Below are 99965 nucleotides of genomic sequence, written 5' to 3'. Positions count from 1 at the left end.
CCGCCGGACACCGGCGGGCCTTTTGCTTGGTCGGAATGGCGCGAGGTTCCGCTGCCCCGGGCCGGGAAGAACCGGGGCGGCTGGCGCCCCGGTGCGGATGCGCGTCAGGCCTTGTGCAGGATGACGGGCACGCTCTCCCAGGTGTCGTGCAGGTTGTCATGCGGACGCTGCGGCGGGTTGTCGGGGTCGAGCTCGGCTCCGAGTTCGTACATGGCCTTGAGAAGACGCACGGCGGTGCCGTGGGTGCCGTGCTTGGCGTCGCCCTTGTTCATGATGCCGGTCACGAGGTTCTGGCCGATGCACGAGTGCTTGCCGATGCCGAAGGTCATGCCCCACGCCTTCTTGCCCTTGGGCACCTCCCGGTAGGGGTTGAAGTAGCGCCCGTCGTCGCCGAAGGCCTCGACGTTTGCGACAGGCGCGTGGATCGCCACCATCTCGCCGGCATCGACCTTCCGCCCGGTGCTCAGCTCGAGGTCCTTCACCGCCTTGCGGAACCGTGCCGGGGTGGTCTGGTGCAGGCGGAAGCTCTCCGCCGCGGCCTTGTGCAGCCACTCGGGGTCGGTGAGGTTCGGGCGGTCCTCCGGGTGCTCCTTGATCCACTCGTCGATGTGGATGAAGGCGTGCGGAAGCATGTGGCTTGTGGTCTTGATCGAGCCGGTCAGGAACTGCGCGCACTGGCGCCACACATAGGGGATGCGGGTGCCGTCGTCGGGACGCGACAGGTCCTCGGCCAGGCACAGCGACATCAGCACGTCTCGCGGCAGCTCCTCGGCCGGAATCTCGCCGGCCTTGTGCTTCGCCGCGAGCTCGATCCGCCGGTCGAGCGAGGCCTGCATCCACTCGTCGACGAGGGCCTGCAGCGCGTCCTTGCCCTTCTGGATGATCCGGCCCGGATCGCTGGCCGAGGAATAGCTCGCCGTGGTGGCGGCGCTCACCGCGAGCACCATGTCACGGAAACGCTCGGTATCTTCGAGGCTGTCTACCCCGTCGACGCCCGTCACCTTGGAGGCGATGCGCACCAGCGCCGCGTGGATCAGCGGGACCACGTCGGTGCGGACCTTGCCGTCCTCGCCACGCTTCGAACGCATGTCGTTGATCGACGCCTCGATCGCCGGCTCCACCAGTTTGAGCTCGTAGTAGGCGACGGCCTGCCGCGACATCAGCGGTGCGAAAAGGCGTGTCAGCTCGGAGTGCTGCTCGCCCTCGGCCATGATGAGCGTGTCCTCGAGGAAGATGAACCGCTCATCCGCCCCGGCCATGACGAAGTCCTGCGACTTCATGATCTCCTCGATCTCGTCGTAGGTGTCGATGCGCTGAAGCTTGTTCACGAAGTCCGGCACCGCCGGATCCATCACGGGTTGCATGGCTATCCTCCTCTCGGGGTCGCGCATCGCGCGACGGCTTCCTGTCTTGCTGGCGACTCCTCCGTCGCCGCGGCAGGGAAAGGCTAGTCCAGCCCGGACGGCCGCGAAACGCTGCCCGGCACGGCCATAGGCAAAGGCTGGTCGAGCCATATCCTGAGCCGGCTCACAGGCGTCTGTCGCGGCGCCCGCCCCGATGCGAGGATGCCGGCAGACAAAATGACAAGGAGCCGCGGCATGAGCCAGCCTTCACCCTATGATCTTGTCCCGGAGTTCGGCCGTCTGCGTGACGACGTGCTCTACGGGGATGTCTGGAACCAGCCGGAGCTCGGCAAGCGCGACCGCAGCCTCGTGACCTGTGCGGTACTCGCGGCACTCGGCAAGAATGCCGAGCTCGAGCACCACATGAAGCATGCCGTCGAGAACGGCGTGACGGCGGACGAGTTGCGCGGCCTGGTGGTTCAGGTGGCGTTCTACGCGGGCTGGCCGTGCGGCGTGAACGCGGCAAGAGCCGGGGCGCCGATCTTTGAAGAGAGCGCCGCCAGGGACTGATCCGCGCCCGTCGGCCCAGCCATGAGCCAAGTGCAATGCCGCATTGCAGCATCATGGCTGGTCCGAGCCCCGATGGTTTCCTATCTTCAGTGCAACACGGAACATAATGCACGATTCAGGAGACCAGATATGGAAACCCGCACCACCTCGAAAATCATTGCCGACGCCCAGCTCGACCGCGCCCAGATGATCCGCGCGTTCTTTGCGAAGATCTTCAGCTTCGGCTCGCACGGTCACCCCGTCCACCACTGAGACCGGCCGCGGGGGCACACCTCCGCCCGGACATGAAAGCGCCCCATCGGATCTTCCGACGGGGCGTTTCTTTTTTTCAACCGTCAGGCGCCCGGCAGAACCAGCGCCATCACCTCCGAGGCCGGGCGGTCCGGCTTCATCTCGTCCACCAGGGCCCAGAGCCGCATCGCCTGCTCCTTGCCGATGAAGGCCGTGGTCAGGTCGTCGAGCTTCTTCATGTGTTCCTCGGGAGTGAAGGGCTTCTTGGGCGAGCCCTTGGACTGTTCCTCGAAGATGTGCCGGCTGCTGCCATCCTTGAAGTGAACCGTCACGTCTGCGACGAAATAGGGGTATTTCTTGTCGAGGTCCGGTCCGATCTCGATCTTCACCCGGTCGATCATCCGGCGCACCTCTGAGCCCTCGCCGAGGTCGATCTCCCCATCGAGAATGGCCTTGTGCGCCGTGAAGCCGTTGCCCATGCCAAGCACCGAAAGCGCCATCTGCGCGGGTAGCGAATACTGCACCTCCTCGATGTTGCGGGGGGTGTAGATGTTGACGTTGCGGGTGCCGACGATGCTGTTGACCATGGTCTGCACGCGGGCGTCGATGCGCTCGATATCGTCGGCGCGGTCCTGCACGTGTGCCATCGCCTCGATATACGAGAAGGTGCAGGCGCAGCAGCAGTAGGCCTTGTAGCTCAGGCCCGGCATGAAGTTCGGCGTCTCGGGCAGGAAATCGGCGATGGCCTCCTCGCCTACGGTCTTGTCGCAGAACATCCGGTAAAGGCCTCGGTTTCCGGTGAGGAAGTTGCGCGGGCCGGTGATCCCGGCGCGGGCAAGCTCGGCGGACTCGATACCGTTTCGCACGCAGATCCCCGCATGGGCACGCTTGATCGACCCGCCGGACGAGGCGTATTCCGTCGGCCCGCTGGCGTGGCTCAGCGCGATGGCCAGCGCGTGGAAGGTCTGCTCCTCGTCGAGGCCGTAGATCTTCGAGGCCAGCGCCGCGATGCCGAAGCCGCCCCAGATCGCATGCGGCTGCCAGCCCTCGTTCAGGACCGCCGGCGAGCCCCACTTGCCGATCCGGACGTAGGTCTCGTAGCCGACGACCAGTGCGGTCATCACGGTCTCGAGGTCGGCGCCGGCCTCCTCGGCCATCGCGAATGCTGCGGGCACCACGGCACAACCCGGATGGGCGTTGCCGAAGAAGTCGTCGTATTCGAAACCGTGACCGTACGTGGCGTTCAGGTAGGCGGCATCCACCGCCGCCGCCTTCATGCCCGGATCGCCGACGATGGTCGCCTTGCCCGGACGGGGGTTGCGGAAGTCGCGGGTCTTCTTCGACCACGGCAGTTGCGACGCCCCGATCTGGATCGCGAACTGGTCCTTGGTCAGCATCTTCAGCGCGTCCATCGTCGCCGGATCGATGTCCTCGAAGCTGAAATTCACCACGAATCTCGCCACCGCCTGCTCAAGGGTAAGCGTTTCGATACGCGTCTCTCCGTCCATTGCCGATCCTCCCGGGTTCCTGGGCGCGGGCACCCTGCCAGCACGCCCGCGCATATTCCACGATCCGTCCGCCGGTTGCGACTGGCGTGCAGTCCTTTCCGAAGGCGGGCATAGGCGAAGGCTTCATGCCCCCTGCCCCGTCTGGCATGGTATACACGGCGCCAAACCCGAGGAGGACACTGACATGAGCACCATCGTCGAACAGCTTGCCGAATTCACGGCCGGCAGCCGCTACGAGGATCTTCCCCCGGAGGTCGCCAACGAGACCAAGCGGGTCGTGCTGGACTCGATCGGCTGCGCCCTTGCCGCGACCGACGAGCAGAAGGGCACCATCGGCCTCGAGATCGGTGCCCGGATGGGCAGCGGCGACGAAGCGACCATCCTGGGCACCGGCGGGCGCGGCTCTGTCTACGGCGCGGCCTTCGCCAATGGCGAGCTCATCAACGCGCTCGATTTCGACGCCATCCTGCCGCCGGGCCACGTGTCGCCCTACGTGATCCCCGGCGCGCTCGCCATGGCCGAGAAGGCCGGCACCAGCGGCGCCGATTTCGTTGCCTCGATGGCGGTCGCGCACGAGATGTCGAACCGCATCGGCAAGGCGATGGACTACCTCCGCGACATCAAGGACGACGCGATGAACACGCCGCAGGTCTATGGCTATGCCTCGACCATCTTCGGCGGCACCGCGGCGATCATGCGGGTCCAGGGGCTCGAGGCGTCGCGTATCGCCCACGGGCTCGGCGTCGCGGGCTGCATCTCGCCGATCAACTCGCACATGGCCTGGGTGCGTCATGCGCCGCCCACCACGATCAAGTATACCGTGGCCGGGGTGATGGCACAGGCTGCGCTGACCGCCGCCGCCATGGGAGAGCTCGGCCACCGCGGCGACATCCAGGTGCTCGACGATGCGGTCTACGGCTTCCCCGGCATGATCGGCACGAAGCGCTGGGAGCCCGAGGTCATCACCGCCGGGCTGGGCGAGACATGGCGCTACATCCACGAGAACAGCTACAAGCCCTACCCGCACTGCCGCGTGCTGCACAGCGTCTTCGATGTCATGCTCGACGTTCTGGAACAGCACGACATCAAGCCCGAGGAGATCGAGCACATCTCGGTCTTCGGCGAAGCTTTCGTGCGGCTGCCGATCTGGGAGAACAACACCGTCGAGTTCCCCACCGACGGCCAGTTCAGCATCGCCCATGGCATCGCACTTGCCGCGCAGCGGGTGCGCCCGGGCCGGGCGTGGCAGGATCCGGACCTCGTGTTCGATCCCAAGGTGCTTGCCATGATGGACAAGGTTACGCATGAGCCGCACCCCGACTACATTCCGTTCCTGAAGGAAAACGGTGCCTCGCGCCCCGCAAAGGTCGAGATCTCGGCGCGCGGCCAGGTTTTCACCGGCGAGACCCGCTATCCCAAGGGCAGCCCGTCTCCCGACCCGTCGAGCTACTACAGCACCGAGGAGCTGGTCGCGAAGTTCCGCCACAACGCAGACGGCGTGCTGTCGGCGGCGGCCACCGACGACGTGGTGGACATGTTCCTCAACCTCGAGCGCGCGCCGGACATGGGCAAGGTCATGGCGCTCTTCGCCAAGGATTCAAAGGTGCGCATGGCTTCCTGAAGCCATGCCACACCGACGACCAACGAAGAAAGGCGCCCTGCGGGGCGCCTTTCCTGCTTTCCGGGTGAAGCGACGGGCCCTCAGGCAAAGACCCTTGCCAGTCCAGCCTCCGGAAACGGCGTGTCGAACCGCGCGCAATACGCTTCCACTTCCTTGCGAACGCTGTCGGCGCCCTTGGCCCGCATGAGGGCGACCGGCGGCTGGCCGAACCGCAGCGCGAGGCTTGCGCCGGTGTCTATGGCATCGGGCGAGGCGACGTCCTCGGCCAGTTCCTCGAGCACCGGCAACCAGGTGGCCGCCCGCAGCCGCGCGCCGATCGTGGCGGCCACCGGCTCGGGCAGCGCCTCCGGCGTCTCCTCGATCTGCCACGACTCGCCAGCCTCTCCGGTGGCGACGAGCCCCTCTGCCGGTGCGTAACTCGGCCCCAGAGCGCTGAGGTTGCGCACCGCGTTGAGGTTGATGCGCGGCTTGATGATGTTCATCACCGCGAAGGGCCCGATGGCAAGGTCGAAGACCTGCCGGGCCACGAGGTCGATCTGCCCGGTGGTCGCAAGCCCCTCGTCGGCGATCCTGCAGGCCTCGTTGGTATAAGGACAGAAGAAGCGGTTCACGGCGAACCCGTTGGCGTCGCGGCAGGTCAGCGCCGTCTTGCCCATCGCCCCGACATACTCCTGCGCCAGCGCGAGGGCCTCGTCCGAGGTTGCCTCACCACGCACCACCTCGACCAGCGGGTTGATGTCGGCGGGGCTGAAGAAATGCAGCCCGAGGAAGCGCTGTGGATGCGGCAGGCAGCCCGCGAGATCGCTGACCCGCAGGGCGCTGGTGTTGGTGGCCACGACCGAGCCCGCGCCCACATGCGGTGCAAGCCGGGTGAGCAGGTCGGTCTTGACCGAAAGATCCTCGAAGACCGCCTCGATCACGAGCTCCGCTGACGAAACCGCCGCGAGGTCGGTCGACACCGTCAGCGCCGCGCGGCGGTTTTGCGCCTCTTCCGAAGTCGCGCGCCCCTTCTCGACCGCGCGGGCAAATGCCTTGTCGATGCGCGCCCCGGCGGCCTCGAGGGCAGCGCCTGTGGTGTCGATCAAAACAACATGCGCTCCGCCCGTCAGCGCGGCGATGGCGATGCCGCCGCCCATGGTGCCTGCTCCGATGATGGCCACGGTCCGTGTCATCACGTCTCCCTTCCTGTTGCGGTCGCGCACTCACACGCGCGTGTCGCGCAAAGTATGATGCGAATACCGTCTAGAGGACATCCCCGGCATCCTTTCGACCGGGCTACGGCTATGACCCTGATAGGGAAGTTCTGTTGCGACCAAGACCAAAGTTGGGTCTAGGAGGCGGATGCAGTTCAATGCTACGACTTTTCCATTGTGCAGCCGCAGGCGGACCGGAATTCGGCATGACGACGCATAACCTGAAACAGGGCTCGGTCACGCTTTACGCCCAGCTCGCCACCATCCTCAGGGACCGGGTCTACACCGGCACCTGGCCCGCGGGCTCGCCGATCCCCACGCTCGACGAGCTGACCCGGGAGTTCGAGGTCGCACGCGTCACCGCAAGACAGGCGGTTCAGCTCCTTTGCCAGGAGGGCCTGCTGTCGAGCCAGCGCGGCAAGCGCACCCAGGTCATCTGGGAGCCGCCCGACATCTCGCACCGGCCGATCTTCTCCTCGACCGGCTCGCTGGACGAGTCGCCGGCCACGTACTCGGTCGACGTGCTCGACTACGAGGAATTCGATCATCTCCCCCTGCGCCGACTGGCCGAGGGCACCGATGCCGGGCCCTACGTCCGCATCCGCAAACGCGATCTCTACAAGGGCATGCCCTATGCCTGCTCCGAGAACTACGTGAGACTGGATCTCTACCGCAGGTTTCCCCCGGGCGGCGAGACGGTGTCGAAGATCATCCGCCTCGTGCGCGACGCGGCGCGGCCCCGCCAGACGACCGGATCCGAGCTGATCCGGGTCTCGATGCCGACCGAGACCGAGGCGATGCAGCTGCAATGTGCCCTCGGCGCGCCCGTCGCCCGGATCAGCCGCGTGCTTCTCGACGAGGACGGGTCCGTCCTTCTGCATGGCGAATACACCTATTGCGCCCGCGACTTCGCCCTGACCCGCGACATCACCTCGCTGCTGCACGACTGACCCAGAGGCGCAGCCTTCTTCCCTCATAGCCTGTCCCGCCGCCACCCCTTGCACTGACGCGCCGTTCAGCGGAATGCTCGGCCCGGGACGAGGCGGGCAGTTCCCGCGTGTGGATGGAGGAAAGACCATGACCAACGACATCGTGATCCTGAGCGCGGTGCGCACCGCGATCGGCACCTTCGGAGGCTCGCTCTCCGGCATCGCTCCCTGCGACCTCGGGGTGAGCGTCGCGAAGGAAGCCATCGCCCGTTCGGGCGTCGACGCGGCGCAGATCGGCCAGACGGTGATGGGCAACGTGATCCACACAGAGCCGCGCGACATGTACCTCTCGCGCGTGACCGCGATCGGCGCGGGCGTGCCGGAGACCAGCCCCTCGCTGACATTGAACCGGCTCTGCGGCAGCGGGCTTCAGGCCGTGGTCACGGCATTCGAACAGATTTCCCTGGGGCATTGCGAAGCGGCACTCGCCGGCGGCGCCGAAAGCATGAGCCGCGCCGGGCACCTGCTGTCCTCCGCGCGCTTCGGGCAGAAGATGGGCGATGTCTCGGCGACCGACATGATGATCGGCGCACTGACCGACCCCTTCGGCAATGGCCACATGGGCATCACCGCCGAGAACGTCGCCGAGCGCGACGGGATCACCCGCGAGCAGCAGGACGCGACGGCCGCCGAATCCCACCGCCGCGCCGCCCACGCGCAGGCCGAGGGCTATTTCGACAGCCAGATCCTGCCGGTCGAAGTGCGCAAGGGCCGCAAGACAGACACCTTCGCCCGGGACGAGATGGTCCGCTCCGACGCCAGTGCCGAGGGGCTCGCCACGCTCCGCGCCGCCTTCCGCAAGGATGGCAGCGTGACCGCCGGCAACGCCAGCGGCATCAATGACGGCGCCGCCGCACTGGTGCTTGCGCGCGCCGATCTCGCCGGGGATGCGAAACCCCTTGCGCGGATCGTTGCGACCGGTCTCGGCGGGGTAGCGCCCGAAGTCATGGGGCTGGGCCCGGTGCCCGCAACGCAGCAGGCGCTGTCCCGCGCCGGTCTCACGGTCTCCGACCTCGACGTGATCGAGAGCAACGAGGCGTTTGCCGCGCAGGCCTGCGCAGTCAGCAAGCAGCTTGGGCTCGATCCGGCAAAGGTGAACCCCAACGGCGGCGCAATCGCGCTCGGCCATCCCATCGGGGCGTCTGGTGCGATCATCCTGACCAAGCTGCTCTACGAGCTGGAGCGCACCGGCGGGCGCTACGGTCTTGCCACGATGTGCATCGGTGGCGGTCAGGGCATTGCGGTCATCGTGGAGAACCTGCGCCGCTGACGGCTCGGCCCGACCACTCATATTTCCTCAGAGCCCCGGGCGCACGCGCTGTGCCCGGGGCTTCGCGGGCAGCAGGCCCGGCCCATCGGCCCCGGTCACGCCGCCGCGCTTCCGGCTCTTGTGGCCGAAGCAGATCCGAACGCGGGTCAGAAAGCGCACCGGGGAGTGCACGCCACCTCTTGTCGCGAGCCGCCGGCTCGGCCAAAAGGCGGCCATGGACAAGACGCCAGACATTCTCTGCATCGGCTCCGTGCTCTGGGACGTCATCGGGCGCTCGGCCAGCCACATGCGCCAGGGCTCCGACGTGCCGGGCCGCATCACGCGCCTGCCCGGCGGCGTGGCGCTCAACGTTGCGATGACCTTTGCGCGCTTCGGTCTGCGCCCCGCGCTGCTGAGCGCCGTCGGTCGCGACCGCGAAGGCGACGAACTGGTCGAGGCCTGCGAGGCCTTGGGATGCACAACGTCCTACATCTATCGGTCCGAGGATCTGCCCACCGACAACTACATGGCCGTCGAGGGCGCCAACGGGCTGATCGCCGCCATCGCCGATGCGCATTCGCTCGAACAGGCCGGGGCGCGGATCCTCGCGCCGTTGCGGGACGGCACGCTCGGCTCGTCCACGGCACCATATGCAGGCTCGGTCGCCCTTGACGGCAACCTCACCGAAAGCCTGCTCGACGAGATCGCGCGGGACCCGGGTCTCGCTGCGGCAGACCTGCGGATCGCCCCCGCGAGCCCCGGCAAGGCCGAGCGGCTTCTGCCCTTCCTGCGTGCACGGCGCGGCGTGCTCTACGTCAACCTCGAGGAAGCCGGCATTCTCTGCCAGGACAGCTTCGACTCCGCCCCCGAGGCCGCCGCACGGCTGATCGAACGCGGCGCCGCGCGCGCCGTCGTCACCGATGGCGGCGCCACCGCCTGCGATGCCAGCCCCGACGGGCTGGTCGCCGAACGCCCGCCGGAGGTGCTGGTGACCCGTGTCACCGGCGCCGGCGACACCTTCATGGCCGCGCATATCGTGGCCGAACGCGCCGGTGCCGGCCGGGCCGAAGCGCTCGACAGCGCGCTCGCCGCCGCCGCCGCCTACGTCTCCGGAGACATCGCCACATGAGCCTTCTCAAGCTTTCCCCCGCCGTCGCCGAAGCGCTCGAGACGGGTGCTCCCGTCGTTGCACTCGAGTCGACGATCATCACCCACGGGATGCCGTGGCCGCAGAACCTCGAGATGGCGCGCAAGGTCGAGGACACGATCCGCGCCGAGGGGGCCGTGCCGGCGACCATCGCGGTGATCGACGGCGCGCTCTGCGTGGGTCTCGAAGATGCGCAACTCGAAGCGCTGGCGCAGGCGCGCGGTGTCGCCAAGCTCAGCCGCGCCGACCTTGCCGTCTGCATGGCGCAGGGCGGCACGGGCGCGACCACCGTCGCCGCGACGATGATCGGTGCCGCCCGCGCGGGCATCGCAACCTTCGCGACCGGCGGTATCGGCGGTGTGCACCGCGGTGCCGAGAGCAGCTTCGACATCTCGGCAGACCTGCAAGAGCTCGCACAGACCGCGGTCACCGTCGTCTGCGCCGGCGCAAAGGCGATCCTCGACCTGCCCAAGACCCTCGAAGTGCTGGAGACGCTCGGCGTCCCGGTCATCGCCTACGGGCAGGACCAGCTTCCGGCGTTCTGGTCGCGCGAGGCCGGGCTGCGTGCACCGCTGCGCATGGACACGCCCAAAGCCATCGCCGAGGCGCAGGCGATGCGCGCCGCGCTCGACCTGCCGGGTGGGCAGCTCGTGACCAACCCGATCCCGGAAGAGGCCGAGATCCCGCGAGACGAGCTCGCACCGATCATCGCCCGCGCCACCAAGGACGCCGAGACCCACAGCATCCACGGCAAGCATCTGACGCCCTACCTTCTGCAGCGCATCTTCGAGCTCACCGACGGTCGGTCGCTCGAGTCCAACATCGCGCTCGTGCTGAACAACGCACGGCTCGGCGCACGCATCGCCAAGGAAATCAGCGCCCTGCCCGCGAATTGAGTTTGCGGCACCGCAGCGCCATTGTAGACAGGCAGGCAAATGCCTACCTTCTTGGCAGTGATCGCGCTTCGGGACAGAGATGAACACGCCCTTCGACGACAAACCGCGCAGACCCGGTCTGCTCTCGTCCCTCCGGGCAAGCTTCCTGACCGGCCTGGTTGTCATCATGCCGGTCGGTCTGACCATCTGGCTGATCTGGACGCTGTTCGGCTGGGTCGACGGCTTCGTTCTGCCGGTCATCCCCGCGCGGTTCAATCCCGAGGAATACATCGGGATCAACCTGCGCGGCGTCGGCGTGATCTTCTTCCTGATCTTCACCATCGTCGTCGGCTGGGTCGCCAAGGGCCTGATCGGGCGGTCGCTGATCCGCTTCGGGGAAAGCCTCGTCGAGCGGACACCGGTGGTGCGCTCGATCTACTCGGGCATCAAGCAGATCGCGGAAACGGTGTTTGCCCAGTCCGAGCGGAGCTTCGAGAAGGCCTGCCTCGTGCAATATCCGCGCAAGGACATCTGGGCGATCGGCTTCATCTCGACGCAGGCCAAGGGCGAGGTCGCCCGCCGGGCCGAGACCATGGGCGACCTGATCTCGGTCTTCGTGCCGACCACGCCGAACCCCACCTCGGGCTTCCTGCTGTTCTTCCCCTCTGAGGACGTCATCGAGCTCGACATGAGCATCGAGGATGCGGCGAAGCTGGTCATCTCGGCCGGGCTGGTCTATCCGCCCGACCGTCCGGGCGGCAAACCCAAGGTCGAGGAAGTGCGCCGCGCCTCCTGAGCGCGCCGGCGTGCCGAGCCGCTGGGCCACGCCCGCACCGCAGGCAGTTCCTTCCTACCGTGCGCCCTGAGCACGCCTAGTGACACCGTTCCACTTTGCCGGCGCGCGAACCCGTGCGAGCATCGAGCAGCCCTTCCGCTGCAAAAAGGTGCCCGATGCATTTCCCTTGCTTCCGTGCGCTCTGCCTGCCGCCCCTGCTCCTCTTCGCGCAGCCGGTTTTCGCACTCGAGCCGGTGACCGATTTCGGGTCCAATCCGGGGGCGCTGCGGGCATGGGAGCACATCCCCGACGACCTGCCGGCCGACCGCCCGCTCGTTGTCGCGCTGCACGGCTGCGACATGCAGGCCGAGGATTTCGATACCGAGACCGGGCTGACCGCGATGGCCAATGCGCTGCAGGTGGCGCTTCTCTTTCCCGAGCAGGACGACGATAACATGGGTGCGCTCTGCTTCCGCTGGCACGACCCGGAGGACAACCGCGCCGGCGTTGGAGAGACAGCGTCGATCATGCAGATGATCGACACGATGCGGACGCGCCGTCAGGTCGATCCCGCGCGCGTCTACGTTCTGGGCCTCTCGGCGGGCGGCGGCATGGCCGCAACGCTCATCGCCAACCATCCCGACCGTTTCGCCGGGGCTGCCATCATCGCCGGGGTGCCCTATGGCTGCAATCGTGCCTCGGGCAGCTTCGACTGGCGGTATGACTGGTACGAGACGTTCTGGCCCGACGGCACCGCCGCATCCTACGCCTGCGGCATCACGCCCGATAACCCCTTAGATCCGTTCGGGATCTTTCGGTTCCAGATCATCGACCGTTCGCCGGACGACTGGGCCGGCTACGTGATGACCGCCGCAGGACAGGCGCCCTCGCACTGGCCGCTGCTGTCGCTGTGGCAGGGTCTCGGCGACACGGTGGTCGACCCGGACAACCTTCGCGAACTCACCGAGCAATGGACCGAGGTGCAGGGCATTGGTCGCGATCCGGCCAGCCCCGAGATCATCGACGGTGCCGAGCGGACAGTCTACCGCGATGCCTCGGGCGCCGCGCGGATCGAGACATGGACCATCGAGGGGTTCGATCACGCCGTGCCCGTCGATGCCGACGGAGAGCCCGCGCCATGCGGGGCCGCTGCGGCCTATGTCGCTGACGCCGGGATCTGCGCCGTGCGCCGCATCGCAGCGTTCTGGGGCCTAGAGTGAGGGCTCAGACCCGGCCCAACCCCTCGAGCACCGCCTGTGCGGCCCGGTCGCCCGGATGCGGGCCGCTGCGCCCGAGGCGCTCCATCGTGAGCGCCATTGCCTCTGTCTGTGCCTCGGGTGCGTCGAGCACCCCGAGCAGCGCCCGGGCAATCGGATCGGGACGGCAATTCTTGCCGATGAACTCGGGCACGGCGCGGGTGTCAGAGACGAGATTGACCAGTGTCACCGTATCCACCCGCAGCATCTGCCCGATGATCTGCCGCGACAGCCAGCCCATGTCGTAGGCCACGACCATCGGGGTGCCTGCCGCCGCAAGCTCCAGCGACACGGTGCCTGACGCGGCCAGCGCCACGTCGGCCGCCCGAAAGGCGGCGCGCTTCTCGGCCTGCATCTCGGGGCCCAGCTCGCGCGGATCGAGGATCAGCGGCGCCACCTCCCAGCCGCCGCAGAGTTCGCGCACCATTCCGGCCACCGGCGCCGCCGCCGGGATGACGAGCCGCAGTTCCGGACGCGCCTCGTGAAGCCGCTTTGCCACTTCGCCGAAAACCGGCGCAAGACGCGAGACCTCGGAACGCCGCGAGCCCGGCAGGACCAGCGCCAGCGGCGCGGTGCCGAGATCGTGCCTCAGGCGAAACGCGGCTGCGTCGGCGGAGTCGGCCTGCGGCTCGGTCACCACCGGGTGTCCGACGAAATCGCAGCGCATCCCGGCGGCTTCCATGTAGGGAGGCTCGAACGGCAGCAGCGCCAGCACCTGGTCGACATGCGTGGCCATCTTGTCAGCGCGCCCCGGCCGCCAAGCCCAGACGGTGGGCGCCACGTAATGCACCGTGCGGATGTCCGAAGCTGCCTTGACCTGCTTCGCGACCCGCAGGCTGAACTCGGGCAGGTCGATCGTGATCAACACGTCGGGCTTCGCCGCGACCACGGCTTCGGCGGTCTCGCGGATGCGGGCCTTGAGCGTGCCATACTGGCGCAGGATCTCGGTGATCCCCATGACGCTGATCTCGTCCATCGGAAACAGGCTCTCGAGCCCCTCGTCGAGCATCCGCTCGCCGCCGATCCCGGTGAACTGCACATCGGGCACCCGGGCGCGCAGCCCCTGCATGAGCGCTGCGCCCAGCTTGTCGCCCGAAGGCTCGCCCGCCGTGATGAAGACATGCATCAGCCGCGCTCCCGCACCCAGAGGAATTTTCCCGCCGCATCCAGCGCCGCCACCGTGGCCTCGCGCTCCAGCACCATCACGCCGTCGGCCGACAACACGATGCCGTCGAGCCCCTTTTCGAGGATTCCGCGCGCGGTGCGCGGCCCGATGGCGGGCAGATCGGCGCGGCGCTCCTGTCCGGGCTTCTCGGCCTTGTAGAGGATCCCGCCCCGGCCCGGCGGCAGGCCTGCGATCATCGCATCGGTGCCGGCGTCGTCCTCGCGGGCGATCACGGCGCCTTCGCGGATCACGCAGGCCTGACCGAGGTCCGCCTGCGCCTGCGAAACGCTCACCTCATCGCCGACACGGGCGGCATCGGACACTTCGGGATCGGGCGCGGTCGCAGTGAGCACGCCCGCCGGCGGCAACAGCTCCGGAGCGGCCTCATGCGCGCCGATGACCGCGATGCCGGCGTCTTCGAAGACCGCGATGATCGCGCGCAACGCGCCATCGTCGCCAAGGCCGAGCGCCGCCGTCAGGCGCGGCACCAGGGGCACCGTCGCCGCATCGATCCGGCCCGGGTCGATCTCGGGGCGTCGGATCGTGCCGCACATGCAGAGCCGGTCGACGCCGCGCGCGCGCAGCGTCTCGATCAGCGTGCCGAGGGTCTCGAGGCGAAAGGTCAGGTCGGGCGTCAGCGTGTCGGGCGCGAAGCCTTCGAGCGCGCAGACGAGCGGCGGCTGCGCCAGCGCATCGACCACCGCGCCGGGCAAGGCGCCCTGCCCTGCGATCAGCGCCAGCACCCGGGTCAGCCCGGCGTCAGGAAATGACGGTCGCTGTCGCCGAGAATGAAGGCGACGATCTCGCGGACGTAGTCGCTCTGGGTCTCGTTGCCGAGGCGTTTCGCACGGTCGGCAAAGGCGCCCTCACCCTGCGCAAGCATCTGGAAGGCCGCGCGCAGCGCTGTGATGTCGGCGCGGCTCACGCCCTTGCGCTTGAGGCCCACGAGGTTCAGCCCGTCGAGCTTGCCGCGCGGCGCCTGCACGAGGCCATAGGGTATCACGTCATTGGTCACCATGGTGACAGCGCCGATGATCGCGCCACGGCCGATGCGCACCCACTGGTGCACGCCCGACAGACCGCCGACGATCACGTCGTCCTCGATCACGCAGTGCCCCGCCAGTGCCGAGTTGTTCACCAAGATCACCCGATCCCCGACTCGCGCGTCATGCGCCACGTGGCAGCCGGCCATGAACAGCCCGTCGTCGCCAACGCGGGTCACGCCGCCGCCGCCCTCGGTGCCGCAGTTCATGGTGACATGCTCGCGGATCCGGTTACGCTTGCCGATCACCAGCGAGGTCTGCTCGCCCTTGAACTTCAGATCCTGCGGGATCTCCCCGATGACCGCGAAGGAAAACACCATCGTGTCGTCGCCGATCTCGGTCTTGCCGGTGACGACGACATGCGATTTCAGCTCGACCCGCGCGCCCAGCACCACCTCGGGGCCGATGTGGCAGAACGGGCCGACCACGCAGCCCTCGCCGATCCGGGCGCCGTCTTCGACGATGGCTCCGGGATGGATGCTCGCAGTTTCGTGGATGCCCTGGGTCACGCCGGCAGGTCCATCATCGCGGTGAACTCGGCCTCGGCGGCCATTTCGCCCTCGACGGTGGCGCGGCCCGAGAATTTCCAGACCTTGCCGCCGGGCTTGCCACGCACGGTCGTAAGCTCCATGCGCAGCTGGTCGCCGGGCACCACCATGCGGCGGAACTTGCACTTGTCGATGGCCATGAAATAGACCTTGAGCTCCTTGTCCGCGAGCTCGAGCGCGGTGCCCACCATCACCGCGGCGGTCTGCGCCATGGCTTCCACGATGGTCACACCCGGCATGATCGGCTGCCCGGGGAAATGCCCCTGGAAATGCGGCTCGTTCATGGTGACGTTCTTGAGACCCACCGCGGAGTTGCACCCGTCGATGTCGACAACGCGGTCGACAAGCAGGAACGGGTAGCGGTGCGGCAGAATACGCTGGATAAGCTGGATATCCGCAGAAAGCAGCGTCTCGGTCATCTTGGGCCTTTCCTGTCCAACTGTTGCCCCGTCCCTAGCAACCCGCGACACGAGGCACAAGTTGCGGCGGCGGCCGGGCCTATTCCTTGGGCGGAACCACGATGGGCGCGGGCACGGCGCCGTCGCCCGAAGGGTCCGGCTCAGAGGCCGAGACCTCGCCGATGTCGTCCCGGAAGTTGTCGCCACCGTCGCCGATCTGATCGTCGATGCGGCTGATCGCGGTCTCGGTGATGTCGATCACATCCGCGGAGAGGAACACCGACCGCTTGTCGAGAATCACCGCCGCGCCGGCTTCGCGCATGAGCCCGCCAAGGATCGGCTCGGCCTGCGCAAGAAACTGGCGCCGGTGTTCCTCGGAGAGATTGCCGAGCGCCCGCGCCTTGGCGTCCTGCTCGCGACGCAGGGCCTGCACCTTCTCGTCGAAGGCCTCGGCCAGTTTACGAAATTCCACCGGGTCGAGCGTCGATCGTTTCTCGGTCAGATCCCGCTCTTCAGCCGTGAGATCCGCTTCGATCCGCCGGTTCTCGGCCGCGATGGAGGCACCCTGCTCGTCGAGCATCTCGGAGACGCGCTGCCCGTAGGCGCTTTCGGCGAACAGCCGGTCGAACTCCACCGTCAGGATCGCGCTCTGCACGACGCCCGGCCGAACGCTTTCCTGCGCGATGGCAGGTGCGGCGCCGGCCAGTGCAAGGCCGAGCGCCAGGGATACGGGCCGGAGCCAGACGCGCATCTCAGAAGTCGGTCGAGATCGACAGGCTGAAGTTCTGGTCGCGGTCGTGTTTCTCTTTCTTGATCGGCCGCGAGAAGTTCAGCCGGAGCGGCCCGAGCGCCGAGTCCCAGAAGATCGAGACACCAAGCACGTGCCGGGCCGAGAAATCTTCGTAGAGGACATCGTTCGTGGTCTGGCCGAGCGTCTCGTCCGACAGCCCCCAGACCGAGCCGATGTCGTAGAACACGCCGCCGGTCACGCCGTATTCGTCCGGCAGACCGATCGGGAATTCCGCCTCGAAGCGCGCCACGGCGAAATAGTTGCCGCCCAGCGAGTCGTCGATGTCGTCGGCGGAGTTGTATTCGCGCGGACCGATGCCGCCGTATTCGAAGCCCCGCAGCGTCGAGTCGCTCAGCAGGAAGCGGTCGGTGACGCGGGTCTCGCCACTCGTGTAGTTCAGCGCGCCAGCCTCGAACGACGCCCGCAGGGTCACTTCCTCGTTCCAGATCTTGGTCTGGGCGACGGCCCGCAGGTTGGTCTTGATGAAGCTCGTGTCGCCGCCGACGCCGCCGAAATCCTGTCCGAACTCGAGCAGCACGCCCGCGTTCGGGTCAAGCCCGGTGCGGCGGGTGTCGTAGCTGTAGGTGTAGCCGAGGCTGCTGTCGAAGCGCCTTCCAAGGTCTTCCTCGGCCCGGATGATCTGGCCGGTATCGCCGTCCGAGGAGTTGCGGATGTCCGAGAAACGCGCCGTGTAGCGCAGGCTCAGGCGGCCGCTTTCGGAGACCGGGAACGAGAAGCTCGGGCGGAAGACACCGGTCGCGGTGTCGAACTCGGCATACTCGTTGTCGGTCTCGTTGTAGTTCAGCGCGAGACCGAAGGCGACGTCGCGTCCCAGGAACGCCGGCTCGACGAAGTTGAAGTTGTAGCTCGACGCGGAGCTTGCAGTGTTCACGCCAAGCGACAGGGTCTGCCCGCGCCCGAGGAAGTTCTGCTCGCTGAACGAGATCGAGGCGCCGAAACCGCTGGTGGTCGAGTAGGACCCGCCGAACCCGATGGAGCCGGTCGGCTGCTCTTCGACGTTCACGTCGACGATCACCTGCTGCGGCGTGCTGCCTTCGCGGGCCTCGACATCGGCGTTGGCGAAGTATCCCAGCGCGCGGATGCGCTCGGCGGCCTCGCGGATGGCGCGGGGATTGAACGGGTCACCCTCGGCGGTCTCGAACTGGCGGCGCACGACGCGGTCGAGCGTCGTGGTGTTGCCCTCGATGTCGATGCGCTCGACGAAGATGCGCGGGCCACGGGTCAGCACGAAGTTCACGTCGAGCGTCAGGTCACGGTCGTTGCGGCTGATGCGCGGATCGACACGGACGAAGTTCAGCCCCTGCTGGATGGCCAGGCGTTCAAGCCGGGCGATCTCGTTCTCGACCAGAGACGGCGAGTAGGTCTTGCCCGACTTCATCTTGATCGCGTCGCGGAACGCCTCGGTATCAACCTCGGCAAGGTCGGACTCGACCGTGATGTTGCCGACGTCGAACTGCTGCCCTTCCTGAACGTTGAAGGTAATGAAGTAGGCGTCACGTTCCTCGGCAAGCTCGGCGTTCACGCCGGTGATGCGGAAGTCGACGTAACCGCGCGAGGCGTAGAAGTCCTGAAGGAGCTGTCGGTCGAAGGCGATGCGGTCCTCGATGAACGTGTCCTTGCGGATGATCGCGCGAAGCAGGCCCGCCTGCTTGGTTTCCAGAACGCGGCGCAGGCGCCGGTCGGAATAGGCATCGTTGCCGACGAAGCCGATGCGCTCGACCTCGGTCACGCCGCCCTCGAAGATCTCGTAGACGAGGTCCACGCGGTTTTCCGAGCGGCGGATGAGCTTCGGCGTCACCCGGGCGGCGATGCGCCCCTGCTGGGTGTAGGCATCGGCGATGGACTGCGCGTCCTGCTCGGCGGTGCTGGGGTTGTAGACCCGGCGCGACTGCGAGCGGACGATGCCGGCGAGCTCTTCGTCGTCGATGCGGCGATTGCCCTCGAAGGCGATGCGGTTGATCGTCGGGTATTCCACCACGCGGATGATCAGCGTGTTGCCCTGCGGCACGATCTCGACGGTTTCGAAAAGTCCCGAGTTCGCAAGGCGCTGGTAGGCATCGTTGAGCTCGGCAGCACTGACCGCCGCACCGCGCGCGATTCCAGCGTAGCTCAGGATGGTGCCGGGCTCGATGCGCTGGTTGCCCTCGATCGAGACATTGTTGAAGCTGAACGCCTGCGCGACGACCGGCGACGGAAGCGCCGTGAAAGCCATGGTGAAAGCGACCGAAATCGCTGCAATTGAAACGCTTTTCTTGAAAACGTGCGCGCTGCGCCGGGGGCTGTCCCCCGAAAGCCCGTAGGTCATACCGCCAATCCACTCCGCCGTGTTTTTCAAGGTGAGTATCGGGATTGGGGGGGCTTGTCAAAAGCCGATAGTGCTTGACTCAGAGGGATCCGAGAAAGGCGCCGAAATACAACGCGCCGACGATGACGGCCACGTAAAGCAACCGATCCCAGTTGATCGTCAAAAGCAGCCCGAGGCCGCGATATCCGTGCTGAAGGGTGTGCATCCGTCTTCCGCCAGTTCTTGCCCGAAGGGTGGTTTCCGGCGTCTTTATGGATGCTCATTATGTTCGAATTGGGACGAATTTGCGCGAAGAAGGTGACCCCTCTTCGCGCATCATGAAAGTTCCCGGGACTCGGCTGCGCGCCCCGATCAGGGGCAGAACAGGTCGTTCGTCAGCGCGAAGGTCATCAGCGACAGGATCAGGATCAGCCCGATCGACATCGCCACGTTCAGCGCCTTGTCCGACGGCGGTTTGCCGGTCACCGCCTCCCAGGCGTGGAACACGAGATGCCCACCGTCGAGCACCGGCACCGGAAAGAGGTTCAGAAGCCCCACCGCCGTGGACAGCACCGCGATGAATGTGATGAAGCTCTGCCCGCCCTGGCTGGCCATGGCGCCGCTGGTCTGCGCGATGCCGATGGGCCCCGACAGGTTGCACGACGAGATCTTGCCCGCCACCATGTGCCACAGGCCCGAGAGCGACCCCGAGATGATCGAGCCGGTGCGCTCGACGCCACCGTTGAAGGCCTCGACCGGGCCGACCATCGTGGTCGCCGGCTCGAACGCGAGGCCGCCCACGATCCCGATCCGGTAGACGGCGTGGTAGCCGCCGTCGGGCAGCGGCTCGTCGGTCCGCTTCGGCGTCATCGCGACCTCGAGCTCCTCGCCGTCGCGCCACACCAGAAGATCCAGCGCCTCGCCGTTGGAGTTCTCGACCTTGTCCTTGAGTTGCGAGAAGGAATAGGCCCGCTCGCCGTTGATCGACAGGATGACGTCGCCCGGCTCGAGCCCCGCCTCGTTCGCGGCCGACCGCGGCACGATCTGGGTGGCCAGCGGCGGGTAGACATAGGGGCCGTCGACCTCCTGCGTCGTGCCGTTCCGCTCGACGGTATAGGGCAGAACCGCCTGGTCGGGCAGCGCCTGCATGAAGGCTTCGAAGCCCTCGGCGTCGGCGAAATCGGGCATCGGCTGGCCGTCGATCTCGAGGATGACGTCGCCCTCCTGCAGCTCCTGCGCCACCGGGAGCGCGCGCAGCTCGCCCACGGTGAACGGCTCTGCCACCTTGCCCTGCACCATGTAGATGCCGGTGAAGATCAGGATCGTCAGCGCGAAGTTGAACACCGGGCCCGCCGCCACGGTCGCGGCCCGAGCCCAGAGCGGCGCACCGTTCATCGTGCGGCGGCGCTCTTCCGGCGTGAGCTCGGCCATGGCATCGGCATCGCTGCCGCCGCTGGCGTTGGCGTCGCCCTTGAACTTCACGTAGCCGCCGAAGGGTAGCGCCGCGATCTGCCACTTGGTGCCGCGCTTGTCGTAGCGCGAGAAGATCACCGGCCCGAAGCCCAGCGAGAAGACATCGGCGTCGATCCCCGACCAGCGTCCCACGATGTAGTGGCCGTATTCATGGATCGCGACGATCACCGACAGTGCGATGACGAAGAAGATCAGCGTGTAGAGCAGGCCTCCGAACTGCGGGATCAGCTGCGTGATGTCCAAGATCTCTGCCTCTCAATGCCGTTTCTTGATGATCGCGTCCGCGGTAACACGGGCGAGATGGTCCGCCGCCTGCACGTTATCAAGAGTGATACCGGCGGCAATGAGGCCGCTTTCGGCCGAAACACGGTTAATTGTCTGCTCCACGACCTCGGCCATGGCGGGAAACCCGATGCGGCGGTCGATGAAGGCGTCGAGCGCATGTTCCTTGGCCGCGTTGAACACGGCCCCCGAAAGCCCGCCCGTCTGCATCACCTCGCGCGCCAGTCGCAGCGCGGGCCAGCGGGCATCGCAGGCCTCGCGGAAGGTGAACTTGCCGAGCTTCACGAGATCGAGCCGTTCGACCGGCAGCGCCTGCCGCTCGGGATGGTGCAGCGCGAAGCCGATGGCGTGGCGCATGTCCGGCGGGCCGACATGCGCCATCAGCGCCCCGTCGCGGAAGCCGACCAGCGCGTGGATCATCGATTCCGGATGGACCAGCACCTCGATCAGCGCCGGGTCGATCTGGAAAAACTCTTTGGTCTCGATGACTTCGAGCGCCTTGTTGAACATGGAGGCGCTGTCGATGGTGATCCGTTGGCCCATGTCCCAGTTGGGATGGGTCGCCGCCTGCTCGGGCGTAGCCTCGGCCAGGTTCTCAAGCGGCCAGTCCCGGAAGGCGCCGCCGCTCGCGGTGATGATGACCCGCTCGACCGCCGCGAGATCCTCGCCGATGAGCGCCTGGAAAACCGCCGAATGTTCGCTGTCGACCGGCAGCACGCGGCCCCCGTTGGCCTCGGCGGTCTGCATCACCAAGGGCCCGGCACAGACCATGCTTTCCTTGTTGGCCAGCGCCAGCGTCGCGCCCTGCTCGAGCGCCGCCAGCCCCGGCGGCAACCCCGCCGCGCCGACGATGGCCGACATGACCCAATCCGCCGGACGCCGTGCCGCCTCGACAAGTGCCTCGGGCCCGGCCGCCGCCTCGACACCGCTGCCCGACAGCCGCTCGCGCAGTTCCGGAAGCAGCGCAGGCTCGGAGGTCACCGCCACATCAGCGCCGAGTTTCCTTGCATCATCAGCGAGTTGCGAGACGTTCTTGCCACCACTCAGGGCGACCACGTCGTAGCTTTCGGGGTCGCGCGAGATCAGGTCGATGGTGTTCTGTCCGATTGATCCGGTGGCCCCGAAAATCGATACGCGCTTCATTGAACCCCCGGCGGGAAATTCACGATCTGACCGGCGATCAGCAGGAAAAGCGCGGCGCCCAGCATGCCGTCGAACCGGTCGAGCAGGCCACCGTGGCCGGGCACGAGATTCGAGCTGTCCTTGACGCCGGCCCGCCGCTTGATGGTGCTTTCCGCCATGTCGCCGATCTGGCTTGCCATCGAGACCGCGATGGAAACCCCCATGAGCCCGGCCCCGGCGTGTGTGGTGCCGGCGAAGATCAGCCCGATCACCGCCGCGCCGATCCACCCGGCAATGGCGCCCGACCATGTCTTCTTGGGGCTGACGCGCGGCCAGAGCTTGGGGCCGCCGAAGATGCGCCCGGCGAAATAGCCACCGATGTCGGTGATCGCGACGACGCAGACCAGCCAGAGCATCCAGACAAGGCCGAAATCGGCGCGCAGGGCCATGAAACCGTAGCCCGCGAGCAGGATGAGCGCGGTGAAGACCGCATAGGTCACCCCGCCCCGCTCCATCCGCCCGAAGCCGGCCATCGACGGCAGCAGCAGCAGAGGCAGCGCGAAGGATGGCGGCAGGTAGATTGCCGCAAGCGAACAGACCCCCGCGACGATTCCCAGCACATGCGCCGAGCGGTCGCGCGCGGTGTCGACCATGCGCACGAGCTCCCAGACCATGATGCCGCAGGCCAGCGCGATGAAGGCACGCCAGGCGATGCCGCCGATCCACACCGTGGCAAGGCTCAGCGCGATGAGCACCGCCGCCGAGATCATCCGGGGCCGCAGGTCGTTCCAGCGAGAAGTGGTCGTCATGCTTTTACGCCTCCGTAGCGGCGGTCGCGGGCACCGTAGGAACTCACGAGACGCCCGAATTCCTCGGCGCCGAAATCCGGCCAAAGCGTGTCGACGAATTCATATTCGGCGTAGGCCGACTGCCACAGCAGGAAGTTCGAGATCCGTGCCTCGCCGCTGGTGCGGATCACCAGGTCGGGGTCCGGCAGCACGCAGGTGTCGAGATACTTCGGCAGGGTCTCCTCGTTCACCGAGGCCGGGTCGAGCCGGCCGTCGGCCACGTCCTGCGCGAGCCGCTTGGTGGCCCGGGCCACTTCGTCGCGACCGCCGTAGTTGATTGCAATGGTCAGGTTCACGCCGGTGCAGTCCGAGGTCATCTGCTCGAGCTCGTCCATCAGCGATACCAGCTTCTTGTCGAGCCGGACCCGGTCGCCGATGAACCGCACGCGCACGTTCTCCTCGTGCAGCGAGCGGGCTTCCTTGGTGATGTAGCGACGGAACAGGCTCATCAGCCCCGCCACCTCGGACTGGGTGCGTTTCCAGTTCTCGGTGGAAAAGGCAAAGATCGTCACGTAGCCCACGCCGAGATCCGGGCAGGCCTCGACGATCTCGCGAACGCGCTTGGCGCCCGCGTGGTGTCCGAACAGACGCGGGCGGCCCCGCCGCTGTGCCCAGCGGCCGTTGCCGTCCATGATGATCGCCACATGACGCGGTCCGGCGCCATCTCGGATCGGTTTGGGCATCAGCCTGGCCCCTCCCATTACCTTCGGCACCGGCGGACCGGCTCAGACCTGCATGATCTCTTCTTGCTTGTGCTCCAGCGCCTCGTCCACCTTCTTGATGTAGGTGTCGGTCATGTCCTGCACCTCGGTCTCCCAGAATTTCTGGTCGTCCTCGGACATGCCGTCGGCCTTGGCCTTCTTGATCTGGTCCATGCCGTCACGGCGCACGTTGCGGATCGCGACGCGGGCGTGTTCGGCATACTGGCCCGCGACCTTGGTCAGCTCGCGCCGGCGCTCCTCGTTCAGCTCGGGGATCGGCAGCATGATGATGGTGCCGTTGAGCTGCGGGTTGATGCCCAGTCCGCTCTCGCGGATGGCCTTCTCAACCTTGCCCACCATGGACTTGTCCCAGACGTTGATGGTGACCATACGCGGCTCGGGCACGTTCACGGTGCCAACCTGGTTGATCGGCGTCATCTGCCCGTAGGCTTCGACCTGCACCGGCTCGAGCATCGAGGACGAGGCCCGGCCCGTGCGAAGCGAGGCGAATTCCGTGCGCAGGTTCGACATGGTCCCGTCCATCCGGCGCTTGAGGTCGTCGGTATCGAGTTCGAAATCTTCTGACATGATTGGTCTTGCCCGCTCAGGTGTTTGTCTTTCGGAGCGTGTTCTAGGACAGGTGGACCCGGATGTATAGCGGTTTGCGCGGATCGGTGCCCGGCGGGCTCCCTTGACTCGCTCCCGTGCCGGTGGAAACGTCGCGACGAAATTCTTCCCGGCAAAGGACATGCGGCTTGGCCCGATCGAACTCCACCTACGTCGTGATCGGCCTCGGCGCCTTCGGCAGCACCGTGGCGCAGGAGCTGGCGCGGTTCGGCAATCACGTGATGGGCGTCGACATCGAGGAGAAACCCGTGTCGCGCCTCGCCGACACGCTGACCGCCTCGGCGATTCTCGACACCACCGACGACACCGCGATGCGCGAGGCCGGGATCGACCAGTATGACGTGGCGCTGGTGGCAATCGGCACGGACATCCAGTCGAGCATCCTCACCACGATGAACCTGCGCCTGCTCGGCATCGACCGGATCTGGGTGAAAGCCGCGAACCGGACGCACCACCGCATCCTGTCGAAGCTCGGCGCCGACCGGGTGATCCTGCCCGAGCAGGAGATGGGCCGCCACACCGCGCAGATGCTCAACAACCCGGCGATGAAGGACTACATGAGCCTTGGCAACGGCTACAGCGTGGTCAACATCGTGCTGCCCGAACGGCTCGATGGCTGCCGGATCGGCGAGCTCGAGCTCGAAGAACGTCCCGACATGCGCCTCCTGGGCATCATGCGTGGCACCGAGTTCCGCGACTGCACCAACCCGGACTCCACGATGCAGAAGGACGACCGCCTGATCCTCGTTGGAAAACGCGGAGACCTGCGGGCCTTCGGCGAAGAGCTCTGATCCGCATGACCCTCGGGCTGGGCAGCATCAGCGCACACCGGCTCCTGCGCCGGCTCCTGCATATCTCACCGCCGCTGAGCCTTGCCGGGCTCTACGCAGGCTTCATCCTGCTGGGCGGGCTCTGCTTCAAGCTGCCCGGCGCCATGCTCGGCGAGCTCAGCTGGTCCGACGCCTTCTTCACCGCCGCCTCGGCGGTGACGGTGACCGGGCTCTCGGTGGTCGACGCGGGCACGCAGTTCAACCTGCTCGGCGAGGCGGTGCTGCTGGTGCTGATCCAGCTCGGCGGGCTGGGGCTGATGACCTTCGCGGTGCTGGTGCTTGCCGCGCTCAAGGTGCCGGTCGGGCTGACCGGCCAGATCTACCTCAGCGAGGAGCTGAACCAGAGCTCCATGCACCGGCTCATGCGGCTGGTGAAACGCATCTTCCAGGTGGTGCTCGTCTGCGAGCTCGCGGGCGCGGCGCTTCTCGCCACCAGCTTCGTGCCGATGCTGGGGCTCGGACGCGGGCTCTGGGTCTCGCTCTTCCATGCCGTCTCGGCCTTCAACAACGCGGGCTTCTCGACCTTTTCGGACGGGCTCGTGCCGCTCGCCGCGGACCCGATCATCAACATCGTCATCCCGGCGCTCTTCATCGTCGGCGGCGTCGGCTATGTCGTCATCGACGACGTGATCCGCAATCGTCGGTGGGGCCGCTTTTCGCTGCACACCAAGATCATGCTGTCGGGAAGCACCATCCTCATCTTCTGGGGCTGGGGCGCGTTCGCCGCGCTCGAGTGGCACAATCCCGGAACGCTGGGCCAGTTCGACGGCGCGCCACTACGCCTGATGGTTGCCTGGTTCCAGGGCGTGACGCCCCGCACCGCCGGCTTCAATACCGTCGAGATGGCGGAGATGCACGACAGCACCGCGCTGATGGTGATTTCGCTCATGCTGATCGGTGCCGGACCCACCTCGACCGCCGGCGGCATCAAGGTGACCACCTTCGTGGTCATGTGCCTTGCCACCGTGGCGTTCTTCCAGCGCCGCACCCAGCTCAACGCCTTCGGCCGCTCCATCGGCCTGCACGAAGTGCTCAAGGTCATGGCCCTGACCGCCATCAGTGTGATCGTGGTCTTCGTGGGGGTGTTCCTGCTCGCCGCCACGCAGGAGGGGCATTTCCTCGACGTGAGCTTCGAGGTGGCCAGCGCCTTCGGCACCGTTGGCCTGTCACGCGGCTTCACCGGGGAGCTCACAGACCCTGGCCGCGCGGTGATCGTCGCGATCATGTTCATCGGCCGCGTCGGCCCGCTGACGCTGGGCTACTTCCTCGCGACCCGCTCGGTGCCGCGCGTGCGCTACCCCGAAGGGCGCATCCACCTCGGCTGACGCGCCCGGTGCGGGGGAGCGAGACCGCCCACTCTACGCGGACAGCATCCCCGCAAGACCCGCACCCCGCGTNGCGGACAGCATCCCCGCAAGACCCGCACCCCGCGTTTCTTCTGGCCCGAAATATCCCGGGGAGTCCGCGCCCGCGCGGACGGGGCAGAGCCCCATCCGGCGCAAGCGCCGTCAGCCGTGAACAGTGGTCGAGGTTCCCTGCCCCGCCAGGATGCCGCGGAAGCCGCCCGGCTCGTCGAGCGAGAACACGATGATCGGCAGGTTGTTGTCGCGCGCCAGCGCGATCGCCGAGGCGTCCATCACCTTGAGGTTCTTCTGCAGCACCTCGTCGTAGCTCACCCGGTCGTAGCGCACCGCGTCGTCATGCTTCACCGGGTCCTTGTCGTAGATGCCGTCGACCTTGGTCCCCTTGAAGATCGCCTCGCAGTTCATCTCGTTGGCGCGCAGCGTGGCGGCCGTGTCGGTGGTGAAATACGGGTTGCCGGTGCCGGCGGCGAAGATGCACACCCGCTTCTTCTCGAGGTGCCGCACGGCGCGGCGGCGGATGTAGGGCTCGGCCACCTCGTCCATGCGGATGGCCGAGATCACCCTCGTGTAGACGCCCTGCTCTTCCAGCGCCGACTGCATCGCCAGCGCGTTCATCACGGTCGCCAGCATCCCCATGTAATCCGCGGTGGTCCGCTCCATCCCCTGCGCGGACCCGGCGAGCCCGCGGAAGATGTTGCCGCCGCCGATGACCATGCAGATCTCGACGCCCATCTCCTGCACCGATCGCACCTCGCGCGCGATGCGCTCGACGGTCGGCGGGTGCAGGCCGTAGCCCTGGTCCCCCATCAACGCCTCTCCCGAGATTTTCAGCAGGACGCGTTTGAAGGTGGTCTGCGGGATCTCGGTCATGTTGCGCTCCGTCTCGAGAGGGGTCTAGGATCGGCGCCATATGTGGCCGAAAACCGGCCCGGCTGCAATGCCGCGCATGACGTGCCGAAAGGAGATCCCGGTGAACGAAGACCTGATCCGGCTGGCCCCCGACCCGGCCCGCCCGGTGCTGATCGCGGGGCCGACCGCAAGCGGGAAATCCGCCCTCGCGCTCGAGATCGCCGCCCGCCAGGGCGGGGTCATCGTCAATGCCGACGCGATCCAGGTGTTCTCGGACTGGCGGGTGCTCACCGCCCGCCCCTCCAGGGCCGAGGAGGCGCAGGCGCCGCACCGTCTCTACGGCCATGTTCCGGGCACCGAGCCCTATTCCGTCGGCCAGTGGTTGCGCGATCTCGAGCCCATTCTCACCGGCCCCGAACGACCGATCATCGTCGGCGGCACCGGGCTCTACTTCACCGCGCTGACCGAGGGGCTTGCCGAGATCCCCGCCACGCCCGACGACATCCGCGCGGAAGCGATGGCGCGGCTCGACGCCGGAGAGCTGGCGCAGATGATCGCCGAACTCGACGCCGAGACCCGCGCCCGCATCGACCTTGCCAACCCGATGCGGGTGCAGCGCGCCTGGGAGGTCCTGAAGGCCACCGGGCGCGGGATCGCTGCCTGGCAGAAAGAGACGCCGCCGCCGCGTCTGCCGCTTTCGCAGGCGCAACCGATCCTTTTCGATGCACCTAAGGAATGGCTGACGCCGCGAATCGAGACCCGGTTCCGGAAGATGGTCTCCGGAGGCGCGCTGGACGAGGCACGGGCGAACCTGCCGGGCTGGTCGCCCGACCTGCCCTCGGCCAAGGCGATCGGGGCCGCCGAGCTGATGGCGCACCTGCGCGGAGAGATCACGCTGGACGACGCCATCGACCGGGCGACGGTGCTCACCCGGCAATTCGCGAAGCGCCAGCGCAGCTGGTTCCGCGCGCGCATGGGCGACTGGCCCCGCATCGCCCCCGCGCAGGTCGGCGCCTGAGAGCCGGACCGTCGCTTGTCGGCGACGGCCCCCGGGCCATGTGATGTCACAGGAAAGACCTTGCCCCGACAGGAGCACATGGGCTTTCATCCCGCTCGCGGGAAAGGGGGATCCCAGGCACATGGAGAAGGACGCAGCATGACGCAGACCGGTGACAGCGAGAGGATCCATCCCGCCGCCCGGATGTGCGCCGATGCGCTGAGCGCCGGCCGCATGGACCGGCGCGAGTTCCTGACCCGCACCACGGCGCTCGGCCTGAGCAGCGCCTCGGCATATGCGCTCGGCGGGCTTTCACGCCCCGCGGCGGCCGAGGAAGCCGAAGAGACGGCGGCGGGAAGCCGGCTGCGCATCCAGATGGAGGTGCGCCCGCTCAAGGACCCCCGCACCTTCGACTGGCCCGAGATCGCCAACTTCACCCGCGGATGGCTGGAATACCTCGTGGAATACCAGCGCGACGGCACGGTGCGCGGCATGCTGCTCGAAGGGTGGGACGTGAGCGACGACGCCACGCGCTACACGCTGCATGTCCGGCCCGGCGTCACCTGGAGCAACGGCGATGCCTTCACCGCCGCAGATGTCGAGCGGATGTTCCACTACTGGTGCGACCGCGAGGTGGAGGGCAACTCGATGGCGGGCCGGCTGAGCACGCTGGTCGACCGCGAGACCGGCAAGCTGCACGAGGGGGCGGTGACGCGTGTCGACGAGCTCACGGTGCAGCTCGACCTGCCCAGCCCCGACGTCGCGCTGATGGTCGGCCTCTCCGACTACCCCGCCGCCGTCGTGCACGAAAGCCACGACCCGGACGCCATGCTCGCCAACCCGGTGGGCACCGGCCCATACCTTCCGGTCATGCTCGCGCCGGCCGAACGTGCCGAGCTTGTGCGCAACGAGACCCACGACTGGTGGGGCGCACGGGCCGAGGGCTACGGCGGCGCGACCATCGACCGTATCGTCTTTCTCGACTACGGCACCGACCCGGCAAGCTGGATCGCCGCCGCCGAGCGGGGCGAGATCGACATGCTCTACGAGAACCTCGGCGAATTCATCGAACTCGCGGACCGGATGGGCTGGGAAAGCTCCGAGGTCGTGACCGGATCGACGCTGGTGCTGCGCGGCAACCAGCGCACGCTGGTCGACGGCAGCGCGCCCTATGCCGATCTCAAGGTGCGCCGCGCGCTGCAACTTGCCATCGACAACGCCATCTGTCTCGAACTGGGCTACGCCGGGCACGGCACGCTGGCGGCAAACCATCACGTCGCCCCGGTGCACCCGGATTACGCCGACATCGGCCCGTCGGACTTCGACCCCGAGGCCGCCCATGCGCTCATGGAGGAGGCCGGGATGCTCGGGTTCGAGCATGAGCTCATCACCCTCGACGACGGGCTCACCATGCTCACCGGCGACGCGGCGGCGGCGCTTCTGCGGGATGCCGGCTTCAAGGTCACGCGGACGGTGCTGCCCGGCTCGCGGTTCTGGTCGGAATGGAAAAGCTATCCTCTGTCGATCACCGAGTGGAACCACCGCCCGCTCGGGATACAGGTGCTGGCGCTCGCCTACCGCTCCGGCGAGCCCTGGAACGAGACCGGCTACGCCAACCCCGAGTTCGACGCCCTCGTGGCCGAGGCGCTTGCCATCCCCGACGACATCGCGCGTAGCGAAATCATGGCGAAACTGGAACGCATCCTGCGCGAGGACGCGGTGATCGTGCAGCCCTTCTGGCGCTCGCTCTATCGGCACTTCCGTCCTGGTGTGACCGGGGCAGAAATGCACCCCGCCTCGGAGATTCACCTCTACAAGCTCGGGCTGCGCAACGGCTGAGACGCACCGGCCTCAGTCCTGAAGCAGGTGCTCGTAGCGCTTGTCGGTCAGAGTATTCAGGAACGCGACAAGCGCGTCGATGCGCTGGTCCTCCAGTGCCGGCCCCTCGGTCAGCTTGTCCATCGCGATGTTCTCGGGCACTTCGGGCGGGCCGAAGGGCGCGCCGGTCTCGGGGTTGATCTTCCGCTTCTCGCTGCGCGTGTTGTAGCTGTTGTAGAACAGGATGACCGAGCGCAGGTCCTCGAACACGCCGTTGTGCATGTAGGGCGCCGTCACCGCGACGTTGCGCAGCGTCGGCGTGCGGTAGCGCCCGCGGGTCTCGTCGGTGCCACCTGCGTCCGGGTGGGCCGCGAGCCCGGTGTCGGCTTCGGTCACACCGTTGGCCGCGCGCAGCGCGCCGTTCTCGGGCACGCCGAGATTGTAGTAATGGTAGTCCGAAAACGTCTCTTCCGGGTCGATCGCGCTGCGCTTGAGCTGGTGGCACTGGTTGCAGTTGGTGAACTGCTGCGAGAAGAACAGCAGCCGTCCGAGCTCTTCCTGCCGCGTCAACTCGGCCTCGCCGCGCAGGAAGCGGTCGTATTTCGAGTCGAAGGTCGAGAACTCGGGCCCCCGCTCATAGGCGGCGATGGCCCGGGTCATCGCATCATAGGCGGCCTCGGGGTCGTCGAGCACACCCTCGCCGAAGAGCGCCGGGAAGCTCTCCCGGTAGACCGGATCGTCGCGCAGTCGGGCGGTGACCTCGGCCTTGTCGGCCATGCCCATCTCCATCGGGTTGAGCGGCGGTGCACCCGCCTGCGCCTCGAGCGTGCCGGCGCGGCCGTCATGGAACAGACCGCCCATCCATTCGCCCTCGGGGTCCTTGCCGAACTCGGGGATAAAGGCAGCATAAGTCGCGGTGGGCGCGTTGCGATCACCCAGCGACACGCCATCGTCGCCCGGCGAGGCCGCGCCGCGCGGATCCGCGAAACCGTAGGCAGGGTCATGGCAGCTCGCGCAGCTCTGGGTGCGGTTCTTCGACAGGTTCACGTCGAAGAACAATGCCTCCCCCAGCGCCTCGAGATCTTGCGGCGCCTCGGAGGGCGTCGAGCGCAGCGCGGACGCACCAAGCCCCGCGGCAAGCGCGGCGACGACGGCGATGCTGAGAATGGGGGCGGTCTTCATCCCGGTCTCCAGAAGCTTGCGGAGAATGACCTCCGTCTAGTCCGTTGCCGGTCGCCCGTCAATTCCCGAGCGTTTCACTTGGGCAAGCCGCGACGCCCTGCCGCGGCTTGTCATGCGCATCTCAGGCCCGCGTTACGAGCCCCAGATCGTCTTCACGTAGTTGCGGGTCTCGCGATAGGGCGGCACGCCGCCATGCTTCGCGACCGCCCCCGGCCCGGCGTTGTAGGCGGCCAGCGCCAGCCGCCACGAGCCGAACTTGAGGTATTGCGCCTTGAGATAGCGCGCCCCGCCCTCGAGGTTCTGTTTCGGATCGGTCGGATCCACCCCCAGCCGCTTGGCGGTAAAGGGCATGAGCTGCGCGAGCCCGATGGCTCCCTTGTGCGACTTGGCGCGCGGATTGAAGTTGGATTCCTGCTTCACCAGCCGCAAAAAGAGATCCTCGGGCACGCCATGCCGGCGGGCGGCGATGCGCGCCATCTCGGCGAACGGCCCCTGGTAACGACCGCGATACACGGGCGTGCTGCCCTCGTCGCCGCCCATCGGTCCCCACTTCGTCGGCGTCACCACCGACGGCGGCTTCAGCCGGACCGAGCTGCGGTATTGCTCGGAGGCCCGCGAGTCGAGAACGTTGGTCTGCTTGCGGAAAAGCATGACCCGGTTCTTCGTCGAAAGTGTCTCGGCCTTGGCAGCCGTGACGGAAAGCGCGGCGCAAACGAATGCCGCCAGCACGCTACGCGACAGTTTCTGCATGAAGCACCCTGTCCTGTCCCTGTTTCCCTGCGACGCGACCATACAGGAAACGCGGATTTTCGCTACCCCTGCGTGGCGTGGCGGCAAACCGCCGCCCAGCAGCGTACAAGACACGGTTAACCATTTATCGGGCAAGCTTCCCGCGATCCGGCAGGCCGCCGGATTGGCCGGAACGATCCGGTGGCGTCGGGCGGCGCGGCTGTGTAAGGCTGGCCGAAACCCCGGACGGGGAAGGAATCGGAACAAGCGAGTGAGGATGAGATGGCCGGATCCGTGAACAAGGTGATCCTGGTGGGCAACCTGGGGGCCGACCCCGAGACGCGCACCTTCCAGAACGGTGGCAAGGTCTGCAACCTGCGCGTCGCCACCTCGGAGACCTGGAAGGACCGCAACACCGGCGAGCGGCGCGAGCGCACCGAATGGCACCAGGTGGCGATCTTCTCGGAGCCGCTGGCGCGCATCGCCGAGCAATATCTGCGCAAGGGCTCGAAGGTCTACCTCGAGGGCCAGCTCGAGACGCGCAAGTGGCAGGACCAGTCCGGCCAGGATCGCTATTCGACCGAGGTCGTGCTGCGCCCCTACCGTGGCGAGCTGACCCTGCTCGACAGCCGCGGCGGCGGTGGCGGCGGCGGTGACTTCGGAGGCTCCGGCGGCGGCTACGGTGGTGGCGGCGGCGGAGGCGGCTACGGCGGTGGCCGCGACGACTCCTACGGCGGCGGTGGTGGCGGCGGTGGCCGTGCGCCCTCGCGCGACCTCGACGACGAGATCCCGTTCTGAGATCACGCCAAACCCGTGATGACGAAGGCCCGGTGCGCAGAATGCGCCCGGGCCTTTTTCCGTTCTCGAACAATGATCGCGCCGCAACGATGCGCCTTGGCCTTCTCACCGGGGTGCGCGCTCCGGCGCAGGGTGGGCTTGCAACCCTCCACTCCGCTCAGAGCGGCCCGTCCTCGAGCACGCCGTCGGCCGACATCTGCGCGTAGAGCAAACCCTCGCGCAGACCGCGATCGGCGACCGAAAGCCGGTCCGTCGGCCACAGCCGCAGCAGCGCCTGCAGGATCGCGGCCCCCGACATGATGAGCGCCTGCCGGTCCTGCCCGATGCGCGGGTCGCGCCGCCGGCCGACAGGCCCGAGTTCCAGATATTGCGCGATGACCGCCTCGATCTGGTCGGTGGTCATCCGCAGACCGTCGACCTTGGTGCGGTCGTAGCGCCGCAACCCGAGATGCGATGCGGCCACGGTGGTCACCGTCCCCGACGTGCCGACGATCTGGAACCCCTCGCGCGCCTGCACGTCCTTGTAGGGCGCGAATTCTGAAAGGTTTTCCTCGAAATACCAGCTCATCAGCGCGTAGCGCGCAGCGTCGTCCTCGACATCGGAGAATTGGTCGCGCAGGGTCGCCACCCCAAGCGGCACCGAAATCCAGTCGACGACCTTGGCCGCTGGAAACGGACTTTCGGGTGGGTGGAAGCCCGCGTGCAGCCGCATGATCGCCGCCGGCCGGTCGCGGCGCGGCACCGAGGACAGGTCGATCCAGACGAGCTCGGTCGAGCCGCCGCCGATGTCGACCACGAGAAGCTGCTCGGTGCGGGTCGAGACCAGCGGCGCACAGGAGATCACGGCGAGCCGCGCCTCTTCCTCGGGCTGGATGATCTCGAGTTGCAGGCCGGTGTCGCGCCGGACCTGCCGGATGAAGTCGCGCGCGTTGGCCGCCCGACGGCAGGCCTCCGTCGCGACGAGCCGCATCCGCTCGACCTTGTGCCGCTTGATCTTCTGCTGACAGACCCGAAGCGCGCCGATCGTGCGTTGCATCGAGGCACGCGACAAGCGCCCGCTCATCTCGAGGCCATGCCCGAGCTGAACGGACTTCGAAAACGAGTCCACCACATGAAACTGGCTGCCCTTGGGCTGGGCAATCAGCATGCGACAGCTGTTCGTACCGAGATCCAGCGCGGCATACAGCGCACTCGGATCCGGCGGTTTCGGCGCGGGGCTCTCTACCGGTTTCGGGAAAGCGCCCGCACCCTTGGGACGCCTTGGCGCCATTTCACTGCGCCTTTCCGAATATGAAGTTGTTCTAAAGATACGCTCGGCACGCTCACCACGCAAGGGAGATGCAGAGGCAGATCAGGGCCATTGTGGAAGAAATTCGATGGACAGGGCTTTCCGGTAGCGCACTATTCCCGCCGCAAGTCACCGCGCCCGACGCCAGGGCCCCGAGACAAGCTGCTGATTTGTCGAGCGTTTATCATTTACTTCCAAAAGGTCCGGCCGATTGTTCTCCACTCGGATCACGGGAGCGTGTCGCCCCCGGAACGCGGATCGGCGGCGCGCCATGTCAGTGGCGCGTTGGCTCGGTGGCAACTGCCCGTCAGGCGTCCGGCGACAGGCGCGCAGGGGTTCCCGGAGCGTTTCGAGGTCGCTCATCGCGTCGCTTGTGTCGAAATCCGACCCCGCGATATCGCGACACGCCGCTAAACAGGTCTTACTGGAGAGGGGGAATCAAACCCATGCCCGAGGTCACAATCGTCTACTGGCGCGATATTCCGGCGCAGGTCATCGTCGGTCGCGGACGCCGCGGCGCGAAGGCTCCGCTGCCCGAACGTTTCGAGCAGGCGATCGACCGGGCCGCAATGAAGGTCGGCGCGCGGGATACCGACGCCTACCTCGCGGAGTGGCGCAAGGGCGACCCCTACCCGGCAGAGGGCGATCCGCAGGAGGCGGCGCAGGCCGAGGCCGAACGGATCGACCGGGAGTACGATCAGGACCGCATCAAGGCGCTGATCGCCAACGATGGCTGGGCGTGAGCTCCCGATGAGCAAGAGGAACGCCGGATGGCCCTTCTGAACTTCCGCAGCGCGAAACCCGCAAAGCCCACCGGCACGCTCGGCTCGCTGTTGTCCGACTACTCCATCGAGGTGATGCCGCGCACCGCCGCCAAGGTCGAGGACTTCCGCGCCCTGCTGCCCCGGTCCACCCGGGTCTACATCGCCCATATCGACGGCACGCCGATCGACGAGATGGTCGCCACGGCGAAACGGATCTCGGCCGAGGGGTTCGAGGTCATGCCGCATTTCCCCGCGCGCATCATCCGCGACAGGGCGACGCTCGCCGACTGGATCGCCCGCTACCAGGGCGAGGCCGGCGTGCACCAGGGCCTCATTCTCGCGGGTGGCGTCCCCGAGCCGCAGGGCGATTTCCATTCGTCGATGCAGTTGCTCGAGACCGGTCTCTTCGACAAGGCGGGCTTCGACCGGCTGCACGTCGCCGGCCACCCCGAGGGCAACCGCGACATCGACCCCGCGGGCGGCGAGGACACCGTCATGGAGGCCGCGCGCTGGAAGCAGGACTTCTCCGAGCGCACCGACGCCGAGATGGCGCTCGTCACGCAGTTCGCCTTCGAGGCCGAGCCGGTGCTTGCCTGGGGCGCCCGTCTGCGCGACGCCGGCGTGACGCTGCCGATCCATGTCGGGCTTGCCGGCCCGGCAAAGCTCCAGACCCTCATCAAGTTCGCCGTGGCCTGCGGCGTCGGCCCCTCGCTACGGGTGCTGCAGAAACGCGCGCTCGACGTGAGCAAGCTGCTGCTGCCCTACGAGCCGACCGACATCGCCACCGAGCTCGCCGCGCGCAAGGCCGCCGATCCGGCGTTTCCGATCGAGCAGGTGCATCTCTTCCCGCTTGGCGGTATCAAGAGCTGCGCCGAATGGGCCGCCACGCACGGCGGCACAGCGACACTGCCCGCAGCACGGGCAGTGTAAGACCGAAAGGCACCGCAACGGGCATGGCCAAGGCACTTCTTTTCGACCTCGACGGAACGCTGCTCGTCTCCGATCCCCTTCATATCGCCGTCTTCGGCGAGTTCTTCGCCGAGCGCGGGATGCCCTACTCCGAAGAGGTCTACGAGCGGCAGATACACGGCTCGCACAACGCCGAGATCTTCCCGCGGCTCTTTCCCGGCGAGGACGCCAAGGCGCTGGCCGAGGAAAAGGAACGCCGGTTTCGCGAACGGCTCGCGCCCGGCACGCCGCCGATGCCCGGTGCCCGAGCGCTGCTCGACCGCGCGGTCGAAAGGAACTGGCGTCTTGCCGTGGTGACCAACGCCCCGCGCATCAACGCCGAGCACATGCTGAACGCCATCGGTCTGCGCGACTACTTCGAGACGCTCGTCATCGGGGACGAATGCGCGCGCGGCAAGCCCGACCCAGAGCCCTACCTCGCGGCGATGCGCGCGCTCGACGTGAGCCCGCGCGACTGCATCGCCTTCGAGGACAGCCAGAGCGGCATGCGCGCCGCCGCGCGCTCCGGTGCCTTCGGCGTGGGCGTCCTTTCGGGCGTGGCCCCCGACCGGCTGATCGAGGTCGGCGCCAAGGCGACGATCCGCGATTTCGAAGATGACACGTTGCCGGAAATCCTGGCGCGCCTGGAAGGAGAGACCACCCCATGACAAGGACCGTAGTCGAGTCCAAGAGCAAGACCGTCACCATCGGCTTCGACGAGCCGTTCTGCGTGATCGGCGAACGCATCAACCCGACCGGCCGCAAGAAGCTGGCCGCGGAGCTCGAAGCGGGCGACTTCTCGACCGTCGAGAAGGATGCGCTGGCGCAGGTCGCCGCCGGGGCCGCGGTGCTCGATATCAATGCGGGCGTGGTCTACAACTCGAACCCCAACCCCAACGAGACCGAGCCGCCGCTGATGCGCTCCATCGTCGAGCTGGTGCAGGGCCTCGTGGACGTGCCGCTCTGCATCGACAGCTCGGTGCCGGGCGCACTCGAGGCCGGGCTCGAGGCGGCGAACGGCCGCCCGCTGCTGAACTCGGTCACCGGCGAGGAAGAGCGGCTCGAACTGGTGCTGCCGCTGGTCAAGAAATACAACGTGCCGGTCGTGGCGATCTCGAACGACGACACCGGCATCTCGGAAGATCCCGACGTGCGCTTCGCGGTGGCGAAGAAAATCGTCGAGCGGGCCGCCGATTTCGGCATTCCCGCGCATGACATCGTCGTCGATCCGCTGGTCATGCCCATCGGCGCCATGGCGACCGCCGGCCAGCAGGTCTTTGCCCTCGTGCGGCGCCTGCGCGACGAGCTGGGCGTGAACACCACCTGCGGCGCGTCCAACATCTCGTTCGGGCTGCCCAACCGGCACGGCGTCAACAACGCCTTCCTGCCGATGGCCTGCGGCGCGGGCATGACCAGCGCGATCATGAACCCCGTCGCCCTGCCCGTCACCCAGAGCAAGATCGCCGAGAAGAAGGCCGAGGTCGCCGCCGCCGGCGTCGTGCTGCCCGAGGACATGGACGACGAGACCTTCGTGACGCTCTTCGGGCTGGGCTCGACCAGGCCAAGGCCGGGGTCCGAGATGACCGCGATCCGCGCCGCGAACCTGCTGATGAACCAGGACCCGCACGGCGGCAGCTGGATCTCGTTCAACAAGGCGCTCGAAGGCGGTGCCGAGGCGGCCGGCGCGCGGGGCGGACGCCGTGGCGGCGGGCGCCGTCGCCGGGGCTGACGCGCGCCCTGCCCTCCGATCTCCTTTCATGGCGGGGCGCCTTGCGGGCGCCCCGTTTCCCGTTTCATAATCATTCCGGAGATTATGAATTCCCCTCACCGAGCGGGCTGTGGACCACCCGACCCGACGATCAAAGGCAGGACACATGAGTGACGCGCTGACCGACCTCCTCTCGACCCGCGACTGGCTGATGGCAGACGGTGCCACCGGCACCAACCTCTTCAACATGGGCCTCAGCTCGGGCGACGCGCCGGAATTCTGGAACGAGGATCATCCCGACCGCATCCGCACGCTCTACCGCAACGCGGTCGAGGCGGGCTCCGACATCTTCCTGACCAACAGCTTCGGCGCCAACGCCTCGCGGCTGAAGCTGCATGACGCCCAGCACCGCGCGCAGGAGTTGTCGCGCATGGCCGCCGAGCTCGGTCGCGAGGTCGCAGACGCCGCGGGCCGCAAGGTCGTGGTCGCGGGCTCGGTCGGCCCCACCGGCGAGATCATGGGTGCCGTCGGCACGCTCAGCCATGAGACCGCCGTCGAGATGTTCGAGGAAACCGCGACCGGCCTCAAGGAAGGCGGCGCCGACGTGCTCTGGGTCGAAACGATCTCGGCGGCCGAGGAATTCGCCGCCGCCGCCGAGGCCTTTGCCAACGTCGGCATGCCGTGGTGCGGCACCATGAGCTTCGACACCGCTGGGCGCACGATGATGGGGCTCACGTCCGAGAACTTCGTGAAGCTGGTCGAGGGGCTGCCGAACCCGCCGCTGGCCTTCGGGGCCAACTGCGGCGTCGGTGCGGCGGACCTGCTGCGCACCGTGCTGGGCTTCTCGGCCACCGGCACCGAGCGCCCGATCATCGCCAAGGGCAACGCCGGCATCCCGCGCTACGAGGACGGCCACATCCATTACAACGGCACGCCCGAGCTGATGGCGAAATACGCCTGCCTGGCGTGGGAGTCCGGCGCCCGCATCATCGGCGGCTGCTGCGGCACGATGCCCGAGCACCTGCGCGCCATGCGGGCCGCGCTCGAAAGCCACACCAAGGGGCCGCGCCCCACGCTCGAGCAGATCGCCGAGACGCTGGGCGGGTTCAGCTCGGACAGCGACGGCACCGGCGACACGTCCGATGCGCCGAAGCGGGAACGTCGCGGCCGCCGTCGCGGCTGAACACTGGGCGCCGCCCCTCGCGGCGGTCAAAGAAAAAGGGCCGGCCCCCGATGGAAGCCGGCCCGTCGATCCCGGCGCATGCGCGCGCCGGGATATGCGCCTGTCTCAGACGAACTCGATGTTGGCCATGCTCAGCTCGGCCTGGGTCACACCCTCGAAGGTGATCATGTGACCGTCCGCCTCGACCATGGTCGAGGTCATGCCGTCCATCGTGGTCTCGGTGAAGGTCAGGTCGTCGGCGCTGACACCGAAGAGCTCGACCACGTCCTCGGAGACATCGAAGTCGGTGACCACGTCGGACTCGCCGTCGCGGATGTCGTTGAAGACGAAGGTGTCGGCACCGTCGCCACCCGACATCATGTCGTCGCCCCAGCCGCCGACCATGCGGTCGTCGCCCGAGCCACCCATGAGCATGTCGTTGCCGTTGCCGCCTGCGACGAAGTCGTTGCCTGCGCCGCCGTCGACATGGTCGTCAGCCGCGCCCGCGCCGATCACGTCGTCGCCGTCGCCGCCTTCGATCCAGTCCATGCCGCCGCCGCCGCCGAGGCTGTCGGCGCCGTCACCGCCCATGACGGTGTCGTCGCCTGCGGCGCCACCCATGGTGTCGCTGCCGGTGCCGCCGGTGAGCATGTCGTCACCGTTGCCGCCGTTGACGATGTCGTCGCCCGCGCCGCCGTCGACCGTGTCGTTGCCGTCGCCGCCACCGAGAGCGTCGTCACCGGCACCGCCCGAAAGCATGTCCATGCCGGCACCGCCGCCAAGCGCGTCGTTGCCATCACCGCCGTCGGCCGTGTCGTTGCCGTCGCCGCCGGAGATGACGTCATTGCCCGCGCCGCCGTTGAGCACGTCGTCGCCCTCGGCACCCACGAGGCTGTCGGCACCGCCGCCGCCGCCGATGTTGTCGTTGCCGGCATCGCCGCGCAGGAAGTCGCGACCGTTGTCGCCCCGCAGGATGTCGTCGCCGTCACCGCCATAGGCCCAGTCGAACGAATTGCCGGTGTGGCTGTTGTCGAAGCCGTCGTCACCGTCGGCCCAGCTGCCGGTGTGGATCTCGTCATTGCCGGCACCTCCGTAGATGGTATCGGAGCCGTCGGCCATGGCGTTGAAGCCACCGCCTGTCGCCGTCGAGACCCGGCTGTCGTCGTCGCCGGTGATGATGTCGTCACCGTCGCCGCCCTCGATCATGTCGTTGCCGGCACCGCCCGCGTAGCCGTTGTCGTATTCCGACAGCGGCAGCGCGCCCGAGGCACCCGCATCGGCCAGGTTCAGCATGTTCGTATCACCGTCGCCCGCCTGCAGCGTGTCGTTGCCGACACCGCCATCAAGCGCATCCATACCGCCGTTGCCGAACAGCAGGTCGTTGCCGGAGCCGCCGAGCATGGTGTCGTTGCCGGCACCGCCGCCCATGTTGTCGTCACCGGAGTTGCCTTCGAGCCAGTCGTTGCCGCCGGCACCGCGCAGGATGTCGTCGCCACCCTGGCCATAGGCGCTATCGTCGGCCATGCCGGTGTGGCTGTTGTCGAAGCCGTCGTCGCCGTCGGCCCAGCTGCCGGTGTGGATCTCGTCATTGCCGTCACCGCCATAGATCACGTCGGAGCCGTCGGCATCGGCATCGAACTCGCTGCCCGCGGCCGAGGACACGCGGCTGTCGTCGTCACCGGTGATGATGTCGTCGCCGGCACCGCCGTCGATGGTGTCGTCACCCGCTCCGCCGGCATAGCCGTTGTCGTAGTCCGAGAGGCCAAGGCTGCCCGACGCGCCGTCGTCGGCGGCGTTCTCGGCGTTGTCGTCGAGACCGCCCATGATCCGGTCATCGTCGGCACCGCCGTCGATGGTGTCCGCACCGCCATTGCCGGTGAGCGAATCGTCACCGCCAGCACCGGTGATCAGGTCGTCACCGTTGCCGCCCTCGACCATGTCGTTGGCGTCGGTGGCCATGTAGGTCTCTCCGTCCGCGCCAAGCATCACGTCGGCACCGGCTGCGTCACGCTGCATGTCGAGCAGGGTCAGCGCATCCTCGAGCGAGCTCATCTCCAGTTCGCCGGCCGCCGCGGGAAGGATCGCGGTAAAGCCGTTCTCGCCACCGTCGACCTCGCCGTCGGTGCCCTCGCCGATCCCGTCGGGCACGGTGACGCCGTGCAGCACGATCTCGCGGAAGTCGAGCGGCATGATGTCGGAGCGGTTGTAGTCACCACCCGAAACCGGGCTGAAGAAGTTGGCCGCGTCGTTCAGGTCGAACGACATGATGTAGGTGAAGTTGCCGTCGGCGTCGGTCATCGGCGCGTCGCCGTCACCGTTCGTGAGCGGCATCAGCACGTCGCCGTAGGCGCCGAGACCCTCGAGCACCTCGACCATGCCGTCGCCGTCGGCGTCGTCGGTGATGTCGGGCGTGGTCGAGTCCGCCGGGTTTCCGTCCTCGTCGAAGAGACCGTGGATGTGCTGCGGCACGGGCGCGTTCGCTTCCATCCCGGTGACGGTGATCGCGACGTTGATATACTGGGTGCCGTCATCGTTCATCGCGCCGACGGCGGCAATCGCGGAGCCGCTGACGCCGGAGCTGTTCAGGGCCGTGAGCTGGGTGCTGTAGATGGACTCGGCCGAGTTCAGGAATGCCTCGAAATCGGAATAGCTGGTGCCGGGAACTGGCATGATCTTCCTCCCTGTGGGATCGTTGCAAGTGCCGTAGTCACGGCCCCCCGGAAAAGGCAGTTTCAAAAAACATCAAAAAAACTTGGATTTATTGCGAGCACCCCCGGCGCGGGCGACATCTCAGGTCGCGTCGAAGAGCGAAAGCTGGTCGCCCGCACGCGGCGGCGGTCGGAAGAGATCGCACCTGAGCGGCGGCAGATCGCGGTCCAGACCGAGCCTGCGCGCGGCCTTGCGAAACCGCTGCGCAATGATCTGGGCATAGTGCCCCTCGCCCCGCATGCGGGTGTGCCATGTGGCGCTGTAATCCTGCCCGCCGTGCATCTCGCGCAGCCGCGCCATGACCCGCGCCGCGCGGTCGGGATAGTGCTCGGCCAGCCACTCCTGCCAGAGCGGCGAGACCTCGTGCGGCAGCCGCAACATGATCCAGCTCGCCGCGCTGGCACCGGCCTCGGCCCCCTCGGCAAGGATCGCCTCGAGCTCGTGATCGGTGAGCGCGGGCACCACTGGAGACACCATCAGCCGCACCTCGATGCCCGCCTCGGACAGGCGCCGGACCGTGGCCAGCCGCCGCGCCGGGGATGGCACCCGCGGCTCCATCCGCCGGGCGAGCCCCGCATCCAGCGTGGTGACCGAGATTCCGACCCGCGCGAGCCCCTGCCCGGCCATGTCTGACAGGATGTCGATGTCGCGCTCGATCAGCGTGCCCTTGGTGACGATGGCCACCGGGTGGCGAAAGTCGCGCAGCACCTCGAGACAGGCGCGCATGATGCCACGGTCGCGCTCGATCGGCTGGTAGGGATCGGTGTTGGTGCCGATGGCGAGGGTCGCGACCCTGTAGCGGCGCGATCTCAACTCGCGCGCCAGCACCTCGGGGGCATCGGGGCGCGCCACCAGCCGGGTCTCGAAATCGAGCCCCGGCGAGAGCCCGAGGTAGGCATGCGTCGGTCGCGCGAAGCAGTAGATGCAGCCATGCTCGCAACCGCGATAGGGGTTGATGGTCCGGTCGAACGGGATGTCGGGCGAGGCGACGTAGTTGATGAGGCTGCGCGGCCGCTCGTCGCTGACGCTCGTGCGCAGGGGCGGCAGCTCTTCGGGAATGTCCCAGCCGTCAGAGGTGTCCTCGTAGTGCAGCCGCTCGAACCGGCCGCTCTCGCGGCTGGCGGCCCCACGTCCGGGACGGCGGTCTTGCGGAACGAAACGCTGGCTATGACTCATGGCTCCATGGTAGAACATAAGAGGAACACGTGCAACGCAGACCGCCACAGGTCGCTGGCGGACCCGCGCGTGTCGCAAACATCCAAGCGCCTTCGGCCATCCGGTCGCAGGAAGAATCCCAGACCCCGCGTGCCAAGCCACGCCCAAACCCAGGGAAACGCGCATGTCCGACGAAGAAGACGACATCATCCTGAGCGAGCTGAACGACGAAGAGCTGGTCGAGCAGATGTTCGACGACCTCTACGACGGCATGAAGGACGAGATCGAGGAAGGCGTAAACATCCTTCTCGAGCGCGGCTGGCAGCCCTACGACATCCTCACCAAGGCGCTCGTCGGCGGCATGACCATCGTGGGCCACGACTTCCGCGACGGTATCCTGTTCGTGCCCGAGGTGCTGCTTGCAGCGAACGCGATGAAAGGCGGCATGCGCATCCTCAAGCCGCTGCTGGCCGAGACCGGCGCGCCGACCATCGGCAAGATGGTGATCGGCACGGTCAAGGGCGACATCCACGACATCGGCAAGAACCTTGTGGCGATGATGATGGAAGGCGCCGGGTTCGAGGTCGTCGACCTCGGCATCAACAACCCTGTCGAGAACTACATCGAGGCCGCCGCCAACGAGAAAGCCGACATCATCGGCATGTCGGCGCTGCTGACCACGACGATGCCCTACATGAAGGTCGTGATCGACGCGATGGTCGAACAGGGCATTCGCGACGACTACGTCGTTCTGGTGGGCGGCGCGCCGCTCAACGAGGAATTCGGCAAGGCCATCGGCGCCGATGCCTACTGCCGCGACGCGGCGGTGGCCGTCGAGACCGCCAAGGACCTGCTCGCGCGGCGCCACAACCAGCGCGCCACGGGCTGACCGGACGGGAGCATGCAGGGGTCCGGAAGCTCACGACCTGGCCCCTGTCACGTATCCTGAACCAAGCCTTCGGAGGCGGGCGCCACGTGGCGGAATTTGGCGGAATACATCGACAGGAGCGGAATTGGCTTTAATTGTAAGGCCCAAGCGCCTATCTTTCGAGTACGCGAAAGGAGTCGATCATGCCGGTGACACAACTCGTGACCCTCATCATCGCGGTTCTGGCGATGTCGGGGCTGACCATCTGGGCGTTCCTGTCCTGGGGCGCAGGCACCGTGATCCCCGTGCTTCTGGCCGCGGCCCTGCTCGTCCGGTGGGCGATGTCCCCGGTCGCGCCGGATGACGGACACGCCTGACCGTTCCGCGCCCGATGACGCGACACTGACCCGCAAGGGCCTTGCGCCTGCGGGCCGGGGTCGGGTCCTGTTGATCGCCTGCGGCGCGCTCGCCCGCGAGATCGTCGACCTCAAGCGGCAGACGGGCTGGGATCATCTCGACCTCACCTGCCTGCCCGCCATCCTGCACAACCATCCCGAAAAGATCACCGACGCGGTGCGCGCCGCCGTCGCGAAACATCGCGATGCCTACGACCGCATCTGCGTCGTCTATGCCGATTGCGGCACCGGCGGGCGGTTGCAGGCCGCCTGCGACGCGCTGGGCGTCGAGATGATCGCGGGCCCGCACTGCTACGCCTTCTACGAGGGCCTCGACCGCTTTGCCGAGATCGACGAGCCGACGAGCTTCTACCTCACCGATTTTCTCGTGCGCCAGTTCGATGCCTTCGTCTGGGAGCCGCTTGGGCTCGACCGTCACCCGGCACTGCGCGACATGTATTTCGGCAATTACGAGAAGCTCGTGTACCAGGCACAGACCGACGATCCGGCGCTCACGGCGCAGGCCGAGGCACATGCCGCGCGGCTCGGTCTTCGGTTCGAACGCCGTTTCACCGGATACGGCGACCTGCAGACGGCCCTTGCGCGCTGGGCCGACCGGGCCTGAGCCCTCGCGCCCCGTCCCCGTTAGTCGTCGGCAAGGCTCTCGCGCAGCACCACCGAGATCGGCACCATGGCGACGCTGGTCGCCCGGTCCTGCAGGCCCCAGAGCAGCAGCGCCGAGACTGTGTCGGCGCGCAGCCGCCCCATCATCACCACCGCGCCCTCCTGCCGCGCCTTGAACGCCGCCTGATCGAGGAACCGGCGCATCACGCGCGGGTCCTGCCCCTCGCCGTCGAAATCGCGGAACACCGTGGCCGAGGGCACGCCCTCGCGAAGCGCCAGCGCCTGCCCGGTGTTCAGACCGTTCGGCAACATCAGCAAACCGTGCCCCGAGGCCAGCAGGATCTGCGCCGCCTGCTCGGACACCGCGCGCGACGCCTGAAGCCCCATGTCCGGGTCCTCGAGCACCGCGACCGCTTCCGGAACCGCATCGAGCGCGCCTCCGAGCGACACCTCGACATCGCTGGCCTGCGCGCCCTCGGGGGCCCCGGCCACGGCCAGCACCTCGAACCCACGTCCGCGGTAGCCGCGGGCGGCGGCGGCCGGATCTGGATGCGACGGCGAGATCGCGAAGCTGACCGGAAACGGGAACTCGCCGACGGTATCGGGACCGAGCGGCCCCACGCCGTCGTCGATCAGCACGATCGCCATGCGCGGCTCGTCCGCCGCAACGTCGACGTCGGCCGCGAAGCGTTCAAGCGGCGGCTTGTCCTGCGCTTCGGCCTCGGGCGCGGCTTCCGTGTCCTCCGGGGTATCGCCAATGCTCGGCAGGCGACTGCTCGACGCGCTGTCACGCTCCAGAAGCGACCGGGCCGGCGTGCCGATCGCGGGCCGGGCGCTGGCGGTCTCCTGCGCGCTTTCCGCGCCCTGCACCTCTGGCTCCGGGGGCGCGGGTGCGTCCTCGACCGGTGAGACTGTGTCGGGCGCCTCGGGCCGCTGGGCCGGCAGCGGCGGCTCCGGCGTCACGGTGGCGAGATCGGGCGTGACATCGGAGGCAGGCGCGATCGGCGCGGTCGCCTCGGCGCGGTCCGGCGCAGCCATGTCGATCCGCGCATCCGGAGTTCCGGTTTCGGGCGCCGCCGGCGTCTCCGGCGCATCAACGGCGGTGACCATTTCGGGGGGCGTGTCGCTCGAGCTTTCGACGGGCGCGCTCTCAGCCCCGGCCACTGCGGGCGATGCGGTCTCGGCGCGCTTCGGGACCTCGCCAAGCGCCACGTCGCCTACCGACGGCGCCTCGTCCGGTTCAACGGGCTCCAACGGAGGCGTGAGCTCCGTCACCGTTTCGGGTGGCGTGTCACCGGTCTCCGCAAGGGGCGCCGGCTCACTTGACGGAGCGGCAGGCGCCGCCGGCTCGTCTCGGGAGGTCGCGGGGGTGGTGGGCGCCATGCGCGACGGCGCGGCCTCCGGCTCCGGGTCCTCGGGCGCCGGAGGCGCATCGGAGGCGACCGGCGCGTTTTCCGGAAGCACATCCGGCACGGGCGCCGAGGGCTTCTCCATGGTCTCGGCCTCACTCACCTCGGGCGCGGACACGCCCGGTGCACCTGGTGCGTCCGGCTCAGCGATGGACGGCGCCGTGGTGTCCGTCGCGACCTCCGGAGACGCTGGCTGCCGCTCGGGCGGACCTACGACGACCGCCACCACCCCGGCCCCGAGGATCGAGACCGCCGTGCCCATCACCGCGCCCGCGAGAAAGCCCTTGCCCATGCGCTCTTTTGCCCCCGTTCTGCCCGGTGGCCCTGTCCCGGCCACTGTCCCGGCGCATGCCCTTGACGCTGCACCTTGTCCGGGCGCATGTATAGCCCGGACAGCGAACCTCCTTCCAGACCGAGAATGTCACATGCTCCTGCTCATCGACAATTATGACAGCTTTACCTACAACCTCGTCCACTACGTCGGCGAGCTGGGGGTCGAGACGCAGGTCTGGCGAAACGACGCGCTGAACGTGCAGGAGGCGATGGCGCTGAAGCCCACCGGCATCCTGCTGAGCCCCGGCCCCTGCGACCCGGACCAGGCGGGCATCTGCCTCGCGCTGACCGAGGCCGCCGCGGAAACCGGCGTCCCGCTCTTCGGTGTCTGCCTCGGCCATCAGACCATCGGACAGGCGTTCGGCGGCAAGGTCGTGCAGCATGCCGAGATCGTGCACGGCAAGATGGGCCTCGTGCACCACGACGGCACCGGCGTCTTCGCCGGGCTGCCTTCGCCGTTCGAGGCGACGCGCTACCACAGCCTCGTGGTCGAGCGCGACAGCCTGCCCGACTGCCTGATCGCCAACGCCTGGCTCGAGGACGGCACCATCATGGGGCTGCGTCACCGCGACCTGCCCATCCACGGCGTGCAGTTCCACCCCGAGAGCATTGCCTCGGAACATGGTCACGCGCTGATCCAGAATTTCCTCGATACGATGAAGGTCCCCGCATGAGCGACCGACTGAAGCCGTTGATCGGCACCGCCGCCAGCCGGCCCCTGACCCGCGCCGAGGCGGAAACCGCCTTTGACGTGCTGTTCGAGGGTGAGGCCACCCCCGCTCAGATGGGCGGGCTGCTCATGGCACTGCGCACCCGGGGCGAGACGGTCGACGAATACACCGCCGCCGCGAGCGTGATGCGCGCCAAGTGCAACCCGGTGACCGCGCCCGCGGGCGCCATCGACATCGTCGGCACCGGCGGCGACGGCAAGGGCACGCTGAACATCTCGACCGCCACCGCCTTTGTCGTGGCCGGCGCCGGCGTGACCGTGGCCAAGCACGGCAACCGCAACCTGTCGTCGAAATCCGGCTCGGCCGACGCGCTTGGCCAGATGGGGATCGAGGTCATGCTGCCCGCCAAGGCCATCGCCCCCATCCTAGAAGAGGTCGGCATCTGCTTCATGATGGCGCCGATGCACCACCCGGCGATGAAGCACGTCGCCCCGGTGCGCATCGAGCTCGGCACCCGCACCATCTTCAACATCCTCGGGCCGATCACCAATCCCGCGGGCGTCAAGCGTCAGCTCACTGGCGCCTTCTCGCGCGAGCTCATTCGCCCGATGGCCGAGACACTGGGCCAGCTCGGCTCCGAGCGGGCGTGGCTGGTGCACGGCTCGGATGGCACCGACGAGCTGGCAATCTCCGGGGTGAGCTGGGTCGCGGCGCTCGAGGAAGACGGCAGCGTCCGCGAGGTCGAGCTGCACCCCGAGGACGCCGGCCTGCCCGAGCATCCCTTCGAGGAAATCGTCGGCGGCACCCCCTCCGAGAACGCCAAGGCCTTCCGTGCACTGCTCGATGGCGCCCAGACCGCCTACCGCGACGCGGTGCTGCTGAATTCCGCCGCAGCACTTGTGGTATCCGGCAAGGCCGCCGACCTGCGCGAGGGCGTCGCCATGGCGCGCCAGAGCATCGACAGCGGCGCGGCGAAGGGCAAGGTAACCGCGCTGGCTTCCGCCACGCAGAAGGCCGCATGACCCCGCCGAAGGCATGGGCTGCGCTGCCCTTCTTCCGGGACGACCTGCCACGGATCGAGGCGGCGCTGGCGGCCGAGACCCGGGACGTGCTGCCGCCCGCGCCGCAGGTCTTCGCGGCGCTCAAGGCCTGCGCGCCCGACGATGTCCGCGTCGTAATCCTCGGACAGGATCCCTACCCGACGCCCGGCCATGCGCATGGGCTGGCCTTTTCGGTCGCGCCCGACGTGCGCCCGTTGCCGCGTTCCCTCGGCAACATCTACAAGGAGCTCGAGGCCGAGTTCGGGGCCGTGCCACCAAACGGCGACCTGCGCTTCTGGGCCCGCCAGGGTGTGCTGCTGCTTAACACCTCGCTCACGGTTCCGGCCGGCAACGCCGGGGCGCATGCCCGTCTCGGCTGGTCGAAGCTTACATCGCAAACTATTGAATTTCTTTCAGATCGACCCCGCGCCTTCATCCTCTGGGGGAAACACGCACAAGGCTTCGACAAGCACATTCTCGGCAACGACCACCTCGTGCTGCGCGCCCCTCATCCCTCGCCACTCTCGGCGCGGCGCGGCTTTTTCGGATCGCGCCCCTTTTCGCGGGTGAACGAGTGGCTTATTGCGAAGGGTGAACCGCCGATCAACTGGACGACGCCGGAGGAGGCCTGCCCATGACCCTGACGATCCTCGACAAGATCAAGGCCTACAAGCTGGAAGAGATTGCCGCCGACAAGGCCGTGAAGCCGCTGTCGGAGATCGAGGCCGAGGCGAAGGCCGCCGGCCCGATCCGTCCCTTCGCCGGCGCTCTGCGCAAGGCGGCGGAAACGGGCTACGGTCTGATCGCCGAAGTCAAGAAGGCGTCGCCTTCCAAGGGGCTGATCCGCGAGGATTTTCACCCGGCGACGCTTGCAGCGGCCTACGAGCGCGGCGGCGCAACCTGCCTCTCGGTGCTGACCGATACGCCCTCTTTCCAAGGCGCCAAGTCCTTTCTCACCGAGGCGCGCGCGGCCACGTCGCTGCCGGCGCTGCGCAAGGACTTCATGTATGACACCTACCAGGTCGCCGAGGCGCGTGCGCTCGGGGCCGACTGCATCCTGATCATCATGGCCTCGGTCTCCGATGCGCAGGCGGCCGAACTCGAAGACGCGGCCAACGCCTGGGGCATGGACGCGCTGATCGAGGTTCACGATGCCGCGGAGCTCGAACGCGCGCTCAAGCTGAAATCACCGCTGATGGGCGTGAACAACCGCAATCTCAAGACCTTCGAGACCACGCTCGAGACGACGCGCGTGCTGTCGACGATGGTGCCGTCTGATCGTCTGCTGATCTCCGAATCCGGTCTGAACACCCCCGCCGATCTCGCCGACATGGCTGGCTACGGGGCGCGGGCGTTCCTGATCGGCGAAAGCCTGATGCGGCAGGAGAACGTCGAAGACGCGACGCGGACACTGCTGAAGGACCCGGTGGCGGCATGAGCGGGCTCACCCATTTCGACGCCAAGGGCGACGCCCACATGGTCGACGTCTCCGACAAGGCCGTCACCGCCCGCATCGCCACCGCCGAAGGCTGGGTAAAGATGGCGCCCGAAACCTTTGAAATCATTACCGAAGGTCGTGCCAAGAAGGGCGATGTGATCAGCGTTGCACGGCTCGCCGGGATCATGGGCGCGAAGAAGACGCCGGAGCTGATCCCGCTGTGCCATCCGCTTCCCGTGACCAAGGTGACGGTCGATCTGACCCCGGACGCCGATCTTCCGGGGCTGCGGATCGAGGCAACGGTCAAGACCACCGGCCAGACCGGTGTCGAGATGGAGGCGCTGACCGCCGTCTCGACCGCGGCGCTGACCGTCTATGACATGGCCAAGGCCGTCGACAAGGCCATGGAGATCGGCGGCATCCGCGTGGTCCTGAAAGATGGCGGAAAGTCAGGGCGTTACGAGGCGACATGATCCCGGTATCGGAAGCGCTCGACAAGCTGTTCGCCCTCGTCAGGCCGCTGGAAGTCGAAGAGGTCCCTCTGCTCCAGGCAGCCGGCCGCGTTCTTGCCCGTCCGGTCACCGCGAACCGTGACCAGCCGCCGTTCTCGGCCTCCGCGATGGATGGCTACGCCGTGGCGGAGGCAGCCCCCGGCATGACCTTCAGGGTCATCGGCGAAGCCGCGGCCGGGAGTGCGTTCCCGGGCCACGTCGGCCCCGGAGACGCCGTGCGCATCTTCACCGGCGCTCCCGTCCCGAATGGCGCGAAAACCGTTGTGATTCAGGAAGATGTCGACCGGACCGGCGACCAGATCACCATTACCGATCGGCTCGGGGCCGGAACCAACATTCGGCCGCACGGCGGCGACTTCAAGGTCGGTGAGACGATTCCGGCGCCACGCCGGCTCGGGCCGCAGGACATCGCCCTTCTGGCCGCCATGAACGTGGCCCATGTGCCGGTCACGCGACGCCCCAGGGTCGCGCTGGTGTCGACCGGCGACGAACTCGTCATGCCGGGCGAAACACCCGGTCCCGACCAGATCATCGTATCGAACACCTTCGGACTGCATGCCTTGCTGACAGACCTCGGCGCCGAGCCCCGGCTCCTGCCTATTGCCCGCGACAGCGAAAGCGCCCTGCGCACGGTGCTCGGGCTTGTCGATGACGCCGATCTGGTCATCACCATCGGCGGCGCCTCGGTGGGCGATCACGACCTTGTCGCGACGGTGGCCGAGAGCATGGGACTCGACCGCGCCTTCCACAAGGTGGCGATGCGTCCGGGCAAGCCGCTCATGTCCGGCCGGCTGGGCGAGGCGATGATGCTCGGGCTTCCGGGAAATCCGGTATCTGCAATGGTTTGCGGGCATATCTTCATGGCGCCGGTGATCCGCGCGATGCTCGGACTGGGCGCTGCACCGGCGGCGCGCGAAACGATCAAACTCGCCGCCGATATCGGCGCGAACGGCCCCCGCGAACACTACATGCGGGCCCGCCTCGGGGCCGGCGGCGCCAAGGTGTTCGACCGACAGGACAGCTCGTTGCTGAGCGTGCTTGGCGCGTCGGACGCGCTGGTCGTGCGCCCGCCGCATGATCCCGCGCGCAGCCAAGGCGACGAGGTCGAGATCGTTCGGCTCTGATACAAGACCGCCGCTTCACATGTTGACACAAAAAGTGAACATGTGTAGAACAAAGGCAGATAATGGCGGGAAAAAATCATGCTGACCAAGAAACAGCTCGACCTTCTGGACTTCATCAACAAGCGGCTGCAACGCGATGGCGTGCCACCCAGCTTCGACGAGATGAAGGAAGCGCTGGACTTGCGCTCGAAGTCGGGCATCCACCGCCTGATCACGGCGCTCGAGGAGCGCGGCTTCATTCGCAGGCTGGCCCATCGCGCCCGCGCCATCGAGATCGTGAAGCTGCCAGAAAGCCTCGGCGGGAAACCGTCGGGCTTCCGGCCCGAGGTGATCGACGGAGACCGCCCCGACAGCCAGCCCGCGCAGGCACAGCCGGTGAGCAGCATCGAGGCGCTTGAGTTGCCGCTGCTCGGCCGCATCGCCGCCGGCGAGCCGATCCAGTCGATTGCCGACAACCCGCCCAACATCGCCGTCCCCGGTGCCATGCTGACGGCCAATGCAAGACATTTCGCGCTCGAGGTGACGGGCGACTCGATGATCGGTGCGGGGATCAATGACGGTGACGTGGTCATCATCCGCGAAACCGGCGCCGCCGAGAACGGCGAGATCGTCGTCGCGCAGGTCGAAGGATACGAGGCGACATTGAAGCGTTTCCGCCGCAAGGGCGACACCATCGTGCTCGAGGCGGCCAATCCCCAGTTCGAGCCGCGCGTGCTGCCGGTCGGTTCGGTGAAGATTCAGGGCAGGCTCGTGGGGCTGATCCGCACCTACTGAGCCGACCGTTCAGCGGCCGTGCCAAAGGCGCGCGCCTGCAGCGGTCTCGATGCGCGGGCCGTCCGGCGCAAGCCACACTGCGACGGAACCGGTGCGCCGCAGGCGGGCCGGATCGTAGATGTCGCAGCCGGGTATCTCGGGAAGATCCACGCTCGCCACGACGATCTCGCGGGGCGCGCAGCCGGCAAAGGCCTGCGCCGCGCGCTTGCCCTGCAGATGCGTGATGCCGAGACCGGGCAGCGTCATACGGGCAATGCGCTGCGGTGCGCCACCGGGCCAGAGCGCCGCGGCCTCGGCCTGATCTCCGGGCCGGCCGTCGTTCTCGAGCCAGATCCCCGCGAGAAACCCGGCCCCGCGTTCGCGGGTCAGCGCACGACCCCGGTCGGTCATCACCCCCACAAGGGTGCCGGTGTCCGAGATCAGGATGTCGGGCCGCTTCGCCGTGGTCCAGAGCGCAAGGGCGAGGCAGATCGGCGCGAGCCCGGCCCACCGCAGGCCGCCGCGCCAAAGGCAGAGCATCAGTCCTCCCACGGCGATCAGCGGCAGAACCGATGGGCCGGGGGCGACGATGTGGCCCACGGCACCCTCCCAACCCGAGACGGTGCGGGCGACGAGGAGTATCCACTCCAGTCCGAGCCGCATCGGGGCGAAGGCCAGCCAGTCCAGCCCGAGCGGCATGAGCAGCGCCGCGACCACGGCCATCGGCACGACGACAAGACCCATGATCGGAACGGTGGTGAGGTTGGCTACGAGCCCGTAGTGCGAGACGAGGTTGAAATGCGCCATCGCGATGGGGGCCGTGGCCGCCGCCGCCGTGACCGACGAAACCACGAGGGCGATGACCGGCCTCAGCCAGCCCGGCGCACGCCGCTCCGCGCCGATCTCGCGCAGGGCACCGAACACGCTCACCAGCGCGATGGTTGCTGCAAAGGACATCTGGAAACCGGGCCCCAGCAGCGCTTCGGGCCGCAGCGCCAGGACGATCAGCGCCGCGAGCGCGACCGCGCGCAAAGACAGGGCACGTCGGTCGAAGAGCACGGCGAACAGCATGACTGCCACCATGACGAAGGCCCGTTCGGTGGCAACGTTGCCGCCCGACAGCGCGAGATAGCCGCAGGCCGCGAGCAACGCCAGCGCTGCCGCGATCTTCTTTCCGGGCACATGGTGGCGCGTCCGGGCCGGCACGAGCAATGCCAGCCGAACAGCGCCGAAGACGAAGCCGGTCAGAAGCCCCATGTGCAGCCCGGAGATGGCGAGAAGATGCGCGAGGTTGCTATGGCGCAGCGCCTCGACCGTCTCGCGGGCCATGCCCTTGCGATCGCCCGTCATCACGGCGGCGGCAAAGGCCCCGGCCTCGCCGGGCAGCGCCGCCTGCACCCGCGCCGACAGCGCCATGCGGAGGCCGGTGAGCGTCACCCTGTCAGGCCGGGGAACCAACAGCAGGACCGGCGTTCGCGTGTAGCCGACCGCCCCCAGGCGCAGGAACCAGGCATGTCGCCGGAAGTCGAAGCCTCCGGGCTCCGCCGCGCCTCCCGGTGGCGAGAGATGCCCCGTCAGGATCACCGTCTGCCCGGGAAAGGGATCGAGAAACCCCTGCTCTCCGTGCAGCGAGACGCGGACCCGCGCCGGGGTCTCCTGCGGCGCCATCCGGCGCAGCACGACGCGGTCGAGCGTCAGCCGAAGCGCGTCCGAGGCGGAGCGGTCGATGGCGACGATCCGCCCCTCGATCGGCCCGTAGTAGCGGAAGCCCAGCTGCGGACCCGCCACCCAATGCGCCCGCGCGCCCGCCAGCGAAACGCCAAGGGCGACGAGCCCCGCCGCGACGGCAAGGGGCGCGTGCCCCACCCCGAGCCGCCGCGACAGGACCAGCACGAGCGCCCCCGCAAGCGCCGCGCCGATCAGCCCCCAGACCGGCGGCTCTTCCGGCAAGGCGAAGTAGAGGCCGATCCCGCCCGCGAGCGCCACCGGCACCCATGGGAACAGATGCCCGCGCTGGCCGCTCAGTCCGGCCTGCATCCACGCCGCGATCTGCCGCATACTTGCCCCCGTCCCGTCCGCTGGTTAGGAACGCCGCAAACGCTATCCTCCCCTTGGTTACCGAGAGGTTAAGAACCCATGTCCGTCGTCACCCGTTTCGCGCCGTCCCCGACCGGCTTCCTGCACATCGGCGGGGCCCGCACGGCGCTGTTCAACTGGCTCTATGCCCGTGGCCGGGGCGGCCGGTTCCTGCTGCGGATCGAGGACACCGACCGCGCGCGTTCGACCCCGGAGGCGACCGAGGCGATCCTCAAGGGCCTCGACTGGCTTGGCCTCGACCACGACGGCGAAGTGGTGAGCCAATACGAGCGCGCCGACCGTCACGCCGAGGTCGCCCGGGAGCTGCTTGCCAAGGGCGCCGCCTACAAATGCTTCTCGTCGCAGGAGGAAATCTCGGCCTTTCGCGAGAAGGCCAAGGAAGAAGGCCGGTCAACGCTGTTCCAGAGCCCGTGGCGCGACGCCGATCCCGCGACCCACCCCGACGCGCCCTACGTGATCCGGCTCCGGACCCCGATGGAGGGCGAAACGGTGATCGAGGACGAGGTGCAGGGCCGCGTCACCATCCGCAACGACCAGCTCGACGACATGATCCTGCTGCGCTCGGACGGCTCGCCGGTCTACATGCTCGCCGTCGTCGTCGACGATCACGACATGGGCGTGACCCATGTGATCCGTGGCGACGACCACCTGAACAACGCTGCGCGGCAGATGGGCATCTACACCGCGATGGGCTGGGATCTTCCGGTCTATGCGCATATCCCGCTGATCCACGGGCCCGACGGCAAGAAACTCTCGAAGCGCCACGGTGCGCTCGGCGTCGACGAATACCAGAAGCTGGGCTACCCCTCGGCCGGGATGCGCAACTACCTTGCGCGGCTCGGCTGGAGCCACGGCGACGACGAGTTCTTCACCGATGCGCAGGCCACCGAGTGGTTCGACCTGTCGGGAATCGGCAAGTCGCCCGCGCGCTTCGACTTCAAGAAGCTCGAGAATCTCTGCGGCCAGCAGATCGCGGTCGCCGACGATGCTGCACTGCTGCATGAAATCGAAGCTTACCTCGCGGCATCGGGGCAGCCTGCGCTGAGCGAAGGACAAAAGGATGGGCTGCTGCGAGGCATGTACTGCCTGAAAGACCGCGCGAAGACCCTTCCGCAACTCCTTGAAAAGGCGGAGTTCGTTTTGACATCCTCGCCAATCGAGCCGGACGAGAAGGCGGCGAAGGCACTCGACCCTGTATCCCGTGGTATACTGGCTGCGTTGACGCCGCAGCTGCAAAATGCTAGCTGGTCGCGGGAGAAGCTCGAGGAGACGATGGCCGAATTCGCTGACGCACAGGGGACCAAATTCGGCAAGCTTGCCGGGCCCTTGCGTGCAGCCCTCGCCGGTCGCAGCGTCACCCCGAGCGTATTCGACATGATGCTGGTGCTCGGCAAGGAGGAAAGCCTCCTCCGGATCCGGCAGGCAGCAAGCTCCGAGACGGGGTAAGGGCCTGAAAGAGCGTTTCCCGGAACGTCTCGAAGGCCATGTGAAGGAACACCGCCACGGGCACCCAAGGGGCGCCCGGGCCATTTCGAAAGGAACGCATAAGCATGGCTGAAACTCCGACGAAATCCGCGACGCTGACGATCGGCGATCAGACCTACGATCTTCCGATCTACTCGCCGACCGCCGGGCCGGACGTGGTCGACATCCGCAAGCTCTACGCGCAGGCCGGTGTCTTCACCTATGACCCGGGCTTCACCTCGACCGCCAGCTGCGACAGCACCATCACCTTCATCGACGGCAACAAGGGCGAGCTGCTGCACCGCGGCTACCCCATCGACCAGCTGGCCGGCAAGTCGCACTACCTCGAGGTCTGCTACCTGCTGCTCTACGGCGAGCTTCCGTCGGCGGCCGAGCTCGAGAAGTTCGAGAACACCATCACCCGCCACACCATGCTGCACGAGCAGATGCAGTACTTCTTCCGTGGCTTCCGCCGGGACGCGCACCCGATGGCGACCATGGTGGGCGTGGTCGGCGCGATGTCGGCGTTCTACCACGACAGCACCGACATCTCGGACCCCAAGCAGCGCGAGATCGCCTCGCACCGCCTGATCGCGAAGATGCCGACCATCGCGGCATGGGCCTACAAGTATTCCATCGGCCAGCCCTTCGTGTATCCGCGCAACGACCTGAGCTACGCGGCCAACTTCCTGCACATGTGCTTCAGCGTGCCGGCCGAGCCCTACCAGGTCGACCCGATCCTGAGCCGCGCGATGGACCGGATCTTCACGCTGCACGCCGACCACGAGCAGAACGCCTCGACCTCGACCGTGCGCCTGGCGTCCTCCTCGGGGGCGAACCCCTTCGCCTGCATCGCGGCCGGCATCGCGTGTCTGTGGGGTCCGGCGCACGGTGGCGCCAACCAGGCCTGCCTCGAGATGCTCAAGACCATCGGGCACGTCGATCGCATCCCCGAGTTCATCGCACGCGCCAAGGACAAGGACGACCCGTTCCGCCTGATGGGCTTCGGTCACCGCGTCTACAAGAACCGCGACCCGCGCGCGACGGTGATGAAGCAGTCCGCAGACGAGGTTCTCGACCTCATGGGGATCGAGAACAACCCGATCCTGCAGGTTGCCAAGGAGCTCGAAAAGCAGGCGCTCGAGGACGATTACTTCGTGGACAAGAAGCTGTTCCCGAACGTCGACTTCTACTCGGGCATCATCCTCGAGGCGATGGGCTTCCCCACGTCGATGTTCACGCCGATCTTCGCGCTGTCGCGCACCGTCGGCTGGGTCTCGCAGTGGAAAGAGCAGCTTGCCGATCCGCAGCACAAGATCGGTCGTCCGCGCCAGCTGTATCGCGGCCACACGCTGCGCGACTACAAGGAGATCGAGGACCGCTGAGGGCCTCTCTTACCGGACAACGAAAAGCCGCCCCTCGGGGCGGCTTTTTTACGTCCGTGTTGTCGGAGTGTCCGGCCAACCAGCGCTTCGGTCAGCGCCCTTCGAAATGCGCCGGGCGCTTCTCGAGAAAGGCGACGACGCCTTCCTTGAAATCCCGCGTCTTGCCGCACTCCCCCTGCAGCCGCGCCTCGACCCCGAGCTGGTCGGAAAGGTCGTTCTCGAAGGCGCTGCGCAGCGCGGTCTTGATGCGAGCGAAGGCCTCGGTCGGCCCCTGCGCGAGGTAGTCCGCCCGCGCCTTCCAGACAGCCTCGAATTCCGCGTCAGGCACCGCCTCCCAGATCATGCCCCAGTCATCTGCCTGCCGGGCCGAAATGCGGTCGGCAAAGAGCGCCGCTCCCATCGCCTTGGCGAGCCCCATCTGGCGCGGGAGCGCCCATGTGCCGCCGGCGTCGGGAATGAGGCCGATGCGCGAGAACGCCTGCATGAAAAAGGCGCTCTCCGTGGCGATCACAACGTCATGGGCCAGCGCGAGGTTCGCACCCGCCCCGGCCGCCGCGCCGTTGACGGCGGCGATTGTCGGCACCGGGCACTCGACGATGGCCCTCAGCATCGGCTCGTACTCGTCACGCAGGATGCGCTCGACATCGAGGTTTGCAGCGGTCTCTCGGTTGCCGAGATCCTGCCCGGAACAAAAGGCGCGGCCCTCGCCGGTCATCACCACGGCGCGGGCCTCGCGGCCGGCGACCTGCATCGCGTGGGTGATCTCGGCGCGCATCTGCGTGTCGAGCGCGTTCATCACGTCGGGCCGTGACAGGGTGATCAGCGCCACCCCACCGGCGGTCTCGAATCTGATGGTTTCGTAATCCATGGGGCCTGCCTCCTGCGCCTCGTCCCGTTCCGGCGCCATGAAACATCGCCGCGCTCGGGATGGCAAAGGCAAACGCGGCGTCACGGAGGCCGGACGCCGCGTCTTGGGACTCAGCCCTGTTCGTCGAGGATCTGCCGCAGGCGCGCGCGCTCGGTCTCGGAAAGGCCCGCCTCGGTCGGTGCGTCGGCGCGGGACCGGCCGCGCAGGTAGAACCCGCCGACGATCAGCGCGAAAACGAAGAGGATCGGCCCCGCCGCCCAGAGCAGCCAGTTCCAGCCGCCGGTGGTCGGTTTCAGCAGGACGAACTCGCCGTAGCGATCGACGATGAATTCGACGACCTCTTCGTTGCTGTCGCCCTCGACCAGACGCTCGCGCACCAGCAAGCGCAGGTCGCGGGCAAGCGAGGCGTTGGAATCGTCGATGCTCTCGTTCTGGCAGACGAGGCAGCGCAGCCCTTTCGAGATGTCCCGCGCCCGCGCCTCGAGCGCGGGGTTGTCGAGCACCTCGTCCGGCTGCACCGCCAACGCCATGTTGGCAACGAAGGCCAGCAGCAGCCCGAAGGCCACGGTCCGGATGGCGCCCGTGCGCCGGATCAGCGTCGTCATTCCGCCGGCACTCCCTTGGCCTGCTTTGCCTGCGCCGCCTTGCGGGCGCCCGCCGCGACACGGAAGCGGCGGTCGGACAGGCTCAGCAACCCGCCAAGCGCCATGAGGATCGCACCGCCCCAGATCCAGTTCGCGAGCGGCTTGATGTAGACCCGCATGCTCCAGCCGCCGCTATCCTGCGCGTCGCCGATCACGACGTAGATGTCGCGAAGGAAACGACCATCGATCGCGGCCTCGGTGGTGGGCATCTTGGCAACCGGGTAGTTGCGCTTTTCGGGATAGAGATGCGCGATCTCTTCGCCGTTCTGGCGCACCGCGACCTCGCCCATCGTCGAGAAATAGTTCGGCCCCTGCACACGCTCGACGCCGAGCAGTTCCATCTCGTAGGCCCCGACGGTGAACGGCTCGTTCACCTGCGCGACGCGGATGTCTTCCTCCTGCCAGGCCATGAGCCCCGCGATCCCTGCCATGCAGACGCCAAGGCCCGCGTGCGAGATCGTCTTGCCCCAGTCGGCACGCGGCAGACGCAGCAGGCGGCCAAACTCGCGTTTACGTCCGATCCGCCCGAGGATGTCGGTGATCGCGCCACCCACCAGCCACGCGCCGAGGAACATGCCCACGGGCCCCAGCAGGCTGCGGCCGCTCTGCACGGTCCAGAAGAATCCCGCGATCGCCAGTGCCACGATCAGCGCCGGCGCAAGCTGACGCATCGCGCGACCGAGCTTGCCACGCTTCCAGCCGAGCATCGCCCCGAAGGGCAGCACCAGCCCGAGGATCACCATGAAGGGCGTGAATGCCATGTTGAAGAACGGGGCCCCGACCGACAGCTTGCGGTCGAAGAGCATCTCGGCGACCAGCGGCCAGAGGGTGCCGGTGAAGACCACGAAGCAGGCCACCGCCAGCAGGATGTTGTTCACCACCAGCGCCGATTCCCGGCTGACGATGCCGAAGACGCCCTTGGCCTGCATCGAGCTTGCCCGCGCCGCGAAGAGCGTGAGCGCGCCGCCGGTGAAGACCACGAGGATACCGAGGATGAAGACCCCCCGCTCGGGATCGGTGGCGAAGGCGTGGACCGAGGTCAGCACGCCCGAGCGCACGATGAAGGTGCCGATCAGCGAGAAGCCGAAGGCGAGGATGGCCAGCAGGATGGTCCAGCTCTTCAGCGCCTCGCGCTTCTCGACCACGATGGCGCTGTGCAGCAACGCCGCCGCCAGCAGCCACGGCATGAACGAGGCGTTCTCGACCGGGTCCCAGAACCAGAAGCCGCCCCAGCCAAGCTCGTAGTAGGCCCACCAAGAGCCGAGCGCGATGCCGACGGTCAGGAACGTCCAGCTGAGCAGCGTCCACGGGCGGACCCAGCGGCCCCACGCGGCATCGACGCGGCCCTCGATCAGCGCGGCCACGGCGAAGCTGAAGCAGATGCTGAGGCCGACGTAGCCGAGGTAGAGAAACGGCGGGTGGAAGGCGAGCCCGGGGTCCTGCAGCAACGGGTTCAGGTCCTGCCCGTCGAAGGGCGGCACCGCCATGCGCAGGAAGGGATTCGAGGTGAAGAGAATGAAGGCGTAGAAGGCCACGCCGACCATTGCCTGAACTCCTAGCACCCGCGCTCGCAACGTCGGCGGCAGGTTGCCCCCGAACCAGGCCGCCAGCGCCCCGAAGAGCGACAGGATCAGCACCCAGAGCAGCATCGAGCCCTCGTGGTTCCCCCAGACGCCGCTGATCTTGTAGATCAGGGGTTTGGCGGAGTGGCTGTTCTCGACGACCAGCTTCAGCGAGAAGTCGGAGACGATGAAGGCGTGCATGAGCGCTGCGAAACTCAGCAGCACAAGCAGGAACTGCGCGGTGGCAGCGGGTTCGGCGACGGCCATCCAGCCGGGCCAGCGTTTGTGGGCGCCCACCATCGGCACGAGGGCCTGCACGCAGGCGACGGCGAAGGCGAGAATGAGGGCGAAGTGTCCAAGCTCGGTAACCATGTCTCCGTGTATACGGATGCCCATGATTTGGGCCAACGAAAAACATTGGCCCGCTCGGTTCACATTGTCGCAATCGCATGGTTGCGCGGGGTGGGCCCGGTCGAACCTGACCCGCGCTCACGCCCTCGCGGTTTCGACTTCGTTGCTGATCACCCGCGAAGACGCCGCCACTCCTCTAGTGCCGGGTTCGGATCGACGCCGTCCGCCACAGATGCGGCATCCGGACCTCCAAGCGCCCCGCCGGCCACGCCCTGCGCGCGCAGATCGTCCAGCCCGCGCAGATGTCCGATGACCTCGGGCAGCGCCGCCATGCTCGCGGCCATGTCCCGGCGGAACTCCTGCCCCTTCGCCTGATGCCGGGCACCGAAGTAGAAACCGACGATGGCGGCAAGCAGCCACCAGAGCGGCTCGGGCACCAGCGCGATGCCGGTCATGCGCTCGGCGAACCACACCGGGTCGACCATGGCGGAGACGAAAAGCCCGAGCGTTCCCAATGCCATGGCCGGGCGCGGCACGCGGTTGAGCGCGTCCATTACCCGGTCGAAGCGCGACCGTCGCGCGTGGGCAAACTCCGCCGCGAACTGTTCGAGCGCCTTGCCCTGCAACCCGGCCTCGCGTGCGGCCTGGGCCTCGGCGTTCACCCGGAAGACCTCGGCAGTGTCGCGGATCATGCTGCCACCGCCACCGAACAGCAGGCCCATCAGCTTCTCCATCATCCCCATGTCGCCACCCGGGCGCGGAACTGCGCCTCCGTCATGTGGAACCGGGGCGAGATGAAGGTCTCGGCACGCCGGATCCAGCCCCCCTTCCCGCCCTTGCGGGTCCGGGCATACTTCCGGCTGGCGGGCCTCCGGTCGGCGAGTGCAAAGTAGTAGTTGCGGCGCGCGATGCCGTAGGCGTCGGCCAGGTGCTCCGGGGCCAGCCTCGCGGCCCGCTGCGCGGCAGCGACGGTCTGCGGCCCGATGACGCCGTCGACCGCGATATTCTCTCCCATCTGCACGAGAAGCCGCTGCAAGATCTTCACCGCGTTCGTGCCAGCGTTGACATACATGTCGAAGACACTGGCGTGCAGCACCTCCGGCAGCGCGGCGATGCGCGGGCGGCGGAAGTAATGGTCCACGAAGATCTCGACCGCCTGCGCCCGTGTCAGGTGCCGCACGTCGGCGGCATCGCTGTCGCCGTCACCGTCGAGGTCCAGCCCCAGCCGTCTCAGGGTGTGCACGGTAACCCCGTGGTTGGTGGCCCCGCCCGGGTCGTCGGGGTCGTTCACGTAGCCGCCCTCGCGGGCGACGATCTCTTCGGCGATGCGCCGGACATCACTGGCTTCGGTCATCTCTGCTCTCGCGCTTGTTGGCTCCGGAGGGGGGTTCCCCTCGGCCTCAAAGCTGGCGAGGATTGGTTAACCGAAGATCGGAGCAGCGCACGGAGACCGCCATGCCCCTCACCGCCGAGCAGATCATCGAGATGCTGGAGCTGTCGCCGCACCCCGAGGGTGGCCATTACCGCCAGACCTGGGCCGCAGACGCCCCCGAGGGCACACGCCCGGCCGGCACCTGTATCTATTTCCTGCTGAAGGCGGGCGAACAGAGCCACTGGCACCGGGTCGATGCCGCCGAGATATGGCTTTGGCACGCGGGCGCGCCGCTCGTTCTGTCGCTGTCCGCGACCGACGAGGGGCCGAAGCAGGATCTGCCTCTGGGGCCCGACCTGGCCGCCGGGGAGCGCCCGCAACTCGTGGTCCCGCCCGGACACTGGCAGGCCGCGCGCAGCACCGGCGACTGGACACTGGTGAGCTGCACCGTTTCGCCCGGGTTCCGGTTCGAGGGGTTCACGCTCGCGCCGCCTGAATTCGACATCCCCTGAGGCCGGCCCCGCAGAGCGCGGCACGTACGATAAGGGCCGGAGCATATGCTCCGGCCCAAAGATCCTGCGACGAGGGTCCAATCAGTTCATGAAGGATTCGTCGACGTCTTCCATCTCCATCAGCTGATCGCGGGTGTAGTTGGTCACGATCGCGTAGGACACGTCGTCCACGGGGATGAGTTGCACGTCGGTCATCGAGATGTGGATGTGCTTGTCACCGATGTCGAGGAAGCCACCAACTTCGGCCACGATGCCCTCGAAGGAGCCGTCGGCGTTCATCACGATGTCCTCGATCTCGCCCACGTTGTCCCACTCGTCGGACACGGAGTCATACTGCTGCATCTCGCCGCCGGAGCTGGCCATTTCGGTGCCGTCCGACATGGTGTCGCTGTCGTCCGACGCGGCCATCTCGGTTTCCTCGGCGTTCTCGTCAGACGCGTTGGCCTGCTCTTCGCCATCTTCCATGCCGGCTGCTTCGCCGTCGGCGTCGATGGCGTAGACGGTACCGCCGATGATGTCACGGGCACGGATCAGTCCATCGTAGTTGTTCGGGAACATCACGTCTTCGGCGTTGTTCGCGGTCTGCTCCATCTCGTTGCCAGCTTCGTCCGCGGCCTGCTGCATCTCTTCGCCAGCCTGCTCCATCTCCTGGCCGGCTTCGTCGGCTGCCTGCTGCATCTCCTCACCGGCCTGCTCGGCGGTGTTCTCGGCGGACTGGGCTGCGTTTTCGGCGCCCTGCTCGATGGCGTCGCCGGTGTTCTCGGCAGCCTGCTCCATCTGCTCGCCGGCTTGCTCCATGTTCTGCTCGGCGTTCTCCATCGAGTCGCCGTGGTTGTCAGCCCAGGCGGTGGTGCCAGCGGTGATCGCGATTGCGGCGGCGGTCATGGTCAGACGGTTCATGGTGTTTCCTCCGTATGTCATCGTCGCCTCGTTGCGACGTCTGCACGCACAACACGAAAAACCCCCGGGCCGTTCCGCCCGGGGGTCGATCACGCGATAACAAAAGCTTTATGGAACACAATCACATATTGTTGTGCACGAATGCGAGAAGCTGGCGGGTCGAGCCATCCTTGCCGTCCGCGCCCTGCTCTCCGGTGACCATCGGGCCGAGCGTTGTCGCCAGTTCCTTGCCAAGCTCGACGCCCCACTGGTCGTAGGAGTTGATGTTCAGGATCACCCCTTCGACGAAAACGCGGTGCTCGTAGAGCGCCACGATCTTGCCGAGCGTTTCGGGATCGAGCGTCTCGTAGACCAGCGTGGTCGAGGGCCGGTTGCCCGGGAACACCCGGTGCTTGGCCTGCCGCTCGAGCTCGTCGCCCTCGAACTTGCCAGCCACTTTCTCGCGCGCCTCGTCGAGCGTTCGGCCACGCATCAGCGCCTCGGACTGCGCGAAGCAGTTGGCGATGAGCAAGGCGTGGTGATGCGCAAGCTCGGGCTCGTGCCCCTTCGCGGCGACCATGAACTCGCAGGGCACGACGCGGGTGCCCTGGTGGATCAGCTGGTAGAAGGCGTGCTGGCCGTTGGTCCCCGGCTCGCCCCAGACCACCGGGCCCGAGTTGAACGCGAGGTCGGCGCCGTCCATGCTGACACCCTTGCCGTTGCTCTCCATCTCCAGCTGCTGGAGATAGGCCGGCAGCCGCGACAGCCGGTTGTCGTAGGGCAGCACCGCGCGGGTGGCGTGGCCGAGCACCTGATTGTGCCAGACACCCACGAGCGCCAGCATCACCGGCATGTTCTCGGCAAGCGGCGCCTCGCGGAAATGCGTGTCCATCGCAAGGCCGCCACGCAGGAAGGCGCGGAAATCCTCGGGGCCCACGGCAATCATCAGCGACAGGCCGATCGGCCCCCACATGGAATAGCGGCCACCGACCCAGTCCTCGAAGCCGAAGACACGGGACTCGGGGATGCCCCATTCACCCGCCTTCTCCTTGTTCGACGACAGCGCAACGAACTTGCCGTCGGTCGAGACGTCGTGCTTCTCGAGCCAGTCCCACGCGGTGCGCGCGTTGGTCATGGTCTCGATGGTGGTGAAGGTCTTCGAGGCAATGATGAACAGCGTCGTCTCGGGGTTGCAGCCCTTCAGCGTGTCGGCGATGTCGGCGCCGTCGACGTTCGAGACGAAATGGCAGCGCGGGCCGTCGTGGTAGGGCGACAGCGCGATGGCCCCCATCTTGGGCCCGAGGTCCGAGCCGCCGATGCCGATGTTGACCACGTCGGTGATTTCCGAGCCGCGAATCTCGTGCGCGACCGCTTCCATGCGGGCGAGCGTCTTCAGCACCTCGGGCATGACGTCCTCGCCCTCGACCAGCACCGGCGCGCCGTCGAGGTTGCGCAGCGCGGTGTGCAGCACGGCGCGGCCCTCGGTTTCGTTGATCTTCTGGCCGTTGAACATGGCGTCGCGGCGCACGGCGACATCGGCGCCCTCGGCGACCGCCAGGAGCGCTTCGACAACCTCGCTGTCGAGCTGGGTCTTCGAGTAGTCGAACAGCAGCCCGTCGTGCTGGATCGAGAAGGTCGCGGCACGCTCGGCGTCCTGCTCGAAAAGCGCATCGATGCGACGCCCGTCGCGCGCGGCGGCGAGGCTCTTGAGGGTCTCAAACATGATGAATCTCTCTTCTGCTCTATTCGGCCCAGTGCACGACGGCACCGTCGAGAATGGCGTTGACCGGCGCCTCGGAGGTCGGCAGGCCTTGGGCTTTGTGAAGCACGTCCCGCTTCTCGGAGCCATAGACGAGGACGTGTTTCTTGAGCGCACCGTCCAGAACGTGTGCACTCAGCGTAATTCTTGGCTCCTGTGCCCCCGGAGCGCGCATCGGCAGGAGGATCGGCGCGTTCGGCGCCAGCGCCTCCTCGAGCTTGTCGGCACCGGGGAAGATCGAGGCGGTATGCATGTCCGCCCCCATGCCCAGCAAAACTACCGCGAGCGGCAGCGCCGGCTCGATGTCGGCGGCAAGCTCCTCGAGCTTGCCCTCCGGGGCCTCGGCCTCGGCGTAGAGCGGCAGGAAACGCGCGGCGGCGGCGCGGTCGGTCAGCAGCCGTTCGCGCAGGAGCCGCGTGTTCGACCGCTCGGACGTTTCGGGAACCCAGCGCTCGTCGGTCAGCATGACATCGACGCGCGACCAGTCGAGATCGGCGGCGCAGAGCGCGTCGAACACGGGCCCCGGCGAGGTGCCGCCGGGCACCGCGATGGCGGCGCGCTCCTGGTGGGCAAGCGCCGCGCGCAGTTCGCCGGCGATCTGGTTTGCGAGATCCATCGCCAGCATCTCGCGGTCCGGATAATCGCGGAAGTCGTAGTTCATATCTTGATCCCTCTCCAGCGGCGACCGTCGCGGTTGATGAGGAAGGCCGCATCATCCGGACCGCCGCTGCCGGCGTCGTAAGGTTTCGGGCTGTCGCCGCGGCGTTCCCAGCCCTCGATCAGCGGGTCGGTCCAGGCCCATGCGGCCTCGACCTCGTCGCCCCGCATGAAGAGCGTCTGGTTGCCGCGGATCACGTCCATGATGAGACGTTCGTAGGCGTCTGTCACCTCTTCCGCGTCCGGTCCCAGCGCATCGGCGAAGGACATGTCGAGCGGCACGTCGACCAGCCGCATGCCACCCGGCCCTGGCTCCTTGATGGTCACGCCCAGCGTCATGCCCTCGTCGGGCTGCAGCCGGATCGACAGCACGTTGCGGTGACGCCCCGAGTCGATGCCGAAGATCGAGTGCGGCGTCTCCTTGAACACCACCGCGATCTCCGAGGCGCGCGCCGAGAGGCGCTTGCCGGTGCGCAGGTAGAACGGCGTGTTCGCCCAACGCCAGTTCGAGATGTAGCACTTGAGCGCGATGAAGCTCTCGGTCTTCGAGGTCGGGTTCTCGGCATCCTCGCGGTAGGAGGGCATCGAGCCGTCCGAGGTATACTGGCCACGCACGATCTGGTCGGGGTCGACCGGGTCGAGCGCGCGGATCACCTTGAGCTTCTCGTCGCGCACCGCGTCGGCCTCGAACTGTGCCGGCGGCTCCATCGCGATCAGGCAGAGAAGCTGCATCAGGTGGTTCTGCACCATGTCCCGCATCGCACCGGAATGGTCGTAGTAGGAGCCCCGCCCGCCGACGCCCACGGTCTCGGCCACGGTGATCTGGATGTGGTCGACGTATTGCGCGTTCCAGAGCGGCTCGAACAGCATGTTGCCGAAGCGGACCGCCATGAGGTTCTGCACCGTCTCCTTCCCGAGGTAGTGGTCGATCCGGTAGATCTGGTCCTCGTAGAAGTGCTGTGCCAGTTCCTCGTTCAGCGAGCGCGCGCTTTCCAGATCGTGGCCGAAGGGCTTCTCGACGACGATCCGGGTCTCGCGATCGGCCAGCCCGTTCTCGCGCAGCTGCTCGGCGAGCGGCCCGAAGAGGCTCGGCCCCACCGAGAAGTAGAAGGCCCGCACAAGCCCCTCCTCGTCGCGCAGCAGCGCCTTCATCTCCTTCCAGCCGCCATCACCCATGGCGTCGACGGCGACATAGTGGAGATGCTTCAGGAACGCCTCGACGGCGTGCTTGTCCTCGGCGTGCTTCTTGCCGAACTCGGCCAGCGCATCACGGACGAGATCGCGATACTCGCTCTCGGACATCTCGGAGCGGGCCGCACCGATGATGCGGCTGTCGTCGGGCATCTGGCCCGCGCAAAAGCGCCGGAACAGCGCGGGGAGGATCTTGCGGCGGGCCAGGTCGCCGGTCCCCCCGAAAATGACAAGATCAAACGGATCGACGGGAATGACGCGGGATACCATCTCTGGCGTAACTCCGATTCTGTTCATTTCAGCTTCGTTAGCGCTAACCGCAGCGCTTACCTAGACCAATGTTGCGGCGGAGTCTAACACCGAGGCATCCGGCGGCAACGCCTGACGGCAGAAAAGGCTGCACCGGCGTGCATTTGCGCGTCGCCGGCAATGCCGCTTGAACGCGGGGGGGCCACATGCCACCTGTGTCGCGACACTAGGCAGAGGATTTCATGGCGCAGCGCATCATCATCGACACCGATCCCGGACAGGACGACGCGGTCGCCATCCTGCTGGCCCTCGCCTCTCCCGACGAACTCGAGGTGCTGGGCATCACCGCCGTCGCCGGCAACGTGCCGCTCGAGCTCACCGCGCGCAACGCCCGCATCGTCTGCGAACTGGCCGGCCGGCCCGACATGCCCGTGTTCGCCGGCTGCGACCGCCCGCTGCGCCGTCCGCTTGTGACCGCCGAGCATGTCCACGGCAAGACCGGGCTCGACGGTCCGGTGCTGCCCGAGCCGACCATGCCGCTGCAGGAGCAGCACGCCGTCGACTTCCTGATCGAGACGCTGCGCCGCGAACCCGAGGGCTCGGTCACGCTCTGCCCGCTGGGCCCGCTCACCAACATTGCCACCGCCTTCGAACGTGCGCCCGACATCATCGGCCGTGTCGGTCACATCGTGCTGATGGGCGGCGCCTACTTCGAGGTCGGCAACATCACCCCGGCGGCCGAGTTCAACATCTACGTCGATCCCGAGGCGGCCGAGGTCGTGTTCCGCTCGGGCGTTCCGCTCACGGTGATGCCGCTCGACATGACGCACAAGGCGCTGGTGACCAAACCCCGCAACGATGCCTTCCGCGCGCTCGGCACCCCGGTCGGACAGGCGGTCGCGCAGATGACCGACTTCTTCGAGCGCTTCGACCGTGAGAAATACGGCTCGGAGGGCGCGCCGCTGCACGATCCCTGCGTCACCGCCTTCCTGCTCGACCCCGACCTGTTCACCGGGCGTCACATCAACGTCGAGATCGAGACCGTCTCGGAGTTGACCCGCGGCATGACCGTGGCCGACTGGTGGGGGGTCACCGACCGACCACGCAATGCCACCTTCATCGGCGATCTCGACTCCGACGGCTTCTTCGCCCTGCTGACCGAAAGGCTCGCCCGGCTATGAAATCGCTTCATCTCGCCGGCCCCGAGGACCTGGGCCGTCTCGTCACGCTGGTGTCGGCCTTCCACTCCGAGCAGCGCCTCGAGGTCGACTACGCCACCGTCGAGGCGGCGCTCACGCCGCTGCTCGAAGGCCAGCCGGTGGGCGCGGTGTGGCTGATTGGTCCGCGCAAGGCGCCGGTTGGCTACGTCAGCGTCAGCTTCGGCTGGAGCCTGCGCCACGGCGGTCTCGATGCCACCATCGACGAGCTCTACATCCGCCCCGCCGTGCGTCGTCGCGGCATGGGCGGCGAGGCGCTGCACCAGCTCACCCAGGGGTTGCGGCAGGCCGGCGTGACCGCGCTTCGCCTTGCCATCGAGCCCGGCGACGAGCGCCTCGACCGGTTCTTCCGCCGCGCCCGGTTCCAGGAGCACGCGCGCAACCGGCTTCTCACGCGGGTGTTCTGAACAGCGCGCCACGCGGCCCTTTTCGATCCCGCCCGCACTGACTATCTTTCCGGCATGACCCTGCATATTCCCTTCGACAACAGCTACGCACGGCTGCCCGCCGATTTCTACACCCGCCTCAAGCCCGAGCCGGTGCCGGCGCCGAAGCTCGTTGCGTTCAACGAGCCGCTGGCGGAAGAGCTGGGCATCTCCGGCACCGACGACCCGAGGCTCGCGCCGGTCTTTGCCGGCAACGTGATGCCAGACGGGGCCGAGCCGCTGGCACAACTGTATGCAGGGCACCAGTTCGGGGGCTTCTCGCCGCAGCTCGGCGACGGGCGCGCGCATCTTCTGGGCGAGGTGGTCGACCGCAGTGGCCACCGCCGCGACATCCAGCTCAAGGGCTCGGGGCCGACGCCCTACTCGCGCCGTGGCGACGGCCGCGCATGGCTCGGCCCGGTGCTGCGCGAATACGTGGTGAGCGAGGCGATGCATGCGCTCGGCGTGCCCACCACCCGCGCGCTCGCCGCCGTGCGCACCGGCGAGGACATCCTGCGCGAACGCCCCCTGCCCGGCGCCATCCTCACCCGCGTCGCGCAAAGCCACATCCGCGTCGGCACCTTCCAGGTGTTCTCGTCGCGCGGGCAATACGACGCGCTCCAGACGCTGTTCGAATACACCTGCGAACGGCATTATCCCGACGTTGAAAGCCCCGACGCGCTGTTGCAGGCGGTCTGCGACCGGCAGGCGGCGCTCGTCGCGCATTGGATGAGCCTCGGCTTCATCCACGGGGTGATGAACACCGACAACTGCACGCTTTCGGGCGAGACCATCGATTATGGCCCCTGCGCCTTCATGGATCGCTACGACCCGCAGCAGGTATTCTCTTCGATCGACCGCTATGGCCGCTACGCCTATGCCGCGCAGGCCGAGATCGCGGTCTGGAACATGGCGCAGCTCGCCACCGCGCTGGTGCCGCTGATGCCCGACGCCGACGACGCGGTCGCCCGCTTCACCGAGATCGTGCACGGCATGGCCGATACGCTTCAACGCGAATGGATGTCACGTTTCGCCGCCAAGCTCGGCATCGCCACGCCGGCCGAGGGCGACGGGCCGCTGATCAGCGAGTTCCTCGCGCTGATGCACAAGGGTCAGGCGGATTTCACCAATGCCTTCCGCGGGCTGCTGTCCGACGATGCGCGCGACCAGTTCACCGACCGCGACGCCTTCGACGCGTGGGAGACCCGCTGGCGCGCGCGCATCGCCTCCGAGGACGATCCCGAGGGTCTGATGCGCCGCTCGAACCCGGCCTTCATTCCGCGCAACCACCGCATCGAGCAGATGATCGCGGCGGCGGTCGAGGGCGACGAGCGTCTCTTTCATCACCTGAACGCGGTGCTCGCGCGGCCCTACGACGACCAGCCCGAGGCCGAGGAGCTGCGCCGTCCGCCCACCGAGGCCGAGGTCGTGCCCGCGACCTTCTGCGGCACCTGATCCGACCGGCGCCTAGCGCCGGTTGATCAGTACGATGCCTAGCGCCACCAGCACCAGCGCACCAAGGAACTGCGGCCCCACCGGCTCGTCGAGCAGCAGCCAGCCGAGCCCGACCGCCAGCACCGGCGACAGGAAGCTGAAGGCCGCGACGTCCGAGGCCCGGTAGCGCTTCATCAGCGACAGCCAGGCCAGGAAGCCGAAGCCCACGACGATCACGCCCTGGAATCCGAGGCCCGCGATGTGCAGTGCACCCGGCGCGCGCAGCAGCGGCCCGAAGAGCGGCGCGATCAGCAGGAGCAGCACCGCCGAGGGCAGCTGCTGCCACAGAAGCTGCGCTTCGGCAGACATCTCCGAGGCCCGTGTGACGCGGACGGTCAGCGCGATGCCGGCCCAGAGGATCGCCGCGGCAAGGGCCATGAGGTCGCCGTGCCAGTCGCCGGCGCTGCGGCTCCGCGGATCCCACAGCGCCCATGCCACCCCGGCCATCGCCAGCAGCAGTCCCGCCAGTCGCACGGCACTGAGGCGTTCACCGGGCAACAGCAGATGCGCGGCGAGCGCCAGCCAGACCGGCATCGAGTAGAACACGATCGAGGCGCGCGACACCGTGGTCAGGTCGAGCGCCTGGAACAGCATCACGAACTCGGCGCTGAACAGCAGCCCCAGAAGCAGGCCACCCCCGATGCTCTGCCACATGCCACGCAGTGCACCGCGCTTGCGCAGGGCCACCCACGCCAGCAGCACCACCGCCCCCAGGACCGAGCGCAGCCCGGCCGCGAACACCGGCGAGAACCCGGCGTTGGTAATCTTGATGACGACCTGATTGAAAGCCAGCAGCGCCGAGAACATCACAAGCCCCGAGGCGCCGGCCATGTCCATGGACCTGCGTTCGCTCATGCGCTTCAGTCCACCGCGCCGCGCCCGAGGTCAACCCCGTGTCTTCCGTGGGAGATTTCCCTTCACCCGCCGCGCCGCATTTGCCAAGCTGCCCGCAACCGCACGGCAAAGGAGGATGCGCAGGATGGGTCTCATGGGAACACTGGCGAAGGTCGCCATCGGATACGCCGCCGCGCGCGGCGTCGACCGGATGTCGGGCGGCACGGGGCTGGGCGGTCTCGCCGGCGGCAAGGCACAGCTCAAGGGCTCGGAGCCGGGCACCGCACAGCAGGCGCAGATCGGCCAGATGTTCGGCGGCGGCGCTGCCAACCCCTTTCAGGACATGGTGGCCAAGCTGCAGCAGGGCGGGCTCGGCGCGATGATGGGCGGCAGCGGCACCACGGGCGCCATGGGCTCGGGCGCCGGTCTCGCGGGGCTGCTGTCGGCCGCGGGCAGCGCGGCGGCCATGGGCGGCAAGAACATCGGCAGCATGATCGACCAGTTCAACGCGGCCGGCACCACGCCCGGCGGCACCGAGGCCGAGGAAACCGCCGCGCTGATGCTGCGCGCGATGATCCAGGCCGCCAAGTCCGACGGCGAGATCGACGCCAGCGAGAAGGCCCGCATCCTCGATACCGTCGGCGAGGACGCCACGGCCGAGGACATCGCCTTCGTCAAGGAACAGCTTGCCGCGCCCGTCGACCCCGAGGGGCTTGCCGCCGACACGCCCGAGACGCAGCGCCCGCAGGTCTATGCCGCCTCGCTGATGACCATCGTCGCCGACACCGACGAGGAAGCCGAGTATCTCGACCGGCTGGCCAAGGCGATGGGGCTTTCCGAGCTTGCAGTGAACCAGCTTCACATGCAGATGGGTGTGCAGCCGCTCTACACATGAGCCCGCTTTTTTCGCAGACCAGCCCCGTCCGGGCCCGGCACGGCCCGGGCGGGGCCTGTCTTTGTTTCGCGCCCGGAAAGGATCCGCCATGCAACGCTCCTCGTCCTACGGCATCGCGCTCGCCACCTTCGGCGCGCTGGTGCTGACCCCCGATGCGCTGCTCATGCGGCTCTCGGGAATGGACGGGATGCACATGCTCGCGTGGCGCGGGCTTTGTGTCGGCGCGGTGTTCTGGCTTTGCTGGCTCCTGTCCCGCCCCGCGCCCGGCGCGCTGCGTGGCGTGATCCGCCCGGCCGGGCTGGTGCTGGTCGCGGCGCAGTTCCTCAACGCGACGCTCTTTCCCGTGGGCATCGCCGCTGCGCCCGTCTCGGTGGTGCTGCTGAGCGTGGCCACGGTGCCCGTCTGGGCCGCGCTGCTGTCGCGCATCTTCCTCGGCGAGCCCACGAGCCGCGCGACATGGGCCACCATCGTTGCCGTGCTCTGCGGTATCGGCATCGCGGTCTCCGGCAAGGGCGACGTCGCCGTCAACGCTGCCGCCGTCACCGGCGCGCTCTGCGGGCTGGGCGTGGCGGTCACGCTTGCGAGCACCTTCGTCACGCTCCGCCGCAGTCCCGAGCTGCCGCTGTTGCCGGCGCTGGGAACGGGTGCCTTCCTGGCCGGGCTCACCGGGCTCGCGGTCACCGGGCCGGCGCAGATGACCGAGGGCAACGTTCTGGCGATCCTCGTCACCGGTGTCGCGATCCTGCCAGCCTCGTTCTTCTCGCTGTCCTCGGCCTCGCGCTACACGCAGGCGGCCAACGTCAGCCTGCTGATGCTGCTCGAGACGGTGCTCGGGCCGCTGTGGGTCTGGCTTGGGCTCGGCGAGGCACCGACGCCGCGGATGCTGGCGGGCGGCGCGATCGTGATCGTGAGCCTTGCGCTCTATATCCTGACGCCGCGCCTGCTGCGCCGGGCGCCGCGCCGCCGCCCGGCCTGACCAGTCCTCAGCCGAGGCTGATGTTGACCCGGCGGTTCTGACGGCCCTTGTTCTCGATCTTGCCGAGCCGAATGGTGCCGATCTCGCCGGTGCGCGCCACGTGGGTGCCGCCGCAGGGCTGAAGATCGACCTGCCCTGCCCCTTCGCCGATCCGCACCAGCCGCACCCGACCGCTGCCGCGCGGCGGCCTGACGCTCATCGTCCTGACCAGTTCGGGGGTCGCGTCGAGAACCTCTTCATCGACCCAGTCGGCGCGGACCACCAGATCGCGGTCAACGAGATCGTTCAGCGTCTGCTCGATGGCCTCGCGGTCCTCGGGCGGCTCAGGCATCGCGAAATCGAGACGACCCGAGCCCGCCGAGATCGACCCGCCGGTCACCGGCAGCGGGATCACCACCGACAGCAGGTGCAGCGCGGTGTGAACCCGCATGATCCGGTGCCGGCGCTCCCAGTCGATGTGCTGCGAGACCTGAACGCCGACCGGCGGAAGCGGCGCGGGTTCCGCGGGCACGAGCGCCACGGCGTCATCTCCGACGGGCACGGCGGTCGCGATGATGAGCGACTGCCCCTGCCAGTCGATCCGGCCGCTGTCTCCGGGCTGGCCGCCGCCTTTGGCGTAAAACACCGTCCGGTCGAGCACGATGCCGCCCTCGGGCGTGTGCTCGAGCACCCGGCCCATGGCATCCCTCAGGTAGGAATCCTCGCGGTAGAGACGCTCGGTCATCGTCCGCCCCCATCACCGTCGCCATGTCCGTGGCCGTCACCGTCATCGCCCGCGCGTCCCGCCGGCATCTGCTCGGTCGTGGCGCTCTGCTCCGAGGACGCACCCGGGGCCGGTTTCCCGTCGGCGGGCTTGTCCGTGGCGTCCTCGCGGTTGCCGACGAGCGCCTCGGGGTTGCGCAGCCAGACGTCGCGCTGCGCAAAGGGAATCTCGATCCCTTCCTCGGCGAAGCGGCGCGCGATCTCGTGGTGGAAATCCGAGATCACGTCGAGCTTGTGGCCGACATCGCGGATGATCGCGCGGATCACGAAATCGAGCGAACTGGCGCCGAAGCCTTCGAAGGTGATCATCGGTTCGGGGTTCAGCAGCACCATCTCGTGCTGCTGGACGATGCGCCGCAGGATGCTTTCAACCTTCCTGGTGTCGGACCCGTAGGCCACGCCCACGTTGACGACGACACGCCCGATGACGTTGCCGCGCGTGTAGTTGGTCACGGTGCCGGCGACGAAATCGGTGTTCGGCACGATCAGGTCGGTGCGGTCGAAGGTCTCGATCCGCGTCGAGCGAACCGAGATGTCCTTGACGATGCCGTGGTTGCCGTTGACCTCGATCCAGTCGCCCTCGGAGATCGGGCGCTCGATCAGCAGGATGATGCCCGACACGAAGTTCGACACGATGTTCTGAAGGCCGAAACCGATACCAACCGAAAGCGCGCCGGCGACGATGGCGAGCGACGAAAGATCGAGCCCCGCAGCGGTGATCGCGATCAGCGCCGCGAGCACGACCCCGAGATAGCCCAGCCCCGAGACGATGGCGTTCTGCCCGCCCGGGTCGATCTTGGTCTTCGGCAGGATGGAGCTGCGCAGCCCGCCCTGCAGCAGCCGGGTGAAGGCGTAGCCGATGGCGAAAACGAGGATGAACGTCAGGAAGTCCATCGGCGAGATGCGCGTGTCTCCGAAGGTGAAGCCTTCGCGGAAGCGGGCCCAGAGCTCGGTGAGGTCCGCGACCCGCGCGCCCCAGATCAGCGCCAGAGCGGGCAACGCGAGCAGCAGCAGCACCAGCCCGGCCAGCACCGGCGCAAGGCTGTCGGCCGCCTGCGCGCTGCGGCCGGTGATGAGCTCGTAGAGATCGTTCACGAAGCGCTGCAGCACCAGCACCAGCGCCAGCACGGCCAGCGTCTTCACCGCCGGGTAGACCATCGCCTGCCCCACGGCATCGTAGCCGATGGCGGACATGATCGGGCCGGCAATCGCCAGCACGATCGCCACCCGCCCGATGAGCCGCGCAAGGCGGAGCCGGAAGCTCGACCCTTCGAGCAGGGTGCCTTCGGTCGCCGTATCGGGGGTGAGCTGGGTCAGGATGTGGCCCAGCCGCGACAGCATCAGCGCGCAGAGCAGCAGCACCGGGAAATCCAGCACCACCTGCGTCTCCTCGGAGAACAGGAAGATGTCTCCGACCGTCTGTCCGACCGACCGAAGCACCAGCAGCACCGCGAGGAAGTTCGCGTAGTAGCGCGCCTCGAGCCGGCGGGCATGGGGAAGCGGCAGCGTCGCCACGTCCTCGTTGCGGTTGAAGGTCTGATCCGCCAGCCAGCGAATGTAGAGCAGCGCGCCGCCCCACCCGGCGAGCATCGTCAGCAGCCGCTGACCGCTGACGCCCATGACGCCGGTGGCCTGCAGCGCGGCGCTGAGCGCGACGAGCCCGAGGAACGGCAGCACGATCCCGGCCAGCGAGGCAAGGAAGCCCCAGACTCCGCTGCCGCGTCGCGTGCGTTTCCGCAGCCAGTCGATCAATCGGTTGACCCAGACCGGGCCGCGAATGACAAGAAGCGCCGCCAGCGCCAGCAGCAGCAGGATGATCGGAAGGTTGCTGCGCAGCTCGATCTGCTTGATGCCGGACCCGAGGTTCTGCTTCAGTTCCGACCAGAGCGAATGACCGGCTCCCATCACCGACCCGATCGCCTCTCTCCAGAGCGCCGGGTTCAGCGGCGAGGGGCCGAGCTCCAGCAACGCATCGGCCTGCCGGCTGCGGATGATCTCGTCGATCTCGCGGATCAGCCCGTCGGCCTGAGTGTAGGCTTCCTCGGCGCGCCGAACGGGGGCCTGCAGGCGTTGCAACTCGTCGTTGAGCTCGGCCCGCCGGTCGGCGATCTCATCGGGCTCGCTCTCGCCCTCGGGCGGTGGGTCCCCAAGCGCCGAGAGCTGCGACTGCAGCGTCTGGATCCGCGTGGCGTTGGTGCTCTCAGCACGCAGGAAATCATCGCGCCAGCCGGCGATGGTGCTGCGCAATTCCTCGAAGGCCTCGGTCGAGGCCTCGCTGTTGTCGATAGACTGTTCCGCCCGGGTGACGACCTGCGACCAAGACTCGTAGTCGAGATCATCCCCCTGCGCGGACAGCGCGCCCGCGCTCAGTGCAAGAAACAGGGCGACGCAAGCGGCTGTCAGCCAGCGGAAGATCGGTGTCATGCGTCCTCGAACACACCCGGGATGGAGCTTGGCGCGCGATCGAGCCACGACGGAACCGGCAGCCCCTTGTCCTTGAGGAACTCGGGGTTGAACAGCTTCGACTGGTAGCGGTTGCCGTAGTCGCAGAGCACGGTGACGATGGTGTGGCCGGGGCCCATTTCCCTGGCCATGCGGATCGCGCCGGCCAAGTTGATGCCCGACGAGCCGCCAAGGCAGAGGCCTTCTTCCTGAAGCAGGTCGAAGACGATCGGCAGCGCCTCGTCATCCGGCACCTGATAGCAGTAGTCGGGCGTGAAGCCCTCGAGGTTGGCGGTGATGCGCCCCTGCCCGATGCCCTCGGTGATCGAGGTGCCCTCGGCCTTGAACTCACCGCTGGTGTAGTAGCTGTAGAGCGCCGCGCCCATCGGATCGGCAAGACCCACCTTCACGCCCTTGGGCTGCAGTGCCTCGGCGACGCCGGCCAGAGTGCCGCCCGAGCCCACCGCGCAGATGAAGCCGTCGACCTTGCCACCGGTCTGGTCCCAGATCTCGGGGCCGGTCGTTTCGACGTGGGCGCGGCGGTTGGCAACGTTGTCGAACTGCTGGGCCCAGATCGCACCATGCTCCGACGTCTTGGCCATCTGCTCGGCCAGACGACCGGAGTAATGCACGTAGTTGTTGGGGTTCTTGTAAGGCGCCGCCGGCACCTGCACGAGCTCCGCGCCGGCAAGACGGATCATGTCCTTCTTTTCCTGGCTCTGGGTCTCGGGAATTACGATGACGGTCTTGTAACCCATCGACGCCCCAACGAGCGCAAGCCCGATGCCGGTGTTGCCGGCAGTGCCCTCGACGATGGTGCCGCCCGGCTCGAGCAGGCCGCGCTCGACCGCGTCGCGGATGATGTAATACGCCGCGCGGTCCTTCACCGACTGGCCCGGATTCAGGAACTCGGCCTTGCCGAGAATCGTGCAGCCGGTCATTTCGCTCGCCTTGCGCAGCTTGATGAGCGGCGTATGTCCGATCAGTTGCGCCAGATCCTGTGCCACGCGCATGGGCGCTCTCCCTTATTCGTCGGTCTGGCCTAGAGGTTTAGGGCGGCCCCCCCCGGAACTCAAGCGTTGCGGCGCAGCTCTTCACGGTGGCGTGCCAGCCAGAAGAGCATCATCACCAGCGGGCCCACGTTGATCTCGCCGCTGTCGATCAACTCCATCGCGCGGTCGAAGGAGATGACGTGGTTGCGGATGTCCTCGTGCTCCTCGTCGAGACCGGCGAGGCCGTTGTCGTCCTCCGACAGGTCGCAAAGGCCGAGGAAGCAATGGAAGAACTCGGTGGTGTAGCCGGGCGAGGCATAGATCTTCACCATCGGGCGCAGTTCGCGCAGCTTGAGGCCCGCCTCCTCCTCGGCCTCGCGCAGGGCGCAGGTTTCGGGCGTCTCGCCCGAGTCGATGAGTCCCGCCGCAGGTTCCAGAACCAGCGGGAACGGATCACCCCGCAGCACCGGACCGTAGCGCAGCTGTTCGATCAGAAGCACCCGGTCGGTCGCCGGGTCGTAGGGCAGCACCAGCGCGGCGTCATAGGCAATGAAGCCCTCGCGGCTGATGGTTTCCGACATCGTGCCATCGAACCGGCGATGCCTCAGATCAAACGCACGCAGCCGGAAGAACCCCTCGAATCCGGGCCGTTCACGCACGATCTCGACCGTATCCAGCCCGCGATCCGAGCGCAGCTCGTGGGGTGCGCCATCCTGCGCGAGCTGCTGCGCCCATGCCCGCGAGGTTACGAAGGGCCGCAGCTGGTTCATCGTTTCGAGGTCGGTGCTGCCGAACTGCGCCATGATCTCGCGCGCTGCCTGACAGGCGAGCACCGCCCAGCCTCGTGCCCATGCCTCGGGGTCGAAGGGCCCGTCGCCGTGCTCGGGGGTTGCCTTGCGGCAGGCGACCATGGCCGACCGGGACGTGCCTTCGACGGATACGGTCATTTCGCGCAGCCCGTTGTCGAACCCGCCAAGGTAGTATTCGAGCCGGGCCAGATCCTCGTTCGGCAAGTCCCGCAGAAAGACCCCGGGCGCTTGTTCACCCGGCACGGCGCGCAGCGCGGTCGCCGGAACGGCACGGTCGGGCAAGGTGACAACGGCATGATCGGTCAGCGTCGCGGGGCGCGCCTCGACCGGGCGGCCAAACACGATCTCGAGAAGCGGCGGGTGGCACAGCGTCCCGAACAGGAAGAGGTTGGGCAATCGGATCTCCTTCAGCGCCAGCGGCGCGATGCGCTTTCCGACAGGATCCCCGTGACCACCGCCCCCAGCACCATCAGCAGGAAGAATCCGGTGTCGAGCAGCAGCGCGCCATACTCCGCGGCGATCTCGAAGATCGCGGCAAAGGCGTCCATTGCGCTGCTGTAGCGGTGTCGCAACGCGAGATGCACCATCTCGTTCGCCGCCTGCACCATGAGCGCCCAGAAGACAAGGGCGACGGTGCCGGTGATGCCGTGCGAAAGCGCCGCCGACATGCCGCGCCCGGCACGCGGGCCGACGATGATCCAGCCGCAGAGGAAGCCGATGGCTGCGTTCACGTAATCGAGGATGCCGAAATCCTGGATATCCGGCATCAGCTTGTGAACGTAGACCGACCCGAGATAGCCGACCGCGGCAAGGCAGAGCGCAGCAATCAGACGGGCGGCGGTGAACATCTGCCGATATGGCCTCGGAAATTTCTGTCGTTGTTGCCGACAGACTGCCCGCGCACAGCCCCTCCCGCAAGCGCCTTACGCTGCGGAACGAGGCGGCTGTGACGTTTCCGAGACAGCGCCGCGCGCCCCGGCGTTCAGAAGTCGCGGTTCTCGTAGGCCGACAGCGCGGCCTTGCGGCCTTCGTCGGGGCTCACCACCGGCTCGGGGTAGTCGTCGTCGGGGGTCATACCCCAGCTTTCGGGGATCGCATCGAAGTAGCTGAGCGCGCTCTTCGGCGGGTTCGACTGCCCCTCGGCGATCCAGCGGTTCACGTAGGCGCAGTCGGGGTCGAACTTCTCGCGCTGGGTGATCGGGTTGAATACCCGAAAATAGGGCGCGGCATCCGGACCGCTGCCCGCCGTCCACTGCCATCCGAGCGAATTCGAGGCCGGATCCCAGTCGATCAGGCAGTCCTCGAACCATTTCATGCCGATCTTCCAGTGACACATCAGGTGCTTGGTCAGGTAGCTCGCCACGATCATGCGCGCGCGGTTGTGCATCCGGCCGGTGACATACATCTCGCGCTGCGCCGCATCGACGAAGGGAATGCCGGTGCGGCCATGCTTCCACGCGATGACCTCGCGACGACGCTCGTCCTCGTTCCAGGGGAAGGCGTCCCATTCCTCGCGCCAGTTGCTTTCGGGCAGATGCGGCGTGTGCCAAAGCAGGTGATAGGCGAACTCGCGCCAGACAAGCTCCTTGACCCAGGTCTCGGCGCCCTCCTTGCCCGCCTCCATCGCGCGCAGGCCCGCGTGCCAGCATTGCGCCGGGCTGATCTCGCCAAGGCTGAGGTTCTCCGAAAGGTTCGAGCAGCCGTCCTCGGACACGAGGTTGCGACCGTCCTTGTAGGCGTCGATCTTGCCGCCGGTGAAGGCGCCGAGGCGCGCCTGCGCCGTGGCCTCGCCAAGCTGCACGTAGGGCTCGACCACCGCCGCGCCGCGCCGCATCTCGGCGCCGAGGTTCCAGTCCTCGAGCGCGTCGCCCTCGGGCCAGCGTTCCGGCGCGGCGAGCGTCGAGGGCGCCGGCAGCGGCTCGGGTACCTCGGTGTCCTTCACCGCGCGCCAGAACGGCGAATAGACCTTGTAGAAGCCGCCCTGCTTGGTCTCGACCGTCCACGGCTCGAACAGCAGGTGGCCGGCAAAGCTCTGGGCGTCGATGTCCCGATCCTTCAGCGCCGACTTCACGGCGGTGTCGCGCTCGATGGCCGCCGGGTCGTAGGCACGCTGCCACCAGACCGCGCCGGCGCCGGTCTCGTCGACAAGCGCCTCGAGCACCTCGCGCGCGGGTCCGGCGCGCAGCACAAGCCGGCTGCCCTTCTCGGCAAGCGCCTCCGCATAGACAGCAAGCCCGAGCCCCAGCCGCCATTTCGGCGCGGCCCCGAGATCATCGACCGTGTGGTCGCGGATGAACACCGGGATGACCGGCCGCCCCGACTTGCCCGCCGCGTGCAGTGCGGCATGGTCGCTCAGCCGCAGGTCGCGGCGGATCCAGACAATGATCGGGGATGTGTCGGCCATGGTGTCTCCGTTCCGGTAGCTGCCGGGAGCAAGGTAGCGCCCGGCCCCCGGGGTCAAGCGCGCCTCAGAGCACCCGATCGAGCGCTTCGATCAACTGCGTGACCTCGGCCTCCGAGGTGTAATGCGTGAACGACAGCCGCAGCACGCCCCGGTCGGGATCGACGCCCATCGCCCGCAGCGCCCGCACCGCGTAGAAATGGCTGCCACCGGCCATGACCTTGTGGTCCGCAAGCGCCCTCGCGACGTCTTCGGCCGGCCCGCGCGTCGCGACGGCCACCGTCGGCGCCCGCTGCTCGGCCTCTGCGGGTCCGAGCAGCCGCACGGAGTTGCGCTGGGACAGAAACGACAGAAGCGGCCGCATCAGGGCCACCTCGTGCCCGTGCATCAGCCCGGCCGCCTCGCTCGGAGCAACGCCGTGGTGCGCCGCAAGCGCCTCGATGTAGTCGACCATCCCGGCGCTGGCGGCCACCTGCGCATGATCCGGACCGGCGGGCGTGAACTTCTTGTAGAGCACGTCGCCATTGAAGAAATGCGCCTGATTGGGCAGCACTTCGGCCAGCTCGCGCCGGATCGCCATGATCCCCTGGTGCGGCCCGAAGGTCTTGTAGGCCGAGAACAGGTAGATGTCGCAGCCGAGCGCGCCCACGTCGGGAAAGCCGTGCGGCGCGTAGCTCACCCCGTCGACGCACGTAAAGGCGCCAGCGGCATGCGCCATGGCCGTGATCTCGGCCACCGGGTTGATCTCGCCCACCACGTTCGAGCAATGCGGAAAGCAGACCAGTCGCACCCGCTCGTCGAGCAGCGCCACCAGCGCGTCGGGATCGAGGTGCCCGGTCTGCGGGTCGATGCTCCATTCACGGACCTCGATGCCCTCGTCCGCCAGCCGGCGCCACGGCCCCGAGTTCGCCTCGTGGTCCTGGTTGGTCACGATGATCGCCTCGCCCGGCGACAGGAACTGCCGAAACGCCTGCGCCAGCACATAGGTGTTCTGCGTCGTCGAGGGGCCGAAACTCAGCTCGTCCGGGGCGATGTTGAGAAGCCCGGCGAGCCGGGTCCGTGCCTCGTCCATCTCGGCGCCGCCCGCCTCCGAGGCAGGATTGGGCGCATAGGGCTGCATCTTGCGCTGGTGATAGAACCGCGTCAGCCGGTCGATCACCGGCTGGCAGGCATACGAGCCGCCGGCGTTCTCGAAGAACGCCCAGCCGTCGAGCGACGGCTCCGAGAACGCGGGAAACTGCCCGCGCACGAACGCAAGATCCAACATGACCGTAACTCCCCAATTCCTTGCCGCGCAGAAAATAGGCGAATTCCGGGAGGGTCAAGGTTCCGGCGGCAGCCTCGATGGCGCAGAGCGCCGCGAGGCGCCCGGGCTCGCGTCGAGGATGTCCCCGTGAAAAAAGATGCGCGGGCCCGAGGGCCCGCGCACCGCTGGATCAAGCCTGTGCAGTGGAGGTCAGATCCTGCTCTCGGCCTTGAGGCCCTTCCAGATCGACCAGCACATGACGACGAGCACCAGCGTGAAGAGCAGGCCCGTCGAGATCACCATGGACTGCAGCGACTTCAGCCCGCCCGAGGACAGCAGCAGCACGATGGCCACGGCGCCTTCGAAGACGGCCCAGAACACCCGCTGCGGCACCGGCGCGTCGACCTTGCCGCCCGCGGTGATCGTGTCGATCACGAGGCTGCCGGAGTCCGACGAGGTGACGAAGAACACGATCACCAGAATGACCGCGATGGTCGAGGTGATGCTCGACAGGGGCAGCCCCTCCAGCATCGCGAAGAGCGAAAGCGGCGGGTTGTAGCTGTCGATGACCTGCGCCTGCACCGCGCTTCCGCCCGGATCGCTCAGCACCTGGTCGATGGCAACGCCACCGAAGACCGCCATCCACAGCACGCAGACGAGGCTCGGGATGATGAGCACGCAGATGATGAACTCGCGCACCGTCCGGCCCCGGCTGACGCGGGCGATGAACATGCCGACGAAGGGCGACCAGCTGATCCACCACGCCCAGTAGAACGAGGTCCAGCCCTGCATGAAAGCGGTATCCTCGCGGCCGACCGGGTTCGAGAGCGGCAGCAGTTCCTTCATGTAGGCGCCGAGCCCGACGAAGAAGTCGGTGAAGATCAGCATGGTCGGCCCGACGATCAGCACGAAGACCAGCAGCAGCGCGGCAAGGCCCATGTTGATCTCGGACAGCAACTTCACGCCGCCATCAAGACCGCGCACGACCGAGATCAGCGCGATCGCGGTAATGCCCGAGATGATGAGCACCTGCGCCGTGGCGTTGATCGGAAGCCCGAAGACGTGGTTGAAGCCGGCGTTGACCTGCTGCGCGCCGAGACCCAGCGAAGTCGCGAGACCGAAGAGCGTGGCAAAGACCGCGATCACGTCGATGATATGGCCCCACCAGCCCCAGACGCGCTCGCCCAGCAGCGGGTAGAACGCCGAACGCACGGTGAGCGGCAGGCCCTTGTTGTAGGAGAACAGCGCCAGCGCCAGCGCCATCACCGCGTAGATCGCCCAGGGGTGCAGACCCCAGTGGAAGATCGTCGCGGCAAGACCCATGGTCTTGGCGGCCTCGACGTTCTCGGGGATCAACGAGCCGTCCTCGGCGAAGGGCGACGGCGTTCCCAGCGGCGAGGAGACGGCCATGTGGTAGACCGGCTCGAGCACGCCGAAGAACATCAGGCCGATGCCCATGCCGGCAGCAAAGAGCATGGCGAACCAGCCCGGGTAGCCGTAGTCCGGCGTTGCATCTGCGCCGCCGAGGCGCACCTTGCCCACCGGCGTCACCACCAGCACGAGGCAGAAGATGACGAAGATGTTGGCCGCGCCCACGAAGTACCAGTCAAAGGTCTTTGTGGCGAAGTCGAAGAGCCAGGTAAAGGCGGCGCCTGCCTGCTCGGGCAGCGCCAGCGCGTAGAAGACGAAGGCGATGACGGTGAGCCCGGAAATCAGGAACACCGGGTTGTGGATGTCCAGACCGAACGGGCCGATCTTGGTTTCGATATTGTCCTGACCGATCTCGTAGTCGGTCTCGATGATATCCGCTGGCCCTTCCGGTGCCGGGATACCCTGGTCGTCCATCGTGTCATTCATGGCACGAAACTCCCTTGAGTTATTCTGTTTGCCGAGCCGGCTGCGGGGTTCAGCGAACCAGCAGCACCGAGACGTCGGAATGCGTCGCGATGGTGCCGCCGTTCGCGGGCCACCAGCGGTCGGAGATGTTGGGAATGTGGCTTGCCATCACCACGAGGTCGGCCTTGACCTCACCCACCGCCTTCAGAAGCGTCGGGTCGAGATCGATGGTCGGGTCGTGGCTGGCATAGGCCTTCGACTCGGTTGCGATGCCGTGTTGCTCGGCCTGCTCCTTGGCGAAGGCAGCCAACTTCTCGGCATATTCCGCGGGCGTATGGGCAAGCGAGGACGGCTGTTCCGTCGTCACCCCCACGTAGATCGCGGTCGCGCTGTAATGCGCCGCGAGATCCGCCGCGCAGCGCAGGGCTTTTTCGATCCTGTCGGCATGCGTCAGATCGACCGGCACCATGATGCGTTCGAACACGTGTCCCTCCTATGTCCTCTCTCGTCGGGTTGGTCCCGGCGTGGTTGGATCGTGGCCCGCGCCCGCCGCCTGGCCGGGAGCGCCTGCCCCGAATTGTCGGGCGATCGGCAAGAAACCGCCGCCGCAACGCAAGAGTAGCGTGTTCCGAAGGGAAAGCAAAAACGGTCGTTCGGAAATGATGCCAAAAAACGACATCATTGTGTCGAAAAGGATCCGGGTTGATGAACCCCGGGCCGCAAATGGATCCCGGGGCGTCGTTTCCGGACCTCTTGGGATCAGGCGTTCACGTCGACGACCACCCGCCCCTTGACCTGCCCCTTCAGGATGTCGGCGCCGAGTGCCGGCAGCTCCTCCAGCGTGGCCGGCCGGACCATCTCCTCGAGCTTGTCCATCGGCAGGTCGCGCGCGACGCGCCGCCAGGCCCGCAGCCGGTTGTCGAAAGGCTGCATCACGCTGTCGATTCCAAGCAGGTTCACCCCCCGCAGCAGGAAGGGGACCACGGTCGCCGGAAGCTGCGCGCCACCGGCGAGCCCGACCGCGGCCACGGAGCCGCCATAGGCCATCTGCCCCAGCACGCGCGCCAGCATCGGACCGCCCACCGCGTCGACGCAGCCGGCCCAGGTCTCGCTCTCCAGAGGTCGTTTCACCGGCTCCGCAATCTCGTCACGCGGCACGATCCGCGCGGCGCCAAGACCACGAAGATAGGCCTCCTGCTCCGGCCTGCCGGTCACTGCCGCCACCTCGTAGCCGAGATGCGACAGCACTGCAGTAGCCACCGAGCCGACGCCGCCCGCAGCCCCGGTCACCAGAACCGGACCCTTGCCCGGTGTCAGCCCGTGATCCTCCAGCGCCATCACCGCGAGCATCGCGGTGAAGCCGGCGGTGCCCACCGCCATCGCCTGCCGCGTGTCGAGCCCCTCGGGCAACGGCACAAGCCAGTCGGCCCGCACCCGCGCCTTCTGCGCGTAGCCGCCCCAATGCGCCTCGCCAACCCGCCAGCCCGTCAGCACGACCTTGTCGCCGGGCTTGTAGCGCGCATCCTCCGAGCTCTCGACGGTGCCGGCGAAATCGATCCCCGGCACATGCGGATACTGCCGCACCAGCCCGCCCCCGGACCCGAGGCAGAGCCCGTCCTTGTAGTTCAGCGTCGAATACTCGACCGCCACCACCACGTCGCCATCAGGAAGGTCATCGAGCCCGATCTCGCGCACCGCGGCGGAGGTCTCGCCACTCTCCGCATCCTTCTCGACCATCAGTGCCTTGAACATCCGTCTCCTCCTTTTCCGCAGGCCGCCGCGCGACCGGCTCTTCTCCGGTTTTCAAATACCCTCGGGGTGAATGGGCGCGGCACGCGCCCAGAGGGGCAGAGCCCCTGCCCCGTCACGGCCAGCGCCCCTCGTCGGGCATGAAGGCAAGATCGCTGGTCCAGCCCACGCCGCCCGCCGCGGTGACCATCCCGTGGACCTGCCCCCTGTGGTGCGCCTGGTGATTGAACATGTGCAGCACGCACTGGCCCAGCGGCTTCACCTGGTCGCGCCCCGTGGCGCCCGAATACCAGCGCAGCATGCCCCGCAGGTCGACCGTGCGCAGCCCCTCGGCCCAAAGCACGAGCCGCGCGTCCGCCCGGAACCTCTCGGCACCCCAGGCCGCGAGCGTCGGCGCCAGCTCCGTGCTGGCCTCGAGGCCGCCGCCGGGGGCGGGCCAATGCGCAAACCGGCTCATCCAGACCATGTCGGCCCAGAGCAGGTGGTTGATCGTGGCGAGGATCGACCCGAAAAATGCCCCCCGGTCCACCCGCAGCGCCGCGTCCGGCAGCGCCTCGAGCGCCGCGGTCATTTCGCGGTTCTGCCACGCGTTGTAGCGCGCAAGGCTCAGCACGTCGTCGGGGTTCGGCATCCTCTCCCGGGCTCCTTTCTCGCCGGCCTGCTGATCCGCCGCCTCGGCCGCGCGGGGCGACTCGACGCTGGACAGCCAATTGTCTGACAATTAAACAGCGCCTCATGTCGCCTGCAAGCCAACAGTCACCGGATCGCCCGGACCGCTCCACCGAGATCGCCGCCGCGCTGCGCGATGCCATCGTCACAGGCAGATTGATGGTCGGTGACCGCCTGCCCTCCGAGGCCGAACTCGCCGAGCAGTACAAGGTCTCGCGCCCGACCGTGCGCGAGGCACTGAAACGGCTCGCGGCGCAATCGCTGATACGGACACGGCGCGGCGCGACCGGCGGGGCCTTCGTGAACCACCTCTCCTACGAGGCGGCGCACGCGCAGCAGATCACCACATCTACGCTGCTGCTGTCGATGAATGCCGTGAGCTTCGAGGTCGCCTGCGAGGCCCGCTTCGCCATGGAGCGCGCCTGCACCGAGCTGGCCTGCGCGCGGCGGACCGACGATCATCTCGCCACGATGCGCGCCGAGCTTGCGCGCCAGGGACAGCCCGAGCTTTCGGACGAAGCCTTCTGCGCCTCGGACGTGGCCTTTCACCGGGCGCTGGTGGATGCGGCGGGCAACCCGGTGCTCTCGTACCAGCTGGCCGGGGCGGTCGAGGCGATGCAGCCGCTGATGAACATGATCACCTTCACCGCGCGCGACCGCGCGCGGATCATCGCGCTGCATGCAGGGCTCGCGGATGCGGTCGAGGCGCAGGATGTCCCCGCCTGCGACCGCCGGTTGCGCGAGCTCGAGCGCTACACCGCGGAGCTTGGCAGCGCCGTCATGGCGCGCCGTGCGGCGCGCCGGAAATGACGCGGCGCCCCTACTGCTGGATCGACTCCAGGTAGTAGGCGATCGACAGGATCCGTCCGCGTGCGAGCGCCTCGGCCCCACCCATGAGACCGGAATCACCCGCGGCGTCCGCCTTGAAGATCGTCCCCCAGACAGGCATCGGATCGCCATGCGCGCGCACCCCGGTCCGCCCGTCGATGACGTGGATCACGTCCAGCATCGGGAACTTGCCGTCGTTGTTGGCGGAAAGATGCGTCAGGTCGGGCACTTCGACCGTGAGCATCTCGGCGAGCGGCCCCTGTCCCATGCCGCTTTCACCGTGGCACCCGGCGCAGCCAGCCATGAAATCCTGCTTGCCCATCTCGTCCGCCCAGCCGGCCGCCGCCGAAAGGGCAACCGCGGCGAATGCCGCCATCGTCGTCTTCGCACTGATCATGTCTCTCTCCCGTGGATCTGCCACGCTCTCCCTCGTGGCGCCGCCCCGACGCGGGGGCACGGAAGCATTGAAGCGGCGGGTCACGGAGCGCGCATTGACGCTGCGCAACGCGATCCCCCACCCTGAGTTGAGCGCCGTAGCGCACCCTCAATCATGAGCAATATAATTGCGCATATAGGCCGGCGATACGCAATAGTGGGTATTCACAGCAGATCACGGCTCCGTTAGCGTCCCTCACCGGCAAGCGAAACTTGCCGGGCGCCCTTGGGAGGGGGCGCGGGCCAATTGGGAGGAGCCACATGACCAGAACGACCCTCGCGGCGGCAATCGCCGCCTCTTTCGCCGTGACCGGTGCCGCATCGGCGCAGGAACTGTTCGAGATGACAAGCGGTTACGCCGAGAACCTGCCGATCCTCGGAACCGCTTCGGTGAATTTCGTCGACAAGATCAACTCGATCTCCACCGAGGTGGAATTCGAGCACTTCAACCCCGGCGAGCTGGTGCCCGCGCTCGAAATGCTCGACGCCACGTCGAACGGCTCGGTCGATGCCGCCTATTCGACCTCGGGCTACTGGCAGGGCAAGATGAACGCCGCCGGGCTTTTCGCCGCGGTGCCCTTCGGTCCCGAGCCGGGCGAGATGCTGGCGTGGATGCTCTACGACGACGGCATGAAGTATTTCCAGCAGATGTATGATGACAACGGCTACAACGTGAAGGTCATCCTCTGCGGCATGTATGCGCCCGAAACCTCGGGGTGGTTCAAGAAAGAAATCACCTCGATGGAGGATCTCAAGGGGCTCAACATGCGCTTCTTCGGCCTTGGCGCCGAGGTGATGCAGAAGCTCGGCGTCTCGACCTCGCTGCTGGCGGGCGGTGACATCTTCCCGGCCCTCGAGCGCGGCGCCATCGACGCGACCGAGTTCTCGATGCCGCTGGTCGACGCCAACCTCGGCTTCTACAACATCGCGAAATACAACTACTTCCCCGGCTGGCACCAGCCGTCGACCATGTTCGAACTGCTGATCAACAAGGACCGCTGGGAAGAGCTCGACGAGATCGCCCAGAACCAGATCAACATCGCCTGCATGGCCAACCTCGCCGACAACTTCGCGGAAGGCGAAGCCAAGAACTTCCCGGCGATGAAGGAGAACGTCGACGAGCACGGCGTCGAGATCAAGAACTGGAACGAGGAACAGCTCCAGCAGTTCGAGAGCGCCTGGCTCGAGGTTGCCGGCGAGCTTGCTGCCGAAGACGCCTTCTTCAAGGAGGTCTGGGACGACCTGCAGCAGTTCCGGGCGGACTACAAGCTCTGGTCCAACAACATCTACCTGCCGCGCCCCTACCAGTCGGTCGCCGACCAGTAAGCGCACAGACTTGAGACCGGCCGGGGCGGTTTCCCTGCCCCGGCCTCCATGACTTTGCGCGAAGGAGGCAGGCGCAATGGCCGAGCAAGACGAGGTCGTGGCCGCGATCTCCGATCCGGGAGAGATCGGGCGGGCCGAACACAACCGTGGCGACCGGTTCGTCGTGGGGCTGGGAAACATCGCCGCATGGCTGTTCCCGATCCTGATGGTGGCGATCTGCGCGCAGGTCGTGCTGCGCCAGGCCGGGCACAACCAGGCGTGGCTCGACGACCTGCAGTGGTGGCTTTACGGCGCGGCGGTGCTGATGGGCATCGGCTACGCGGTTGTGACCAACAGCCACGTCCGCGTCGACATCTTCTACGACAACTTCGAGCAGCGAAAGCGCATCCGCACAGACATCCTCGGGCTGGCGTGGCTGTTCCTGCCGTTCATCATCCTGTGCTGGGACGTGACCTTCGACTACGCGCTGACCTCGATCCGCGCCGACGAGGGGTCCGACAGCCCGAACGGCCTCCACAATCTCTGGACCCTCAAGGGTTTCATGAACCTCAGCTTCGTCTTCATCGCCGTTGCGATCTGGTCGACCTACGTGCGATTGCTCGGGAAACTGACCCGCCCGGCGCTCTGGAAGCAGTTTCTTTTTGCATTCCCGTCCGTGACTTACGTCGTGAACCTCATCTTCTACTACAGCTGCTTCACCGTGCTTTACCTGACCCGTGACCCCGAGATGGACGCCCGCGACGTCGGTCGCCTGCCGATTTTCGGAGAATGGGAGTTCGGCCAGCACGAGATGCGCTGGACGGTGCTTGCCGCCCTCATCCTGACCGTCGCCCTGATCGTGGTGGCGCGGCTCTTCGACCGGAAGGACGCCTGACATGGAGTGGCTCACCGTCAACGAGATCGCCGTCGCGGCGATGTTCGCCACCTTCATCTGGATGCTGTTCCGCGGCATCCCGGTGGCCTTTGCCCTGGTGGGCGTGAGCCTCATCTTCGTGCTCATCGCCGAGATCGGGCTCGACCCCTATCGCCGCTTCTGGGGCGAAATCATGGCTTTCGACCGCACCGGCATCGACTACCGCAAGCTGCAGGCGCTTTCTGGCCGGATCTTCGGAAACACCATCAAGAATCCGGTGCTCGTGGCGCTGCCAATGTTCATCTACATGGGGCTTATGCTCGACCAGTCGGGCGTGGCGCAACGCATGATGCAGGCGATGCAGAAGCTCTTCGGCGGGCTGCGCGGCGGGCTGTCGCTGACGGTGCTGCTGATCGGCATCATCCTCGCCGCCTCGACCGGCGTCATCGGCGCCTCGGTCACGCTGCTGGGCGTGATGGCCCTGCCCGCGATGATGGCGCAGAACTATTCCAAGCCCATCGCCACCGGGACCATCGCCAGCGCCGGGACGCTCGGCATCCTGATCCCGCCGTCGATCATGCTGGTGATCATGTCCGATCAGCTCGCCATCTCGCTCGGCGACCTGTTCATGGGGGCGCTGTTCCCGGGGTTGATCCTCGGCGCGCTCTACATCGCCTTCATCGTGATCTACGGGCTCATCTCGCCCGACGCGATGCCGGCGCCCGAGCGCAGCGGCTCCGTCGGCTGGCCGGAGGTCCGCGAGGTGCTGGTGGCGGTGGTGCCTCCGATGTTCCTCATCCTGCTGGTGCTGGGCTCGATCTTCGTGGGCCTTGCGACCCCGACCGAGGCCTCGGGTCTCGGCGCACTCGGCGCGACGCTGCTGGCGCTGGCGAACCGGAAGCTGAACTGGAAGGTGTTCCGCGAGGTCGCACGCTCGACCCTCAACACCGCCGGCTACATCGTCGGCATCTTCCTTGCAGCGAACTTCTTCGCCTACGTGTTGCGGCGCTACGGCGGCGACGAGATCGTGCAGGAGCTGGTGCTCTCGGCCTTCGACAGCCCCTACTGGACCGTGGCGTTCATCCTGTTCATCGTGTTCTGCCTCGGCTTCCTGCTCGACTGGATCGAGATCACCATCATCATCATGCCGCTGATGCTGCCGATCATCCAGGGGCTCGAGCTCGCGGTGCCGGGATTCGACCAGGTCCGCGATCCGCAGGTCGTCTGGTTCGCGATCCTGGTGGCGGTGACGCTGCAGACCTCGTTCCTGACACCGCCGGTGGGCTTCGCGCTGTTCTACCTCAAGGGGGTCTGCCCGCCGAGCGTCTCGCTGGCGCATATCTACAAGGGCATCATCCCCTTCGTGGCGCTGCAGCTGCTGGGGCTGTTCATCGTCTTCGAGTTCCCGGCACTGACCACCTGGCTGCCCTCGGTGGCCTACGGAAACTGACGTAGGGTGGGCAATGTTGCCCACCCTACCTGCATCACGCCCCGAGCTGCCTCAGCACCTGCGGCAGCGCCTCGGGCAGATCCTCGGCGATGAGCCCCGGCCCGAAGGCTCGCGCTGCCTCGACGTGCAGCCAGGCGCCGGCGCAGGCCGCGTCGAAGGCCGTGAACCCACGCGCCATCAACCCGCAGACCAATCCGCCAAGGACGTCTCCGGCGCCGGCGGTCGCCAGCCATGGCGCGGCACGTGGTCCCACGCCCGCGTTCAGCGCGCTTTGTCCGTCCGGCGCCGCAATCACCGTGTCGGGCCCCTTGAGCAGCACCACGCAGCCCGCCCGTCGCGCCGCCTCGCGGGTCACGTCGACGCGCGACGCCGCGGGGCCGCTGACCGCCGGCTGCTTCAGCCGCTCCGCGAGATCGGGGAAGAGCCGCGCGAATTCGCCGGCGTGCGGCGTCAGCACGCAGGCCTCGTGCAGCATCCCGAAAAGCTCCTCGGGCGCGTCCTCGAAGGCCGTCAGCGCATCCGCATCAAGCACGGTGCCGCGCGACGCCTCGAGTGCCGGCGGCACGAGATCCCGCGCTCGCTCGAGCCCGAGGCCGGGCCCAAGACAGAGCGCGGTCAGCCGGGGATCTTCGAGCAGGCCCGCCAGTTCGTCGCCGCTCTCGGCCCGCCGCAGCATCAGCGCGGTGATCTGGCCGGCAATCTCCATCTGCGCGGCCCCGGGCGCGGCAAGCGTGACCAGCCCCGCGCCTACCCGCAGCGCCGCCCGGGCCGCGAGCCGCGCGGCGCCGGTGCGCCCGAACCCGCCGCTGACCACCAGCGCGTGACCGTGGGCGTATTTGTGGGCGGAGGCGGCCTTGTCGAGCCCGGCCGGCGCGGTCACCTCCGTCACCCGCTGTTCGCGCCCGCCGAGCGCGCGGCGGCGCGGCTCGAGCCCGATCGGGGCCACGACCACCCTGCCGCAGAACGACGGCCCCTCGGCCAGGACATGGCCGAGCTTGCGGGCGTGAAAGGTCACCGTGAGGTCGGCCACGATCTCCTCGACATCGCCCGGCGGCGGATCGCTCTGCAGCCGGCGCCCCGAATCCGCGCAGAGCCCGCTCGGCAGGTCCACCGCGACCACCCGCACCGCCGGGTAGGCGCCGCGCCGCATCTCTTCGGGCAGGCGCCATTCCGACAGTTGCGTTGCCCAGCCGACCGCGTTGAACGCCTCGACCGGCCGCGTGAGCCCGGTGCCGAACAGCGCGTCGAACAGCACCGTGTCCTCGCGATAGTCCGACGGCTCGAGCCAGAACGCCCCTGGCCCCTCGTCGCGGTAGGGCCGCACCGGCCCCAGCTCGCGCCAGCGCTCGTAGTTGGTGCGCGCATCGGGCGGCAGCCGCGCCGGATCGCCGTAGAGCCACACCTCGACCGTCCAGCCGCGCTCGTGCAGGCGCCGGGCGATGACGAAGCCGTCGCCGCCGTTGTTGCCCGGCCCGCAGAGGACGACCGCCTTGGGCGCCCCGCCGCCAAGATCGGGCCAGGTCTCGAGCACCGCATCGACGACGCCCGCTCCGGCCCGCTCCATCAGCTCAAGCCCGGAGACCTCGCCCGAGGTGATCGCCGCCTCTTCGATCGCGCGCATCTGCGCTGCCGTCAGAAGCTCTGCCATTCCGTTCTCCTGCAAGTTTTCATTTTGCCCATTTCGAGGGCGCACCGCACAAAAAATGCGCCGAACCCGAGAATCGCCCTAGGCACCGCCTGTCCCTGTCCGCTATCAGATTGTGACCACCCGACAGAAATGATCTGGCAGGGTCCGACACGGGAATACGAGGAGAGACAGACCATGAAAAAGGTCGAGGCGATCATCAAGCCCTTCAAGCTCGACGAGGTCAAGGAAGCGCTTCAGGATGCAGGCATTCAGGGCCTTTCCGTCCTCGAGGTTAAGGGCTTCGGGCGTCAGAAGGGACACACCGAGCTGTATCGCGGCGCGGAATACGTGGTCGATTTCCTCCCCAAGGTGAAGATCGAGGTCGTCCTCGATGACGATCTGGTGGATGCCGCCGTCGAGGCGATCATCTCCGCTGCCAAGACCGACAAGATCGGCGACGGCAAGATCTTCGTGAGCCCCGTGGAACAGGCCATCCGGATCCGCACCGGCGAATCCGGCTCGGACGCGCTCTAAGCGTCCGTTTTTATCAAACACCGGACCCCAAAAATTAAACGAAAGGGAAGATGGGAATGAGCACCAAGGATGTCATCAAGCTGATGAAGGACGAGGAGGTCGCGTACCTCGACGTCCGCTTTACCGACCCGCGCGGCAAGCTTCAGCACGTGACCGTCATCGCCGACGAGGTCGACGAGGATTTCCTCGAAGAGGGCTTCATGTTCGACGGCTCCTCCATCGCGGGCTGGAAGTCGATCGAAGCGTCCGACATGAAACTGGTCTTCGACCTGGACAGCGTCTACATCGACCCGTTCTACGCCGAGAAGACGCTCTGCGTGCACTGCTCGATCGCAGAGCCGGACACCGGCGAAGCCTATGACCGCGATCCGCGCGGCACCGCGCAGAAGTGCGAAGCGTACCTGAAGTCCTCGGGCATCGGCGACGCATGCTACATGGGCCCGGAAGCGGAATTCTTCCTGTTCGACGACGTGAAGTACTCCGTCGCACCGAACAAGGTGTCCTTCGAGATCGATGCCGACCACGCCGCGTGGAACACCGACAGCGACTTCGAGATGGGCAACCTCGGCCACCGTCCGACCTACAAGGGCGGCTACTTCCCGGTGAACCCGTCCGATGACGGCCAGGACATCCGTTCCGAGATGCTCTCGACCATGAAGCGCATCGGCATGAAGGTCGACAAGCACCACCACGAAGTTGCGACCTCGCAGCACGAGCTGGGCCTGATCTTCGGCACGCTGACCAAGCAGGCCGACGAGCTGCAGAAGTACAAGTACATCGTGCACAACGTGGCACAGGCCTACGGCCGCTCGGCAACCTTCATGCCGAAGCCGATCGCCGGCGACAACGGCTCGGGCATGCACGTGAACATGTCGATCTGGAAGGACGGCAAGCCGCTCTTCGCGGGCGACAAGTACGCGGACCTGTCGCAGGAAGCGCTGTACTTCATCGGCGGCATCCTGAAGCACGCGAAGACGCTCAACGCCTTCACCAACCCGTCCACCAACTCCTACAAGCGCCTGATCCCCGGCTTCGAAGCCCCGGTTCTGCGCGCCTACTCGGCACGCAACCGCTCGGGCTGCGTCCGGATCCCGTGGACCGAGTCGCCCAAGGCAAAGCGCGTCGAGGCCCGCTTCCCCGACCCGTCGGCGAACCCCTACCTGTGCTTCTCGGCGCTCATGATGGCCGGCCTCGACGGCATCAAGAACAAGATCGATCCGGGCGAAGCCATGGACAAGAACCTCTACGACCTGCCCCCCGAGGAGCTGGCCGACATCCCGACCGTCTGTGGTTCGCTGCGCGAAGCACTCGACGCCCTGGCTGCCGATCACGAGTTCCTGCTGGCAGGCGACGTGTTCACCAAGAGCCAGATCGAGGGCTACATCGAGCTCAAGATGGAAGAGGTTCAGGCTTACGAGCACACGCCGCACCCCGTCGAGTACGGCCTCTACTACAGCTGCTGATCCGGCAACGGACATCAGGCAAATTCGAGGGGCACCCATCGCGGGTGCCCCTTTTTCGTTTTCGGTTAGGTGGCGGCACCAGGACTCGGGGATCGGCAATCTCACGCTTCCCGAGGCAAGGCTCCGACGTTTTTTATTTGCCCATGAATCGGGCCGGGCTACCGTCGGATGCGATCAATTGACTTCCGGAGAACGACCAAATGTCCCGCCTGCTCTTCAGACTGACCGCCGCCGCAACCCTCGCGGTGACCGCTGCCAGCGCCGTCCAGGCCGCCAGCTGCGGCAACAACGCCAACGGCTTCAACGCCTGGAAACAGGAGTTCGCCGCCGAGGCGCAACGTGCGGGCGTCGGCCAGCGCGGCATCGACGCACTGATGAACGCCCAGTATTCGACCGGCACGATCAAGGCCGACCGGTCGCAGAAGGGCGTAAAGTATTCGCTGAACGACTTCATCCGCATCCGCCTCGGATCGGTCGACGGCTTTGCCGCGACCGCGCGCAAGCGGCTGAACCAGAACCCCGGGTTCTACAACTCGCTGGAACAGCGCTACGGCGTGCCGGCCGGCATCCTGCTGGCCATTCACGGCATGGAAACCGGCTTTGGCCGCACCATGGGCAGCGTGCCGGTCGTGTCGTCGATCTCGACCGTGGCCTATGACTGCCGCCGCTCGTCGTTCTTCACGCCGCATGCCATCGCGGCACTCAAGATGGTCGACCGCGGGATGCTCTCGCCCTCGCAGAAGGGCGCGTTCCATGGCGAGCTCGGACACACGCAGTTCCTGCCCGGCAATGCCCTGCGCTACGGTGCCGACGGCAACGGTGACGGCCGCGTCGACTTCTACAACCAGGCAGATGCGCTGGCCTCGACCGCCAACTACCTGCGCCAGAAGGGCTGGCGCCCCGGTCAGCCCTACCAGGAGGGCACCGCGAACTTCCGCGTGCTGAACGAGTGGAACGCGGCGACGGTCTACCAGAAGGCCATCGCGCTGGTCGCTGCCGAGATCGACGGCTGAGCGATACCTGGCGGTCGGCTCCGGCATTTGCCCGGAGCCGATCACGAGATTTCCCCTGCAGCGGCACGGTGATGCCGCATTCGTGGTTAATTCCTGTCCCGAGCAAGCACGTCTCGCAGTTGGGAGGAGAACGCACGAATGGTCACCCGTGGCAACGCCGCCTATGCCGGGCTGTTTCTCGAGAAACCCGACACGTTCGACATCGACTATGCGATTTCGGCTGCGCTTTCGGCGCTGGAACGCCACGACAACGCCTCGGGCTCCCCTCTGCGCCGCTCCACCCGCCGGCCGGCCGTCATGGCCGACACCCTCGGCATCTCCGTGCAGGCCCCCGAGGAAGCCGGAGCACCGGCACTGGTCAAGATCATCACCCGTGGCGGCCCGCTGCCCGATGACGACCGCATTCCCCTCATCCTTGCCGAAACCGTGCTGAGCCTGCTTGATACGACCAAGGTGGCCGAGATCGAGTGGTTTTCTCCGTCATCGCGCATCGCACCGCGCGACTTCATCTCGCTGCATGGCCACCTCTCGCCCCGGCGCCAGCCAGTCATGCCCGTCGATTGCGACACCGGAGAGACGTCGGAAAGCGGCGCCAACACGCAATCGCGCGGCGCCGCAGCCCAGCCCCGGGACCGGTCGCGCCGCGCCGGCGTCCCCGCACTAGCTCGCGCGGTCCAGCGCCTTCGCGGAAAGACCGCTGAACAATCGCCTTCGGAACGCCGGCTGCGCCTCGCCGCATGGGTCATCACCGGCCTGATGGCGGTGATGTCCGTACCGCTCGCCGCTAGCCTTGCGATCATCGGCGTTCTGCGTGGCATGGATTTCCGCCTCGCAACGCTGGTGCTGACCTTTTGCGTCATCCTTGCGGGGCTGCAGCAGACACCGATGGCCAGCGCCATGCCTGGGGTCGTCACTGTTCTGCTGAACTGAGCGCGAGCGCCCGTTCACGGGCAAGCAGATACGTGTGGATCGAGAACACCACCGCCCGGGTCTGCGGCAGTCTCACGAGACATTGCCGCTCAGAGCGGAAATAGGGCGCCGTCGTCGGGTCGCTGCGGTCATCGTTGTCGCGTCGCGGCCCCGGCTGGAACAGCACCGGGTCATCGTACCAGAGCCGGTTGAACCGCATCAGCGCCCGCCCCGGCTGCACGCCGTCGAACAACCGTTGCACCCTGCGCGCGAGCATCTCGTCATACTCGGGGATGGGAATGTGGATCGCCGTCAGCGGCCGCATCATCTTCTGCGCCAGTCGCCAGCCCGCCGGGAAACAGAGCACCGCGCCGGTCAGAACGTGCTCGTCCGAGCCGGGGCGTTTTTCCAGCAGGCAGAGGTCTTCCTGCACGAGATGCCCCAGCGTTCCCAGAGGGTCCGACCGGTCGAGCGTCACCACCTCGCCGTCAGGCCTCGTCACGCGCTCGCCGTCGCGCGCGAAGCCGTCAGGCAGGTTGTCGAGCACCGTCTCGAGCAGCTCTTGCGCCGCCGGCATCGCTTCCTGGTCGAGCTGCAGAACCGCCTCTCGGCGAGTCCGGAGAAGCCGCGCCCGCTCGGCCACCTGCGCGGCGTAGCATTCGTCGGCTAGCAGCCAGTCCTCCATCCGCATCGGCGCGATGTTGGGCAGCGGACGCGAGGTCCCGAGGTCGAACGGCAGGGTCTCTTGCAGGATCATGCGGAATGGCTAGCGCGCTCTTCGCTGCCCGGCAACAGGATACGCGTCCAGCCGGCTCGAAGCGAACGTGCGCGCCTGCCTCCTGCCCTTCGCAAAGGCAGGAAGACCCGGGATGAACGACAGCGCGCGAGCACGCAAGGGAACCCCAAGCAGGCTCCGCACGTTTCCTTTTCGAACACAGAGACAACGGAGACACCTCCCCATGGACCTCATTCGCATCATCGCCGCCATCCTCCTGCCGCCGCTCGGCGTGTTCCTGCAGGTCGGTCTCGGCAAGCACTTCTGGCTGAACATCCTGCTGACGCTTCTCGGCTACATCCCCGGCATCGTGCACGCCGTGTGGATCATCGCCCGCGAACCGCAGACCGCGTGAACGCCATGAACGCACAGGATCCGTTCCGCAGGCTCGAACGCATCGAGCGCGTGGCGCGCGGCATGGACCGTGCGTTCCGCCTGCCCCTCACCCGCATCCGGCTAGGCTGGGACTCGATCATCGGCCTGATCCCGGGTGTCGGCGACACGTTGGCGCTGGCCCCGGCCCTCTGGATCGTGCATGAGTCCCGCCAGATCGGGGCGCCGAAACCGCTTGTCGCGCAGATGCTAGGCAACATCGGGGTCGACTGGGTGATCGGCCTGCTGCCGCTCGTCGGCGACATCTTCGACGTCGGCTACAAGTCGAACTCGAAGAACGCGGCACTGCTGCGTCGCTGGCTCGAGGATCGGCACAGCCGTCCCGGCACGGGCACCGCTGCCCCGCCGAACTACCGCAGCGCCGAAGCCGCCTGACACCGGCTCGATCCAATGAAAAACGGGCGCTCCCGAGGGGGCGCCCGTTTCGCATGTCTGCAAGGCTCGCGCCGTGGCTCAGCCGACGATCTCGAGGCCCGCGAAGTAGAATGCGATCTCTTCGGCTGCGGTTTCCGGCGCGTCGGAGCCGTGCACCGAGTTCTCGCCGACGGACTCGGCGAACTCTGCGCGGATGGTGCCCTCGGCCGCGTCGGCCGGGTTGGTCGCGCCCATCACTTCACGGTTCTTCGCGATGGCGCCTTCGCCTTCCAGCACCTGCACCACGACCGGCTCGGACGCCATGAACTCGCAGAGTTCGTCGTAGAAGGGGCGCTCGGCGTGCACCTTGTAGAACTCGCCCGCCTGCGCCTTGGTCAGCTGGATGCGCTTCTGGGCGACGATGCGCAGACCCGCTTCCTCGAACTTGGCGTTGATCTTGCCGGTGAGGTTGCGACGCGTGGCATCGGGCTTGATGATCGAAAGGGTCCGTTCGACGGCCATGTTGGTCTCCATTGAAAGGCCGGGCCCACGCCCGGCCGGTCTGTTCCGGGTCGGGCGTTAACATGGGGCCGCCGGTTTGGAAAGCCCGAAGGCCCCCGCCGCGCCGCCCGTCCCGGCGAAAGCCGGCCCGGCTCGCGCAGATTTTTCGCCCTCCCCGCGAAGTTCGCCATTTCGGGGATTTCCGCGCCCCGGGGCCTCTGCTAGAGCCCGCTCATGCTCAGGATCGACGACATCTCCTTTTCCATCGAAGGCCGACCGCTGTTCGAAGGCGCCTCGGCCGTGATTCCCGCTGGCCACAAGGTCGGCCTCGTGGGTCCGAATGGCGCCGGCAAGACCACGCTCTTCCGGCTCATCCGCGGCGAGCTCACCCTCGACGGCGGCGAGATCACCCTGCCCGAGCGCGCCCGCATCGGCGGCGTCGCGCAGGAGGCGCCGGCCTCGGACGTGTCGCTCATCGAGACGGTGCTGGCCGCCGACACCGAGCGCGCGGCGCTGATGGCCGAGGCCGAGACCGCCACCGACGGCCACCGCATCGCCGAGGTGCAGACCCGGCTCGCCGACATCGACGCCTGGTCCGCCGAGGGCCGCGCCGCCGCGATCCTCAAGGGACTCGGCTTCGACGAGGCGGCGCAGAAGCGCCCCTGCTCCGACTTCTCGGGCGGCTGGCGGATGCGCGTGGCACTCGCCGGCGTGCTCTTCGCCCAGCCCGACGTGCTGCTGCTCGACGAGCCCACCAACTACCTCGACCTCGAGGGGGCGCTCTGGCTCGAGACCTACCTCACGCGGTATCCGCACACGGTGATCGTCATCAGCCACGACCGCGGCCTGCTGAACCGCGCCGTCGGCGCGATCCTGCATCTCGAGGCCCGCCAGCTCACGCTCTACCAGGGCGGCTACGACACCTTCGCCCGGACCCGCGCCGAACGCCGCGCCGTGCAAGCGGCGGCCGCCAAGAAGCAGGAAGAGCGCAAGGCCCACCTGCAAAGCTTCGTGGACCGCTTCCGGGCCAAGGCGTCGAAGGCGAAACAGGCGCAGGCCCGCCTCAAGATGATCGCCCGGATGGACACGATCACCGCGCCCGAGGACGCGGCCAAGCGTGTCTTCACCTTCCCGCAGCCCGACCAGCTGTCGCCGCCCATCGTCGCGCTCGAGGGCGGGGCCACCGGCTACGGCGACCACGTGGTGCTCAAGAAGCTCGACCTGCGCATCGACCAGGACGACCGCATCGCGCTGCTCGGCCGCAACGGCCAGGGCAAGTCGACGCTGTCGAAGCTGCTCGCCGACCGGCTGCCGTTGATCGAGGGCCGGATGACCCGCAGCTCGAAACTGCGCATCGGCTATTTCGCCCAGCATCAGGTCGACGAGCTGCACCTCGACGAAAGCCCGCTGCAGCACCTCCAGCGCGAACGCCCCGACACGCCGCCCGCGAAGCTGCGGGCCCGGCTCGCCGGCTTCGGGCTGATGGCCGAACAGGCCGATACCGAGGTCGGCCGGCTGTCCGGCGGCCAGAAGGCCCGGCTGTCGCTGCTGCTCGCCACGCTCGACGCGCCGCACATGCTTATCCTCGACGAGCCCACCAACCACCTCGACATCGAGAGCCGCGAGGCGCTGGTCGAGGCGCTGACCGAGTATTCCGGCGCGGTGATCCTCGTGAGCCACGACATGCACCTCCTGTCGCTGGTCGCCGACCGTCTGTGGCTGGTCAAGGACGGCTCCGTGCGGCCCTACGACGACGACCTCGAGGCCTATCGCAACATGCTGCTCACGCAGGAGAAGCCCGCGAAATCCGAGAAGCAGGAAAAGGCTCGCGCCGCCGCCCCGAAGCCCGCGAAACCGTCGCGCGACGCGATCCTCGCGCTGCGCGCCGAAGCCCGCAAGTGCGAGGCCCGCGTCGAAAAGATCGAGGAGATGCGCGCCAAGCTCGCCACCAAGCTTGCCGACCCCGCGCTCTACGAAGACACCCGCGCCGGCGAACTCGATACCTGGAACAAGAAATACGCCGAGGTCATGGAGGGCCTGCACCGGGCCGAGGCGCTCTGGGAAGCGGCGCTGGAAAAACTCGAGGCCGCCGAGACCGCCTGACCCCGCCCCCTTCTCCGGTTGGAAAAATACCCTCGGGGGAGTCCGCGCGCAGGCGCGGACGGGGGCAGAGCCCCCATGGAAAGCTGGACAACCGCGCCTCCGCTGCCTACCCCTTGTAGGCGATGGATCTCGCCCTG

The 99965-nt window shown here is 67.4% G+C and carries 97 protein-coding genes (1 of these 97 running past the window's edge); 49 read left to right on the top strand and 48 right to left on the bottom strand.

Annotated elements, in window-relative coordinates; translation table 11 throughout:
- Nucleotides 1–104: 104 nt before the first annotated feature.
- The gene (locus D6860_RS12320) at nt 105–1364 is read right to left on the bottom strand and encodes a cytochrome P450 (protein ID WP_076624686.1); all 1260 of its coding nucleotides are present in this window, start codon (nt 1362–1364) and stop codon (nt 105–107) included.
- Between the two features lie 234 nt (nt 1365–1598).
- Between D6860_RS12320 and D6860_RS12315 the strand changes: the two genes are divergently transcribed.
- Together D6860_RS12315 and D6860_RS25895 are read left to right on the top strand one after the other, a co-directional pair.
- Nucleotides 1599–1913, top strand: coding sequence for a carboxymuconolactone decarboxylase family protein (locus D6860_RS12315; RefSeq protein ID WP_083697885.1), 315 nt, complete (start codon nt 1599–1601; stop codon nt 1911–1913).
- 129 nt (nt 1914–2042) lie between these two features.
- Nucleotides 2043–2165: a hypothetical protein gene (locus tag D6860_RS25895; protein ID WP_256359819.1), complete on the top strand. Its 123-nt coding sequence runs from the start codon at nt 2043–2045 to the stop codon at nt 2163–2165.
- Nucleotides 2166–2248: 83 nt separating this feature from the next.
- Here the strand turns inward: D6860_RS25895 and D6860_RS12310 are convergent, their stop codons facing one another.
- A complete protein-coding gene (locus tag D6860_RS12310; protein WP_076624688.1) occupies nt 2249–3652 on the bottom strand; it encodes an MmgE/PrpD family protein in 1404 nt (467 codons plus the stop codon).
- Between the two features lie 184 nt (nt 3653–3836).
- Here D6860_RS12310 and D6860_RS12305 point away from each other — a divergent pair, with 184 nt between their 5' ends.
- Nucleotides 3837–5273, top strand: coding sequence for an MmgE/PrpD family protein (locus D6860_RS12305; RefSeq protein WP_076624689.1), 1437 nt, complete (start codon nt 3837–3839; stop codon nt 5271–5273).
- A gap of 80 nt (nt 5274–5353) precedes the next feature.
- Here D6860_RS12305 and D6860_RS12300 read toward each other — a convergent pair whose 3' ends face one another.
- The gene (locus D6860_RS12300; RefSeq protein WP_017469200.1) at nt 5354–6445 is read right to left on the bottom strand and encodes a 3-hydroxyacyl-CoA dehydrogenase family protein; all 1092 of its coding nucleotides are present in this window, start codon (nt 6443–6445) and stop codon (nt 5354–5356) included.
- 227 nt (nt 6446–6672) lie between these two features.
- On the opposite strand from D6860_RS12300, the gene D6860_RS12295 reads away from it, so the two are divergent.
- From D6860_RS12295 to D6860_RS12270, 6 genes are all read left to right on the top strand, one after another.
- Complete coding sequence (locus tag D6860_RS12295) at nt 6673–7416, top strand: GntR family transcriptional regulator (protein WP_076624690.1); 744 nt, start codon at nt 6673–6675, stop codon at nt 7414–7416.
- 127 nt (nt 7417–7543) lie between these two features.
- Nucleotides 7544–8725, top strand: a complete 1182-nt coding sequence (gene bktB / locus D6860_RS12290; protein ID WP_076624691.1) for a beta-ketothiolase BktB — start codon at nt 7544–7546, stop codon at nt 8723–8725.
- A gap of 214 nt (nt 8726–8939) precedes the next feature.
- On the top strand, nt 8940–9833 hold the full coding sequence (locus D6860_RS12285; RefSeq protein ID WP_076624692.1) for a PfkB family carbohydrate kinase: 894 nt from the start codon (nt 8940–8942) through the stop codon (nt 9831–9833).
- On the top strand, nt 9830–10747 hold the full coding sequence (locus D6860_RS12280; protein WP_076624693.1) for a pseudouridine-5'-phosphate glycosidase: 918 nt from the start codon (nt 9830–9832) through the stop codon (nt 10745–10747). Before D6860_RS12285 ends, D6860_RS12280 begins: the two co-directional genes overlap by 4 nt.
- Before the next feature lie 79 nt (nt 10748–10826).
- A complete protein-coding gene (locus tag D6860_RS12275; RefSeq protein ID WP_076624694.1) occupies nt 10827–11522 on the top strand; it encodes a DUF502 domain-containing protein in 696 nt (231 codons plus the stop codon).
- Nucleotides 11523–11677: 155 nt separating this feature from the next.
- The gene (locus D6860_RS12270; protein ID WP_076624695.1) at nt 11678–12721 is read left to right on the top strand and encodes an extracellular catalytic domain type 1 short-chain-length polyhydroxyalkanoate depolymerase; all 1044 of its coding nucleotides are present in this window, start codon (nt 11678–11680) and stop codon (nt 12719–12721) included.
- 4 nt (nt 12722–12725) lie between these two features.
- On the opposite strand, the gene lpxB is transcribed toward D6860_RS12270, so the two are convergent.
- The 12 genes from lpxB to frr all read right to left on the bottom strand — a co-directional run bounded on the left by lpxB (nt 12726) and on the right by frr (nt 24020).
- Nucleotides 12726–13883: a lipid-A-disaccharide synthase gene (gene lpxB, locus D6860_RS12265; RefSeq protein WP_076624696.1), complete on the bottom strand. Its 1158-nt coding sequence runs from the start codon at nt 13881–13883 to the stop codon at nt 12726–12728.
- Nucleotides 13883–14665 (bottom strand): LpxI family protein, encoded by a 783-nt coding sequence (locus D6860_RS12260; protein ID WP_093411972.1) that lies wholly within the window; start codon nt 14663–14665, stop codon nt 13883–13885. Before D6860_RS12260 ends, lpxB begins: the two co-directional genes overlap by 1 nt.
- Nucleotides 14666–14670: 5 nt before the next feature.
- On the bottom strand, nt 14671–15474 hold the full coding sequence (lpxA, locus tag D6860_RS12255) for an acyl-ACP--UDP-N-acetylglucosamine O-acyltransferase (RefSeq protein ID WP_229743293.1): 804 nt from the start codon (nt 15472–15474) through the stop codon (nt 14671–14673).
- Nucleotides 15471–15932 (bottom strand): 3-hydroxyacyl-ACP dehydratase FabZ, encoded by a 462-nt coding sequence (gene fabZ, locus D6860_RS12250; RefSeq protein ID WP_017467760.1) that lies wholly within the window; start codon nt 15930–15932, stop codon nt 15471–15473. The genes lpxA and fabZ overlap by 4 nt, the downstream gene beginning before the upstream one ends.
- Before the next feature lie 79 nt (nt 15933–16011).
- The gene (locus D6860_RS12245; protein ID WP_076624697.1) at nt 16012–16662 is read right to left on the bottom strand and encodes an OmpH/Skp family outer membrane protein; all 651 of its coding nucleotides are present in this window, start codon (nt 16660–16662) and stop codon (nt 16012–16014) included.
- 1 nt (nt 16663) lies between these two features.
- Nucleotides 16664–18934 (bottom strand): outer membrane protein assembly factor BamA, encoded by a 2271-nt coding sequence (gene bamA / locus D6860_RS12240; RefSeq protein ID WP_229743294.1) that lies wholly within the window; start codon nt 18932–18934, stop codon nt 16664–16666.
- A gap of 172 nt (nt 18935–19106) precedes the next feature.
- Nucleotides 19107–19232, bottom strand: coding sequence for a hypothetical protein (locus D6860_RS25890; protein WP_017468313.1), 126 nt, complete (start codon nt 19230–19232; stop codon nt 19107–19109).
- 146 nt (nt 19233–19378) lie between these two features.
- Nucleotides 19379–20722, bottom strand: a complete 1344-nt coding sequence (gene rseP, locus D6860_RS12235; protein WP_076624699.1) for an RIP metalloprotease RseP — start codon at nt 20720–20722, stop codon at nt 19379–19381.
- Between the two features lie 12 nt (nt 20723–20734).
- Complete coding sequence (dxr, locus tag D6860_RS12230; protein ID WP_076624700.1) at nt 20735–21904, bottom strand: 1-deoxy-D-xylulose-5-phosphate reductoisomerase; 1170 nt, start codon at nt 21902–21904, stop codon at nt 20735–20737.
- The gene (locus D6860_RS12225) at nt 21901–22692 is read right to left on the bottom strand and encodes a phosphatidate cytidylyltransferase (protein WP_076624701.1); all 792 of its coding nucleotides are present in this window, start codon (nt 22690–22692) and stop codon (nt 21901–21903) included. Before D6860_RS12225 ends, dxr begins: the two co-directional genes overlap by 4 nt.
- Nucleotides 22689–23414 carry an isoprenyl transferase gene (locus tag D6860_RS12220; RefSeq protein ID WP_076624702.1) on the bottom strand — a complete coding sequence of 242 codons (726 nt, stop codon included), beginning with the start codon at nt 23412–23414 and terminating at the stop codon, nt 22689–22691. Before D6860_RS12220 ends, D6860_RS12225 begins: the two co-directional genes overlap by 4 nt.
- Before the next feature lie 42 nt (nt 23415–23456).
- Nucleotides 23457–24020, bottom strand: a complete 564-nt coding sequence (gene frr / locus D6860_RS12215; protein WP_076624703.1) for a ribosome recycling factor — start codon at nt 24018–24020, stop codon at nt 23457–23459.
- A 167-nt stretch (nt 24021–24187) separates the two neighbouring features.
- On the opposite strand from frr, the gene D6860_RS12210 reads away from it, so the two are divergent.
- Together D6860_RS12210 and D6860_RS12205 are read left to right on the top strand one after the other, a co-directional pair.
- Nucleotides 24188–24850 (top strand): potassium channel family protein, encoded by a 663-nt coding sequence (locus D6860_RS12210; RefSeq protein WP_017468506.1) that lies wholly within the window; start codon nt 24188–24190, stop codon nt 24848–24850.
- Between the two features lie 5 nt (nt 24851–24855).
- Nucleotides 24856–26214: a TrkH family potassium uptake protein gene (locus tag D6860_RS12205; RefSeq protein ID WP_076624704.1), complete on the top strand. Its 1359-nt coding sequence runs from the start codon at nt 24856–24858 to the stop codon at nt 26212–26214.
- 183 nt (nt 26215–26397) lie between these two features.
- Here D6860_RS12205 and pyrH read toward each other — a convergent pair whose 3' ends face one another.
- A complete protein-coding gene (gene pyrH / locus D6860_RS12200) occupies nt 26398–27123 on the bottom strand; it encodes a UMP kinase (protein ID WP_076624705.1) in 726 nt (241 codons plus the stop codon).
- A gap of 76 nt (nt 27124–27199) precedes the next feature.
- Here pyrH and miaA point away from each other — a divergent pair, with 76 nt between their 5' ends.
- Both miaA and D6860_RS12190 read left to right on the top strand, forming a co-directional pair.
- Nucleotides 27200–28120, top strand: coding sequence for a tRNA (adenosine(37)-N6)-dimethylallyltransferase MiaA (miaA, locus tag D6860_RS12195; protein WP_076625439.1), 921 nt, complete (start codon nt 27200–27202; stop codon nt 28118–28120).
- A gap of 138 nt (nt 28121–28258) precedes the next feature.
- A complete protein-coding gene (locus D6860_RS12190) occupies nt 28259–29938 on the top strand; it encodes an ABC transporter substrate-binding protein (protein WP_076624706.1) in 1680 nt (559 codons plus the stop codon).
- 12 nt (nt 29939–29950) lie between these two features.
- Here D6860_RS12190 and D6860_RS12185 read toward each other — a convergent pair whose 3' ends face one another.
- Both D6860_RS12185 and D6860_RS12180 read right to left on the bottom strand, forming a co-directional pair.
- Nucleotides 29951–31099, bottom strand: a complete 1149-nt coding sequence (locus D6860_RS12185; RefSeq protein WP_076624707.1) for a cytochrome-c peroxidase — start codon at nt 31097–31099, stop codon at nt 29951–29953.
- Nucleotides 31100–31231: 132 nt separating this feature from the next.
- Nucleotides 31232–31849, bottom strand: coding sequence for a lytic transglycosylase domain-containing protein (locus tag D6860_RS12180; protein ID WP_017467151.1), 618 nt, complete (start codon nt 31847–31849; stop codon nt 31232–31234).
- 261 nt (nt 31850–32110) lie between these two features.
- Here D6860_RS12180 and ssb point away from each other — a divergent pair, with 261 nt between their 5' ends.
- On the top strand, nt 32111–32626 hold the full coding sequence (gene ssb, locus D6860_RS12175; protein WP_076624708.1) for a single-stranded DNA-binding protein: 516 nt from the start codon (nt 32111–32113) through the stop codon (nt 32624–32626).
- A 157-nt stretch (nt 32627–32783) separates the two neighbouring features.
- On the opposite strand, the gene D6860_RS12170 is transcribed toward ssb, so the two are convergent.
- Nucleotides 32784–33896, bottom strand: coding sequence for a Ppx/GppA phosphatase family protein (locus tag D6860_RS12170; protein WP_076624709.1), 1113 nt, complete (start codon nt 33894–33896; stop codon nt 32784–32786).
- Between the two features lie 464 nt (nt 33897–34360).
- Here D6860_RS12170 and D6860_RS12165 point away from each other — a divergent pair, with 464 nt between their 5' ends.
- From D6860_RS12165 to bmt, 5 genes are all read left to right on the top strand, one after another.
- Complete coding sequence (locus tag D6860_RS12165) at nt 34361–34657, top strand: virulence factor (RefSeq protein ID WP_017467626.1); 297 nt, start codon at nt 34361–34363, stop codon at nt 34655–34657.
- Nucleotides 34658–34684: 27 nt separating this feature from the next.
- Nucleotides 34685–35608, top strand: a complete 924-nt coding sequence (locus tag D6860_RS12160) for a methylenetetrahydrofolate reductase (RefSeq protein ID WP_017467625.1) — start codon at nt 34685–34687, stop codon at nt 35606–35608.
- 23 nt (nt 35609–35631) lie between these two features.
- Complete coding sequence (locus D6860_RS12155; protein WP_076624710.1) at nt 35632–36294, top strand: HAD family hydrolase; 663 nt, start codon at nt 35632–35634, stop codon at nt 36292–36294.
- Nucleotides 36291–37355, top strand: coding sequence for a methyltetrahydrofolate cobalamin methyltransferase (locus tag D6860_RS12150; RefSeq protein ID WP_076624711.1), 1065 nt, complete (start codon nt 36291–36293; stop codon nt 37353–37355). Before D6860_RS12155 ends, D6860_RS12150 begins: the two co-directional genes overlap by 4 nt.
- A 145-nt stretch (nt 37356–37500) precedes the next feature.
- Nucleotides 37501–38517 carry a betaine--homocysteine S-methyltransferase gene (gene bmt / locus D6860_RS12145; protein WP_076624712.1) on the top strand — a complete coding sequence of 339 codons (1017 nt, stop codon included), beginning with the start codon at nt 37501–37503 and terminating at the stop codon, nt 38515–38517.
- A 105-nt stretch (nt 38518–38622) separates the two neighbouring features.
- Here bmt and D6860_RS12140 read toward each other — a convergent pair whose 3' ends face one another.
- Nucleotides 38623–41166 carry a calcium-binding protein gene (locus D6860_RS12140; RefSeq protein WP_076624713.1) on the bottom strand — a complete coding sequence of 848 codons (2544 nt, stop codon included), beginning with the start codon at nt 41164–41166 and terminating at the stop codon, nt 38623–38625.
- Between the two features lie 120 nt (nt 41167–41286).
- Nucleotides 41287–42381 carry a PA0069 family radical SAM protein gene (locus D6860_RS12135; RefSeq protein ID WP_076625440.1) on the bottom strand — a complete coding sequence of 365 codons (1095 nt, stop codon included), beginning with the start codon at nt 42379–42381 and terminating at the stop codon, nt 41287–41289.
- 163 nt (nt 42382–42544) lie between these two features.
- On the opposite strand from D6860_RS12135, the gene D6860_RS12130 reads away from it, so the two are divergent.
- The 3 genes from D6860_RS12130 to D6860_RS12125 all read left to right on the top strand — a co-directional run bounded on the left by D6860_RS12130 (nt 42545) and on the right by D6860_RS12125 (nt 44248).
- Nucleotides 42545–43249 (top strand): corrinoid protein, encoded by a 705-nt coding sequence (locus tag D6860_RS12130; protein ID WP_017467866.1) that lies wholly within the window; start codon nt 42545–42547, stop codon nt 43247–43249.
- Between the two features lie 182 nt (nt 43250–43431).
- The gene (locus D6860_RS25255) at nt 43432–43605 is read left to right on the top strand and encodes a hypothetical protein (protein ID WP_017467865.1); all 174 of its coding nucleotides are present in this window, start codon (nt 43432–43434) and stop codon (nt 43603–43605) included.
- Nucleotides 43589–44248, top strand: a complete 660-nt coding sequence (locus D6860_RS12125) for a DUF1638 domain-containing protein (protein ID WP_076624714.1) — start codon at nt 43589–43591, stop codon at nt 44246–44248. The genes D6860_RS25255 and D6860_RS12125 overlap by 17 nt, the downstream gene beginning before the upstream one ends.
- A 20-nt stretch (nt 44249–44268) precedes the next feature.
- Here D6860_RS12125 and D6860_RS12120 read toward each other — a convergent pair whose 3' ends face one another.
- The gene (locus D6860_RS12120) at nt 44269–45948 is read right to left on the bottom strand and encodes a divergent polysaccharide deacetylase family protein (protein WP_076624715.1); all 1680 of its coding nucleotides are present in this window, start codon (nt 45946–45948) and stop codon (nt 44269–44271) included.
- 133 nt (nt 45949–46081) lie between these two features.
- Between D6860_RS12120 and D6860_RS12115 the strand changes: the two genes are divergently transcribed.
- The 7 genes from D6860_RS12115 (at nt 46082) to lexA (ending at nt 51548) form a co-directional block, all read left to right on the top strand.
- Nucleotides 46082–46663, top strand: a complete 582-nt coding sequence (locus D6860_RS12115) for an anthranilate synthase component II (protein WP_076624716.1) — start codon at nt 46082–46084, stop codon at nt 46661–46663.
- Nucleotides 46660–47682 (top strand): anthranilate phosphoribosyltransferase, encoded by a 1023-nt coding sequence (trpD, locus tag D6860_RS12110; RefSeq protein ID WP_076624717.1) that lies wholly within the window; start codon nt 46660–46662, stop codon nt 47680–47682. The genes D6860_RS12115 and trpD overlap by 4 nt, the downstream gene beginning before the upstream one ends.
- Entirely contained in the window at nt 47679–48338 is a 660-nt protein-coding gene (locus D6860_RS12105) for a uracil-DNA glycosylase (protein ID WP_076624718.1), read from the top strand. Before trpD ends, D6860_RS12105 begins: the two co-directional genes overlap by 4 nt.
- Nucleotides 48335–49138, top strand: a complete 804-nt coding sequence (gene trpC / locus D6860_RS12100) for an indole-3-glycerol phosphate synthase TrpC (protein ID WP_076624719.1) — start codon at nt 48335–48337, stop codon at nt 49136–49138. The genes D6860_RS12105 and trpC overlap by 4 nt, the downstream gene beginning before the upstream one ends.
- Complete coding sequence (gene moaC / locus D6860_RS12095; RefSeq protein ID WP_076624720.1) at nt 49135–49611, top strand: cyclic pyranopterin monophosphate synthase MoaC; 477 nt, start codon at nt 49135–49137, stop codon at nt 49609–49611. Before trpC ends, moaC begins: the two co-directional genes overlap by 4 nt.
- Nucleotides 49608–50774, top strand: coding sequence for a molybdopterin molybdotransferase MoeA (gene glp, locus D6860_RS12090; protein ID WP_076624721.1), 1167 nt, complete (start codon nt 49608–49610; stop codon nt 50772–50774). The genes moaC and glp overlap by 4 nt, the downstream gene beginning before the upstream one ends.
- A 78-nt stretch (nt 50775–50852) precedes the next feature.
- Entirely contained in the window at nt 50853–51548 is a 696-nt protein-coding gene (gene lexA, locus D6860_RS12085; protein ID WP_017468454.1) for a transcriptional repressor LexA, read from the top strand.
- 9 nt (nt 51549–51557) lie between these two features.
- Here the strand turns inward: lexA and D6860_RS12080 are convergent, their stop codons facing one another.
- Nucleotides 51558–53585, bottom strand: a complete 2028-nt coding sequence (locus tag D6860_RS12080; RefSeq protein WP_076624722.1) for a ComEC/Rec2 family competence protein — start codon at nt 53583–53585, stop codon at nt 51558–51560.
- Between the two features lie 78 nt (nt 53586–53663).
- On the opposite strand from D6860_RS12080, the gene gltX reads away from it, so the two are divergent.
- Both gltX and gltA read left to right on the top strand, forming a co-directional pair.
- A complete protein-coding gene (gene gltX / locus D6860_RS12075) occupies nt 53664–55070 on the top strand; it encodes a glutamate--tRNA ligase (protein WP_076624723.1) in 1407 nt (468 codons plus the stop codon).
- 104 nt (nt 55071–55174) lie between these two features.
- Nucleotides 55175–56473 (top strand): citrate synthase, encoded by a 1299-nt coding sequence (gene gltA, locus D6860_RS12070; protein ID WP_076624724.1) that lies wholly within the window; start codon nt 55175–55177, stop codon nt 56471–56473.
- 91 nt (nt 56474–56564) lie between these two features.
- On the opposite strand, the gene D6860_RS12065 is transcribed toward gltA, so the two are convergent.
- The 5 genes from D6860_RS12065 to D6860_RS12045 all read right to left on the bottom strand — a co-directional run bounded on the left by D6860_RS12065 (nt 56565) and on the right by D6860_RS12045 (nt 61252).
- Nucleotides 56565–57341, bottom strand: coding sequence for an enoyl-CoA hydratase-related protein (locus tag D6860_RS12065; protein ID WP_076624725.1), 777 nt, complete (start codon nt 57339–57341; stop codon nt 56565–56567).
- Between the two features lie 110 nt (nt 57342–57451).
- Nucleotides 57452–57946 carry a cytochrome c-type biogenesis protein gene (locus D6860_RS12060; protein WP_076624726.1) on the bottom strand — a complete coding sequence of 165 codons (495 nt, stop codon included), beginning with the start codon at nt 57944–57946 and terminating at the stop codon, nt 57452–57454.
- Nucleotides 57943–59919 carry a heme lyase CcmF/NrfE family subunit gene (locus D6860_RS12055; RefSeq protein ID WP_076624727.1) on the bottom strand — a complete coding sequence of 659 codons (1977 nt, stop codon included), beginning with the start codon at nt 59917–59919 and terminating at the stop codon, nt 57943–57945. The genes D6860_RS12060 and D6860_RS12055 overlap by 4 nt, the downstream gene beginning before the upstream one ends.
- A gap of 149 nt (nt 59920–60068) precedes the next feature.
- The gene (locus D6860_RS12050) at nt 60069–60641 is read right to left on the bottom strand and encodes a holin family protein (protein ID WP_017469839.1); all 573 of its coding nucleotides are present in this window, start codon (nt 60639–60641) and stop codon (nt 60069–60071) included.
- The gene (locus tag D6860_RS12045) at nt 60632–61252 is read right to left on the bottom strand and encodes a holin-associated N-acetylmuramidase (RefSeq protein WP_076624728.1); all 621 of its coding nucleotides are present in this window, start codon (nt 61250–61252) and stop codon (nt 60632–60634) included. Before D6860_RS12045 ends, D6860_RS12050 begins: the two co-directional genes overlap by 10 nt.
- Before the next feature lie 101 nt (nt 61253–61353).
- On the opposite strand from D6860_RS12045, the gene D6860_RS12040 reads away from it, so the two are divergent.
- A complete protein-coding gene (locus D6860_RS12040) occupies nt 61354–61782 on the top strand; it encodes a cupin domain-containing protein (RefSeq protein WP_076624729.1) in 429 nt (142 codons plus the stop codon).
- An 81-nt stretch (nt 61783–61863) separates the two neighbouring features.
- Here D6860_RS12040 and D6860_RS12035 read toward each other — a convergent pair whose 3' ends face one another.
- The 4 genes from D6860_RS12035 to zwf all read right to left on the bottom strand — a co-directional run bounded on the left by D6860_RS12035 (nt 61864) and on the right by zwf (nt 66538).
- Nucleotides 61864–62682, bottom strand: a complete 819-nt coding sequence (locus D6860_RS12035; RefSeq protein ID WP_017468217.1) for a PRC-barrel domain-containing protein — start codon at nt 62680–62682, stop codon at nt 61864–61866.
- A 121-nt stretch (nt 62683–62803) separates the two neighbouring features.
- Nucleotides 62804–64384, bottom strand: a complete 1581-nt coding sequence (gene pgi / locus D6860_RS12030) for a glucose-6-phosphate isomerase (protein ID WP_076624730.1) — start codon at nt 64382–64384, stop codon at nt 62804–62806.
- 19 nt (nt 64385–64403) lie between these two features.
- Nucleotides 64404–65081 carry a 6-phosphogluconolactonase gene (pgl, locus tag D6860_RS12025; protein WP_076624731.1) on the bottom strand — a complete coding sequence of 226 codons (678 nt, stop codon included), beginning with the start codon at nt 65079–65081 and terminating at the stop codon, nt 64404–64406.
- Nucleotides 65078–66538 (bottom strand): glucose-6-phosphate dehydrogenase, encoded by a 1461-nt coding sequence (gene zwf / locus D6860_RS12020; protein WP_017467747.1) that lies wholly within the window; start codon nt 66536–66538, stop codon nt 65078–65080. Before zwf ends, pgl begins: the two co-directional genes overlap by 4 nt.
- A 221-nt stretch (nt 66539–66759) precedes the next feature.
- Here zwf and D6860_RS12015 point away from each other — a divergent pair, with 221 nt between their 5' ends.
- From D6860_RS12015 to D6860_RS12005, 3 genes are read left to right on the top strand one after another with little or no spacing between them, the layout of a single operon-like run.
- Nucleotides 66760–67698 carry a nucleoside hydrolase gene (locus tag D6860_RS12015; protein ID WP_076624732.1) on the top strand — a complete coding sequence of 313 codons (939 nt, stop codon included), beginning with the start codon at nt 66760–66762 and terminating at the stop codon, nt 67696–67698.
- Nucleotides 67695–68141, top strand: coding sequence for a GNAT family N-acetyltransferase (locus D6860_RS12010; RefSeq protein WP_076624733.1), 447 nt, complete (start codon nt 67695–67697; stop codon nt 68139–68141). The genes D6860_RS12015 and D6860_RS12010 overlap by 4 nt, the downstream gene beginning before the upstream one ends.
- Before the next feature lie 54 nt (nt 68142–68195).
- Nucleotides 68196–69614: a protein adenylyltransferase SelO gene (locus tag D6860_RS12005; protein ID WP_076624734.1), complete on the top strand. Its 1419-nt coding sequence runs from the start codon at nt 68196–68198 to the stop codon at nt 69612–69614.
- 12 nt (nt 69615–69626) lie between these two features.
- Here D6860_RS12005 and D6860_RS12000 read toward each other — a convergent pair whose 3' ends face one another.
- Entirely contained in the window at nt 69627–70508 is an 882-nt protein-coding gene (locus D6860_RS12000) for a DMT family transporter (RefSeq protein WP_076624735.1), read from the bottom strand.
- 133 nt (nt 70509–70641) lie between these two features.
- On the opposite strand from D6860_RS12000, the gene D6860_RS11995 reads away from it, so the two are divergent.
- Nucleotides 70642–71382, top strand: coding sequence for a DUF533 domain-containing protein (locus D6860_RS11995; protein WP_229743295.1), 741 nt, complete (start codon nt 70642–70644; stop codon nt 71380–71382).
- 88 nt (nt 71383–71470) lie between these two features.
- Nucleotides 71471–72358 carry a DMT family transporter gene (locus tag D6860_RS11990; protein WP_076624737.1) on the top strand — a complete coding sequence of 296 codons (888 nt, stop codon included), beginning with the start codon at nt 71471–71473 and terminating at the stop codon, nt 72356–72358.
- Nucleotides 72359–72365: 7 nt separating this feature from the next.
- Here D6860_RS11990 and D6860_RS11985 read toward each other — a convergent pair whose 3' ends face one another.
- The 11 genes from D6860_RS11985 to D6860_RS11935 form a co-directional block, all read right to left on the bottom strand.
- On the bottom strand, nt 72366–73082 hold the full coding sequence (locus tag D6860_RS11985; protein ID WP_076624738.1) for an alanyl-tRNA editing protein: 717 nt from the start codon (nt 73080–73082) through the stop codon (nt 72366–72368).
- Nucleotides 73079–75544: a DUF3772 domain-containing protein gene (locus D6860_RS11980; protein WP_076624739.1), complete on the bottom strand. Its 2466-nt coding sequence runs from the start codon at nt 75542–75544 to the stop codon at nt 73079–73081. The genes D6860_RS11985 and D6860_RS11980 overlap by 4 nt, the downstream gene beginning before the upstream one ends.
- A complete protein-coding gene (locus D6860_RS11975; RefSeq protein WP_076624740.1) occupies nt 75541–76575 on the bottom strand; it encodes a cysteine synthase A in 1035 nt (344 codons plus the stop codon). Before D6860_RS11975 ends, D6860_RS11980 begins: the two co-directional genes overlap by 4 nt.
- Before the next feature lie 59 nt (nt 76576–76634).
- Entirely contained in the window at nt 76635–77759 is a 1125-nt protein-coding gene (locus D6860_RS11970; protein ID WP_076624741.1) for an NUDIX domain-containing protein, read from the bottom strand.
- An 11-nt stretch (nt 77760–77770) separates the two neighbouring features.
- The gene (locus D6860_RS11965; RefSeq protein WP_076624742.1) at nt 77771–78211 is read right to left on the bottom strand and encodes a TrgA family protein; all 441 of its coding nucleotides are present in this window, start codon (nt 78209–78211) and stop codon (nt 77771–77773) included.
- A gap of 134 nt (nt 78212–78345) precedes the next feature.
- Nucleotides 78346–79767 (bottom strand): cryptochrome/photolyase family protein, encoded by a 1422-nt coding sequence (locus tag D6860_RS11960; protein ID WP_076624743.1) that lies wholly within the window; start codon nt 79765–79767, stop codon nt 78346–78348.
- Between the two features lie 64 nt (nt 79768–79831).
- Nucleotides 79832–81031: an aminotransferase class V-fold PLP-dependent enzyme gene (locus D6860_RS11955; protein WP_076624744.1), complete on the bottom strand. Its 1200-nt coding sequence runs from the start codon at nt 81029–81031 to the stop codon at nt 79832–79834.
- 189 nt (nt 81032–81220) lie between these two features.
- A complete protein-coding gene (locus tag D6860_RS11950; protein ID WP_076624745.1) occupies nt 81221–82867 on the bottom strand; it encodes a BCCT family transporter in 1647 nt (548 codons plus the stop codon).
- 49 nt (nt 82868–82916) lie between these two features.
- Nucleotides 82917–83330, bottom strand: a complete 414-nt coding sequence (locus tag D6860_RS11945; protein WP_017468345.1) for a universal stress protein — start codon at nt 83328–83330, stop codon at nt 82917–82919.
- A 275-nt stretch (nt 83331–83605) separates the two neighbouring features.
- Nucleotides 83606–84598 (bottom strand): acryloyl-CoA reductase, encoded by a 993-nt coding sequence (gene acuI / locus D6860_RS11940; protein ID WP_076624746.1) that lies wholly within the window; start codon nt 84596–84598, stop codon nt 83606–83608.
- Between the two features lie 112 nt (nt 84599–84710).
- On the bottom strand, nt 84711–85226 hold the full coding sequence (locus D6860_RS11935; protein ID WP_076624747.1) for a DinB family protein: 516 nt from the start codon (nt 85224–85226) through the stop codon (nt 84711–84713).
- Between the two features lie 104 nt (nt 85227–85330).
- Between D6860_RS11935 and D6860_RS11930 the strand changes: the two genes are divergently transcribed.
- Nucleotides 85331–86074 (top strand): FadR/GntR family transcriptional regulator, encoded by a 744-nt coding sequence (locus D6860_RS11930; protein ID WP_017469550.1) that lies wholly within the window; start codon nt 85331–85333, stop codon nt 86072–86074.
- A 10-nt stretch (nt 86075–86084) separates the two neighbouring features.
- On the opposite strand, the gene D6860_RS11925 is transcribed toward D6860_RS11930, so the two are convergent.
- Nucleotides 86085–86489 (bottom strand): c-type cytochrome, encoded by a 405-nt coding sequence (locus D6860_RS11925; protein ID WP_076624748.1) that lies wholly within the window; start codon nt 86487–86489, stop codon nt 86085–86087.
- Between the two features lie 299 nt (nt 86490–86788).
- On the opposite strand from D6860_RS11925, the gene D6860_RS11920 reads away from it, so the two are divergent.
- From D6860_RS11920 to D6860_RS11910, 3 genes are all read left to right on the top strand, one after another.
- Entirely contained in the window at nt 86789–87853 is a 1065-nt protein-coding gene (locus D6860_RS11920; protein ID WP_076624749.1) for a TRAP transporter substrate-binding protein, read from the top strand.
- Between the two features lie 76 nt (nt 87854–87929).
- Nucleotides 87930–88727: a TRAP transporter small permease subunit gene (locus D6860_RS11915; protein ID WP_076624750.1), complete on the top strand. Its 798-nt coding sequence runs from the start codon at nt 87930–87932 to the stop codon at nt 88725–88727.
- A gap of 1 nt (nt 88728) precedes the next feature.
- Complete coding sequence (locus D6860_RS11910; protein WP_076624751.1) at nt 88729–90156, top strand: TRAP transporter large permease; 1428 nt, start codon at nt 88729–88731, stop codon at nt 90154–90156.
- 34 nt (nt 90157–90190) lie between these two features.
- Here D6860_RS11910 and D6860_RS11905 read toward each other — a convergent pair whose 3' ends face one another.
- Nucleotides 90191–91804: a bifunctional ADP-dependent NAD(P)H-hydrate dehydratase/NAD(P)H-hydrate epimerase gene (locus tag D6860_RS11905; RefSeq protein ID WP_076624752.1), complete on the bottom strand. Its 1614-nt coding sequence runs from the start codon at nt 91802–91804 to the stop codon at nt 90191–90193.
- 174 nt (nt 91805–91978) lie between these two features.
- On the opposite strand from D6860_RS11905, the gene D6860_RS11900 reads away from it, so the two are divergent.
- The 4 genes from D6860_RS11900 to D6860_RS11885 all read left to right on the top strand — a co-directional run bounded on the left by D6860_RS11900 (nt 91979) and on the right by D6860_RS11885 (nt 95723).
- On the top strand, nt 91979–92317 hold the full coding sequence (locus D6860_RS11900; protein ID WP_076625441.1) for a P-II family nitrogen regulator: 339 nt from the start codon (nt 91979–91981) through the stop codon (nt 92315–92317).
- A 56-nt stretch (nt 92318–92373) separates the two neighbouring features.
- A complete protein-coding gene (gene glnA / locus D6860_RS11895; RefSeq protein ID WP_076624753.1) occupies nt 92374–93780 on the top strand; it encodes a type I glutamate--ammonia ligase in 1407 nt (468 codons plus the stop codon).
- A gap of 200 nt (nt 93781–93980) precedes the next feature.
- Nucleotides 93981–94793, top strand: a complete 813-nt coding sequence (locus D6860_RS11890; protein WP_076624754.1) for a lytic murein transglycosylase — start codon at nt 93981–93983, stop codon at nt 94791–94793.
- Between the two features lie 138 nt (nt 94794–94931).
- Nucleotides 94932–95723: a hypothetical protein gene (locus D6860_RS11885; RefSeq protein ID WP_076624755.1), complete on the top strand. Its 792-nt coding sequence runs from the start codon at nt 94932–94934 to the stop codon at nt 95721–95723.
- Here the strand turns inward: D6860_RS11885 and D6860_RS11880 are convergent.
- Nucleotides 95704–96459, bottom strand: a complete 756-nt coding sequence (locus tag D6860_RS11880; protein ID WP_076624756.1) for a heme-dependent oxidative N-demethylase family protein — start codon at nt 96457–96459, stop codon at nt 95704–95706. The genes D6860_RS11885 and D6860_RS11880 overlap by 20 nt on opposite strands.
- Nucleotides 96460–96661: 202 nt before the next feature.
- Here D6860_RS11880 and D6860_RS11875 point away from each other — a divergent pair, with 202 nt between their 5' ends.
- Together D6860_RS11875 and D6860_RS11870 are read left to right on the top strand one after the other, a co-directional pair.
- Nucleotides 96662–96832, top strand: a complete 171-nt coding sequence (locus D6860_RS11875) for a YqaE/Pmp3 family membrane protein (RefSeq protein WP_076624757.1) — start codon at nt 96662–96664, stop codon at nt 96830–96832.
- Nucleotides 96833–96837: 5 nt separating this feature from the next.
- Nucleotides 96838–97245 carry a DUF4112 domain-containing protein gene (locus D6860_RS11870; RefSeq protein WP_076624758.1) on the top strand — a complete coding sequence of 136 codons (408 nt, stop codon included), beginning with the start codon at nt 96838–96840 and terminating at the stop codon, nt 97243–97245.
- A 78-nt stretch (nt 97246–97323) separates the two neighbouring features.
- On the opposite strand, the gene ndk is transcribed toward D6860_RS11870, so the two are convergent.
- Complete coding sequence (gene ndk, locus D6860_RS11865) at nt 97324–97746, bottom strand: nucleoside-diphosphate kinase (protein WP_076625442.1); 423 nt, start codon at nt 97744–97746, stop codon at nt 97324–97326.
- Between the two features lie 213 nt (nt 97747–97959).
- Here ndk and D6860_RS11860 point away from each other — a divergent pair, with 213 nt between their 5' ends.
- Together D6860_RS11860 and D6860_RS11855 are read left to right on the top strand one after the other, a co-directional pair.
- On the top strand, nt 97960–99828 hold the full coding sequence (locus tag D6860_RS11860; RefSeq protein ID WP_076624759.1) for an ABC-F family ATP-binding cassette domain-containing protein: 1869 nt from the start codon (nt 97960–97962) through the stop codon (nt 99826–99828).
- Nucleotides 99829–99950: 122 nt separating this feature from the next.
- Nucleotides 99951–99965, top strand: partial view of a MarC family protein gene (locus D6860_RS11855; protein ID WP_017469186.1) — the 5' end (the start) only. It continues 606 nt past the right edge of the window; only the first 15 of its 621 coding nucleotides appear in the window; the start codon lies at nt 99951–99953; the stop codon falls past the right edge of the window.

It is taken from the genome of Salipiger sp. D13 (genome assembly GCF_003703915.1).
Classification (GTDB): Bacteria; Pseudomonadota; Alphaproteobacteria; order Rhodobacterales; family Rhodobacteraceae; genus Salipiger; species Salipiger profundus.
This window is presented reverse-complemented; position numbering and strand designations above follow the sequence as displayed.

Excerpts from the sequence above, each read along its gene's own strand:
- D6860_RS12320 (WP_076624686.1), bottom strand. The coding sequence starts at position 1,364 with ATGCAACCCGTGATGGATCCGGCGGTGCCGGACTTCGTGAACAAGCTT.
- D6860_RS12315 (WP_083697885.1), top strand. The coding sequence starts at position 1,599 with ATGAGCCAGCCTTCACCCTATGATCTTGTCCCGGAGTTCGGCCGTCTG.
- D6860_RS25895 (WP_256359819.1), top strand. The coding sequence starts at position 2,043 with ATGGAAACCCGCACCACCTCGAAAATCATTGCCGACGCCCAGCTCGAC.
- D6860_RS12310 (WP_076624688.1), bottom strand. The coding sequence starts at position 3,652 with ATGGACGGAGAGACGCGTATCGAAACGCTTACCCTTGAGCAGGCGGTG.
- D6860_RS12305 (WP_076624689.1), top strand. The coding sequence starts at position 3,837 with ATGAGCACCATCGTCGAACAGCTTGCCGAATTCACGGCCGGCAGCCGC.
- D6860_RS12300 (WP_017469200.1), bottom strand. The coding sequence starts at position 6,445 with ATGACACGGACCGTGGCCATCATCGGAGCAGGCACCATGGGCGGCGGC.
- D6860_RS12295 (WP_076624690.1), top strand. The coding sequence starts at position 6,673 with ATGACGACGCATAACCTGAAACAGGGCTCGGTCACGCTTTACGCCCAG.
- bktB (WP_076624691.1), top strand. The coding sequence starts at position 7,544 with ATGACCAACGACATCGTGATCCTGAGCGCGGTGCGCACCGCGATCGGC.
- D6860_RS12285 (WP_076624692.1), top strand. The coding sequence starts at position 8,940 with ATGGACAAGACGCCAGACATTCTCTGCATCGGCTCCGTGCTCTGGGAC.
- D6860_RS12280 (WP_076624693.1), top strand. The coding sequence starts at position 9,830 with ATGAGCCTTCTCAAGCTTTCCCCCGCCGTCGCCGAAGCGCTCGAGACG.
- D6860_RS12275 (WP_076624694.1), top strand. The coding sequence starts at position 10,827 with ATGAACACGCCCTTCGACGACAAACCGCGCAGACCCGGTCTGCTCTCG.
- D6860_RS12270 (WP_076624695.1), top strand. The coding sequence starts at position 11,678 with ATGCATTTCCCTTGCTTCCGTGCGCTCTGCCTGCCGCCCCTGCTCCTC.
- lpxB (WP_076624696.1), bottom strand. The coding sequence starts at position 13,883 with ATGCATGTCTTCATCACGGCGGGCGAGCCTTCGGGCGACAAGCTGGGC.
- fabZ (WP_017467760.1), bottom strand. The coding sequence starts at position 15,932 with ATGACCGAGACGCTGCTTTCTGCGGATATCCAGCTTATCCAGCGTATT.
- D6860_RS12245 (WP_076624697.1), bottom strand. The coding sequence starts at position 16,662 with ATGCGCGTCTGGCTCCGGCCCGTATCCCTGGCGCTCGGCCTTGCACTG.
- bamA (WP_229743294.1), bottom strand. The coding sequence starts at position 18,934 with ATGGCTTTCACGGCGCTTCCGTCGCCGGTCGTCGCGCAGGCGTTCAGC.
- D6860_RS25890 (WP_017468313.1), bottom strand. The coding sequence starts at position 19,232 with ATGCACACCCTTCAGCACGGATATCGCGGCCTCGGGCTGCTTTTGACG.
- dxr (WP_076624700.1), bottom strand. The coding sequence starts at position 21,904 with ATGAAGCGCGTATCGATTTTCGGGGCCACCGGATCAATCGGACAGAAC.
- D6860_RS12225 (WP_076624701.1), bottom strand. The coding sequence starts at position 22,692 with ATGACGACCACTTCTCGCTGGAACGACCTGCGGCCCCGGATGATCTCG.
- D6860_RS12220 (WP_076624702.1), bottom strand. The coding sequence starts at position 23,414 with ATGCCCAAACCGATCCGAGATGGCGCCGGACCGCGTCATGTGGCGATC.
- frr (WP_076624703.1), bottom strand. The coding sequence starts at position 24,020 with ATGTCAGAAGATTTCGAACTCGATACCGACGACCTCAAGCGCCGGATG.
- D6860_RS12205 (WP_076624704.1), top strand. The coding sequence starts at position 24,856 with ATGACCCTCGGGCTGGGCAGCATCAGCGCACACCGGCTCCTGCGCCGG.
- pyrH (WP_076624705.1), bottom strand. The coding sequence starts at position 27,123 with ATGACCGAGATCCCGCAGACCACCTTCAAACGCGTCCTGCTGAAAATC.
- miaA (WP_076625439.1), top strand. The coding sequence starts at position 27,200 with ATGACGTGCCGAAAGGAGATCCCGGTGAACGAAGACCTGATCCGGCTG.
- D6860_RS12190 (WP_076624706.1), top strand. The coding sequence starts at position 28,259 with ATGACGCAGACCGGTGACAGCGAGAGGATCCATCCCGCCGCCCGGATG.
- D6860_RS12185 (WP_076624707.1), bottom strand. The coding sequence starts at position 31,099 with ATGAAGACCGCCCCCATTCTCAGCATCGCCGTCGTCGCCGCGCTTGCC.
- D6860_RS12180 (WP_017467151.1), bottom strand. The coding sequence starts at position 31,849 with ATGCAGAAACTGTCGCGTAGCGTGCTGGCGGCATTCGTTTGCGCCGCG.
- ssb (WP_076624708.1), top strand. The coding sequence starts at position 32,111 with ATGGCCGGATCCGTGAACAAGGTGATCCTGGTGGGCAACCTGGGGGCC.
- D6860_RS12170 (WP_076624709.1), bottom strand. The coding sequence starts at position 33,896 with ATGGCGCCAAGGCGTCCCAAGGGTGCGGGCGCTTTCCCGAAACCGGTA.
- D6860_RS12165 (WP_017467626.1), top strand. The coding sequence starts at position 34,361 with ATGCCCGAGGTCACAATCGTCTACTGGCGCGATATTCCGGCGCAGGTC.
- D6860_RS12160 (WP_017467625.1), top strand. The coding sequence starts at position 34,685 with ATGGCCCTTCTGAACTTCCGCAGCGCGAAACCCGCAAAGCCCACCGGC.
- D6860_RS12155 (WP_076624710.1), top strand. The coding sequence starts at position 35,632 with ATGGCCAAGGCACTTCTTTTCGACCTCGACGGAACGCTGCTCGTCTCC.
- D6860_RS12150 (WP_076624711.1), top strand. The coding sequence starts at position 36,291 with ATGACAAGGACCGTAGTCGAGTCCAAGAGCAAGACCGTCACCATCGGC.
- bmt (WP_076624712.1), top strand. The coding sequence starts at position 37,501 with ATGAGTGACGCGCTGACCGACCTCCTCTCGACCCGCGACTGGCTGATG.
- D6860_RS12140 (WP_076624713.1), bottom strand. The coding sequence starts at position 41,166 with ATGCCAGTTCCCGGCACCAGCTATTCCGATTTCGAGGCATTCCTGAAC.
- D6860_RS12135 (WP_076625440.1), bottom strand. The coding sequence starts at position 42,381 with ATGAGTCATAGCCAGCGTTTCGTTCCGCAAGACCGCCGTCCCGGACGT.
- D6860_RS12130 (WP_017467866.1), top strand. The coding sequence starts at position 42,545 with ATGTCCGACGAAGAAGACGACATCATCCTGAGCGAGCTGAACGACGAA.
- D6860_RS25255 (WP_017467865.1), top strand. The coding sequence starts at position 43,432 with ATGCCGGTGACACAACTCGTGACCCTCATCATCGCGGTTCTGGCGATG.
- D6860_RS12125 (WP_076624714.1), top strand. The coding sequence starts at position 43,589 with ATGACGGACACGCCTGACCGTTCCGCGCCCGATGACGCGACACTGACC.
- D6860_RS12120 (WP_076624715.1), bottom strand. The coding sequence starts at position 45,948 with ATGGGCAAGGGCTTTCTCGCGGGCGCGGTGATGGGCACGGCGGTCTCG.
- D6860_RS12115 (WP_076624716.1), top strand. The coding sequence starts at position 46,082 with ATGCTCCTGCTCATCGACAATTATGACAGCTTTACCTACAACCTCGTC.
- trpD (WP_076624717.1), top strand. The coding sequence starts at position 46,660 with ATGAGCGACCGACTGAAGCCGTTGATCGGCACCGCCGCCAGCCGGCCC.
- D6860_RS12105 (WP_076624718.1), top strand. The coding sequence starts at position 47,679 with ATGACCCCGCCGAAGGCATGGGCTGCGCTGCCCTTCTTCCGGGACGAC.
- trpC (WP_076624719.1), top strand. The coding sequence starts at position 48,335 with ATGACCCTGACGATCCTCGACAAGATCAAGGCCTACAAGCTGGAAGAG.
- moaC (WP_076624720.1), top strand. The coding sequence starts at position 49,135 with ATGAGCGGGCTCACCCATTTCGACGCCAAGGGCGACGCCCACATGGTC.
- glp (WP_076624721.1), top strand. The coding sequence starts at position 49,608 with ATGATCCCGGTATCGGAAGCGCTCGACAAGCTGTTCGCCCTCGTCAGG.
- lexA (WP_017468454.1), top strand. The coding sequence starts at position 50,853 with ATGCTGACCAAGAAACAGCTCGACCTTCTGGACTTCATCAACAAGCGG.
- D6860_RS12080 (WP_076624722.1), bottom strand. The coding sequence starts at position 53,585 with ATGCGGCAGATCGCGGCGTGGATGCAGGCCGGACTGAGCGGCCAGCGC.
- gltX (WP_076624723.1), top strand. The coding sequence starts at position 53,664 with ATGTCCGTCGTCACCCGTTTCGCGCCGTCCCCGACCGGCTTCCTGCAC.
- gltA (WP_076624724.1), top strand. The coding sequence starts at position 55,175 with ATGGCTGAAACTCCGACGAAATCCGCGACGCTGACGATCGGCGATCAG.
- D6860_RS12065 (WP_076624725.1), bottom strand. The coding sequence starts at position 57,341 with ATGGATTACGAAACCATCAGATTCGAGACCGCCGGTGGGGTGGCGCTG.
- D6860_RS12060 (WP_076624726.1), bottom strand. The coding sequence starts at position 57,946 with ATGACGACGCTGATCCGGCGCACGGGCGCCATCCGGACCGTGGCCTTC.
- D6860_RS12055 (WP_076624727.1), bottom strand. The coding sequence starts at position 59,919 with ATGGTTACCGAGCTTGGACACTTCGCCCTCATTCTCGCCTTCGCCGTC.
- D6860_RS12050 (WP_017469839.1), bottom strand. The coding sequence starts at position 60,641 with ATGGGGATGATGGAGAAGCTGATGGGCCTGCTGTTCGGTGGCGGTGGC.
- D6860_RS12045 (WP_076624728.1), bottom strand. The coding sequence starts at position 61,252 with ATGACCGAAGCCAGTGATGTCCGGCGCATCGCCGAAGAGATCGTCGCC.
- D6860_RS12040 (WP_076624729.1), top strand. The coding sequence starts at position 61,354 with ATGCCCCTCACCGCCGAGCAGATCATCGAGATGCTGGAGCTGTCGCCG.
- D6860_RS12035 (WP_017468217.1), bottom strand. The coding sequence starts at position 62,682 with ATGAACCGTCTGACCATGACCGCCGCCGCAATCGCGATCACCGCTGGC.
- pgi (WP_076624730.1), bottom strand. The coding sequence starts at position 64,384 with ATGTTTGAGACCCTCAAGAGCCTCGCCGCCGCGCGCGACGGGCGTCGC.
- pgl (WP_076624731.1), bottom strand. The coding sequence starts at position 65,081 with ATGAACTACGACTTCCGCGATTATCCGGACCGCGAGATGCTGGCGATG.
- zwf (WP_017467747.1), bottom strand. The coding sequence starts at position 66,538 with ATGGTATCCCGCGTCATTCCCGTCGATCCGTTTGATCTTGTCATTTTC.
- D6860_RS12015 (WP_076624732.1), top strand. The coding sequence starts at position 66,760 with ATGGCGCAGCGCATCATCATCGACACCGATCCCGGACAGGACGACGCG.
- D6860_RS12010 (WP_076624733.1), top strand. The coding sequence starts at position 67,695 with ATGAAATCGCTTCATCTCGCCGGCCCCGAGGACCTGGGCCGTCTCGTC.
- D6860_RS12005 (WP_076624734.1), top strand. The coding sequence starts at position 68,196 with ATGACCCTGCATATTCCCTTCGACAACAGCTACGCACGGCTGCCCGCC.
- D6860_RS12000 (WP_076624735.1), bottom strand. The coding sequence starts at position 70,508 with ATGAGCGAACGCAGGTCCATGGACATGGCCGGCGCCTCGGGGCTTGTG.
- D6860_RS11995 (WP_229743295.1), top strand. The coding sequence starts at position 70,642 with ATGGGAACACTGGCGAAGGTCGCCATCGGATACGCCGCCGCGCGCGGC.
- D6860_RS11990 (WP_076624737.1), top strand. The coding sequence starts at position 71,471 with ATGCAACGCTCCTCGTCCTACGGCATCGCGCTCGCCACCTTCGGCGCG.
- D6860_RS11985 (WP_076624738.1), bottom strand. The coding sequence starts at position 73,082 with ATGACCGAGCGTCTCTACCGCGAGGATTCCTACCTGAGGGATGCCATG.
- D6860_RS11980 (WP_076624739.1), bottom strand. The coding sequence starts at position 75,544 with ATGACACCGATCTTCCGCTGGCTGACAGCCGCTTGCGTCGCCCTGTTT.
- D6860_RS11975 (WP_076624740.1), bottom strand. The coding sequence starts at position 76,575 with ATGCGCGTGGCACAGGATCTGGCGCAACTGATCGGACATACGCCGCTC.
- D6860_RS11965 (WP_076624742.1), bottom strand. The coding sequence starts at position 78,211 with ATGTTCACCGCCGCCCGTCTGATTGCTGCGCTCTGCCTTGCCGCGGTC.
- D6860_RS11960 (WP_076624743.1), bottom strand. The coding sequence starts at position 79,767 with ATGGCCGACACATCCCCGATCATTGTCTGGATCCGCCGCGACCTGCGG.
- D6860_RS11955 (WP_076624744.1), bottom strand. The coding sequence starts at position 81,031 with ATGTTGGATCTTGCGTTCGTGCGCGGGCAGTTTCCCGCGTTCTCGGAG.
- D6860_RS11950 (WP_076624745.1), bottom strand. The coding sequence starts at position 82,867 with ATGAATGACACGATGGACGACCAGGGTATCCCGGCACCGGAAGGGCCA.
- acuI (WP_076624746.1), bottom strand. The coding sequence starts at position 84,598 with ATGTTCAAGGCACTGATGGTCGAGAAGGATGCGGAGAGTGGCGAGACC.
- D6860_RS11935 (WP_076624747.1), bottom strand. The coding sequence starts at position 85,226 with ATGCCGAACCCCGACGACGTGCTGAGCCTTGCGCGCTACAACGCGTGG.
- D6860_RS11930 (WP_017469550.1), top strand. The coding sequence starts at position 85,331 with ATGTCGCCTGCAAGCCAACAGTCACCGGATCGCCCGGACCGCTCCACC.
- D6860_RS11925 (WP_076624748.1), bottom strand. The coding sequence starts at position 86,489 with ATGATCAGTGCGAAGACGACGATGGCGGCATTCGCCGCGGTTGCCCTT.
- D6860_RS11920 (WP_076624749.1), top strand. The coding sequence starts at position 86,789 with ATGACCAGAACGACCCTCGCGGCGGCAATCGCCGCCTCTTTCGCCGTG.
- D6860_RS11915 (WP_076624750.1), top strand. The coding sequence starts at position 87,930 with ATGGCCGAGCAAGACGAGGTCGTGGCCGCGATCTCCGATCCGGGAGAG.
- D6860_RS11910 (WP_076624751.1), top strand. The coding sequence starts at position 88,729 with ATGGAGTGGCTCACCGTCAACGAGATCGCCGTCGCGGCGATGTTCGCC.
- D6860_RS11905 (WP_076624752.1), bottom strand. The coding sequence starts at position 91,804 with ATGGCAGAGCTTCTGACGGCAGCGCAGATGCGCGCGATCGAAGAGGCG.
- D6860_RS11900 (WP_076625441.1), top strand. The coding sequence starts at position 91,979 with ATGAAAAAGGTCGAGGCGATCATCAAGCCCTTCAAGCTCGACGAGGTC.
- glnA (WP_076624753.1), top strand. The coding sequence starts at position 92,374 with ATGAGCACCAAGGATGTCATCAAGCTGATGAAGGACGAGGAGGTCGCG.
- D6860_RS11890 (WP_076624754.1), top strand. The coding sequence starts at position 93,981 with ATGTCCCGCCTGCTCTTCAGACTGACCGCCGCCGCAACCCTCGCGGTG.
- D6860_RS11885 (WP_076624755.1), top strand. The coding sequence starts at position 94,932 with ATGGTCACCCGTGGCAACGCCGCCTATGCCGGGCTGTTTCTCGAGAAA.
- D6860_RS11880 (WP_076624756.1), bottom strand. The coding sequence starts at position 96,459 with ATGATCCTGCAAGAGACCCTGCCGTTCGACCTCGGGACCTCGCGTCCG.
- D6860_RS11875 (WP_076624757.1), top strand. The coding sequence starts at position 96,662 with ATGGACCTCATTCGCATCATCGCCGCCATCCTCCTGCCGCCGCTCGGC.
- D6860_RS11870 (WP_076624758.1), top strand. The coding sequence starts at position 96,838 with ATGAACGCACAGGATCCGTTCCGCAGGCTCGAACGCATCGAGCGCGTG.
- ndk (WP_076625442.1), bottom strand. The coding sequence starts at position 97,746 with ATGGCCGTCGAACGGACCCTTTCGATCATCAAGCCCGATGCCACGCGT.
- D6860_RS11860 (WP_076624759.1), top strand. The coding sequence starts at position 97,960 with ATGCTCAGGATCGACGACATCTCCTTTTCCATCGAAGGCCGACCGCTG.